Origin of the sequence: Stenotrophomonas sp. TWI700, assembly GCF_039673645.1 — a bacterium.
GTDB lineage: Bacteria > Pseudomonadota > Gammaproteobacteria > Xanthomonadales > Xanthomonadaceae > Stenotrophomonas > Stenotrophomonas maltophilia_AA.
Genome location: NZ_JBDJMB010000002.1, coordinates 224778 through 340120 on the forward strand (window position 1 = coordinate 224778; position 115343 = coordinate 340120).

The following is a 115343-nucleotide window of genomic DNA, read 5'->3' on the forward strand; positions in this document are numbered from 1 at the left end:
CAAGCTGTTCGGGCCGAAGGCGTTGAACAAGCTGCCGAACAACCACGCGCTGTACCGCAGCTTCTTCCGCTTTCCCGAGGGCCCGCCCGCCACGGGGTTCGAGCTCAATGGCTGGGGCGACGACCTCGTCCACGATTACCTCAAGGGCATCGAGATCGATGGCCGGCTCGGCGTGCTCTACAGCAACAAGGACTACGGCTGCGAGTGGGACTACGACTGGCGCAACAAGCGTTTCCTGGCCGAAGACAACACCCGCTTCGCGGTCAACATCATCATGTATGCGTTGAACAATTAGGTTTCTTCATGCTTTTTCAGCCACGCGTGGCGTGGCTCTACACCGATCTTCTGCGAGTGCCTTATGACGACCGACAGCCTTGATGTCCTCCTGCCCCGACTGGATCACCTGCGCAGCGCGCTGGGCCAGGCCGTGGTCGGCCAGCACGCCGTGGTCGAGCAGCTGCTGATCGGCCTGCTGGCTGGCGGCCACTGCCTGCTGGAAGGCGCACCGGGCCTGGGCAAGACCCTGCTGGTGCGCTCGCTCGGCCAGGCGCTGGAGCTGCAGTTCCGGCGCGTGCAGTTCACCCCGGACCTGATGCCCAGCGACATCCTTGGCACCGAGCTGCTGGAGGAAGACCACGGCACCGGCCACCGTCACTTCCGCTTCCAGAAGGGCCCGATCTTCACCCACCTGCTGCTGGCCGACGAGCTCAACCGCACGCCGCCCAAGACCCAGGCCGCGCTGCTGGAAGCGATGCAGGAGCGTACCGTCAGCTACGCCGGCACCACCTATGCGCTGCCCGCGCCGTTCTTCGTGCTGGCCACGCAGAACCCGATCGAACAGGCGGGCACCTACCCGCTGCCCGAAGCGCAGCTGGACCGTTTCCTGCTGCACGTGCGGGTGGACTACCCCACCGAGCAGGAAGAGCGCGACATCCTGCTGCAGACCACCGGCAGTGCCACGGGCAGCGTGCCCAAGGTGATGCACGCCGAAGACGTGCTGGCGCTGCAGGCGGCCGTGCGCCAGGTGCACATCAGCGAGGACGTGCTGACCTGGATCACCCGCCTGGTGCGTGCCAGCCGACCCGGCAGCGATGCACCGGCGGCGGTGAACCAATGGATCAAGTGGGGTGCCGGCCCGCGTGCCGGACAGTCGCTGGTGCTGGCCGCCAAGGCACGTGCACTGCTGCAGGGCCGTTTCGCCGCAACCCGCGAGGATGTGCAGGCGCTGGCGGCCCCGGTGATGCGCCATCGCCTGCTGTTGTCCTTCGCCGCCGAGGCCGAGCAGAAGAGCGCCGACGACGTGGTCGCCGCGCTGCTGCAGGCCGTGCCGTTCCCGGGGTGATCCACACGCCGTGAGCCGCAACGCACCGATCGCGATCCCCGCCGATGTCCGCAGCCGCCTGAAGGCACTGCGGCTGCTGCCGCGCCGTGCGCGCGGTGCACACGGGATCGGCCAGCACGCCAGCCGCAGTCGCGGCGCTGGGCTGGAGTTCGCGCAGTACCGCGCCTATGAGCCCGGCGATGAGCTGCGGCAGATCGACTGGAAGCTCTACGCGCGCTCGGACCGCTTCTTCGTCCGCGAATCCGAGCGCGAAAGCCCGATCACGCTCTGGGTACTGCTCGATGCCACCGCCTCGGCGAGCCAGAGCGATCGCGCCCGACCGGACTGGTCGCGGCTGGACCACGCCTGCGCCACCGCCGCCTGCCTGGTTGAACTGGCCCTGCAGCAGAGCGACCGCTTCGGCGTGATCGTCCTGACCGGCGAAGGCGTGCACCTGGTGCCGGCCGGCCATGGCCCGCGCCAACGCGACCGCGTGCATCTGCTGCTGCGCCAGGTGCAGGCCAGCGGCAGGTGGCCGCCGGTCACGGCACTGGCACCGATCTGGGAGCGCGTACAGGCCGGCGACCTGCTCGTTGCGCTGGGCGATGGTTTCGACGAGGCCGGCATCGTGCTGCTGGAGCGGCTCGCTGCCGCACGCCGCGAGGTGCTGCACCTGCAGCTGCTGACCGCCGAAGAGCGCGATTTCCCGTTCACCGAGGGCCACCGCTTCCGCGATCCGGAGACCGGCGAAGAACTGCTGGGCGACGGCCGCGCCATCCGCGCGGATTACCTGGCCCGCTTCGACACGGCGCAGCGCGCATTGCAGGCACGCCTGCAGAGCAGTGGCATCGGGCATGCCACCGGTTATCTCGACCAGCCGCTGGATCAACCGCTGCGTGTGCTGCTCGGTGCCGGGGGCGGCGCATGAGCCTGCTGTATCCGCTTGGCCTGCTGGCACTGGCTGCCTGGCTGGTGCCGCTGCTGATCCACCTTGCACGCCGCCATCAGTACGCACCGCTCGATTTCGCCGCCCTGCGCTGGCTGCGGGCCCGGATCCGGCCGCGCCAGAAGATCCGTTTCGATGAGTGGCCGCTGCTGCTGGTGCGACTGCTGCTGCTCGCCGCACTGGCCCTGCTGCTGGCACGCCCGCTGCTGCATGGCGGTGCGGCCAACACCCACCCGGTGACAGTGGTCGCCCCGGGGCTGGACGGCACTGCCCTGCGCGGGCAGGACGCAACGGGGGACTGGCGCTGGCTGGCCCCGGGTTTCCCGGCACTGGCCGATGCTGTCCCGTCATCTCCCTCACCGCTGGCCAGCCTGCTGCGCGAACTGGACCAGACCCTGCCCGCCGGTGCGCCGCTGACCGTCTACATTCCCGACCCGATGCCCGGGCTGGATGGCGAGCGTCCGCGCCTGTCGCGCGCCGTGACCTGGCGGCCGGTGCCGCTGGCGCCCGCCATCACACGCGCGGCGACGCTGCCTGAGGTGCAGGTCGGCGCCGGCATCGCCGACGCCGAGCAGCGGGTGCTGGCAGCGATCCAGCGCGCGTGGTCGAACCAACCGCTGTCGCCTGCACGCGCCGCGGACACCGCCCCGGACGATGGCCAGCTCGGCGTGTGGCTTGCCGCTGGGCCGTTGCCCACCGCCTGGCAGGCGTGGGTGCAGCAGGGCGGCAGTGTGCTGGTCACGCCCGGTGCCGCGGGATCCGGCTGGACGCCGGCGCTGCGCGATGCACAGGGCGCGGTGGTGCTGGAACAACGGCAGGAAGGCAGCGGTCGTCTGCTGCGCTTCAGCGCAGCGCTGTCGCCGACAGAGCTGCCGGCATTGCGCGATCCCGGCTTCCCCCGCCAATTGCTGGCCGTCATCGCGGCACCGGCCGCGCCCACCCTCGCACCTGCGGCCACACAGGCACCGTTGCGTGGCGCTGCCGCACCGCTCCCCGCACCGCGTGAGCTGACGCCGTGGCTGCTGGCGCTGATCGTGCTGCTGTTCGCGCTCGAACGGCTGATGGCCACCTCGCCGCGCCGTGGAGCAGGGGCATGAACGCCATCATCCAGCGTGGTTGGCAGCGCGCGCGCCGGCGGCAGTGGTGGATCACCGCCGTACTCGCGGTACCGATCGCACTGGCACTCAGTGCCGTTGCATGGCGGGCCGCGGGCTTCAATGCGTTCACCGTGATCCTGCTGCTGACGTTGCTGGTCAGCGTCGGTCTGGCCACCTGGCGCGCACGCCGTCTTGATCGCCAGTGGCTGGTTCGCCGCCTGGATGAAGACCCGATCGCACAGGACAGTGCCGACCTGCTGTTCGCGCCCCCCGACACGTTGAACCCGTTGCAGCGGCGCCAGCGCGCGCATGTCGAGGCGACACTGCAGTCGCGCCTGCCCGAGCTGCGGCCCCGCTGGCCGTGGCGCTGGGTACTGGCGTCGGCGGTGATGTCAGTGCTGGCCATGGCCTTGGCCTTCGGCTGGCCGCGCGGCCAGAGCGCAGCGCCACTGTTCCCCGGCGCGAGCGCACCGCCGGCCACACCGGCGCAACCGCCGCAGCTGCGTTCGACGCGGCTGGAGATCACCGCCCCGGCCTACACCGGGCAGCCGGTGCGCGTGCAGAACGCGCTGGATGGCAAGGTCGCGCAGGACAGCCGCCTGCTGTGGTCGCTGCGCTTCTCCGCGCAGCCGCACACCGCCGCCCTGCAGTTCCACGATGGCCAGCGCATCGCGCTGCAGCGCGAGGGCGACCTCTGGACCGCACGGTGGACCGCGACCCGCCCGGCGCTGTACCGCGTGGTGACCCAGCCCGCCCTGCGCGACACCCGTCTGTACCGGCTCGATGTGGTGCCGGATCGCCCCCCGGTGGTGCGCGTGATCGCCCCGGACCGCAGCCTCGTGCTGGGCACGCCCGGCCAGCGCCAGTGGCCGCTGCAGTTCGAGGCCACCGACGACCATGGCGTGGTCGCCACCGCGCAGTTGAAGGTCACGTTGGCCCAGGGCAGCGGTGAGAACATCACCTTCCGCGAGCAGACCTTCACCCTGTCCGGCACCGGGCCGGCGACGCAGCGGCGCTTCGCGCGCACGCTCGATCTCGGCGCGCTTGGCGCCACCGAAGGCAACGATGTGATCGCGCAGCTGACCGTGCGCGACACCCACGCGCCCACCGCGCAGAGCGCACAGAGCAGCAGCGTCATCCTGCGCCTGCCCAGCGCCGCCGAGATCCAGGGCACCGACATGGAGGGCATGGTCAAGAAGACCCTGCCGGCGTACTTCCGCAGCCAGCGCCAGATCATCATCGACGCCGAGGCGCTGATCAAACAGCGCCGCCAGCTGCCGGCCGAGGAGTTCGTCAAACGCGCCGATGCGATCGGCGTGGACCAGCGCATCCTGCGCCTGCGCTATGGCCAGTTCCTCGGTGAGGAAAGCGAGGGCGGGGCCAAGCCGCCACCGACCAGCGACACCCTGCCCACCAGCGACACGCCGGCGACCCCGCATGACGATGATCATGATCACCATGGCGAGCCTGCACAGGCCCAGGCGCAAGCCGGCCACGATGATCACGACCATGGCGCACAAACCGACGGCACCGCACCCGTGTTTGGCAGCGCCACCGATGTGCTCTCCGAATATGGCCATACCCATGACCACGCCGAGGCCGCCACCCTGCTCGATCCCAAGACGCGCGCCACGCTGAAGGCGGCGCTCGACCAGATGTGGTCGTCGGAAGGCGAACTGCGCCAGGGCCAGCCCGAGCGCGCCCTGCCCTACGCCTACAAGGCGCTGGGTTTCATCAAGGAAGTGCAGCAGGCCGAGCGCATCTATCTGGCGCGGGTCGGTCCGGAGCTGCCGCCGATCGATGAAGCCCGGCGCATGACCGGCGATCGCGCCGAGCTGGCCAGCAGGGCATTGCCGCTGCGTGCGCTGGAAGCCCCCGACCAGGCCATCGTGCAGGTCTGGCAGCATCTGGCCGATCCCGGCAGCGCGCCCGATCTGGACGCGCTGACCCAGTGGCTGCGGCGCAATGAAGCGCGACTGCCAGATCCATTGAGCCTGGCCGCCGCCATCGAAACACTGCGCATCACCCCGGACTGCGCCGACTGCCATCACGCCCTGCGCGCGCAGCTGTGGCGTGCCCTGCTGCGGCCGCTGCCGCAGGTGCCGCGTCGCAACGCACCCGATGCCATGGGCCAGCGCTACCTGGATGCACTCGAGGCCACCCCATGAGCGAACCGCGCTGGATCCTGATCGCGCTGCTGGCCGTGCTGCTGCTGGCCAGCGCACGCCTGTGCTGGCAGCAGTGGCGTGGGCCGGTGCGGGCGCGCGGCGTGTTCGCCGGCCTGCTGCTGTTGCAGATCGCGGTCACCGCGCTGCTCTATCTGACCCTGGTGCCCCCGATGCAGCGCGCGGCCGGCGGTCAGCTCACCGTGCTGACCGCGGCGGCCGAACAGGTGCGCTGGTCGGCCGCGCCGGGCGAGACCGTGGTCGCGCTGCCGGAGGCGCCAACGGCGGCCGAGGCCCTGCGTGCACCCGACCTGGCGACCGCGCTGCGCCAGCATCCGGGTACCACCTCGCTTCGGCTGATCGGCGATGGCCTGACGTCCCGCGATCGCGATGTGGCGCTGCCGCGCGGCGTGCGTCTCGCATCGCCCGGCGCACCGCAGGGCTGGATGTCACTGCAGCCGCCGCCGGTCACCGCCCCCGGTGCGGTGTTCACCGTCAGCGCGCGTGCGCAGGGCGTGCCGGACGCGCGCGCCGAGCTGGTGGATCCGGCCGGCCTGGTCGTCGACCGTGCCACGCCCGGCGCCGATGGCAGCGTGCACCTGGACGGTGTGGCACGGGTCCCCGGGCAGAGTGTGTTCCGCCTGCGCCTGCTGGATGCCGGCCAGCATGTGGTCGATACCCTGGCCGTACCCGTGGACACCGTCGCCACGGCCACGCCGCGCCTGCTGATCCTGGCCGGTGCGCCAGGCCCGGAGCTCAAGTACCTGCGCCGCTGGGCCACGGATGCCGGGCTGCGCGTGCAGGCGCAGGCCAACACGGGCGGTGGGGTGTCGCTTGGCGATGCGCCGATCACGCTCACCGCGGCCAGGTGGGCCGAAACCGATGTCGTGGTGCTGGATGAGCGCAGCCTGGTCGCACTGTCGGCCACGCAGCGCAGCACGCTGCAACAGGCCATCCGCAATGGGCTCGGCGTCCTGGTTCGTACCAGCGGCCCCGTTGGCGATGGCGCCCGCCAGGTGCTGCGCAGCTGGGGACTGTCCGTCACCGGCGGCAACCAGCCCGCGCCCCTGTCGCTGCCGGCGGATGCCGACGCCGCGTTGCTGCAGGCACGCCGTGGCCCACAGCGGCCCGCATCGGATGCCACTGCCTACATCGAGGAAGCCGACGCCGCCTCGCACCAGGCCGCGCTGCCGGTATTGGAGCGGTGGGCGGTGCAGACCACCGACGCGACGCCGCTGCTGCACGATGACAAGGGCGCTTCGGTCGGCGGCTATCGCGCCCTCGGGCGCGGACGCGTCGCGCTGCTGCCGGTCACCGACAGTTATCGGCTGGTGCTGGCCGGCCGTGACGATCGCCATGCCGAGCTGTGGAGCAGCGTGCTGGCCAGCATCGCGCGCGCGCTTCCCGCTGCGGAGGTCCCACGCATCGATGCCATCACCCCCTGGGCCGGCGAGCGCATGGCCCTGTGTCAGCTGCAGGCAACCGCGCAGGTGCGTGCACCGGATGGCGCGCTCATTCCACTCCGGATCGATCCGGCCAGCGGTACCGAGCGCTGCGCGGGCTATTGGCCAGCGCAGGCCGGCTGGCATCAGCTGCAGCAGAGTGAGAACCGCCACGCGTTCTACGTGTTCGATCCGGCCACTGCGCAACCGCTGCATCGGCAGCAGCTGCGCGAGGCGACCGCACAGCGTCTGGCTGGCGGCACCGCCGCCGCACCGGCGGGCCTGGTAGAAACGCCGGGCGCACGCTGGCCGTGGCTGTTGGCCTTCGTGCTGGCGGCAGGGTTGCTGTGGTGGCTGGAGCGACGGCGGACGGCGACAACGCGATGACGGCAGGTCCGCCTGCCCGCTACTCCGGCAACGGCGGCAGCGGCGTCGGGCACCCACCCTGCTGCGCACACACCTCCATCGCGCGGCGCTGTTCTTCCTCGGTGAGCTCCGGCGGCGGGCGGGCGGTCGCGGACTGGATCTGCGCGGGCCCGCCAGTGAGCTTGTTCACGCCCTGCGCGGCTTTGGCCAATCCCTGGTGGATGCCCATCATCAGGTAGCCGCCACTCATGCTGACCTGCTCAGGCGAAGGCGGCTCGCTCCAGGTACGGCTGAAGCGATTGGGCTGAACCTGCACGGGATTTTTGAAGCGGTACAGATCCAGCGGTTCGTCGTCGGGCTTGAGCGCACGCACCTCGCCCAGCGTGGTGACCTCACCCTGTGTCGCAGGCGGCGGCTCCACCGGCTCGGGTGCGGCGGCCTTCTGGGCCTGTGCGGCGGCGGTCAGCAGCAGGCCGGCCAACAACGCTGCACTTTGATGTCCACGTAATGCCACTGCGACGCCATCCTTAGTTTGTGCGGGCTGTCGCCAAGCATACGGATGCCGGCTTCAGATTTCGTTGCTGGCAGCTGTCCAGGCGTCGCCGCCACGCACTGAACCATTCACCCGCGCGCACCCCGATGTCTCAGACATTGAGACGCGGTCATGTTCCCATAGCGTCCTTTGCAGACCGTTGTGACCATGGCTTACGAACTCGCCAAGCGCACTGAAGACGCCGAGCGCCGCCTCGCCACCACCGATGGGCTGCCCTCGCGCGATGGCGCGCTGCTGACCGCGCGCCTGCAGCGCCGCTACAACGACCGCATCACCGGCAGCTTCACGATTCCGGCCCGCGAGGGCCAGTACGCGCCGATCCCGGCGGATGTGCCCGACGCCCTGGTCCAGGCGCTGAAGGCGCGTGGCATCGAGCAGCTCTACAGCCACCAGGCGCAGGCCTGGGAGGCCAGCCAGCGCGGCGAGCACGTGGCCATCGTGACCCCGACCGCCAGCGGCAAGTCGCTGTGCTACACCCTGCCGGTGGTCAGCGCGGCGATGCAGGGCAAGGCCAAGGCGCTGTACCTGTTCCCGACCAAGGCGCTGGCCCAGGACCAGGTGGCCGAGCTGCTGGAACTCAACCGCGCCGGCGATCTGGGTGTCAAAGCCTTCACCTTCGATGGGGATACGCCGGGCGATGCGCGCCAGGCGATCCGCCTGCACGGCGACATCGTGGTCTCCAACCCGGACATGCTGCACCAGGCGATCCTGCCGCATCACACCAAGTGGGCGCAGTTCTTCGAGAACCTGCGCTACGTGGTCATCGATGAAGTGCACACCTACCGCGGCGTGTTCGGCAGCCACGTCACCAACGTGCTGCGCCGGCTCAAGCGGATCTGCGCGTTCTATGGCGTGGAGCCGCAGTTCATCCTGTGCTCGGCGACCATCGGCAACCCGCAGGCACATGCCGAGGCGCTGATCGAAGCGCCGGTGACGGCGATCACCGAGTCCGGCGCGCCCAGCGGGCCGAAGCATGTACTGCTGTGGAACCCGCCGGTGGTCAACGCCGATCTCGGCCTGCGCGCTTCGGCGCGCTCGCAGAGCAACCGTATCGCCCGCATCGCGATCAAATCCGGGCTGAAGACCCTGATCTTCGCGCAGAGCCGGTTGATGGTCGAAGTGCTGACCAAGTACCTCAAGGACATCTTCGACCACGACCCGCGCAAGCCGGCGCGCATCCGCGCCTACCGCGGCGGCTACCTGCCCACCGAGCGCCGCGAGACCGAACGCGCCATGCGCGCCGGGCAGATCGACGGCATCGTCAGCACCTCGGCGCTGGAGCTGGGCGTGGATATCGGCAGCCTCGACGTGGTCATCCTCAACGGCTACCCGGGCAGCGTCGCCGCGACCTGGCAGCGCTTCGGCCGCGCCGGCCGCCGCCAGCAGCCCGCGCTGGGCGTGATGGTGGCCAGCTCGCAGCCGCTGGACCAGTACGTGGTGCGGCATCCGGATTTCTTCGCCGAGGCCTCGCCCGAGCATGCGCGCATCGCGCCGGACCAGCCGCTGATCCTGTTCGACCACATCCGCTGCGCCGCCTTCGAGCTGCCGTTCCTGGCCGGCGATCCGTTCGGCCCGATCGACCCGCTGGTGTTCCTGGAAGCCCTGGCCGAAACCGAGGTGGTCCATCGCGAAGGCGACCGTTGGGAGTGGATCGCCGACAGCTATCCGGCCAACGCGGTCAGCCTGCGCTCGGTCGCCGATGGCAACTTCGTGGTGGTGGACCGCAGCGACGGCAAGCAGCAGATCATCGCCGAAGTGGATTATTCCGCCGCCGCGCTGACACTGTACGAAGGCGCCATCCACATGGTGCAGTCCACGCCCTACCAGGTGGAGCGGCTGGACTGGGAAGGCCGCAAGGCCTATGTCACCCGCACCCACGTGGACTACTACACCGACAGCATCGACTTCACCAAGCTCAAGGTGCTGGACCGCTTCGATGGCTGCATCGCCGGGCGCGGCGATTCCCACCATGGCGAGGTGCACGTGGTGCGCCGCGTGGCCGGCTACAAGAAGATCCGCTACTACACCCACGAAAACATCGGCTACGGCCCGGTCAACCTGCCCGACCAGGAGCTGCACACCACGGCGGTGTGGTGGCAGTTGCCGCAGGCGCTGCTGCTGACCGCGTTCGACAGCAAGCAGGAAGCGCTGGACGGTTTCCTGGGCGCGGCCTACGCGCTGCACATCGTCGCCACGGTGGCGGTGATGGCCGATGCGCGCGACCTGCAGAAGGCGGTCGGCAATGGTGATGGTGCGTGGTTCGCGGTGGCCGACCAGAGCGGGCGCGGGCAGCTGCGTGGCGCCGAGTTCGATGCCAGCGCGATCGAGCTGCAGCAGCAGTTCGTGCCCACGGTATATCTGTACGACAACTTCCCCGGCGGCGTGGGCCTGAGCGAGCCGCTGTGGGTGCGCCAGGCCGAGCTGCTGCTGCGCGCGCGCGAACTGGTGCAGGGCTGCGACTGCAAGGCCGGCTGCCCGGCCTGCGTCGGTCCGGTGTTGGCCGGCCAGGAAGACGATGCCACCACGCCGAAGGCGCTGGCGTTGAAGGTGCTGGACCTGTTCGACAGTGCCGCGCTGCCGTCCGCGGCCGAACGTGAGCGCCAGCATGCCGAGGTGGTCGCCCCGTGAGCCTGAGCCTGGACAAGCTGCGCCTGCTGCGCCGGCAGGCGGGCGATGCGACGGCGGCGGCTGCCTCTGATCCGGCCATCGCCCCTGGGCGTGGAACCGCTGCCGCTGATGCGGGCGCGCCCGGCGACACGGGCAGCGCCCCTCTTCCGGCCGCCGCCAACGACGCACGTGCGCACACGCCTGCGCCCGCCTCCGTTTTCGGCTGGGTCGAGCAGGAAATCCGCCACAAACCGACCGGCGCCGCCGCACGCGAGACCGCACCGGCAACGCCTGCCCTCCCGACGCCCGCGCTGCGCAGACCCGAGATCGGTGGCCTGCGCCGCCTGCTTGGCCTGCGCGATCGCGGCATCATCACGGCCAAGCCGCGCGAGAACGCCGCGGATCGCCATGTACCGGGCGAGGAAATCGCGCCGGGGCTGTTCCTGATCGAATCGTTCGTCGCGCAGGCGATCCCCACCGAACCGCTGTCGCTGGCCTTCGCCAAGCGCGAGGGCGAGCAGGTGCAGCCGCGGGATCTGTTGTTCTTCGACACCGAGACCACCGGCCTGGCCGGCGGCACCGGCACCCGCGCTTTCATGATCGGCGCGGCGGACTGGCACACCCATCCCGAACGCGGCGACGGCCTGCGCATCCGCCAGCTGCTGATGACGACGATGGCCGCGGAAACCGCGATGCTGCGCGAGTTCGCCGGCTGGCTGCAGCCGGGCACGGTGTTCTCCAGCTACAACGGGCGCTGCTACGACGCCCCGCTGCTGAAGACGCGCTATCGGCTGGCGCGGCAGCGCTGCCCGATCACGCCGCTGGACCATGTCGACCTGCTGTTTCCGACGCGCCGCCGCTATCGCGGCACCTGGGAGAACTGCCGGCTGGCCACGATCGAGCGCCAGCTGCTGCAGATCGTGCGCGAAGACGATCTGCCCGGCTCGGAAGCCCCCGCGGCATGGCTGAATTACCTCCGGGGCGGCAGCGCGGTGAACCTGCGCCGCGTGGCCGAGCACAACCACCAGGACGTGGTCACCCTGGCGCTGCTGATGCGGCGGCTGGTGGCCGAGGAGCAGCGCGACCGGGAGACCTTGGCGCTGCAGGCCATTGACGCGGTGTAAAGGCCGGTCCACGGACACTGCGGGTACTTACCGTGGGAGGACCACCACATGCGTCTGAACCTTCTGTTCGCCCTGGGCTGCGCCCTGCCGCTGGCCGCCTGTAGTCATCCCGGCAAGACGGCGGGAACACCCGCCGACAGCCCGACCTCGACCGCGCCGCCCGCGGTGGCCGGCAGTGGCGGCCAGTGCGATCCGGAAAAGCTCACCGGCCTGACCGGGCAGACCGCCACCGAAGCGGTGATCCAGAAAGCAGTGAAGGACAGCGGTGCCCGCAACGCCCGCGTGCTCAAGCCGGGCATGGCGATGACCATGGATTACCGCGAAGACCGGCTCAGCATCGAAGTCGACGCGCAGAACAGGATCGTGCGCGCCAACTGCGGTTGAGAAAGCGGCCTGCAGGTCAGTCGATCAGGCGCCGGGCCTTGCCGCTGGCCAGCGCCTGATCGATGGCCGTGCGTACTTCCCGCACGGCGCGGGCCGAGGCCAGGCTCTGCTGCTGCGCCAGGCGCGCCTGCTCCCGGCCCAGCTCGGCCTGCTCGCGCGCGACCAGGGTGATCTGACGGGCGTCCACCGCCTTGGCCGCGGCGGTACGCGCTTCGCGCGCTGCCTGGCTGGCACCGGCGGCAGCCGCACGTGACTGGCGCGCGGCCTGATTTGCCTCGGCGGCCGCATCCAGTCCCGTTTGGCGCGTCGCGCGGTTGACCACCGCCGCGACATCCACTGCGGCCAGCGCGTCGGCGGTGACCTGCATCGAGACCTGGGCCAGCTGCTGGCCGATCGCCGCCTGGCGGTTGCCCAGCTCGGCCTGCGCGTTGCCCAAGGCCGCCACGTCGGACTGACTGCGGCTGAGCTGGCTGAGGACGGCGGGATCGCGGATGAGATAGCGCGCCTGGCCACGACGTACCCACAGCGCCGGTTCGTCGCCGCCCGCATCGCGTCGCGCCTGCTTGAGATCGGCCACCGAGGCATCGACGAAGTTGTCGTCCTGCCCCATCAGCACGAACGCCTGGGCGGGTTGCTGGCGGATGTTGAGCTTGCCATGGGTAACGAAGGACATCCCGTCATCCAGATCCTTCGGCGGCTCCGGCGCACGGGGTGCGGCGGGGGCGGCCGGCGGTTCCGGGGCCGGCATCGGCTCCGGTGCGGGCATCGGCTCCGGCGCGGCGACCGGGGCGGGTGTCGGGCGGGGCGCGGGGGCAGGCAACGGCGCTGGCGGCGTGGGCACGTTCGGTGCCGTCGGGGCCGGGGGCACCGGCGGCGGCGGCGCAGCCACCAGCCGCAGCGGCGCCACGCCCACCACCACGAACAGCGCGGTGATCGCCAGCGCGGCGGCGCGCGGGAAACTGCGGGTCTGCTGCAGGGTCAGCAGGCGGCGCTTGAGGCTGCGCAGGTTCGGCGAGGCGCTGGCCACGCCCACGGCAGGACGCGGTGCGACACCCAGCTGCACCAGCAGGCGACCATAGTCGTGCCGGCAATGGTCATGCCCGGCCACCACCGCACCATCGCAGGCTTCTTCGCGGGCCAGGGCGTATTCGCGCGCGGCCAGGTGGACCAGCGGATGGAAGAAGAACAGATGCTGCGACAGTGCCGGCAGCAGGCCCCACCACAGGTCGCGGCGCTGCAGATGGATCAGCTCATGGGTCAGCGCCATGTCCAGGTCATCGGCCGACATCGCCGGCAGTTCGCGCGCCGGCAGCAGCAGCACGGGCCGCCACGGGCCGATCAACTGCGGCGAGCGGATCTGTGCGGAGAGCTTCAGGCGCGGCGCGCGGCGCAGGCCATGCGCTTCGGCAGCGAGCTGCAGGGCCTGCTGCAGGCCGGCGTCGGTACACTCGGTGGCACCGCGCACCAGCGCGCGGCTCGCGCGGTAGCCGCGCAGGCTGTGCACCAGCATCAAGAACACGCCGGCGGCCCACAGGGCCAGCAGCAGCGACGGCCAGGACACCGCCATCGTCGCCGTCTCGGCCGCGCTTGCTGCATGGATGAGCGGCGCGGCCTGCACGGCGGCATCGAACGCAGGCAGTGCCGTTACCGGGGCGGTCGGCGCAGTCAGCGCGACGGGTGCAGGCAGCACCGCCAGTTCCAGCGGGCTGCTCCAGAACAGGCCCAGCACCGCCTGCGCGGCCACCAGCCACCACAGCCGGCAGCGGGTCGCGGAGGGCAGCCGCGGCAGCAGGCGGCATACGCCCCAGACCAGCGCCACCAGCACCGCACTCTGCACGCTGGTCCAGCCCAGCCGCATCAGCAGTTCGCTCATCATCATGTCCATGGCTCAGCCCTCCCGCTTGCGTGACTGCAACTGTGCGACCAGCGCTTCCAGCTCGGCCAGCTCCTGATCGCTGACGTCGACCTTGTGCGACATGAACGCTACGAACGGCGAGACCGAGCCCTGCAGCGTCTTCTCCACGAAGCTGGCCACCGCGCCCTGCACCACGCTGTCCTGGCCGCTGGTGGTGGCATAGCGGTACACGCCGTCCACCTGCTTGCGGCTCAGGTACGACTTGGCGCGCAGGCGCTCCATCATGGTCAGCACGGTGGACCGTGCCAGCCCGCGCTGCTCGCCGAACCCGGCGGCGACTTCGCCGACGCTTGGACGGTCCTGTTCCGCGATGTACTGCAGCAGGGCCAGTTCCTGGTCCCCGATGGTCTTGCCGCGCATGGCGCACTCCCTATGACTACACGTGTCGCCACCGTGCCAGTGACTACAGGTGTCGTCAAGTGCCGGACGGAGGGTGCCGACGAACGGTAGGCCGCAACTGGCTGTCGGCCCAGGCATGCACGCCGCACGCATCGCCGGGGGCAGGAGGGACGGCAAGGTCGAACGGCGAATAGGCCCTGGCGGCATACTCACGCCACCGGCCTTGGTGCTGCAGAGAAGAACCACCGAGGTGATCCTCGGTGGCTTGCTGAGGCGGTGCCGACGGTCAGCCGCGCGGCCCGCCCATCACCGGCAGGATCACGCCGCTGATGTAACTCGCGGTGATCGGCGAGGCGAGGAACACATAGGCCGGCGACAGTTCTTCCGGCTGCGCCGGTCGGCCCATGTCGCTGTCCTGGCCGAACTCGGCCACGTCGGGGGCTTTCTTGTCGGCCGGATTGAGCGGCGTCCAGACCGGTCCCGGGGCGACTGCATTGACCCGGATGCCGCGCGGCAGCAGCTGGCTGGCCAGCGCCTTGGTGAAGGCATGGATCGCGCCCTTGGTGGCCGAGTAGTCCACCAGCGCCTTGCTGCCGAACAGCCCGGTTTCCGAGCCGGTATTGATGATGCTGGCGCCTTCGCCCAGATGCGGCAGCACCGCACGCGCCATCTGGATGTAACCGCCGACGTTGGTCTGCAGGGTTTCCTGCAGATGGTCGTCCTCGAGGTCTTCCAGGCGGTCGCAGTGCAGCTGGAAGGCAGCGTTGTTGACCAGGATGTCGACCCCGCCGAACGCCTTGACCACCTGCTTCACCGCCTTGTTGCAGAAGGCCGGATCGCGAACGTCGCCGGCGATCACCACGCAGCGGCCGCCTTCCTTCTCGACGTGCTCGCGGGTGATCTTCGCGTCCTTCTTTTCATCCAGGTGCAGCACCGCCACATCGGCCCCTTCGCGGGCGAACAGCACGGCCACCGCGCGGCCGATGCCGGAGTCGGCGCCGGTGATGATCGCGCGCTTGCCCTTGAGTTTGCCGCTGCCCTGGTAGTCCGGCGCAAGGAAACGCGGGGCCAGCTGCATCTCGTGTTCGTTGCCCGGTTTGGCCAGCTGCTCGGCCGGCATTTTTTCCGGCTGGCGGCGCGTGCCGGCCTGGGTAGCCTTCTTGGTCTTGGTCGCGGCGGCCTTCTTCGCCGCACGCGCGTCCTTGGCCTTCTCCTGGTCCTGCAGACGGCGCTGGCGCGCCGCCACGCGCGCAGCGCGCGGATCGGTGGCGGCAGCCTTGCGGGTCGCGGTTTTCACGACCGGCGCACGGGTACGCGGTTCGGTGGCGTCGGCCGCCGGGGCCGCGGGGGCCGCCTTGCGGGACGTGGGGGTCTTGGTGGTCTTACGGGGTTTGGCCGTGGCCATGTTCGACTCCTGTTGCCGGAAATACGCAGCCCCACTATGGTCAACCCAACGGCCAGGGACGGTGAATGGAGCGTGCCCACACCGTGTAGAGGATTCATGCGCCGCATACGGGCACCGATGCACCCTGAGCGCAATTCCCATGGAGTGCGTCGCATGCTTCGTTACCTGTCCGCGGCTGTGGCCGTCCTTGCTTTGTCCGCCTGCAGCAGCACCCCTGTCGCGCAGGTCCAGCCGATCGACGGCGTGATTTCCGGCCAGTGCCACGTGGACAAGGTCCGCGGCGCCGTGGGCCTGGCGGCATCGCAAGCCACGGTCGAGCGTGCCCGCGTGGACAGTGACAGCTTGCAGGTCATCGTCGTGCACAGCGAGCGTGCCGCAAGTGGCGCGACTGCCAGTGGCGCGGCCAATCCCACCCCGGGTGCGGAGCAGGGCGGCGAACGGCTGACCATCGAAACCGGTCGTACCAACAACATCACCGCACTCTACTGCGGCTGACCGCTGCGCTCATCCCGCGCGGGCGCGCCGGACGGTGCGCCGCGCGGCTTTGAGTACTTTCAGCGTGGCCAGTTCCCACTGGCGCTCGCCGCGCAGCCCGGCAAGCGCCTTCAATGAGCCGGCCCGCCAGCCATCGAATACGCAGGGATCGATGTAGGCCTTGCGGCACACCGACGGTGTATTGCCCAGCAGGTTGGCCACCTCGCATACCACCTGCTTCTGCAATGCCGCCAGCGCACGCTCACTGGAGGGTTCGGGCAGTTCGGTCGCGGCAAGCTGACGGATCGCCTCCAGCGTGCCGCCCCAGGTACGGAAGTCCTTGGCGCTGAAATCCTCGCCCATCGCATCGTGCAGATAGTCATTGACCATGCCCGAGTCCACCGGTTGCACCGCGCCCTCGTCATCGCGGTACTGGAACAGCGCCTGCCCGGGCAGCTGCTGGCAGCTGCGGATGAGCTTGACCAGTTCGCGGTCATCCACGTCCACCTCATGCGCCTGCCCGGACTTGCCCCGGAAGCGCATCTGCGCCCGGCCGCCCTTGACCAGCGCGAGGTGGCGGTTACGTAGCGTGGTCAGCCCGTAAGAGCGGTTGTCACGTGCATAGACTTCATTGCCAACGCGCACCAGCGTCTGTGCCAGCAACGCCACCACGATCGCCAGCACTTTGTCCCGCGGGAAGCCGGGCAGCTTCAGATCGCGGCGCAGGCGCCGACGCAGCGTGGGCAGGGCGGTACCAAAGGCAATGATGCGATCGAATTTGCCATCGCCCCGCACCCGCGCCCAATCGGCGTGGTAACGGTACTGCTTGCGCCCGCGCGCGTCGCGGCCGGTCGCCTGCAGGTGGCCGTTGGGCAGCGCGCAGATCCACACATCGGTGTACGCCGGCGGGATCGCCAGCGCGCGGATCCGGGCCAACGTGGCGGCATCGCGCACCGCCGCACCATCGGCGTCGCGGTAGGCGAAGCCCTTGCCGGCCTTGCGGCGGGCGATGCCAGGCAGTTCATCGCTGACATACCGCAGGCCGGCCTGGCGGGCGGCGGCGGCTTCGGGGGTCGTGGTGCGGCTCGGGCTCATGGACGCGGGACGGATCAGGGGAACGCAGTGTTACCGCTGCCGGTGCGGCGCCGCGTCAATAACGCAACACAAACACCTCACGCCGCGCTTGGCGATATCCTCCAGAGTTTACTGGCTCGCTTTCTGGAGTACCGATGTCGTCCCTGTCGTTCCGCCGCGTGCGGCGTTCTTTCGGGCTGATCGCCCTGTTCCCCGCCCTGCTGGTCCTCGGTGCGTGCAGCGCCCCGCCGATGGACGAGCAGGAGGCCGTCGCCACCCATGCGCAGAAGGCCGCCGAAGCCGCCGCCGCGCCGACCGACGAAGCCGGCAAGGCGACCGAAGCGCCACCGGTCGGCAGCTGCGATGCCACCCAGGTGCAGAGCCTGGTCGGCCAGCCCTATACCGCCGAGCTCGGCAGCCAGGCCCAGCAGGATGCCGGCGCCACCAGCGTGCGCGTGCTCAAGCCGAACGACATGACCACGATGGAGTTCATCGGCGAGCGCCTGAACGTCGAAGTGGATGCCAAGAACGTGGTGGCCGGCGTCCGCTGCGGCTGAACAGGCGACGGAAAAAACCCCTGAAACTCAGGGGTTTGGTTGCGCCTGCAACCGTGTATTGCGGCGTTGCAGCAACTATGCTCTAGTCGAGTCATCCGGTGCCTCCAGATGCGCTCAACGGATTGAGCGGGGACGAGTGTCGCCGCTCACCCGACATTGAGGCAGAGATGGCCCCCCGCAACCGCCAAGGGCTTTACGACCCGCAAGATGAGCGAGATGCCTGTGGTTTCGGCATGGTCGCCCAGCTCGACGACCAGCCGTCCCGACTGCTGGTCGACACCGCTATCGCAGCACTCTCGCGCATGACCCACCGCGGCGGCGTCGCTGCCGACGGTGTCACCGGTGACGGCTGCGGCCTGTTGCTGCGCCGCCCCGACGTGTTCCTCAAGGCACTCGCCGCCGAAGCGGGTCTCACGCTGGGTGCGCGCTTCGCCGCCGGCGTGGTGTTCCTGCCGCACGACACCGCTGCCGCACAGGCCTGCCGCGACACGCTGGAACAGCAGCTGCGCGAGGCCGGCTGCCAGCCGGTCGGCTGGCGCGTGGTACCCACCGATCCCAGCGTCTGCGGCCAGCTCGCGCGCGACACCCTGCCGCACATCGAGCAGGTGTTCGTCGATGCCGGTGCCGCGCAGGACGAGGCCGCCTTCACCCTGGCCCTGTTCCTGGCCCGCCGCCGCAGCGAACAGCAGTTGGGCGAGCACGCCGATTACTACGTCACCACGCTCAGCCCGAACGCGATCAGCTACAAGGGCATGGTGCTGCCGGACAAGCTGAGCCGCTTCTACGTGGACCTGCAGCGCAACGACCTGGCCTCCAGCGCGATCGTGTTCCATCAGCGCTTCTCGACCAACACGCTGCCGCGCTGGCCGCTGGCGCACCCGTTCCGGATGCTCGCGCACAACGGCGAGATCAACACCATCGAGGGCAATCGTCGGTGGGCGCAGGCGCGCAGCAAGGTGTGGAAGACCCCGCGCTTCGACATCGGCGAATTCAATCCGGTCATCTCCATGCACGGCTCGGACTCGCAGAGCCTGGACAACATGCTCGAGCTGATGGTCAGCGCCGGCATGGAGCTGATCCAGGCGCTGCGCATCCTGGTGCCGCCGGCGACCCAGTCGCTGGAGTTCAAGGATCCCGACCTGGCCGCGTTCTACGAGTTCTACGGGCTCAATAGCGAACCCTGGGACGGCCCAGCCGGCATCGTCGCCTGCGACGGGCGCTATGCCGCCTGCACGCTGGACCGCAACGGCCTGCGCCCGGCGCGCTGGATGCTGACCTCCGACCGCCACTTCCTGGTCGCCTCCGAAGCCGGCGTGTGGGAAGTGCCGGCCGAGCGCGTGGTGCGCAAGGGCAAGCTCGGCCCGGGCGAGATGATGGCGATCGACCTCAAGCGCGGCGACCTGCTCGACTCGGACGCCATCGACCGCATCAACCGTGGCCGCGCGCCGTACAAGCAGTGGCTGCAGCAGGGCGTGACCTACCTGCAGACCGAGCTGATCGATCCGTCGCTGGTGGAAGAGCCGTTCGACGAGCGCACCCTGCGCAGCTATCACAAGCTGTTCCAGCTCAGCACCGAGGAAGTGGAGCAGATCCTGCGTCCGCTGGCCGAGACCGAGCAGGAAGCTACCGGCTCGATGGGCGATGACACGCCCATGGCCGTGCTGAGCCAGCACAGCCGTCCGCTCTACGATTACTTCCGCCAGGCGTTCGCGCAGGTCACCAACCCGCCGATCGATCCGCTGCGCGAAGACTGCGTCATGTCGCTGTCCACCCAGCTCGGCAAGGAGACCAACATCTTCCATGCCGGCGCGGAGACGGTGAACCACGTCATCCTCAATTCGCCGGTACTCAGCCAGCGCAAGCTGCGCCAGCTGATCAAGATGGAGCAGTACGCCGCCAAGAACCGGCTGATCGATCTGTCCTACAGCCTGGACGAAGGCCTGAAGGCCGGCATCGAGCGCATCTGCGCCGAAGCCGAAGCCGCCGCCCGCGAAGGCATCGTCATGCTGCTGCTGAGCGACCGTTACCCGGTTGCCGACCGCCCGATGGTGCATGCCCTGCTGGCCACCAGCGCGGTGCATCACCATCTCTCCAATGCGGGCCTGCGCTGCGACGTCAACCTGATCCTGGAAACCGGCACCGCGCGCGATCCACACCACATGGCCTGCCTGCTCGGCTTCGGTGCCACCGCGGTGTACCCGTACCTGGCCTACCAGACCCTGTTCGACCTGGGCCGGCGCGGCATCCTGCAGCTGAGCAAGGGCGGCGAGCAGTCGCAGATCGGCCGTCGCTACCGCAAGGGCATCTACAAGGGCCTGTCCAAGATCATCTCCAAGATGGGCATCTGTACCGTGGCCAGTTACCGCGGCGCGCAGCTGTTCGAGATCGTCGGGCTGGACGACGAGGTGGTCGACCTGTGCTTCCCGGACACCGCCTCGCGCGTGGCCGGAGTCGGCTTTGCGCGCCTGGACGACGAGGCCCGCGAGCTCACCGTGCGCGCCTGGAATGATCTGCTGCGCCCGGACGTCGGCGGCGTGCTCAAGTACGTGCACGGCGGCGAGTACCACATGTACAACCCGGACGTGGTCATGACCCTGCAGCGCGCCGCGCGCAGCGGCGATGCCGCGGACTGGCAGCGCTACTGCGAGGCGGTGCATGGCCGACCGGTGTCGGCGCTGCGCGACCTGCTGCAGCTCAAGGCCGCGCCCACGCCGACGCCGCTGGACGACGTGGCCCCGGCCGAAGACCTGTTCCGCCGCTTCGACACCGCCGCGATCAGCCTCGGTGCGTTGTCGCCGGAAGCGCACGAAGCGCTGGCGATCGCCATGAACCGGCTCGGCGGCCGCAGCAATTCCGGCGAAGGCGGCGAAGACCCGGTGCGCTACGGCACCGAGAAGCGCAGCAAGATCAAGCAGGTGGCCTCGGGCCGCTTCGGCGTCACCGCCGAGTACCTGGTCAACGCCGAAGTGCTGCAGATCAAGGTTGCCCAGGGCGCCAAGCCCGGCGAAGGCGGCCAGCTGCCCGGGCACAAGGTCAACGAGCTGATCGCGCGGCTGCGGTACGCCAAGCCGGGCATCGGCCTGATCTCGCCGCCGCCGCACCACGACATCTACTCGATCGAAGACCTCGCCCAGCTGATCTACGACCTCAAGCAGGTCAATCCGACCGCGCTGGTCTCGGTGAAGCTGGTCAGCCATGCCGGGGTCGGCACCATCGCCGCTGGCGTGGTCAAGGCCGGCGCCGATCTGATCACCGTATCCGGCCATGACGGCGGCACCGGTGCCAGCCCGGTCAGCTCGATCCGCTATGCGGGCGTGCCGTGGGAACTGGGCGTGGCCGAATCGCACCAGGCGCTGGTCGCCAACGACCTGCGCGGGCGCACCCTGCTGCAGACCGATGGCGGCCTGAAGACCGGCCTGGACGTGATCAAGGCCGCGCTGCTCGGTGCGGACAGCTTCGGTTTCGGCACCGCGCCGATGATCGTGCTGGGCTGCAAGTACCTGCGCATCTGCCACCTCAACAACTGCGCCACCGGCGTGGCCACCCAGGATGAGCGCCTGCGTGCGCAGTACTTCACCGGCCTGCCGGAGCGCGTGGAGAACTTCTTCCGCCTGCTGGCCGAGGAAGTGCGTGGCTGGCTGTCCTACCTGGGTGTGCGCTCGCTGGAGGAGATCGTCGGCCGTACCGACCTGCTGCAGCAGCTGGAAGTTTCACCGCGTCCGGGCGTCAAGGTGGATCTGTCGCGCCTGCTGCACCCGGCCGACTACGCGGGCAGCCACTGCGCCGCACAGCGTCTGTACGAATCGCCGGACAGCCTGGCGACGCAGATGGACGGTCTGCTCGCGCCTGCGATCGCCGGCAAGCTGGGTGGCGAGCACCGCTTCCTGATCCACAACACCGACCGCTCGATCGGCACCCGCCTGTCCGGCGAGATCGCGCGCACGCATGGCAACCAGGGCATGGCCGATGCACCACTGACCCTGCGCTTCCGTGGCACGGCCGGGCAGAGCTTCGGCGCGTTCAACGTGGGCGGCCTGCAGCTGGAGGTCGAAGGCGAAGCCAACGACTACGTCGGGAAGGGCATGGCCGGCGGCCGGCTGGTGGTGCGTCCGCCGCGTGGCGCACGCTTCGAGGCGCGCAACACCGCGATCATCGGCAACACCTGCCTGTACGGCGCCACCGGTGGCGAGCTGTTCGCCGCGGGCCGTGCCGGCGAGCGCTTCGGCGTGCGCAACTCCGGCGCGCTGGCGGTGATCGAAGGCGCCGGTGACCACTGCTGCGAGTACATGACCGACGGCATCGTGCTGGTGCTGGGCAAGGTCGGGCTGAACTTCGGCGCCGGCTTCACCGGTGGGCTGGCCTACGTGCTGGATATCGACCGCGATTTCGTGGACCGCTACAACCACGAACTGATCGACATCCACCGCATCTCGGCCGAGGGCTTCGAGAACCACCGCCAGCACCTGCATACGCTGATCAGCCGCCACCGCGAGCTGACCGGCAGCATCTGGGCGCAGCAGATCCTCGATGAGTTCCGCGATTACGTCGGCAAGTTCTGGCTGGTCAAACCCAAGGCCGCCAGCATCGAATCGCTGACCGACTCACTGCGCCGCGCCGCCTGACCGGGCGGGAGGCGCCGATTCCCCGACCGGCGCCGCACCTCCCACCGCTGTAGTGCCGGCCGCTGGCCGGCAACGCCAACCAATCCGAGCACGCCATGAGCCGCAAGCAAGCTTTCCAGTTCCTCGATCTGCCCCGGACGATGCCGCAGCGCATCCCGGTCGAACTGCGCACCTCCGGCGACTGGGGCGAGCTGTACGGCAAGTTCGGCAAGGAGGACGCGCAGTTCCAGGCCGGTCGCTGCCTAGATTGCGGCAACCCGTACTGCAGCTGGAAGTGCCCGGTGCACAACGCAATCCCGCAGTGGCTGCAGCTGGTGCAGGAAAACCGCATCCACGAAGCGGCCACGCTCTGCCATTCGACCAATCCGCTGCCGGAAGTGTGCGGCCGGGTGTGTCCGCAGGACCGCCTGTGCGAAGGCAGCTGCACGCTGGAGGAGTTCGGCGCGGTGACCATCGGCGCGGTCGAGAAGTACATCGTCGATACCGCGCTCGCCACCGGCTGGCGTCCGGACATGAGTGCGGTGGAAGCCACCGGCAAGCGCGTGGCGGTGATCGGCGCCGGTCCGGCCGGGCTCGCCTGCGCCGACAAGCTGGCGCATGCCGGCATCCAGGCCGTGGTGTATGACCGCTACGAACAGATCGGCGGGCTGCTGCAGTTCGGCATCCCCAGTTTCAAGCTGGACAAATCGGTGATCAGCCGCCGCCGCAACGTGCTCGAAGGCATGGGCGTGCAGTTCCGCCTCGGGGTGGAGATCGGCCGCGATGTGAGCATCGATGACCTGCTGGCCGAGTACGACGCGGTGTTCGTGGGTACCGGCGCCTACCGCTATACCGACGGCGGCCTGCTCGGCCAGGACCTCAAGGGCGTGCTGCCGGCGCTGCCGTTCTTGGTGCAGAACAGCCGCATCGTCAGTGGCAGCGATGCCCACGGCCGGCCGATCGCCGGCTGGGAAGACCAGATCGCCCTGCCCGACCTCGAAGGCAAGCGCGTGGTGGTACTGGGCGGTGGCGATACCGGCATGGACTGCGTGCGCAGTGCGATCCGGCTCGGCGCGGCCAAGGTGACCTGCGCCTACCGCCGCGACGAGGCCAACATGCCCGGATCGGCGCGCGAAGTGGCCAATGCGCGCGAGGAAGGCGTGCGCTTCCTGTTCAACCGCCAGCCGCTGTCGATCGAGGCCGGTGCGGATGACGAAGTGATCGGGGTGATGGTGGTCGAAACGCAGCTGGACGCACCGGATGCACAGGGCCGCCGCAATGCGGTGCCGATCGCCGGCAGCGAGTCTCTGCTGGAAGCAGACGTGGTGATCATCGCCTTCGGCTTCTCGCCGACTGCGCCGGCCTGGCTGACCGAACAGGGTGTGGAGGCCGGCAACAATGGCCGCATCGTGGCCGGTGGCAGTGGCCGCCTGCCGTTCCAGACCGCCCATCCGCGCCTGTTCGCCGGGGGCGATGCGGTACGCGGCGCGGACCTGGTGGTGACGGCCGTGGCCGAGGGCCGCGATGCGGCCGGCAGCATCGTGCAGCTGCTCTCGGCGTAACGGCGCGCCCTACCGAAGCGCGCCTCTTACGCGGCGCGCGGTACCGCGGGTACCGGCGTGTGACGCACGCCGGCCCGCTCGATCTCCAGCGCCATCAGCAGCTCGATGTTGTCGAGCTGGTCGCGGATGCGGCGGTTGCTCGCCGGATCGTCGTGCCCGCGGCCTATGTGCGCATCGAGCATGCGGGCGAGCCCGGCCAGCAGGACCTCGGCATCGGCCTGGGGTGCCTCACGCAGCACGGCGGCCAGCGCGCGGATGCGACTGCCCTGATCCGCGACAGCGGACTGAGACGAGGCGGCAACGGCAGAAAGGGAGAGGGTCATGGCAGGGGTTTCCTGATTGACGGACGACCACCACTGTCGGATATGGCCCCTCCAGAGACCATGCAACAATTACGAAAATGCGTGATGGCGCGTGACCGCCGTCACCGTTCGGCGCTAGCGCCGCTGCAACCTGAACGACTTACACTGACCGCGTCTCCCTCTGGACTGCACCCATGCGCATCGGCCTGGCCGCGAACCGCCTGCACCACCACGACAAGCACGCCGCATTGTTCCGCTGGCTGCGCGCCAGCGACACCGGACTGCGCGAACTGGGCGTGGAGCTGCACGCGGTCGGACGCACCTTCGATGCGATCCAGCGGCTGGGCTTCCTGCAGGACTTCGCCCCGCTGCGGCGCTACCCGAACGGCCGCGAGGGTGGGCTGATGAAGCTGGTCGCCGAGGTGGTCGGCATGGGCACGCCCGAGCGTACCCTGGATGGCGCCATCTACCTGATGGACCCGGTCGATCCCTCGTCGGTGTTCCCGGAGGCGACCGCGCTCAAGCGCCAGTGCGTGATCCACGGCAAACCCTTCATCTCCACCGTCGCCACCGCGCGCGACTGGGTCGAGGTGGAGCGCCTGCACGCCGGCCTGGCCCCGGACCCGGGCGCCGATGACCTGCACGCCTTCGCGCAGCACACGCTGGCGCTGATCGCGCATGACGCGATGAAGCCGGCGATGCTGGCCTTCGCCGACGAGCACTTCGAGGTGCTGTCGCGCTTCCGCAGCCGGGTCGGCACCGGCACCACCGGCCAGCGCCTCAACGAACTGGCCTGGAGCCGCGGCTGGCCGCAGGGCGAGGAATGGGTGATGCGCTACCAGAGCGGCCCGATGGGCGGCGATGCGCAGATCGCCGACCGCGTGCTGGAAGGCCATTGCCAGCGGGCGATCTTCTTCGAGGATCCACACGTGGCGCGCCAGCACGAGGCCGACATCCAGCTGCTCGAGCGCGCGGTCACCACCGTGACCGATCAGGCCGTGTGCATCACCGCACCGCGGGTGGCGGCCCGCTGGGCGCAGGCGGCGGCGTTGCGGATGGGGAACTGAGAAACACCGCATCGGTAGTGCCGGGCGCTGGGCGGGGGTAAGGGGGGGGGGGGGGGGATGGGGAGGCGGGGAAGGGGCGGGGGACCTTACACCCCCCCGCTGGGTCGCGCGGCCGGCGCGCCGCCAATCGCGCGGGGGGGGTTTTCTGGGCGCCCCGCCCCGCGGCCGCCACTACCGGTGGCGGGCGTGGCAGCAGCCGGCTCTACCCCGCCGGGGTCAGCATCTGCCGCAGCATCGCCTTCAGCCGCCGCCCTTCGAGCTGGAAGTAATCCCGCTCGGCGTGCCACGCCGGGAAACGCTGCTCCACCTCGGCCCAGAAGGCCGGCGAGTGGTTGGCCTGGATCAGGTGGCAGAGCTCGTGCACCAGCACGTACTCGAACGCCGACGGCCGCCCCAGCACCAGGGCCAGATCCAGCGCCATGCTCCCGTCCGGGGCCAGCGAGCCCCATTGCGAGGACATCACCTTGAGCCGCAGCCGCGCCGGTGCGCGCGGCAGGCCCGGCAGGTAGCGCGGCAGCCACTGGCCGACATCGGCACGGGTCTGTGCTTCGTAGAACTCGCGCAGGGTGCGGCGCAGGGTGGCGTCGGTGCCCCGGCTGGGCCAGTGCAGGCAGGCGCCGTCGGCGTCGATCTCCATATGCGCATAGCGGCCGGTTTCCCAGCGCAGCGGCAGCAGCTCACCGCGCAGCGGCAGCACCCCCGCCTCGCCGATCACCAGCGGTGGCGGCAGGTTGGTCGCCTGGTAGCTGCGCAGTTGCTCGGACAACCAGCCGCGATGCTGGTCGAGAAAACGCTCGCCCATCACCAGGCTGGCGCGCGGTGGCAGGGTCAGGCGCACGCCGCGCTCATCGACGCTGAGCTTGATCCGGCGCGCGCGCGGATCGCGTACGCGCAGTACATCAATCTCGGCATCCTCCAGGCGCAGCCGTACCGTATCGCGCTGCAGCGTGCTGACAGCCGGCGAAATCAAGCGGCGGAGGAATCCGGACATGGGTACAGCATAGCGCCGGCCGTGACCGGCGCATGACTGGGGACTGATCGGATCCGGTCAGTCCGCCTTGCTGAGCTTGAAGGCCTCTTCCAGCAGCAGGAACAGGCGGCGCACTTCGCCGCTCTGCAGGGCGAAACGGGCGTCCAGTTCGGCGCGGCGGCCGTCATCGTCGGCATGCTCGAGCTGGTCCAGCGCGCCATCCAGGAACTTCAGCTTGCGCACGATCAGGTCATCGCCGAGCACGAAGGACAGGTTGTCCTCGAACACCAGCGCCAGCTTGGTCACCTGCTTGCCGGCATCCAGGTGCTTGTCGATCTCGTCGCAGCGCAGTTCCTGGTGCTGGCACTTGACCACCGCACCGCCCTCGGCCGGGTCCTTCATCTCGCACTCTTCGCCCAGGCTCAGCCCGGTCGGCAGGGGTTCGCCGGCGATCCAGCCGGTGAGGATCGAGCGCGGCGCCACTTCGGCATTCAACGGCATCGCCGGGAAGCTGCCGAGCAGGCCACGGATGTCGGACATCATGTTCTCGCCCTTCTTGCTGCTCGAGCAGTCCACCGCGACGTAGCCGTGGGTCAGGTCGATCAGCGCGTCGGTACGCGAGCTCTTCACGAAGGCACGCGGCATCAGTTCGTGCAGCAGGTCGTCCTTCATGCGCTTGCGCTCGCGGCCGCCGGGCTTGCGGCCTTCCTTCTCTTCGATTTCCTCGAGCTTGCGCGCGAGCAGGTCGTTGACCACCGCGCCCGGCAGGATCTTGTCCTCACCGCCGACGGTCAGCCACAGCGCATCGCCGACGCGGTGCGAGAACACGGCCTTTTCTTCACGGCCGAACGGCGAGATGAAGCCACGGGAATTCATTTCAAGCGGACCGACCGGCTTGAGCAGCACCTGCGGCAGCAGGGTGTCTACGTCGGAGAAATCGGTGGCGGTCGGGAAGCGGAACAGCGTCAGGTTGCGAAAGAACATGGACGTCCAGAGTAAGAGCGTGAAAGGGAGGGCGGGCGCGCCGGCGTGGCTCAGGCCGGGCCGGGTGCGTCGCCGGGGTCGTGGGCAGTGCCGGCCCAGGCCGGCGGGTCGGGCAGCGGGGCCGCCGCGGCGCGCCCCAGTGCCATGAAATCGAACAGCGCCGGATCGGCCAGCTGCGAGGGATGGATGTTGCCCAGCGCGCGTGCGATCTGGTCGATGCGGCCGGGCTGGTCGCGCTCCCACTGCTGCAGCATCTGCTCGACCTGGCGGCGCTGCAGGGTGTCCTGGCTGCCGCACAGCGTGCAGGGAATGATCGGGAACGCGCGTGCCTGGGCGTAGGCGCTGATGTCCGCTTCGCTCACGTAGGCCAGCGGGCGGATCACGATGTGCTGGCCGTCGTCGCTGCGCAGCTTGGGCGGCATCGCCGAGAGCTTGGCGTGGTGAAACAGATTGAGGAAGAACGTGGCCACGCTGTCATCGCGGTGGTGGCCCAGCGCGATCTTGGTGAAGCCGTGTTCGGCCGCATGCCGGTACAGCGCGCCCCGGCGCAGGCGCGAGCACAGCGAACACATCGTGCGGCCTTCCGGGATGACCCGGCTGACCACCGAATAGGTGTCCTGCTCGATGATCTGGAACGGCACGCCGATCGAGTCCAGGTAGGTCGGCAGCACGTGCTCGGGAAAGCCGGGCTGCTTCTGGTCCAGGTTCACCGCCACCAGCTCGAACGGCACCGGCGCTTTTTTCTGCAGCTGCAGCAGGATGTCGAGCAGGGTGTAGCTGTCCTTGCCACCGGACAGGCACACCATGACTTTGTCGCCGGCCTCGATCATCCCGAAGTCGGCGATCGCCTGGCCGACCTGGCGGCGCAGCTGCCGCGCCAACCGGTCCTGCACGCCGCCGGGCGCGCGCGGATCGCGGGCGCGCGGGACGGGATCGGGCAGGCGGATGACAGCGCTCATGGGGTTCATTCTACCGGCTCGCACCCGCCGCCACGGAGCCCGTGAGGTGACTGCGTTCACTCCCGGCGGTCATCCGGGATGTGTATGCTCGGAGCCTGTGGAAACCATGACCCCCAGCGATATCAGTGCCCGACTTGCCACGCTCCGGCAGGAGCACCGTGCGCTCGATGACCAGATCCTGCGCATGGCCGCCAACGGCGACGACGAGCTCGAAGCCAAGCGGCTGAAGCGGCGCAAGCTGCAGTTGAAGGACTGCATCGCCAAGCTGGAAGACATGCTGATTCCGGACGAGCCGGCGTAGCCCGGATGCCCAAATCGCGGTGGTAACGACCGTTGGTTGTCACACGATGACCTGGGTGCCTTCCGTCCCACCGTCATGAAGCCCTGAAAGGCGGCTCCGGACGGTGGTCAGCGTCGGTCAGCCGGTGCACACCGTGTTGCTTGGTCTCCGGACGCTTGTGCCGCGCTTGCGCGCGGGTACCGACCAACGGTCGGTACCTACGAATTGCTGGCGAACGCAATAAGATCCGGATACGTCCGGATACGTCGGATCGACGACGTGCCGTCGTCAATCCTGGGCTACCGGTTCCTCTGGCTTCGCCGCTTCCGGGCTGACACGCTCGATGGTGTGGCGCAGTTCGCGGCCGAGGATGAACTTCGCATCCTTGGCCCACGCGTCCAGGCGCGCGTCGAACAGCAGCTTGCTGTTCTCATCCGGCCACACCAGGCGCAGCTCGCGCAGCTTCTGGATGAAGCCGCGGAACAGCGTGCGGTCGAAGAACTCCGGGGCGGCCGGCGCGTAGAGCAGGCTCAGGCGCTGCGCGGCCTGCTGGCAGAGGCTTTCCAGCTCGGCCGCACCCAGCGTACCCGGGCCGTTCTTCACCAGCACCGAGATCGCGATGTAATAGCGCTCGAACGCCTGCTGCAGCGAATGGCCGATCGCACGCAGGCGGAAGACTTCGTCGGTCTGCCCGGTGTTGCGCGCCAGGATGCCGCCGTCGTCATCGTTGATGTTCTGCAGCAGGCCTTCGCGCACGAACACGTTGATGGTCTGCTCGATGCGCTGGGCGAACTCGTCTTCGGTCCACGGCAGGAACAGCTCGGCCTGCAGGAACGGGTACACGGTGCGGCCCAGCTGGACCAGCCCGGTGCGGCTCATGCGGCGGTTGTTCTGGAAGCAGCAGGCCACCCACGACGAGGCCGTGAACAGGTGGATGACGTTGTTGCGGAAGTAGCTCAGCAGCACCGCGGTGTCGCCGCTGACGCTGAGCACATCGCCCAGCGGGTGCTTGATGCGGGTGAGGACGTTGATCTCCTCGGCGTGGGCGATGATCCGCTCCGGCGAGTGCGGGGTCACCGTCACCCGGTCCGAGTAGGGCATTTCGACCAGCAGGGTCTTGCACAGCTCGATCTGCGCGATCAGGTCCGCCTCGCCCATCGCATGCTTGGGCGTGGACAGCAGCGCCAGCGCGAGCAGGTTGATCGGATTGACGTCGGCCGCGCCGTTGATGTGCACCTGGATGCGTTCGGCCAGGTGATCCACCGTGCCGGACAACCACGACGGCTTCTCGTCTTCGCCCACCGGCTGGCCATTCCAGTCCGGCGCACGCTGGGCGAGCACGTCGTTGAGCGCGATCGGCTCGCCGAAGTTCACCACCACCTGGCCGTAGTTCTGCTTGAGCACTTTCGGGATCGACCACAGCAGCGACCAGATCGATTCCTTTTCCTTCGGCCGACCGGACAGTTCGTCCAGGTAGCTGCCGCCTTCCATCAGCTTTTCATAGCCGATGTAGACCGGCTGGAACAGGACCGGCTTGCGTGGCTGGCGCAGGAAGGCGCGCAGCGTCATCGAGATCATGCCGCCCTTGGGCTGCAGCAGGCGCCCGGTGCGCGAGCGGCCACCTTCGACGAAGTACTCGATCGAGTAACCGCCGGCGACCAGCTGCGCCACGTATTCGCTGAGCACCGCCGAGTACAGCGCGTTGCCGCGGATCGAGCGGCGGATGAAGAACGCACCGCCCTTGCGCAGCAGCGTGCCGACCACCGGCAGGTTGAGATTGATGCCGGCCACGATGTGCGGCGGCACGATGCCGCGGTCGTACAGCAGGTAGGACAGCAGCAGGTAATCCATGTGGCTGCGGTGGCTGGGCACGTAGACCACTTCGTGCCCGGGCGCGGCCGCCTTGAACTTGTCCAGGTGATGGACCAGCACGCCGGCATAGATGCGGTTCCAGACATGGCTGAGCATGAAGCTGGCCGAGCGCACCACCGGACTGGAGTAATCCGCGGCGATTTCCCACGCGTAGGCGTGGGCTTTCTTCCAGGCATCGGCCGGCTTGGAGTTGTCGCGCTTGGCCTGGGAGGCGATCGCTTCGCGCACGGTGTCCGCGTCCAGCACCTTGTCCACCAGCAGGCGGCGGGTCGACAGGTCAGGACCGATCACCGACTCGCGGATGCGGCGGAAGTGGGTGCGCAGCACGCGCTGCAGCTTGCGCACGGTGCGCTCGGGGTCCAGCCCCTCATCGACCGTGGTGCGCAGCGAGATCGGCGGGGCGAAGCGCACGATCGTGCTGCGGCCGTTGAGCAGCACCGCCAGCAGGCGACGGAAACGACCCACCAGGGCCCAGTTTTCCGAGAACAGCACCGCGAACCAGCCGCTCTGCTTGTCCGGCGCGCGGCCGACGAAGATCGATACCGGCACCAGATGCACGTCCAGCTCGCCACGGGCGCGGTGCGCCTGCAGGACCTTGGCCAGCGAGTCCGAGTGGGTCTTGGCGCCGCGCTGCTCGGGGATCAGCGAGTTGCTGCTGCTCCGGCGCGACAGGGCCAGGTAGGCGCGCTTGCGCCCGGTCGGGTCACCGGCGATCGGCACCAGCGGCGAGGGCAGGCCGGCTTCTCGGCAGGCCTTGTCCAGGATCAGCGCGTTGGACAGACCGTAGTCCTCCAGCACGTAGACCACCGGGCGGCCGTCGTTGTACTGGCCGGGGTGTTCGGGCTCGATCTTCAGCGACAGCCACGGCTCGACCAGGCGGCCGAGCAGGCGCGCCCACCACGGCGGGCGGCCACTGGGCGGACGCGTGCCGGGCACGATCGCGGACGGCACGACGGTGGACGGCTCCGCATCGACCGCAACGGCATCCACCGGCGCGCCAGCGACCGGCGGGACCGGGGCGGCGGCACCGTCGGACGGCACGGTAGCGGGCGACGAGGACGTGGCGTCCGGCGTCTTGGGCGGCTCTTCGCCGGGGAAAGGCAGGGGATTCTGGTTCGGCATCGGCTTCATTATGGCTTAGCCGGTGCAGAAGCACCGTCCTTGACCGTCGCGGCGGCCTCTGCTTCGGCCGCCTGCCGGGCGTCATGTTCAGCTTGCGCGGCGTCGGCGGCCTGCAGCAGCGCATCGGTGTCTTCCAGCGTACGGGTCACATACCAGTGGCCCTCGCGGCGGGTCATCCGCACCTGCGCTTCGATCTGCTCACCGGCCAGCGTGTACTGGATGCGCACCACCGCGTCGTCGCCCAGTTCGGAGGTCAGTTCGCCGCGCAGCTCGGTCAACGCGCCGTCCAGCGACAGCCCGTAGCTGGCCAGCGCGGTCTTGAAGGCTTTGATGAAGGGGCCCAGCCGACGCAGGCTCTCTTCCATGCCTGCCGCCTGCAGCTCGGCATCGGTGGACAGCCCGGCGGTACGCGCGGTGGCGGTGAGCAGGGTGATGGTGGTCTTCGCCCGCTGCTTGTCCGTCAGTGGCGCCGCAGCGGCCCAGCGGCTGAGCGCGTTCACCACCTGGGTGTAGTGGGCGCGCTCGCTGTCGCTGTACTCGCTCTGGTTGCGCAGGTACTGCTCGCCGAACAACCCCATCGAGTGGGCCGCCTGGCGGACCTGGGAGGCCTGGCCGGCGATCTGGGAATCGAACGAGCGCTGCAGCCGCTGTGGCGCATCCGGCCGCGACAGCGCGGCCAGCATCGGCAGCAGTTGCCCATCCAGCGGCAGCTCGGTCAACGGCCAGCGGCTGTGGCCCTGGTTCCAGGCGCCCTGCAGGCGCGCGTACTGGGCCGGTGGCACCGCCGCCTTGGCGTAGCCGACCAGATCATTGTCGGCGACCCGCTGCGCCAGCTGCTGCAGGGCAGCGACCGGCTCGGACGCCGGTGCGTCCGGATCGATCCGCTTGTCCTTGCAGGCACTGAGCAGCACCACCCCGCACAGGGCCAGCGCCAACGCCTGCCCTCGGTACTGCCACGGCTTCAACGACATGGACATGAATTCGGACTCCCCGGACCGGTCCGCATCTTGCGGCCTGTTCAGTGACAGCGGCAAGCCGGCAACCCCGCCGACCTCGCGCCATATGCGCAAGCCGTTGAATGTACAGAAAAACCGGTTGTGACGGGGCAGCTCCGCCCCGTCGTCGCCTCAGCGCGCGGCCAGGGCCTGGGCGATCTCGGCCTGGATGGCGCGCGCGGCGGCCTGCGGGTCGCTGGCCAGCCGGATCGGGCGCCCGACCACGATCGCATCGGCGCCGTCGGCAAACGCCTGGGCCACCCCGACGGTGCGCTTCTGGTCATCGCCGACCGGGCCGCCGGGGCGGATGCCCGGGCACACGATCGAGAAGCCGGCACCCGTGGCGGCGCGGATCGGCCCGGCCTCCTGGCCGGAGGCGATCACGCCATCGATGCCGGCCGCCTGGGCAGCCAGCGCGCGCTCGACCACCACCTCGACCGGTTCGCGGTCGATGCCCATCCGGGCCAGGTCGCTGCGCCCCATCGAGGTCAGCACGGTCACCGCCAGCAGGCGCATGTCGCTGCCGTTGGCGGCCGCGCAGGCTTCCATCATCGCCGGGTGCCAGCCATGGATGGTGGCGTAGCTCACCGGCCACTGCGACAGGCGCTTGATCACCGCCGCGGCGGTGGCCGGGATGTCGAAGAACTTCAGATCGACGAACACGCGCTTGTCGCGCGCGGCGAGTGCGTCGAGCACGTCGAAGTACTCGCCGGAGGCCAGCAGTTCCATGCCGATCTTGTAGAACGACACGGCATCGCCGAGGCGATCAACCCAGGCCAGCGCGTCGTCGCGGCCGGGCACGTCCAGCGCGAAGATCAGGCGCTCCTCGTCACGCAGCGGCAGCGGCGCGCGGCTCACGGTGCGTAGTCCAGCGCAGCGCGCTTGGCGTCGTGGCGGGCCTGGCGCGACTGGCTGTAATCGTTGTTGAACTGGGCCGGCTCGAAGCCGCCGTAGGTCGGGTTGGGCAGCATCCACCAGCGCTCGCCGAACCAGTCGTGGTACTCCTGCAGCAGCGCGTCACGGCCATCGTTGGTGTTGGCGGTGACTTCCACGAAGTCACCCAGCTGGTCACCGAACTGCATCAGCACGCGGTACTTCTGGCCGGCCAGGCGGCGGCGGCAGTTCTTCTCGCTGCCGGCCTGCTCGCAGCCGTCGACCACGGTGCCCAGGCCGAGGAACACGCTGTCGTCGGCCACCGGCAGGCCCTGCTCACGCAGGTTGGCCAGGGTGGCGTCCTTGAGGTGCACGGCGCGGTTGGAGATGTACAGCAGGGTGACGCCCTTGGCGTTGGCGGCCTTGGCGAAATCGACCACGCCCGGAATCGCCTTGGCCTTCTTCTCGGCGACCCACTGGTCCCAGCTCAGCTCGTCGTATTCCTTGCCATCGCGCACCAGGCGCGCCTGGTACGGCGAGTTGTCCAGCACGGTTTCATCCACGTCCAGCACCACGGCCGGCTTCAGGCCCTTGGCGGCATTGCCGCGTTCGTCCGGCACCAGCGCGTCCCAGTTGGGTTCCTTGAGGGCCTTGTCCAGGTGATCGGCGGCGGCGCGGTAGGTCTGCTCGGTGATCGCGCGGTACTCCTGCGCGCGCTGCATCCACAGCACGGCATTGAGGTTGTCATTGGCGGCCACGGCGCCATCGCCGGTGGCAGCCGGGGCGCTCGCCGCGGCAGCGGCTGCCGGCGGGGCGGCATCGGCCGGGGTTTCAGTGCGCTTGCAGGCACTCAGTGCCAGCACGGCACAGGCAAGCACGGACAGGGAAACAGCACTACGACGCATGGCATTCACCGGCAACAGATTCAAGCCAGTTTACCGGCTTGTCCCGCGGCATTCATGTGGCCGGCGGGGCTCGGCTATGCTGCACGCCCCTGAAACACCGCGGAGCGCCCCATGACCGACGACACCCAGACCCCTGCCCTGCCCGTGCTCAGCGCGGCCCAGGCCCGCGCGTTGGGCTGCCTGATCGAGAAGGAGGCGACCACCCCGGACGCCTACCCGCTGACGGTCAACGCCGCCCAGGTGGCCGCCAACCAGAAGACCGCCCGCGAGCCGGTGATGGCGCTGTCGGCCGGCGACGTGCACCACGCGCTGCGCCAGCTGGAGACCCTGGGCCTGGCGCGCCAGCAGTACTCCTCGCGCGCCGAGCGCTACGAGCATCGCGCCGGTGCCGCGCTGGACCTGACCCGCCAGCAGCTGGCCATCCTGGGCCTGTTGCTGCTGCGCGGCCCCCAGACCCTCAATGAGCTGCTGACCCGCAGCGAGCGCCTGGTCCGCTTCCAGGACGTGGACGAACTGCGCCATCACCTGGAGCGCATGATCCAGCGCGATATGGCGGTCCAGCTGCCGCGCGCCAGCGGCCAGCGCGAAGACCGCTACATGCACCTGCTGGCCGGCCCGGTGGACGTGCAGGCGTTGGCGGAGCAGTACAGGTCGGCGCCGTCCGGCGCTGGCGGTGGCGGTGCCGCCCATCCGGCGCTGGAGTCGCGTGTGCAGCAGCTGGAAGCCACGGTAGCCGAGCTGCAGGAGCAGTTGGCGGAGTTGCGCGCGCAGTTGGGGGGGTGAACTGCAGCCACGCATGGCGTGGTTCCACCGGGTTGGACGGCCGGGCTCTACCGGGTCAGACGGCTGGCGCGCCCGGGGTGGCGAACAGCAGCACCACATCGCCGCCATGCGGCGGCGGCAGCAGCACGTCGCCGCGATCCTCCATGCCCAGCTTGCGCAGCAGCGCGGCCGAACGCACGTTGTCCGGCGAAACGATGCCGTACAGGTCGGTGTAGCCCAGCACGTCGCGCGCGTAGTGCATCACCCCGCGCGCGGCTTCGAACGCGTAGCCGTGTCCCTCGTACTGCGACAGCAGCGCATAGCCGATATCCGGTGCCGGCAGTCCGTCGCGACGGACCAGGCCGGCGTTGCCCAGCCAGGCGCCGTCTTCGCGGCGGACGATCGCGTACATGCCGAAGCCGTTGAGCGTATAGCTGCCCAGCACGCGCTCGGCGGTGTAGTCACGCGCCTGCGCCAGGGTGCGCACACCGCGGTCGGCGATGTTGCGGATGAAGCCGGGCTCGTTGAGCAGGGCCAGCATGTCGGCCGCGTCATGGTCGGGGTCGATCAGGCGCAGGTGCAGGCGGTCGGTCTGGATCACGGCGGACATGCGGGTACCGGCTGAGGAAGATAGCCTGATTGTGCCGTAGAGCCACCCCATGGGTGGCTGCTACGTATGCCGGATCGCAGAGCAGCCACCCATGGGGTGGCGCTACCTGGCGATGCTCAGTCGAACAGGGCCTGGATCGCCGCCAACCCGGCGCTCGCGCGTTCCTTCTTGCGCACCGCATCGGCGACCGGATCGGCACCGTCGCGCTGCATTTCCTCGGCCGGAATCTCGTCGAAGAACCGGCTGGGCTTGAGCCGCACGTGCTCACCGAACTTGCGGGTGAGCTTGCTGTAGCTCATCCACAGCTGCACCTTGGCGCGGGTGATGCCCACGTACAGCAGGCGCCGCTCTTCCTGCAGGTTGCCTTCGTCCAGGCTGACCTGGTGCGGCAATACGCCGTCCTCGCAGCCGATGATGAACACGTACGGGAATTCCAGGCCCTTGGAGGCGTGCATGGTCATCATGCGCACCTGGTTGCCGCCGTCGTCCTTGTCGTTGCGCGACAGCAACGCCAGCTGCGCGGCCAGATCCGCCGTGGAGGCACCCCGCGGGCCGCCTTCGAACCACTGCGCCAGTTCTTCCAGGTTGCCGAGACGACGCTGGTACACGGACTCTTCCTTGCACGAACTGCGCAGGTCCGAGACCAGCCCGGAGTCCTTCACCAGCTTGCGCACCAGGTCGCCGGAGCTGAGCTTGGGCATCTCCGCGCGCAGGTCGCGCAGGATGTCGGTGAAGCGGCTCAGGCCGTTGGCCGCACGCGGTGGCAGCTGCGACAGTGCGCCGATCGCTTCGGCGGCATGCGCCATCGGCAGGTCTTTTTCAGACGCCAGCTCGGCCAGCTTGGCCAGCGTGCCGGCGCCCACTTCGCGCTTGGGCGACTGCACCGCGCGCATGAAGGCCGTATCGTCGTCCGGGTTCACCAGCAGGCGCAGCCAGGACAGCGTGTCCTTGACTTCCTGCCGCTCCAGGAACGCGGTACCGCCGGTGATGTGGTACGGCGCGCGCACCAGCTGCAGCGCCTTTTCCAGCGGCCGCGACTGGAAGTTGCCGCGGAACAGGATGCAGAAATCGCTCCACGGAATCTTCTTGGAGGTGGCCAGGAAGGAGATTTCCGCCGCTACTTTTTCGGCCTCGTGCTCGCTGTTGCGGCACTCCCACACGCGGATGCGCTCGCCGTCGGCCTGGTCGCTCCACAGCTTCTTCAGGTGTTCGTGCGGGTTGTTGGCGATCAACGCATTGGCCGCGCGCAGCACGCGGTTGGAGCAGCGGTAGTTCTGCTCCAGCTTGATGATTTCCAGCGCAGGATAATCGCGCGCCATCTGCTGCAGGTTTTCAGGATTCGCACCACGCCAGGCGTAGATCGACTGATCGTCGTCGCCCACGCAGGTGAAGTTGCCCTTGCTGCCGGCCAGCTGCTTGAGCAGCCGGTACTGCGCATCGTTGGTGTCCTGGCATTCGTCGACCAGCAGATACCCGATGCGTTCGCGCCAGGCGATGGCGATCTCGGGATTCTCTTCCAGCACCTGCACCGGCAGCCGGATCAGGTCATCGAAATCGACCGCGTTGAACGCGGTCAGGCGCAGCTGGTAGCGCTCGTAGACGCTGGCCGCTTCCTTCTCGCGCGTGCTGCGCGCGGCCGCCATCGCCTGCTCGGGCGAGAGGCCGGCATTCTTGGCGCGCGAGATCAGGTTCTTCACGTCCTCGATATCGTCCGGCTTGGCCCCGTACATCAGGTCCTTGACCTGCGCGGTCGAATCGTCGGCATCGAAGATCGAGAACCCGCGCTTGAGCCCCACCGCGGCGTGCTCGATCTGCAGGAACTTCAGGCCCAGCGCGTGGAAGGTGCAGATCGTCACTTCGTCGGCGTCGTCACCGCGCAGGCGCTTGGCCACGCGCTCGCGCATTTCCTTGGCCGACTTGTTGGTGAAGGTGATCGCTGCGATCCGCCGCGCCGGGTAGCGCTTGCTGGCGATCAGCTGGCCGATCTTCTCCACGATCACGCGCGTCTTGCCGCTGCCCGCGCCCGCGAGCACCAGCAGAGGACCTTCGCAGTGCATCACTGCCGCGTGTTGGGGAGGATTGAGACCGTGCATGCCATCTCCAGGGGAGGGGCATTGTAGCGGGCCGCCCGGCCGGCGCGTGGTGATCGCCGGCAGCGGACGAAAGCGTCCGCTCCCATGGGCCCGGCAGCCACGAGAGGCGGCCGGGCGTCTAGAATTGGCCGATGGCCAAGCTCTATTTCTATTATTCGGCGATGAACGCCGGCAAGACCACGACCCTGCTGCAGTCGGCGCACAACTACCGCGAGCGGGGCATGCGCGTGGCCATCCTCACCCCCCGGCTGGATGATCGCGCGGGGCGCGGCGTGGTCGCCTCGCGGATCGGCCTGAAGGCCGACGGCATCGCGTTCCAGCAGGACACCGACCTGCAGCAGCTGATCGCCGACGACATCGGCACGCACGGCCCCTTGGGCTGCGTACTGGTCGATGAAGCGCAGTTCCTGACCCGCAGCCAGGTCTGGCAGCTCAGCGAGGTGGTCGACCAGATGCGCATCCCGGTGCTCTGCTACGGCCTGCGCACCGATTTCCGCGGCGAGCTGTTCGAAGGCAGCCAGTACCTGCTGGCCTGGGCCGACGAGATGCAGGAGATCAAGACCATCTGCCACAGCGGCAAGAAGGCCACGATGACGGTCCGCGTGGACGAGCACGGCCACGCGGTGCAGGACGGCCCGCAGGTGGAGATCGGCGGCAACGAGCGCTACGTGTCGGTGAGCCGCGCGGAGTTCAAGAAGATCACGCGCGGCGAGGGAAGAATCGACCCGGCACAGGTCCCATTGCCGCTTTGATCAATACAAGGTGCGTTCCGGCGCACCCTTCGGCGGCGGGCTGTACTGGTACAGCCAGGTTTCGGTGAGGGTCTTGCCGCCGCTGCGCAGGTACAGGCGGATGTCGATCTGCTCGGTGGAATCCTCCGGCGGCACGACATCGAACATGGCGCGGTAGCCCTTGATCTCGCGCAGCGGACGCGCCGAGACGATCTCGGTGCGGCCACGGCTGACCTGGACCACGGCTTCGACCTCGCCCTTGTCGATCAATGCCGCCAGCTCGCCGCCTTCGAAATCGACCGCGAAGCGCCATGAGAAATACGCGCGCTTCTTGCCGATCACCCCGCCCAGGCCGGTACGGCTGGCCACGCAGTGCGCCAGCGGCGTGCGGGCCGGCGGCTCGGCGCCCCAGTACAGGCGGTAGCCCAGCAGCAGCTCCTGGCCGGGCTGTGGCTTGGCCTCCGGATTCCAGAACGCCACGATGTTGTCGAAGGTCTCATCCACGGTCGGGATCTCGACCAGCTGCACCGAGCCCTTGCCCCACTGCCCCTTCGGTTCCACCCACAGGCACGGCCGCTTCTCGTAGAAGACGCCGTCGTCCTGGTAGTGATCGAAGTTGCGGTCGCGCTGGAGCAGGCCGAAGCCGCGCGGATTGTTGTCCACGAACATGTTGAAGCGCAGGTTGTGCGGGTTGCACAGCGGGCGCCAGATCCATTCCCCGGCCCCGGTCCACATCGACAGGCCGTCGGTATCGTGGATCTCCGGGCGCCAGTCCCAGGCCATGCGGCGGTCGTTCTCGCCCACCTGGTACATGCTGGTGCACGGCGCGATGCCGAGCCGCTCGATCGCCTTGCGCGGGTACAGCGCGCAGTCGATGTCCATCAGCAGCACGTCACCGTTGGTGATCGCGAAGCGGTAGGCGCCGGTGGTGCTCGGCGAATCCAGCAGCGCGTACACCACCAGGGTGTCGGAGTCGGCCTCCGGCTGCTCCAGGTAGTAGGCGATGAAGTCCGGGAATTCCTCGGGCTTGCCCATGCCGGTATCGATCGCCAGGCCGCGCGCGGACTGGCCGTACTGGCCTTCCTTGCCGACCGCGCGGAAATAGCTGGCACCGAGGAACGCGGCGAAGTCGCGGTTGGTGTCCTTGCGCGTGTTGAGACGGAAACCGGCGAAGCCGAGGTCGACCGGCAGGTGGCTGCCCTTCAGGCCGCTCTTGCCGTAATCGAACGCCGCGCCGTCATAGGCCAGCTCCTGCGCCTTGCCGTCGGTGACGTCGAACATCCGCACCGGCGAGTGGAAGTACAGGCCGAGGTGGAAGAACTTGGCCTGGTAGCGGCCGGGCTGGTCGGCCCACAACGCATGGTCCTGGCGGTACTGGATCGACTGGTACTGGTCCCAGTCCAGCGCTTCGACCGGGCCGGGCAGCGTGCGCTTGTGGCTCTGATAAGCGGCCTGGGACAGCGCGCGGGCCTGCCCCTTCAGCGAGGCGAAGTCGAACGGCTGCGGCTGGCCGAGCCGGCGCAGGCCGACCTGGTTGCCCTGCGCGGCGCAGGCCGGCAGTGCGGGCAGGCCGAAGGCGGCCAGGGCCACGGAGGCATTGCGGAGGAAGTCGCGTCGTTGCATGCAGGCAGCGATGGCAGGGAAGGGCCGGCCATCATAGGCACGCAGACGTTAATTCGCCGAAGTGAATACGGCGCAGCGTTCAGCCAGCGCGCTCAAAGGCCGGCTGCCACCTGCGGCGGTGCGCAGGCCTGGCGTGCCCGGTCCACCTCCGCCAGCAGCTGCCCCCCTTGCGGGAACTGCGCCTGCAGCGTCTGGTGGAGCTGCCCCAGCGCCTCGCGGGCACGCGCCGGTGCGCTGCGGCAGTCGAGTTCGGCCATCGCCGCCCGGGCGCGCCAGCGCAGCGCGCGGCTCTCGGGGTCGGCCGTGTCGCCCACCAGCAGGGGCGCCAGCGCGCGCCGGGCTTCCACGGTCTGGCCCATGCGGCCCAGGTTGCGCCCCCAGGCCAGCTGCAGCGCACGCTGCAGGGCCGGACCGGCGGACCCGGCCCGGTCCACCCGGGGCATGAGCGCGGCCAGCTGCTCCCCGGCCTGGCGCGGGTCGCCGTGCGCACTGACCAGCTCGGCCATGCGGCGGTCGGCCTGCTGCACCGAGGCATCGTCATCACCGCGTTGCGCGGCCTGCCACTGCCGCCCCTCATGCAGCGCGGCCAGGGCGGCCTGCCAATGCCCGGCCAGGGCCAAGGCCTCGCCCTGGTCGTACAGGCCCTGCGGCAGCAGTCCCACGCAATCGGGCTGCCGCCAGATCGCCACGGCCCGGGCGAAGTCATCCATGGCGGTGGCGCTGTCGCCGCGCTCCATGGCCAGCCGGCCCAGCGCGTGCCAGGTCAGCCCGGTATCGCGGTGCTGCTCACCCAGCGCCTGCCGGGTGAGGCGATGAATCTGCTGCAGATCGGCCTGTGCCTGCTCGAGGTCGCCCCGCTGCATCGCCAGCAGGGCACGCAGGCGGCGGATCGAGAGGGTCTCGGGGTGGTCCGGTCCATACAGCGTCACCGCATCGGCAGCTGCCAGTCGCAGTGCCTGCTCGGCGGCGTCCAGGTCCCCCTGCGCGGCCAGGCTCTCGCCCATGTGCCGGCGCAGCGCGATCAGCTGCGGGTACCGCATCGTGGCATCGGCCTGCAGCAGCTGCAGCGCCTGCCGGTAACCGGCCAGCGCCGCCGGGGCGCGGCCATCGTCGCTGTCCAGCGCGGCAAGGTCGGCCAGGCTCTCAGCGGTGCCAGGCGTATCGCGGAGGATGTCGCGGCGCAGGACCAGCGCCTGGCCGAAAGCGGCGCGCGCGTTGTCGCGGTAGCCGAGGAGTTGCTGGCAGCGGCCGAGCTGGGTGTGGTACGCGGCCACGGCCGCCGGCAGCCGCAGGCGGTACTCCGTGGCCAGCGACTGCATCGGGGTGAGGTGGGTCACGCAGTCGCGCGAGCGGCCCAGCATGCGCAGCGCACGACCGCGTTGGGTCACTGCCTCCAGCTGCAGCGTCGGCGGGACCTCGCCGACCTCCTCCAGCAGCGCGCGCTGGCGGTCCAGCGTCTGCAGCGCCAGCTGGTAGTCGCCCATGCCGATCCGGAGCCGGCCGATCACCCCTTCCAGCTCGGCCAGCGACAGCGGCTGATCCCGCAGTTCGGCCTCGCCGCGTTGCTGTCCGGTCGCCAGCAGCTGGCGAAGATCGAAGCTGCCGTGGCGCACGCCGGCGGCGCGGTCGAACAACCCCACGGTGAAATCCTGCATGGCCTGGGCCCGCGCGATCTCGCGGCGCGCCTGCTGCATCTGCCACAGCGCGGTCAGCGCCAGGGCAAGCAGGGCCAGCACCGCGACGCTGCCCAGCGCCACGCCCCACCGATGCCGGCCCAGGTATTTGCGCAGCCGGTAGCCCACGTGCTGCGGACGCGCATGGATAGGCCGGCCTTCGAGGAAACGGCGCAGGTCCTGGGCCAGTGCTTCGACCGAGGGGTAGCGCTGCGCCGGCTCCTTCTGCAGGGCTTTGAGCAGGATGGTGTCGAGGTCGCCACGCAGGCGCCGTGACAGGCGCCTGGCGGCCACCGCGTGTTCGCCACCGGCGGCGGCCAGGCGCGCCATCACCGACGAGGCACGCGGTGCCTGCACCTCCAGGATCGAGCGTTCCCACTCGGCATCGCTGTGCCGGCGCAACCGGTAGGGCTTCTGGCCGGTGATCACTTCGAACAGCACCACGCCCAGCGAGTAGACATCGGTAAGCGTGGAGACCGGCTCGCCACGCACCTGTTCCGGCGCGGCGTAGTGCAGGGTGAAGGCGCGCGCTTCGGTGGGCGGATGCGCGGGCGGCTTGCCGTCGTCGTCGTCCAGCAGCTTGGCGATGCCGAAGTCCAGCAATTTCACCTCGCCGTCGGCGGTGACCAGGATGTTGGAGGGCTTCAGGTCGCGGTGCACGATCAGGTTGGCGTGCGCGTGGCTGACCACCGCGCACACCTGCAGCATCAGCTGCAGGCGGGGCTCCAGCGGCAGCGCCAGCCGCTGGCAGTAATCGGTGATCGGCTCGCCTTCGACATAGGCCAGCGCCAGGTACGGCTGCCCCTGCAGGTCCACGCCCGCATCGAACAACTGGGCCAGGTTGGGATGCTGCAGCCGGGCCAGGATCTCGCGCTCGCGGCTGAAGCGCTGGCGCAGGCCGGGATCGGCGTAGCCGCTGCGCAGCAGCTTCAGGGCGACCTGGCGCTCGTACAGACCGTCGGCGCGCTCGGCCAGCCAGACCTCGCCCATGCCGCCCTCACCGAGCGGACGCAGCAACCGGTAAGGGCCGACCCGGGTGCCGACCCGGCTGTCTTCGGGCGCGGCGGTCCACAGCGGCTGCGCCAGGAACTCGTGGCTGTCGCGCTCGTGGGCGAGCAGGCGCTCCACGTCGTCGGCCAGGCCGGGATCCTCCGCGCGCAGGCGCAGCAGCCGCTGCTCACGCGCCGGTTCGGGCAGTTCCAGCAATTGATCCAGCAGGCAGGACAGCTGCCGCCAGCGTGACGCCTCCATCGCTCCTCTCCCCGGACGATGCGTGGCTGTTCAGGACTCCCCGACCGAGGCCAGCAGGAACATGCGCGCCTTCTGCCAGTCGCGGCGGATGCTGCGCTCCGAGCGCTGGCACAGATCGGCGATCTCCTGTTCGGAGAGGCCGGCGAAGTAACGCAGTTCCACTACCTTGGCCAGGTGCGCATCCACGGCATGCAGCTGTGCCAGCGCGACATCCAGGGCGAGCAGGTCTTCATCCAGGCGCACGCCGCTGCTGCTGTTCTCGGGCAGTTCCACCCGTTTGAGATCGCCGCCGCGCTTGCGGGCCAGCCGGTTGCGTGCGTAATCGACGACCACGCTGCGCATCGCCGAGGCCGCATAGGCAAAGAAGTGCGCACGATCCTCGAAGCGCGCCGCTCCCCGGGAGCCGAGCAGCTTCAGGTAGGACTCGTGCACCAGCGAGGTGGCATCCAGGGTGCGTCCCTGCTGCCCCGCCAGCTGCCGGCGGGCCATGCTGTGCAGTTCGTGGTAGAGCAGGGTCAGCACCCGGTCGAGCGCGGCGCGGTCGCCCGCCCGGGCCGAATCCAGCCACACGGTGATATCCGGTCCCTCGTCCATCGCACACCCCCGCCGGTGATGTTGGGCGGACTATACCGCCGGGGGAGCGACAGCCGCGCGACGATTCAGCGCTGGCAGTGCCCGCACCAGACGCTGGCACGCTGGCCGATGGTGGCGTGGCGGAGCAGCCGGCCGCACTGGCGGCAGGGCTCGCCTTCACGCCCGTAGACCAGCAGTTCCTGCTCGAAGTAGCCCGGCGCCCCGTCCGGATTGATGAAATCGCGCAGGGTGGTGCCGCCGCGGGTGATGGCGTGGGTCAGGATCTGCTTCACCGCGTCGGCCAGGCGCTGGTAGCGCTCGCGCGAGATCCGCCCGGCCTCGCGCAGCGGGTTGATCCCGGCCATGAACAGGCTCTCGGCGGCATAGATGTTGCCGACGCCGACCACGATGGCCTGGTCCATCAGGAAGGTCTTCACCGAGGCGCTGCGGCCACGGCTGCGGGCGAACAGATAGTCGCCGTCGAACGCCTCATCCAGCGGCTCCGGGCCGAGTCCGGCCAGCAGCGGATGGGTCTCCCCGGCGGGCTGCCAGAGCAGGCTGCCGAACCGCCGCGGGTCGTTGAAGCGCAGCAGCCGGCCGTTGTCCAGGCTGATGTCCACGTGGTCGTGCGCCCGCACCGGGGTATCGCCGGGCAGCACCCGCAGGCTGCCGGACATGCCCAGGTGCAGCACGGCGCTGCCCACGGCGGTATCCAGCAGCAGGTATTTGGCGCGGCGGCGCACGCCCTCGATGGCCTGGCCGGGAAGCTGCTCGCTGACCTCCGGCGGGATCGGCCAGCGCAGATCCGGGCGACGCAGGATCACGCCGTGGACGCGACGGCCTTCCAGATGCGGCGCAAGGCCGCGGCGGGTGGTTTCTACTTCGGGGAGCTCGGGCATGGCGCAATTCTAAGGCGTCCCCCGATGAACCGCGGTAGAGCGGCGCGCTGCCCCGCTACGGTCCGAGCGAGGCTCAGCGCGGCGGTGCCGCCAGTTCGCGCGCACTCAGATAGCCATCGCCATTGGCATCCTGTTTGTGGAACCGCTGGACCAGCGTCTGCCGCTGCTGCTCGCGCGTGATCGGCGGGCCCTTGCCACCGGGCAGCTCATCGGCGCCGAGCACGCCATCGCCGTTGCGGTCCATGCGATCGAAGGCGTACAGCAGCCACTGCACGTACTCCTCCACACTGACCCGGCCATCGCCGTCGGTGTCCATGCGCTGCAGGTAACTGCCGGTATCGGTGACCTGCGCATGGGCCGTCGCGCCGAGCAGGCCAACGGCCAGGCCCAGACACGCAGAACGCCGCACAAGGCGGCGTTTCGCGGATACGTTCCCGGGCGGGAGGCGCATCGATCAGTGTGCCGTCAGTGCGTAGCCCTTCAGGCGCGCGGCGTAGTTCTGCAGCGCGGCGATGCCACTGGCTTCGGCTTCATGACACCACGCCTGGAGCAGCTTGAGGCGCTCGGCGGCGTCGTTGCCGCGCGCTTCAAGCAGGGCGGCCAGGCGGGCGCGGTGTTCAACCAGCACGCGGATGCGCGGGCGCTGCTCGACCCAGGTGCTGAGCTGGGCGCGGCAATCCGGCTTGAGCCAGCGGCCGTCGTTGACCAGGCCACGGCGCATGCGACGCGGCAGCAGCTTGCGCAGCTTGGCACCGGCCATCGCGGCCTCTTCGCGCAGGGCCGGCACGAACACGTTGCGCTGGTAGTCGGTCATCGCCTGGAAGCGATGCGACAGCAGGGCCTTGAGGGTTTCAGCATCCGGCACGGCAATGTTCGGACGCACGTCCATGCTCGGCGCCACGCGCAGCACCTTGGCCAGGCGCAGGGCCTGCAGGCCACGGATCACCGCCCAGCCGATATCGAACTCCCAGCGACGCATCGAGAAGCGCGCCGAGCTCGGGAAGGCGTGGTGGTTGTTGTGCAGTTCTTCACCGCCCACCCAGAACGCCCACGGCGTCAGGTTGGTGGAGGTGTCGGCCGATTCGAAGTTGCGGTAGCCCCACCAGTGGCCCAGGCCATTGATGACGCCGGCGGCCCAGAACGGGATCCACGCCATCTGGATCGCCCAGAGGGCCACGCCGGGCAGGCCGAACAGCACGCTGTTGATGACCAGCAGCGCGACCGGGCCGAGATTGGCGTGCGGGGTGTACAGGTGGCGCTCGATCCAGTCGTCCGGGGCACCACGGCCGTACTGCTCGATGTCCGCGCGCATCGCGCGGGCCTCGCGGTACAGCTCCACGCCGCGCCAGAAGACCATGCCGATGCCCTTGGTCACCGGGCTGTGCGGGTCTTCATCGGTCTCCACCTTGGCGTGGTGCTTGCGATGGATCGCCACCCACTCCTTGGTGATCATCGAGGTGGTCAGCCAGGTCCAGAAGCGGAAGAAGTGCGCGATGACCGGGTGGAAATCCACGCCCCGGTGCGCCTGGCTGCGGTGCAGATACAGGGTCACGGCGAAGATGGTCAGCTGGGTGAACACCAGCAGCACCAGGCCCATGCCCCACCAGCCGAGGCCGACGACACCGCCGGTCAGGAAGTTGAGGAGCGTATCGAACATCGCAGGACTCCGGGCCGCAGTCGGCCGTCAAGGAAACAGGGCTACCTTCGGACATGATGGGGCCTGACGTTGCAAACTTCATCCCTCTGATGCCATTTTTGCGCAGTCATTCAGTTCTTCCCTTACCTTCGTGAGCATGCCCCCGCATTCATGACAGTCGCAGCCTCGCCGGTGGTGCCGGCCTCCCCCGTCCCCCTGATCGAGCTCGACCGCGCCTGTGTCATCCGCGGCCAGGTCCGGGTCCTGCACGATCTCAGCCTGCGCATCGAACAGGGCCAGCACACCGCCCTGCTCGGCCCCAACGGCTGCGGCAAGTCGTCCTTCATCAAGCTGATCACCCGCGAGCTCTACCCGCTGGCGCATGGCGATGGCACGGTGGCGGTGCGCGTGCTCGGCCAGAACCGCTGGCAGGTCGACCGGCTGCGCTCGCAGCTCGGCATCGTCACCGGCGATCTGAGCAGCAACCTCTCCGACATGCCCGGGCTGACCGTGGAAGAAGCGGTGCTGACCGGCTTCTTCGCCAGCTTCGTGGTGCCGGCCTTCCGTGAAGTGAGCGCGGAGATGCGCGACCGCGCGCGCGAAACCCTGGCCATGACCGGTGCCCTGCCCCTGCTGCAGCGCGGCTATGCCGAGCTGTCTGCCGGGGAAACCCGGCGCGTGCTGATCGCCCGCGCGCTGGTCAACCGGCCGCAGGCCCTGCTGCTGGATGAGCCCTCCACCGGGCTGGACCTGATCGCCCGCGAGCAGCTGATCGCCACCATGCGTGACCTCGCCCGCCAGGGCATCACCCTGGTGCTGGTGACCCACCACATCGAGGAGATCATTCCCGAGATCGAACGGGTGGTGATGCTGCGCGGCGGCAAAATCCTCGCCGATGGTGCGCGTGCCGAGCTGCTGCGCGATGCGCCGTTGTCCGCGCTGTTCGGCGGCCCGATCCGGGTGGTGGAACAGGCCGGCCGGTTGAGTGCGTTCGCGGGCTAAGCGCTGCCCGAGGGCGCGCCATGCCGGATCTGGCCGGATGACGAACGGCCGCTGTCGTTGAAGGATGAAGCTGCGATCATGCCGCTCCCCTCTTCTTCGAGACCTGCCGATGTCCTCGTCCCTGCGCTCCGCTGCCGTTCGCCCGATGCTGGCGACCGCCCTGCTCGCCGCCCTCGCCGGCTGCTCGTCGACGGCGGCGCCGCGCACTACGGCGGTGGAAGCCTCGGTCACCACCAAGGCCGTCGGCTACCTGCAGGGCGCTGCCGTGCCGGCGAGCCTGGCGCTGGTACCGGCGCCGCCGGCCGCCGGCTCGGCCGGCTTCGCGCTGGACGAACAGGTCAGCCGTGAAGCCCGTGCCCTGCGCGGCAGCCCGCGCTTCGAGCAGGCACACCGCGACGCCGAACTCGCCTTCCCGGCCGGTGCCAACCAGTTCTCGTGCGCGATCGATGTCGATGTGGACGCGGTGAAGACGCCGGCCCTGTACCGCCTGCTGGAACGCAGCCGGATCGATGCCAGCGCGGCCACCCGCACCGCGAAGAAGCACTACCAGCGCGCGCGGCCGTTCATGGTCAATGGTGAGCCCACCTGCTCGCCGGAAGACGAGCAGGACCTGCGCGGCAACGGTTCGTATCCCTCCGGCCACACCTCGATCGGCTGGGCGTGGGCGCTGATCCTCTCGGAGATCGCGCCGGACCGCGCCGATGCGATCCAGGCACGCGGCCGCAACTACGGTGAGAGCCGCCTGGTCTGCAACGTGCATTGGCAGAGCGACATTCTGGAAGGCCGTTTCATGGGCGCGGCTGCCGTGGCACGCCTGCATGACAACCCCGCGTTCAACAGCGACCTGCTGGCGGCGCGCAAGGAGATCGCCGCGGCGCGCAGGGCGGGGCTGCATTCGGCACGGGATTGTGCGGCCGAGGAAGCGGTGTTGAAGGTGCGGCCGGCGAGCGCGTTGTAAGGCCGCAGGGAGAGGTAGTGCCGGGGGCGGGGCCGGGCGGCGGCAAGGTTGGGGGGGCCCCGCGGGGGCCGCCTCTGGGGCGGCGCCCCGGGGGTCCGCGGCCCGGCGCCCGCCACTACCGATACAACGGTCGACGGTCGGCGGTCGGCGATCGGCGCGACGATGGCGGCACACACAAAAACGGCGCGGATTTCTCCGCGCCGTTTCTGTTTCAACAGCGTGCCCACCCACGGTGGGCACCTACCGCATGACATGCATCAGAACTTCGCGGTGAACTCCAGGCCGAACGTGCGCGGTTCGTTGAGGAAGCCGGTCAGGTTGTTGAAGTCGATCGCGCCGACCACGCGCACCTGGTCGGTCAGGTTGCGGCCGTACACGGCGACGTCGTACTGGCCGTAATCCCAGTTGTAGCCCAGGCGCAGTCCACCTTCCAGCGAGGAGCGGCTGCGGAACTCCGGCGACTCGTATAGGAAGAAGTTCACTTCGCTGCGGTAGGCCCAGTCGGTGTAGACGTAGAACTCGCTGGCATCGTTGACCGGGAAGCCGGCGCGCAACGTCAGGTTGTGGATCCACTTCGGCGCCTGCGGCAGCGGATTGCCGTTGACCAGCGCGTAGGTGCCGCCATCGATGACCGTGGTCGGGTCGGTGATGGTGCAGCCGCCGCCACAGATCGCCACCGCCAGATCCTTGTCCTTGATCTCGGTGTCGTTGTAGCTGCTGCCCAGGGTCAGCAGGACGTGGTCGGTCAGGTAGGCTTCGAAGTCGAGCTCGGCGCCCTGGCCGATGGTCTTGTCGGCGTTGAGCAGGGTCGCGGTGTTGTTGGTGCCACCCACGGCGATCAGCTGCTGGCCGTCGACGTTGTAGCGGAACACGTTGAAGCCCAGGCGGGCGCGGCGGTCGAACAGGTCGGCCTTGATGCCGGCCTCGTACGAGATCACCTTCTCCGAATCGGCCTGCGAGACGCCACCGAAGGCCAGGCGGCCCTGGATCGACGGTGCGCGGAAGCCCTTGGCCACGCGGGCGTACGCGTTGAGGTTGTCGGTGATCTGGTAGACGCCGCTCAGGTCCCAGCTGACGTCGTTGACGTCGGTCTTGGCGATGTACGGGCCGCTGACCGGGGTGCCGAACGGCACGGCCTGCAGCACGCTGGCGCTGAAGTCCTTCTTGTCCTGCGTGTAGCGCACGCCACCGCGCAGCTTGAAGCGCTCGGTCACGTCGACATCGCCGGAGGCGAACGCGGCCCACGCCTTGTTGCGCTGCTGCTGCACGGCGTGACCGGTCTGCGGATTGCCCGGGGTCAGCGAGTCGTAGTTGAAGCTGTCGATGGTGACGTCTTCATCGAAGTAGAAGACGCCGGCCTGCCAGTCGAAGCGGCCCCACTCATTGGATTCCACGCGGAATTCCTGGGTCCACTGGCGGTGGTGCGGCAGGCCATCGGCCGATTCGGAGGCGAACGGGATGTTGCCCGGGCCGTAGTTGCCGGCGCCGAGGAAGCTGGCACCGTAACCGCCGTCGATGTCGCCATGGTTCAGCGATTCGGCGGTCTCGTAGCCGGTGATCGAGTGCAGCGTCACGCGGCCCAGGTCCCACTTCAGGCGCGCGCTGCCGCCCCAGGTTTCCAGGTCGGAGAAGTTCTGGCCATCGGTGGAGACTTCATCGCGGTCGAAGTTCTCGACCAGCTGGTTGGTACCCGGCTTGAGGATGTTGGCGCGGAACAGGCGCGCGGTGCCGTTGAGCTTGCGCTTGTGCAGGTTGAACAGCGCTTCGACGTCGTCGCCTTCGTACAGGAACTGCACGCGGGCGGCGGCTTCGTCATAGCCTTCGAAGCCCTGCGCCGGTGCGCCCTGGCGGGTGTTGGTGACCCAGTCGTCGCGGCGCTGGTACAGCGCAGAGACGCGGGCCGACCAGCGGTCGGTCAGCGGGCCGCCGTAGGCGCCCTGCGTATTCCAGGTGTTGTAGCTGCCGTAGGCGACCTTGATGTACCCGTCGGCATCCTGCGAGGGACGCGCCGAATCGAACTTCACCACGCCGGCCGGGGTGTTGCGGCCGAACAGCGTGCCCTGCGGGCCACGCAGCACTTCCACGCCGGCCAGGTCGAACAGCGGGAAGCCCTTCAGCAGCGGGCTTTCCTGCACCACGTCGTCATACACCAGCGACACCGGCTGCGAGGCATTGAGGTCGAAATCGGTGTTGCCCAGGCCGCGGATGTAGAAACGCGGGAAGGCACGGCCGTAGGACGATTCGATGTTCAGGCTGGGCACACGCGCCGACAGGAAGCGGATGTCATCGCCGGCCGAACCGAGCACGTCGAGCTTTTCACCCTGGATCGCCGAGATCGAGACCGGCACATCCTTGGCGTTTTCGACGCGGCGTTGCGCCGTGACCTGCAGCGTATCGAGGGCGACCGGATCCTTGGTGGCGGGGGCGTCCTGGGCTGCGGCCGTCAATGGCAGCAGGGCGGCAAGCGCGACAACGAGCGGGTGCACGGACGGGAAACGGCCGTGGGCAGTGCGGTTCGGGAACATGGCGTTTAGGCTGTGTTGGGAGGGGTGGTGGACCGGCGCTACCAGACAATTGTTGCAGTACAACAACAGCGCCGCAAACAACCGCTATTCATTACCCCTGCCGGCCTGCCACCGCTTCGGTATGCTGGCGGCCCTCGATGCCCATTCACGTTGCCACGCCGATGACTTCACTGCGCCGTACCCGCCTGACGCTGTCCGTTGCCCTGCTCGGCCTGCTGGCCGGTTGCGGCGGTGATCCCGTGCGCCCGACCCCGCCGCCGGCGGCCGTTCCGGTGACGCCGGCCAAGCCGGTCAAGATCGGCATCGCGCTGGGCGGCGGCGCGGCCAAGGGCTTCGCCCACATCGGCGTGATCAAGATGCTGGAGGCCAACGGCTTCGAGCCGGTGGTGGTGTCCGGCACCAGCGCCGGCAGCGTGGTCGGCGCGCTGTATGCCAGCGGCATGGACGCGTTCCAGATGCAGTCCAGGGCGGTGGCCCTGGATGAAGCCAGCATCCGCGACGTGCGCCTGTTCTCCGGCGGCCTGGTGCAGGGCCAGAAGCTGCAGGACTACGTCAATGCGCAGGTCGACAACCGCCCCGCCGAAAAGCTGAGCAAGCCCTTCGCCGCGGTCGCCACCCAGCTGGAAACCGGCGAACGCACGGTGTTCGTGCGCGGCAACGTCGGCCAGGCGGTGCGTGCCTCCAGCAGCATCCCGGGCGTGTTCGAACCGGTGAAGATCGGCAAATACAACTACATCGACGGCGGCGTGGTCAGCCCGGTGCCGGTGGATGCGGCGCGCCAGCTCGGCGCGGACTTCGTGATCGCCGTGGACATCTCCAGCAAGGCCAGCGGCAAGGCGCCGACCGGCATGCTCGGGATCGTCAACCAGTCGATCTCGATCATGGGCCAGCGCCTGGGCGAGCAGGAGCTGGCACGCGCGGACGTGATCATCCGGCCCAAGGTGCTCGACATCGGCGCCGCCGATTTCGGCCAGCGCAACAACGCGATCCTGGAAGGTGAGAAGGCCGCGATGGCGGCGATGCCGCAGATCCGCGCCAAGGTCCAGCAGCTGCAGAAGGCGCGTGCTGCCGCGCTGGCCCCGCCGCCGCCCAAGCCGAAGTGCGATGAGCCTTCGCGCGTGGGCCGGCTGATGGGGCGCAAGGAAAAGTGCGAGGGCTGAAGCCCCGCCACCGGTAGAGCCGACCGTTGGTCGGCTGCTCCTGGCTCTGGTCTCCACGAAGCCGACCAACGGTCGGCTCTACCGTGCGATCGGGAGGGCGATCCGCGTCATTCCAGCTGCGACAACGGCAGCGCGCGGAAGTCCTTCACGGTGCGCAGCACGAAGCTGGAATTGACGTCGGCCACGCCGGCGGCATTGAGCAGCTTGTCGAGCAGGAAGCTGGAGAAGTGCTCCAGGTCGCGCACATAGATGTGCAGCAGGTAGTCCATGTCGCCGGTGAGCGCATGGCAGGCCACCACCTCATCCCAGATCAGCACGCTGTCGGCGAACACGCCGATGGCGTGCTGGTCGTGCTTCTCGAGCTGCACCCGGACGAAGGCCTGCAGGCCGAGGCCGATCTGGCGCGGCTCCAGGCGCGCGCCATACCCGGCGATGACGCCCTCGCTCTCCAGCCGCTGGACGCGCCGCAGGCAGGCGGACGGGGACAGGTTCACCCGAGCGGCGAGCTCGGCGTTGGTCGCGCGGCCGTGTTGCTGGATTTCCGCCAGCAAGCGCAGATCCGTGCGGTCGAACTGGGCAATTCCGGTCATTGCTGCCCCGCAACATGAGGTGGACGCAATGATCTTGCGCCAGAAGGCCATATCCGCGCAACTTTGCAAACCTCTTGCGCGCGCCCTGCCCTAGCATCGACAGATGACTTCCCAGGAGACCACCACGATGGAAACCGCCACCGCCCCCCGCCGCGTCGAACACCAGCAGACCGACAAGGGATACGTGCCGGTCTATACCACCGCCATCGTGGAACAGCCCTGGGACAGCTACACCGCCGACGACCACGCCACCTGGAGCACGCTGTACCAGCGCCAGCGCGCGCTGCTGGAAGGGCGTGCCAGCAAGGAATTCCTGCACGCGCAGGACGAGATGGGGATGAGCGCGCACATGATCCCGCGCTTCGACCAGCTCAACGAAGTGCTGGGCGCCGCCACCGGCTGGACCCTGGTCGGAGTGGAAGGCCTGCTGCCGGAGCTGGATTTCTTCGACCACCTGGCCAACCGCCGCTTCCCGGTGACGTGGTGGATCCGCCGCCCGGACCAGATCGACTACATCGCCGAGCCGGACATGTTCCATGACCTGTTCGGTCACGTGCCGCTGCTCATGAACCCGGTGTTCGCCGACTACATGGCCGCCTACGGCCGCGGCGGCGTCAAGGCGCATGCGATCGGTCCGGAAGCGCTGCAGCACCTGACCCGCCTGTACTGGTACACGGTGGAGTTCGGCCTGATCAACACCGACGAGGGCCTGCGCATCTACGGCGCCGGCATCGTGTCATCGAAGGGCGAATCGCTGTACTCGCTGGAGTCGGCGGCGCCGAACCGGATCGGCTTCGATCTGGAGCGGATCATGCGCACCCGCTACCGGATCGACACCTTCCAGAAGACCTACTTCGTCATCGACAGCTTCGAGCAGTTGATGGAGGCGACCGCGCCGGACTTCACCCCGATCTATGCGGCGCTGGAGGCCAGGGAGCATCTGCCGGCCGGTGAGGTGCAGGACGGTGACCGTGTGTTCCAGAAGGGCACGGGGGAAGGCTGGGAAGACGGCGGCGATGTCTGATCGGTAGAGCCGACCGTTGGTCGGCTGCTTTTCAGCGCGGACGTTGCTGGGGCGGCAGCGGGAGCTGATTGAGTCGGTTGAGGACGGCCCGTGCGTAGTAGGTCCGTCCCCATTTCCGCTCGTTGCCTGTCGCCAGAATGCCCTCTTTCTCCAGCGCATAGATGCCGGTGAGCGCCGAGCGGTTGGATACCCCCAGCAGCGAGGCAACCTGCGAGGCGGTTACCACCGGGTGGCCGACGAGCAGCGCGGGGAGTCGGCGCGCGACGGCGTCTGCACGATAGCCGCTCACCTGTCCGGACCAGTCGGCCACGAGCTGCTGCATGTCCTCGGCGATGGCGATGGCATCGTTCGCCGACTCCACCACCGCCTTTGACACCATGTCCATCCACGGCGCCCAGTTGCCCTTGGCCTGCACCTGGTTGAGTGCATCGTAGTAGGCATCCTTGCTGCGCAACAACGCACCGGAGAGGTACAACGGTGGGTATCCCTCGGCCGCAAGAATGAGCGGCATCAGCAGCCGCCCAGTGCGCCCGTTACCGTCTTTGTAGGGATGGATCGTTTCGAACTGGGCGTGCGCGATGGCGATCTGCGCAAGGATGTTCAGCTCGAACTGTTCATCCTCCGCCGGCTGGTACTGCAGCATCTGCCCTTCCAGTTCCTGCATCGCATCGCCGATCCGGGCCGGCGGCGAAGGCACGAAGCGGGCATCTTCAGCACGTCCGCCCAACGGACCGATCACCGCCTGCTCCTGGCGATACCTGCCCTTCGGGAAATCGTCCTGCATGTCCTGCATCAGCACGGCGTGCAGATGGTTCACCAGCCCAAGATTGATGGCGGACCTGCCTCCTTCCCGGACCGCCTCCAGGCCGTCCTGCAGCGCCTGCACATAGCGCTCGGTGACAACAACGTCGGGCGGCAGGCCGTCCAGGCCAAGCGTCGCCTCATACACCAGCAGTTCGTCCAGATCGGTGCGGGTGCCTTCAATCTGCGAGCTCTGCACGGCTTCGCGCCGCGCCAGCGTGCGCGTCACCAGATCGGGGGACGACCACTGCCGCATCGCCTGATCCAGCCGTGCCAGCGCCGCGTTGGCGCTGATCAACAGCTCTCGGCTCCCCGAGTGGCCTGGCGGCAGCCTGCGCGGTGTAGGCGGGGCGGTCATGGCCAGCAGATGCGGCCGGCCTTCGACCGGCACCAGGTACTGCCGCAAGTGAACCGCGATGTCTTCCCGACGCATGGGGAGCCTCCTGGACGCCTAAGCTTCAAAAGCACTGTACGCTTTTGAAGTTTAGATATCTATCCTTCAAACCTTGAAAGCGCTTCTGAAGGTTAAGGGCCTCCAGGGCTGGGCTCAGTCCGGCCGCCTCCTAACGCGGATACGCCAACAGCACCACCAGATCCTGCTCCCCCACCTGCTGCAGCGCATGTGAGCTGCCCACCCGCGTCAGCAGCGCATCCCCCGCCGCCACGTCGTACTGCTTCCCATCCAGCACGTAGCTGCCCTGCCCGCTGACGATGTAGTAGATCTCGTGCTTGTGCTGGGGATGCAGGCCGATCCCCGCGCCCTTGTGCAACACACGCTTGCGAAGAACGAACGGGATATCCATGTCCTCGGCGAAGAACGGATACGCCGTGGTCGGCCCCGCCCCACCATGCGGACCCGGCTGGGTCACCGCGATGTCGCGTTCGTGCACGACACGCGAGGGCATCGCGGCATCGCCGCCCTGCCCTGCACTGCGTACCTCGCAGTCGATGTCGCGCTTCAGCGCAGGCTTCATCGCCGGCTGCAACGCCACCCAGTCGCGCATCACCAGGCACGCCACCGCCGTCGCACCGGCCACGCTGAAGTGCGTGCCGTCGGCCTTGTTCTGCTCGGGCACGAACAGGAAGTACGGCTTGGCGCCCTGCTCGCCCAGCGCGCGGATCCAGCGCGTGGAACTGTCGTTGAGATCGATCAGCGCGACCTGCTCGCGGGTCGCCAGCTGCTTCACCGCCTGGGTGTACACGCCATGCGTATCCAGCAGCGACCCGAAGTCGTACAGCAACCGCGCCACCGGGGTGATCAGCACCGGCGTGGCGCCCTTGTCGCGGGCCAGCTGCACGTAGCGCATCAGGAACTGCGGGTAGGCAACGGCAGGATCGGTGTAGCGCGTGGGGTCTTCGAACTTGGCGTCGTTGTGGCCGAACTGGATCAGCAGCACGTCACCGCGCTGGAGCTCGGCGGCGATCGCGTCCAGGCGTTTCTCATCGATGAAGCTGCGGGTGCTGCGGCCGCCCTTGGCGTGGTTGCGGACCTCCCACACAGCGGGATCGAGATAGCTCTGCAGGGCCTGGCCCCAGCCGGCCTGTGGCGCGCGCTCCGGGCCGTACCCGGCGGCGGTGGAATCCCCGGCAATGAAGATGCGGTGCGGGGCGCATAGCGCGTTAGGGGCCGCAAGCAGCAGCGACAGGGACAGCAGCAAACGCAGCATGGTCATGCTCCTGGGTGGAGAGCTGCCGGCCAGCGGCCGGCACTACCGGAGGCCACGATCTGCAGCGCAGATCGTGGGAGCGCCAGCGCGTAGCGATGGTGTTACCGAGCGAGCCAACCACCATCAACCGGCAGCACCGCGCCGTTGACGTAGTCCGAGGCGCTGGAGGCCAGGAACACGGCGGTGCCACCGAGGTCTTCCGGGGTGCCCCAGCGTGCGGCCGGGATGCGGTCGAGGATGGACTTGTTGCGGTCCTCATCGGCGCGCAGCGCGGCGGTGTTGTCGGTGGCCATGTAGCCCGGGGCGATCGCGTTGACGTTGATGCCCTTGCTGGCCCATTCGTTGGCGAGCAGCCGGGTGATGCCGGCGATGCCGCTCTTGCTGGCCGTGTACGACGGCACGCGGATACCGCCCTGGAAGGACAGCATCGAGGCGATGTTGATGATCTTGCCGCGGCCCTGGGCGATGAAATGCCTGCCGGCGGCCTGCGAGATGAAGAACGCGGACTTGATGTTGACGTTCATCACGTCGTCCCAGTCCTGCTCGCTGAAGTCCACGGCATCGGCACGGCGGATCAGGCCGGCGTTGTTGACCAGGATGTCCAGGCCGCCCAGGCCTTCGATGGTTTCGCGGATGACGCGCTCGACCGGCTCGATGCTGATCAGGTTCGCTTCGATCGCCAGGCAGCGGCGGCCCAGCGCGGTGATGGCCGCGATGGTTTCGGTGGGCGGCTGGATGCCGGCCACGGCGACATCGGCACCGGCCTGCGCCAATGCGACCGCGATGCCCTGGCCCAGGCCGGTGTTGCCACCGGTGACGAGGGCGACCTTCCCTTCCAGACTGAACGGATTAGCCATTGCGTATGTAGTCCTTGTCCAATGCGTAACAGACGCCGCCGGCGCGATGCCGGCGGCGCGTCGGGGTCACTTGAGCTGGCAGATGTCCAGCACGTGCATGTCGGTGTAATCCAGGTTCTCGCCGCCCATCGCCCAGATGAAGGCGTAGTTGCTGGTGCCGGCGCCCATGTGGATGGACCACGGCGGCGACACGACGGCTTCGTTGTTCTGGATGACGATGTGGCGCTGCGCGTCCGGCTCGCCCATGAAGTGGTACACGCGGTCGTTCTGGCCCAGGTCGAAGTAGAAATAGACTTCGCTGCGGCGGTCGTGCAGATGCGGCGGCATGGTGTTCCAGACGCTGCCCGGCTTGAGCACGGTCAGGCCCAGCAGCAGCTGCGAGGACTGGCAGGTGGCCGGCACGATGTACTGGTAGATGGTGCGCTCGTTGCTGGTTTCCAGCGCGCCACGGTCCAGGGCCACGGCGTCCTTGATCGACAGCGCCTTGGTCTCGAAGCGCGCGTGCGCCGGGGTCGAGGCCAGGTAGAACTGCGCCGGGGTGGCGGCGTCATCGGATGCGAACACAACGTCTTCGCTGCCCATGGCCACGTACAGACCATCCTTCGGCCCGAGCTTGAACACGGTGCCATCGACCGTGACGGTGCCGCTGCCGGCGCCGACGTTGATCACGCCCAGCTCGCGGCGCTCGAGGAAGGCATGCCCTGCGGCCGAGGCCGGTTCGGTCTGCCTGGGCAGCGAGACCGGGCCGTTGACCGGGGCCGCACCGCCGAGCACGAAGCGCTCGTAGTGGGTGTACTTCAGGGTCACCGCATCGGCGTTGAACAGACCATCGAGCAGATACAGATCGCGCAGGTCGTCATTGCTGGCGCCCTTGATGGCGTCGGGATGGGTGGCGTAATGGGTCTTGCAGTACATGGCGTCTCCAGAGCAGGGGTGGGGCGATGCGTCGGCCCCGGCACGATTTCAGGTGATTGTAGCCAGTTGGTAAACCGGTGTCATTTTGCAGCGCACGATAGGTCGGGGCGGGCCCGGCGTGGTGTCCATGTCAGAAAAGCCGTGCGATCGGCAACCGATTGCACGGGCGCGTGGCGACGCGTTCATCATGAACGCGCGTCGTTGCCATCGCGGCGCGCGTCAATCCTCGGGCGGCTGGCAGGAATCGCGCACGATCAGGTGCGGGCGCACGCTGGCGTGCTGCATCACGGCCTGGCCATCGGGCTGGATCAGCATCGCGGCGGCGGTCCGGCCAGTGTCGCGGGTATGCCGGCGCACCGAGGTCAGCGACGGCCACAGGCGCGAGGCCAGCGGGCTGTCGTCGTAGCCGATGATCGAGAGCTGGCGCGGGATGTTGATGCCGGCGCGCAGCGCGACCTTGTAGATACCGGCGGCCATTTCATCGTTGCCGGTGAAGATGGCGGTCGGGCGCTGCTTGCCCAGCAGCAGCTTCTCGGCCGCGGCGACACCGGATTCGAAGGTGTAACCGGCCTCGACGATGCGTGCCGGCGGCAGCTCGATGCCGCGCTTGGCGAGCGCATCGATGAAGCCGGCCGTCCGCTCGTGCGCCGAGCGGTACGCGCTCGGGCCGGTCACCAGGGCGATGTCGCGGTGGCCCAGCGAGAGCAGGTAATCGGCTGCTTCGGCGGCGCCATCACGATCGTGGGTGACCACCATCTGCGAGGTATCGTCCAGCGGCAGCGAGGCGATGCGGGTGAAGCGGCAGCCGATTTCATCGAGCATGTCGACCAGTGCCTGGTCTTCGGACGCACGCGGCACCAGGATCACACCGTGCAGCTTCTGCTGCTGCACGAAGCGGCGCACGCCGTCGATATAGCCGGGGCTGCGTGAATCGCAGGGATGCACGACCAGCTCGAAACTGGAGCCGCGCAACGCATCCAGCGCACCGTACTGCATGTCCACGATGTACTGCGCGGTCGGGTTGTCGTACACCATCCCGATCAGGAACGAGCGACGGAACGCCAGGCCGCGGGCCAGCGGGTCCGGCGTGTAGCCGACCTCGCGCATCAGTGCTTCGACCTTCTCGCGCGTGTCCTTACGCACCAGCGGCGAGTTGTTGATGATGCGCGAGACGGTCTTCTTGGATACCCCGGACAGACGCGCGATGTCGTTGATCGTGGCGGCCTTGCCTTTGGTCAATCCGTGTGGCGACGGATCGGTTTTGCTGCGCAATGACATGTCGTTCAAACCGGGGATGAGTCAAGGGATTCTAGCGGGGAGCTCAATCGAGGGCGCGGTAGCGGAAATTCCGGAACTGGACCTTGCCGTCACCGGCAGCATAGAGCGCCGGCTTCAGGGCCAGGAACTTGCCCGCCACATTGTGATGGTAGCCGGAGACTTCCATCTGAACCGGGTACTTCTGCCAGGTTCTGCCATCGGTGCTGGAGTGGATGGTGACGATATGGCGGTTGTTGGTGACCCGCAGCCACAGCTTGCCACCGGTGGCGCTGGGGGCCAGCCGGGTGGGGCGCTCCTCCCCGTAGCGGTGCATGATGAACTTCTCGCCGTTGCTGCCCACGCCCACGTACAGGCGGTCGCTGTAGTAGAGCAGGGCACCGCCCACCGCGCCCGGGGCGATCTCCATCTCGACCTCGAACTGGTAGGCCTTGTCGCCGGCGATGGCGGTCAGCGGCGAGCTGTCGCGCGGGGTGCTGCCCTTGCCCTGCAGCTCCATGCCCTTGCCGGTGAAGGCCAGGCGCTTGTACTCGTCCTGGGCCGGGTTGAAGAACGACCACTGTGCGCCGAGGGTCTTGCCGCGGAAGTCATCAGACAACGCCATGCCGTGCTGGCCCACCGAGGTACCCGACGGCTTGGCGAGCGGCTGGCCGAGGTCGCCGCCCTTGGCCACGAACCAGCCATCGGCGGTCCATTCGATCGGCTCCAGCAGCGCCTGGCGGCCCAGCGTCCAGTACCCGTTCTCGTAGCCGTGGTACATCATCCACCAGCGCCCGTCGGTGCCTTCGATCACCGTGGCATGGCCGCGCGACCACCACGGCTCGGCGGCCGACCGGGTGCGCATGATCGGGTTGTTCGGCGCATTCACCCACGGGCCGTGGATCGAGCGCGAGCGCGCGGTGATCACCATGTGCCCGGTCGGCGGGCCGGCGGTGCCACCCACGGCGGTGGTCATGTAGTACCAGCCATCGCGGAAGTTGATCTTCGGGCCTTCCTGCGCATAGGCCTCCACATCCCAGCTTTCCGGGTATTTCCAGCCGTCGTAGACGTGCCTGGGCGTGCCGACCACGCTCAGGCCGTCATCGGCCAGCTGCACGTAGTCGCCGCCACTGAGGAACAGATAACGCTTGCCGTCTTCACCCACCGCGTGGCCCGGGTCGATATAGCCGCCCAGGCCGATGTCGATCGGCTCGCTCCACGGGCCCTTGATGCTGTCGGCCCAGACCACGAAGTTGCTGCGGGTCTCGCCGGTACGGGCGGGGAAATAGATGTAGTAGCGGCTGCCGTGCTTGACGATATCCGGGGCCCAGATCGCACCGACATTCCTGGTGATGGCATGGCCCAGCGGCTGCCAGTTGACCAGGTCGCGCGAGTGCCAGATCGGCAGGCCGGGGTAGGCATCGAACGAGGACAGGGTGAGGTAGTAGTCCTCGCCATCCTTGAGCACCGAAGGGTCCGGGCGATCACCGGCGAACACCGGATTGAGGAAAGTGCCGTTGCCCAGATCGGCCTGGCGCTGGTTCTCGATCCCGCGCTTCCAGGCGGTGGCCGGCTCGGCGGCGTGGCCGGCGCCGGCCAGCAGCAGGCAGGCGGTGGCGAAGCTCGCCAGGGTCTTTCTCAACTGCATCGTGTTTCTCCCGTTACGTATCGTGGACCTGCTGGAAGCACCCCAGCGGGATATCCTGGCCCTGCGCCATGACAGTGCAGGGCAGGGCGATCCAGCGCGGGGCTGCGAGCCGTCGCACGCTTACGCGCGCAGCAGGGCAGGCAGCCACAGCGACATGTCCGGGAAGAAGGTGACGATCAACAGCACGCCCAGCGCAGCGAACCAGAACGGCCAGATCGAGCGCATGCTCTCACCGACGCTGATCTTGCCGATCGCAGTACCGATGAACAGCACCGAGCCCACCGGCGGCGTCACCAGGCCCAGGCCACCGGTCAGCACCAGCACCAGGCCGAAGTGGATCGGATCGATGCCGTAGGCCTTGGCCACCGGCAGGAAGATCGGCGTGCAGATCAGGATCATCGGCGCCAGGTCCATGAAGGTGCCCAGCAGCAACAACATCACCACGATCATCAACAGCACCATGAACTGGCTGTGCGCGAACGACTGCAGGAAGTTGACCGCGGCCGACGGCACTTCCAGATACGCCAGCAGCCAGCCGAACACGGCCGCCGTGGCGATCACGAACAGGATCACGCCCGTGCTGCGCGCGGCATGGGTGACCGTGCCGAGGAACTCGCGCCAGTCGAGCTGGCGATACAGCACGGTGGTCACCAGCAGCGCGTAGACGACGGCAATCGCCGCACTCTCCACCGCGGTGAAGATGCCGGCGCGGATACCGATGAAGATCAGCGCGACCAGGCCCAGGCCGGGCAGGGCCGAGACCAGCCGCAGCAGCACCGCGCGCCAGCCCGGGAAGATTTCCACGCCGTAGCCGCGGCGACGGGCCACGACATACCCGGTGACCATCAGGGTAACGGTCATCAGCAGCGCCGGCACGATACCGGCCGCGAACAGATCGGCGATGGACAGGCCACCACCGGCCGCGGCCGAGAACAGGATCAGGTTGTGCGACGGCGGCACCAGCAGCGCGACCAGCGCGGCGGTGATGCTGACGTTGACCGCGAAGTCACGGTCGTAACCGCGCTTGACCATCTGCGGGATCATCGTGCCGCCGACCGCCGAGACGTCGGCGATGGCCGAACCGGACACACCACCGAAGAACAGCGAGGACAGGATCGAGACCTGGCCCAGGCCACCGCGCATGCGCCCAACCAGCGAGGACGCCAGTGAGATCAGGCGTTCGGAGATGCCGCCACGCATCATGATTTCGCCGGCGAAGATGAACAATGGAATGGCGATCAGCGAGGCCGAACCGGTGCCGGCGGAAATCTGCTGGACCAGCACCAGCGTCGGCAGATCCAGGTACCACAGGGTGGCCAGGGCGGCGGCGGCGAGCGCGAACGCGACCGGCACGCCGAGCAGCAACAGCACCGCGAACACGGTGAAAAGAATCGTAATACCCATGACTCAGCGATCTCCCTCGGCAACGGCATCGGCCGGCCGTACGGCCAGCGCCATCTGGTTCACGGCGAAGATCGCCATCAGCGCGCCACCGATCGACAGGGGCAGGTAGTTGATGCTCTGCGGCAGGTGGGCACCGGCGGCCTTGATGTCCAGGCCGTCCATGAGCAGCACGGCTGCCCACCAGGCGATGACCACGCCCAGCACGGCCACCACCAGCGCGGCGAACACATCGACCGCGCGGCGCAGACCCGGGCCCATGTGCGCGGCCAGCAGGAAGAAGCCGAAATGGCGGCGGGTATGCACGCCGGTGGCCGCGCCCAGGCTCATCGCGGTGGCGAGCAGCAGCAGCGTGACCGGCTCGGTCCAGCTGGGCGAATCATTGATCACGTAGCGGGCGAACACCTGCCAGCCCTGCACCACCACCAGGCCCAGCAGGGCGATCACGGCGATGTAGATCGCCACATCGGCGATGAGGTTGAGCAGGCGCTGCGGCGCGCTGGGGGTGATGATGGTGTCGGAAGTCGAGTCGGACATCGCGTCGGGGCCTCAGGCGAAGTCGCGGATGCGACGGGTGAGGGCGGCCAGCTCCGGCTGCTGCAGGTAACGCTGCAGGAGCGGGTCGGCGGCCTTGCGGAAGGCCGGCATGTCGACCTCGTTGAACGTGATGCCGAAGTCGGCGACGGCCTGGCGCGCGGTGCTTTCCGAGGCATCCCACTGCTCGCGCATCACCTGCACCGATTCACGCGCGGTCTCGATCACCAGGGTGCGGTCGGCCGGGCTCAGCGCATCGAAGCTCTGCCGCGACATCAGCAGCACGTCCGGCGCGTAGGAGTGATCACTCTGCGACCAGTAGTGCGCGGCCTCGAAATGACGGCTGGAATGGAAACTGCGCATGTTGTTTTCCGCACCGTCGATCATGTGCGTTTCCATGCCCGAGAAGGTATCGCCCAGCGACATCGGGGTCGGGTTGGCACCGAGCAGCCGCATCAGCTGGATGAAGATGTCCGAAGACGCCACGCGCAGCTTGAGGCCGTGCAGGTCCTTGGGCTCCACGATCGGGTGCTTGGTGTTGTAGAAGCAGCGCGCGCCGGAATCGTAGATCGCCAGACCGACCAGATCGCGGGTTTCAAAGCCCTGCAGGACCGTATCGGCGACGCCGCCATCGAGTGCGCGCCGCATGTGCGCCACCGACTCGAACACGTACGGCAGGCACAGGCCCTGGGTCAGCGGAAACGCGTTGTTGAGCGCGCCGGAGTAGACGCGGGTGATGTCGATGACGCCGAAGCGGGCCATGTCGATCGCCTCGGACTCACGGCCCAGCTGGCCGGAGTGGTACTGGCGCAGCCGCAGCCGGCCGCCGGTTTTTTCTTCCAGCGTCTGCCCGATCCATTTCACCGCGGTGACGGTGGGGTAGTCGGCAACGTGGACGTCGGTGGCGGTCAACAGCTGCGCACCGGCCGGTGCGGCGTTGGACGACCGTGAACAGGCCGTCAGCGCGGGCGCGGCAAGCGCGCCCAGACTGGTAGCCAGGATACTTCTGCGAGTGAACATCTGCGCCCTCCCAAGCGTGCTCGCCATGTCCGCGCGGTCAACCGGCGGCGATGGCCTTGCAGGTAATGTCGCCGTAACCGACGAAACGGATCAATGCTTCCTGGCCCACGGCGATGTCATGGATGCCGGTGGCGTTGCCACTGGCGATCAGATCACCCGCCTTCAGCGGTCGGCCGCGCTGCGCCGAACGGGCCAACGCGAACGCGTAGGCAGTGCGCAGGCCGCCGGGCAGCAGGGTGGCGCCACCGGTACCGACCACCTGGCCTTCGATGCGGGTCTCCGCACGCAGGTCGGCATCGTCCAGGCGGGTCCAGTCCGCGATTTCGGTGCCCAGCACCAGGCCGTTGTTGTTGCCGAAATCCGACACCACCACGCGCGGGCCGAGCTTGTTGATCGTCGCCAACGGGCTGCTCGCCACCTCGACGCCGATGAAGAGCCTGGCGGGCAGTGCCTCGGCGTCTTCCGGCGTCCAGTGCAGCTTGTCCGCCGGAGCGTCTTCCTGCAGCTGGATCACATACTCGGCTTCGACCGCGCCGAAGCCACCGACGAACACCGGAATCTCGACTGTTCCACCGGTAGCATTCCAGAGCTGGCGCGCGAAGATCGGGCCCAGCAGGCGGTCATCGCCAGACCCGTCGCGGCGTTCGGCGGCGATGTAGCCGACCTTCCAGCCGACCACCTGGTCGTCCCACAGCGCGATGGCCTGGTCCTGTACCTGATAGGCGGTGACGAGGTCTTCCGGGATGGTGCCCGGGAAATCCGGCAGGGATTGGCCGTGTTGGCGGGCGCTGACGAAGTGCCGGGCGATCTCGCCCAACCCCTGGTCGGGCAGGTCCTGTTTGCCGTGGTCGTTGCTCAAGCGGGTCTCCCGGAAAATTGTTGCACTGCCAATCGACAGCGGTTGGATGAGCTGTATATGGTAAACCGGTGTCATTGGCAATGTGCAGCGCATCAGAAGCGCTGCCGGTCAGGCACGATGCCTGTTTCCTCTACCGGAAGGACGTCCCCGGATGCGCCGTTGCCTTGTGTTGCCTTCGTTGATCCTCCCGCTGCTGGTCAGCGGCGTAGCGCCTGCGGCCGAGCGCGCCGTCCCGGAGACCGAACCCGCCGCCGGCGCACCGGACCGCATTGCACTGTGGCCGGAGGGCCAGGTGCCAAGCGAATCCGGCCCGGCCACGGTCCCCCACGTGATCGAGCGCAGCGCCGATCCCGCACTGCCGGACCGCTACATCGACAACGTCAGTGCGCCTTACCTCGTCGTGTACCGGCCGGCACGCCCGAATGGCAGCGCCCTGCTGGTGGTGCCCGGTGGCGGCTACCAGCGCATCGTGCTGGACAAGGAAGGCACCGCCCTGGTGCCGGCCTTCGTGGAGCAGGGTGGCGTGACCCTGTTCGTACTGCGTTACCGGCTGCCTGCCGGCCGCAGCGATCGGCAAGCGGCGCTGGCCGACGCGCAACGCGCGATGCGGGTGATCCGCGCGGATGCCGCCCGCTGGCAGATCGATCCGGCACGTATCGGGGTCATGGGCTTCTCGGCCGGCGGACACGTCGCCGCGCGGCTGAGCAACGGCTTCGATGCCCCGGTCTATCCCCACCGCGATGCCATCGATGCACTCAGCGCACGCCCGGATGTCGCCCTGCTGATCTACCCGGTGATCGACATGGGCACGCATGCGCATACCGGCTCGCGTACCCGCCTGCTCGGGCCGCATGCGGATGTGGCGCTGCAGCAGCAGTTTTCGATGCAGGGTCAGGTCCGCACCGATACGCCACCGACCTTCCTGGTGCATGCGCAGGACGACAACGTGGTCCCGGTGCACAACAGCCTGGTCTATTACCAGGCGCTGCTGCATGCCGGCGTCTCCACCGAAATGCATCTGTTCCCGTCCGGCGGCCATGGCTTCGGCGTGCGCATCCCGGCCGGTCTGACCGTCGCGCAGTGGCCCGGACTGGCCCTGCGCTGGATTCCTTCGCGCCATACGGAGCCTGCGCGCCATGACTGATTTCCCCGCCGATCTGCAACGGCGTCGTTTCCTGCGTGACAGCGCGCGCTATGCCGTGATGCTGGGTGCGACCAGCCTGCCACTGCTGCCCGCCTTCGCCGGCGTGCCCGGCCCGCGCCACGATGCCGCGCCGCTGGCGCGCGTGCGCAGTGGTCGCGTGCGCGGACAGCTGGAGCAGGGCATCCACGTGTTCCGCGGCATTCCCTACGGCGCCGATACCGCCCCCCGGCGCTTCCAGCCGGCCGTGCAGGAATCGGCGTGGCCGGGCGTGCGTGATGCGCTGGCGTACGGCCATGCCGCGCCGCAGGGCGGCAGCGAAGGGCCGGGCAGCGAAGACTGCCTCTACCTCAATGTGTGGACCCCGGCGCTGCGCGATGGCGGCAAGCGACCGATCGTGTTCTACATCCATGGCGGTGCCTACAACAATGGCTCGGGCAGCGACCCGCTGTACGACGGCAGCGCGTTGTGCCGGCGCGGCGACGTGGTCGTGGTCACGGTCAACCATCGCCTCAACGTGTTCGGCTATCTGTACCTGGCGCAGCTGGGCGATGCGCGGTTCGCCGATTCCGGCAACGTCGGCCAGCTCGATCTGGTGCAGGCGCTGCAGTGGGTGCGCCAGCATGCACACGAGTTCGGCGGCGATGCGGGCAACGTCACCGTGGTCGGCCAATCCGGCGGCGGCGCGAAGATCGCCACGCTGATGGCGATGCCCGCCGCGCGCGGCCTGTTCCAGCGCGCGTGGACCATGAGCGGGCAGCAGGTCACCGCCGCCGGCCCGCGTGCGGCCACCCAGCGCGCGCAGATCGCGATGCAGGCGGTCGGCGCGGCCGATGCGGAGGCGCTGCGCACGATGCCGATGGACGCACTGCTGGCCGCCACCCGTGCGCGCGACCCGTCGCGCGTGGAGAACAGCAGCCTCTACGTCGGGCCGGTGCTCGACGGGCGATCGCTGCCGGTGCATCCGTTCTGGCCGGAGGCACCCGCGCAGTCCGCCGGGATTCCGATGGTGATCGGCAACACCCACGATGAAACCCGCGCCTTCCTCGGCAACGACCCGGCCAACTTCGCCCTCACCTGGGAGACGCTGCCGGCCAAACTGGAGAAGGAACAGTACGTGGACCTGCTGCCGTCGGTGGTGATCGCCGAGTACCGCCGCCTGTATCCGCACTACACGCCGTCGGAGGTGTTCTTCGCGGCCACCACCGCGGGCCGCTCCTGGCGGGGGGCGGTGGAGGAGCTGGAGGCGCGTGCGCGCCAGGGCGCACCGACCTGGTCCTATCAACTCGATTGGGGCTCGCCGCTGGACGGCGGCAGATTCGGTGCCTTCCACACGCTGGATATCCCGCTGGTGTTCGACAACACCGACCGCCCCGGTTCGCGCACCGGTGACGGTGAAGAGGCCACCCGCGTGGCGGCCACGATGAGCGAGGCGTTGATCGCCTTTGCCCGCCATGGCGATCCGAATCATGGCGCACTGCCACGCTGGCAGACCTATTCGCTCGCCCGCCGCGAAACGATGCTGTTCGACGCCACCTCGCAGCAGGCCGAGGACCCGCGCGGTGGCGAGCGCCGTCTCTATCAGCAGGCCCCCTTCATTCAACGAGGCACGTTCTGATGCGCCGTTCGTCCTGGCTGCTGGGCAGCGCGCTGTTCGCCCCGCTGATTACCGCGGAACTGCCCCGACCGGTCCCGTCGCTGCGACCGTTGCTCATCCCCTGATCGATAGGCAAATGCGACGATTTCTTTCGAATGGATCGTTACGTCGGGGATCGTGGGTCGATTGGATGTGATTCAGGTCAAACACGCTGTTCACCGGGATCGCCTAGACTCGGGGCATGCAAGACAAAAGCAACCCGTTTCCGCCGTTCCATGGTCGTGATCGATTGATCGCTGCGGTTGACCATGCCGTCCAGCACGAGCACGCGCACCAGATCGCCGCCACGCTGCGGGCGGCATTGCGCGAAGCAATCGCCGACAGCCGCATCCAGCTGCCGGCCTGCGTGCACCACCCGATCGAGGATCACTACGCCCGCCGCGAGCTGTACCGCAGCCCGGTGCACGGCTACAGCATCGTCGCGATGAGCTGGGGGCCGGGCCAGGGCACGCCGCTGCACGACCACAGCGGGTTGTGGTGCGTGGAGGGGGTCTGGCTGGGCCAGCTGGAGATCACCCAGTACCAGCTGCTGGAGCGCGACGGCGAGCGCTTCCGTTTCCGCCCGGAGCCGCCCGTGCTGGGCGACTGCGGCAGTGCCGGCAGCCTGATCCCGCCGCACGAGTACCACACCCTCCGCAATACCAGCGATGACGACCTGGCGATCTCGGTGCACGTCTACCAGGGCGAGATGACCCGCAGCGCGATCTTCGAGCCGGAGGCCGATGGCTGGTACCAGCGCCGCGTGCAGGTGATGGAAACCGACGCGGCCTGACGCCGCGCTCGACCGGACGGCGGCGTGGCGCGCATCATGCGCGTTCCACCCGTTTCCCGATGTTCCGCCATGCCCACGCTGCCGTTCCAACAGGTCAATGTCTTCAGCCGGGATCCACTGCGCGGCAATCCGCTGGCCGTGGTGCTGGAGGCCGAAGGCATCGACGACACGCGGATGGCCGCGTTCGCCCGCTGGACCAACCTGAGCGAAACCACCTTCCTGCTGCCGCCGACCGATCCACGGGCGGACTATCGCGTGCGCATCTTCACTACGCTGGAAGAGCTGCCGTTCGCCGGGCATCCGACCCTGGGCAGCTGCCATGCCTGGCTGGCGCAGGGCGGCGTGCCGAAGGGCGAGGACATCGTGCAGGAGTGCGGTATCGGCCTGGTACGCATCCGGCGCAGCGACGCGGGTCTGGCGTTCCTGGCGCCGCCGCTGCTGCGGGGCGGGGCGTTGACGCCGGACCTGCGCGAGCGCGTCCGGCGCGGCCTGGGCGTGGCGGCGGAGGACGTCGTGGATGCGCGCTGGGCGGACAACGGCACCGGCTGGCTCGCGCTGCGGCTGCGCGATCGTGCGGCGGTACTAGCCGTCCAGCCGGACTATGCGCAGCTGGAAGGCCTGAAGGTCGGTGTGTTCGGGCCGTGGCAGCCCCGCGATGGCAACGAGGCCCAGTACGAGAGCCGCGCCTTCATCGCGGGCGACGCCGCGCCGGAGGATCCAGCCACGGGCAGCCTCAATGCGGGGATCGCACGCTGGCTGCTGGCCACCGGCGAAGCGCCGGACCGCTATGTGATCAGCCAGGGCACGGCGATCGGCCGTGCCGGCCGCCTACGGGTGGAGCGCGTAGGCGATGCGCTGTGGATCGGCGGGGACTGCGTGACCTGCATCGAGGGGCAGGTCACGCTGTGAGCCAAGGCAGCCATGCCTGGCATGGCGCTACCGGTCCAGCGTCACCACGTTGTTGCGCTGGGTCACCTCGGCGGCGCCGTCGGCCTGCATGACACGCACGCGCAGGCCACTGCGGTTACCGGCCGGCAACGGCAGGCGCACGGTGGCGGTCTTCGGCACCAGATCGCTCGGCGCGGCCAGGCCCGGAATCTCGACCCGGGCCAGCTCACGGCCCTTGGCATCTTCCAGCACCGCCACGCCCACACCGGTGGCGACATGGCCCAGGCTGTGCACGGTCACCTGCACCTGGCCGCCCTCCACGCGCACATCGCCGCGCCCGATGCCGAGGTCGGCTCGCTGTTCGACCAGTGTCCCGGCCTGCACCAGCGCGAACTCGAACACCTGGCTCTGGCCCGGCACGAAGCGCAGCGTGGTCGAGGCACTGCGCTCCAGGGTGAGATCACGCGTGGTGGCCTTGCCGTCGATGGCGTCATCGCCGTCGCGGTCCACGCCGCTGGTCATCCGCCATTGGCCAGCGGTGACATTCCAGGTGCTCATCTCCGCGTCCACCGCGTGCTTGCCCAGGTTGTAGGCGATCACCTTGAAGCGGTCCGGCGAGGGCGCATGCACCAGTAGCGCGACCTGCTCGGCTGCGTCCGGCTGGGCGAAGCGCCAGCTCACGGTGTGGCCCGGCCAGCTCTGGTTGCGCTTCAGCGCGATGCCGCCCAGCCGCGCACGCTGCAGGAATTCGCTGGGCGCTTCGACACGGTCGGACCACCAGTGGCCTTCGGTGTTCATGTACTCGCGCTGCGCCTTGGCCTGAATGCCGTCGGCGTGCAGCGCTTCGAGGTATTTCTTGTCCCCGGTCGCCTGCCATGCCATCAGGCTGGCGAAACCGGTGCTGCCAGCGTCGGCATCACGGATGAAACGCGGGTTCCACTCGGCACCGCGGCCGAGCGCCTCGACATAGTTCTCGCCCAGGTTGGACAGCGCCCCCGGGCCACCGCGCTCGACGCGGTAATCCAATGCCTTGAGGTACTTGTCATCGCCGGTCCAGCGCCATGCCGCCCAGAAGGTATGCATGATGTCGCCGCTGCCCGAGCCGTTGTTGAGCTCACCGCCGCGGGTCTTGCCGGTCGCCCAGTGGATCTCGTTGGGCAGCGCCCAGCGGCCCTTGTCGTCGGTGTAGGCGTGGGCGAGGTAGCCATCGGCCAGCCCGGTCACCAGCTTGCGGCCGGTCGGATCGGCGTTGTACTGGCCGATCAGGAACGCCGGGTGCAGCACCGGGAACGAGTACGGCTTCTGCCACTGCCAGTTCGGTTCGCGGTAGACCTTGTTGCCGCCGAACCAGTTGCTGGAGAACAGCAGATGCCCCTGCGGGTTGGGCAGGATGATGCGTTCGTCGAAGGCCTTCACCGTTTCCATCAGGCGCTCGACGGTGAGCGGATCGCCCCAGTTGAGGTAGAGCATCGCGCTGTTGGTGTTGATGCCCTCCTCGTAGGCATGCAGCTCATCGGTTTCGATGGTGCTCAGGCCGTTGCTGAACATGCCATTGCGGTAGACCGCATCGGACAGCGCGGTCAGCGAGGCATTGAGCTTGTCCGGCTGCACGCCCATCAGGGCCAGGCCCGGCCACTGCTGGGTCAGGTCGGAGTCGTCGGAGATGCCGCCACCGAAGTCGCCATAGGCGATCTGGCGGTTGTCGATCCACCAGTCGATGAAGCGGCGCACGTACTTGAGGTCTTCGGTCTGCGCGAACGCCCACTGCGGCACGCCCTTGGGGGCCTGCGGCGGGGTGAACGACGGTTTGCCCTGGCTGTTGTAGCTGATGTAGTTCCAGTACAGCCGGCCGAGTTCGTGGTCCGGATCGACCCGCAGCAGGTCGCTGAGATCGGCATACACGCGCGCGTAGAGGCGCTGTCGCTTGGACGTGGTGTGCTCTTCGACCAGGAAGCCCCAGTTGTCGCGGACCTGGTTGAAGCGATCGGCCAGATGTTCTTTCTTCGCCTCCTCGCGATCCTTGTAGACCATGCGGATCTCGGCACCGTCCAGCGAAGTGGCGTTGAAGCCGGGGGCGGCCGAGGCGATGGAGATCCACAGGCTGTCGGCGGTGAGGATGCGGTCGCGCAGGTCCAGCCACAGGGTGCGCTTCTGGCCCGGCTTGACCGAGACCGACACGTCGATCATGTCGCGCGCCGGCCAGATCGGATCCTTGATGCGGATGTTGAGCGGGATCAGGCCGTCCTGCGTGGCGGGCAGATCGAGCGCGGGCAGATCGATCGCCACGCCATCCAGGCCGTCATGCATGTTCTCCCAGCTGTGCGCCCAGCTGCGGATCAGCGGCTGCGCGGCCGGTGCGTCGCTCACGCCGGAGGGAATCATCACGTGCACGATCGGCAGCGGCTGCGCGGGCAGCGTATCGGCCGTGCGCTTGCGTGAGCCGGCGCCCTTGGGCAGCGCCATCACCGTGCTGCGTTCGGGCGCCGGGTAGCGACCGTCGATGTACGCGCGCAGTGCAGCGATGTTGGTGTAGTCCGGCAGGGCCTGGCTGTCGATCAGGTAGCGCTGCTTGACCGTGCCCTCCGGCTCGGCGGCATCGCTGACCTGGTAGGCCCAGATTTCCTGGATCGGGGTTTCCTGCGCGGTGTTGCGGAAGTGCAGCACGCCGCCTTCCTGCGCGGGAATCGGGTTGACGCTGCGGACGAGGCCCTGCGGACGCTCGAAAAGCGTCTGCGCCGGCTGGCCATCCACGCTGTGGCTGAGCCCGCCGAAGGCGGCGCCGCGCACTTCGATGCGGTTGACGGTCTCACCGGCCGGCAGGGTCAGGTCGAGCTGCTGGCCACCGTCGACATAGGTATTCCAGTCCGGCAGCTGGAAGTAATCATTGCGCCCCGGCAGGCGCGAGCGGTTGTAGACGCCCGGCCAGGTCGTTTCGGCGATGCCGTCGGTGGCCTTCCACATCCACTGCTTGTGGTCCTTGGTATCGGCGAACTCGACCTTGCGGATCGTGGTGGTCGGTGCGGTCAACGCCGGCGGCGGGGCGGCGTCCCAGCCGTGGCGATGGCGCCAGGCGCGCATCGGGTCCGGCCCGGCGACGGCGGTAGTGGGGGCGCCATTGCGGGCCAGTGCGGCCATGCCGGCCGGATCGAGCAGGCGGTCGTAGACGCGGATCTCGTCGAAATCGCTGCCACGCAGGAAGTTGTAGCGGCTCTGCACCTGGTAGGGCGCCATCACGCGCGCGGCCAGGCCGAGCTGGTCGAGCGCGGCGTCGTAGTCGGCCGTGGTCTCCTGGCGGGCGACCTCCCTGCCGTCCACGTAGAGGCGCACGCCGTGGTCTTCGTCCCAGCCGAAGGCGATGTGCTGCCACTGCTGCGGCGAGGGGTTCTTATCGAGTTTGAACGACACGCGCGTGCGCGCCAGGTTGGCATCGGTGACGAAGGCATCGAAACCGTGGCCGTTCCAGTCGATGCGCAGCCAGGCCATGTCCCAGCTGCTGTGGTCGGCGTAGCCGACCCGGAAGATCACGAAGGGTGCTTCACCCACCGCGTAGCGCGCGCGCCAGAAGAAGCCGAGCGTGCCGCGCTGGGCCTGGATGTTGCCCGGTGCGTTCCAGGACAGCACGCCGTCGTCTTCCCACTGGATCGCCGATCCGCGTGCGCCATCGGCGACGCGTTTCACCTTGTCCTGGAAGTTCGGGACGGCATCGCCGTGGGCGGTGTCGGCGCTGAAGCCGGTATCGGCCGAAACATGGAACAGCAGCTGCGGCGCCTCTTGTGCCCAGGCTCCGGCGCTGCCTGCCAGCAGCAGCATCAGCAGGCTGGTCGAAAGGCGGGTGCTACGGGGCAAACGGACAGCGTGAAACAGCATGGCAGGTTCCTTTCGACAACTCATCGGTACGGCAGTGACCTGCACGCAACGCACGCTAGCAAAGCGGCGGCTCCCCAACATCTTGCGACGCAGCAGCCGGCGGCGTGATCGCTCACGCCGCCGGTGGGTAGTGCCGTTGAATCAGAACTTGTAGCGCACGCCGAGCAGGAACTGGCGGCCGGTTTCGGTGTACTGCAGCGGCAGCTGACCGGTCGCCGGCGAGTAGACCCACTCGTCGGAGGCTTCGTTGGTCAGGTTGATGCCTTCCAGGCTCAGCTCGAGCTGGTCACTGATCGTGTAGCGGATCGAGGCATCCAGGACCGTGGTGCCGGTCATGCCGTGGTAACCATCGAGGTTGAAGCCCGCTTCCGTACCCGGAGCCTGGGTCAGGTAGTCATCGCGGTTGGTCGCCGAAACGCGGCCGGAGAAGACCTTCCCTTCGTAGAACAGGGTGGCGTTCCAGGACGACTTGGACAGACCGGTCAGGTCGGTCTTCATCACCGGCTGGCCGGCGGCGTTGATGTACTGGATCTGCGATTCCACCCAGGTGTAGTTCAACTGCACGCCCAGGTTGGACCACTTGCCGGGCAGGAAGGTGAAGGGCTGGGTGTAGTTGGCTTCCACGCCGTGCAGTTCGCCACCGGGGGTGTTGACCGGACGGCTGTAGGTGAAGTCATCGGCCGGCGAGGCACCGGTACCGATCAGCAGCGAGGCGGGCAGGCCACTGTCGGAGTAAGGGCGCACTTCGCGGGTGGTCTGCACGAAGCTCTCGATGTCCTTGTAGAACAGGCCGATACCGGCCATCGCGCCTTCGGCGAAGTACCACTCGAAGCCGAGGTCGACGTTGGTCGCACGGATCGGTTCCAGGTCCGGGTTGCCGCTGGAGATGGTGCGTGCACCACCGGCCACCGCCACCGTGGCGCCAGGCGTCAGGCTGCCCAGGCCCGGGCGGCTCATCACCTTGGCGGCGCCGAGGCGGATCAGGAAGTCAGGGCTGACTTCGGCCACCAGGTTGAACGAGGGCAGGGTGTCGTTGTAGGTGCGGTTCTCCGTGGTGGAGACCGTACCGGTGGCCAGGGTGGACAGGCCGGTGGAGCTCTGCTTGGTGCGCACGTAACGCACGCCCACATTGCCCGACAGCGGCAGCGCGCCGATCTCGGTGGAGAACTCGCCCATCAGGTATGCGCCGCGGTCCTTTTCTTCGACGCTGCGCACGTTGTTGGCGCGCGGGGCAACGGCGAAGATGCCGCTGTTGCTGTAGATGTCGAACTGATCAGCGATTGCGTTCAGATCCGGCACCACCCAGTTGGACGGGCTGCCGTTGATGCCCTTCAGGCCGGCCTGCGCGGTCATGTCCACCGGCACGCTCTTGGTGCCGTCGGCGAAGTTGGGCACGGCCAGTTCGCTGGCGCGGCGCAGTTCGGTGGTCTTGAAGGTGTAGTCCTTGGCGAGCACGCCGCCCTTCAGGCGGAATCCGGGGCTGATGTTCCAGTTGAAGTCGATCTGGCCGGTATCGAAGTCATTGTCCACGTACTGCGGACGCAGGCGGATTTCCGCCAGTTCCCAGCCCGCGGGGTTGGTCGGGTCGATGCCGTAGTTCAGCGTCGGGAACCGGCTGTTGCCCCGGTAGTCGTAGCTGTAATTGTCGACGTCGTACTTGTCCATGATGATCGTGGTCTGGACCGGGTTCTCGTGCTTGGAGCGCGAGATGCCGACCTTGCCGGACAGGGTGAAGTCATCACCGAAGCGGTGCTGGCCGTTCAGGCTGAGCTGCTTGAACTCGGTGCTCCACTCGTCATGGCGGTTTTCGGTGCGGATATCGACGTTGTCGAACTCGCCGTAGACCAGCGCGTTGTTCTCGATCACGCCGTTCTTGACGATCGTCGCCGGCTTGCCGACCAGACGCGGCGTGGTGCTGGTGCCACGGCTGAAGGAAATCGCCTCGATGTAGTGCTCGTCGCGGGTGGCGTCGATCTTCGAGTACAGCGCGTCCAGCGAGATCTCGGTGGCGTCGCTGGGCTTCCACTGCAGGGTGCCGGTCACGCCCAGGCGCTTCTGCTCATGCTCCATCTGCACATAGCGCGGGAAGCGCGGGTGGTAGACGTTGGCCGAGCGCGCGGCGGCGAACGGCGAGGCGGCGTTGAAGTTGCCGTTGCTCGGACCGTTGGCCCAGCGGCCGGTGTTGGAGCCTTCTTCCAGCGCCTGGCGCTCGGAATAGGCGACCGACAGCAACGCACCGAAGGTGCCGTCGGCAAAGGTGTTGGAGATCAGTGCGGCCATGCGCGGGTCGGCTTTCTCGGCCATCGCGTTGTAGCCGGCCTGGCCGCTGGCGGCAAAGGTGAAGCCGTCATAGTCGAACGGGCGCGCGGTGCGCAGGTCGACCGTGGCACCCAGCGAGCCTTCCTCGACGTCCGCCGAGGCGGTCTTGCGCACCATCAGCTGCGAGAACAGGTCCGAGGCGAACACGTTGAAGTCGAAGCCACGGCCACGGTTGGTGCCGCCGCTCTGGTCGCCGGCGCCGACGGTGGTCAGCGCTTCCATGCCGTTGATGCGCACGCGGGTGAAATCCGGGCCCAGGCCGCGCACCGAGATGTTGCGGCCTTCGCCGGCTTCGCGGGTGATGACCACGCCGGGGATGCGCTGCAGCGACTCGGCCAGGTTCAGATCCGGGAATTTGCCGATATCCTCGGCGACGATGGCGTCGACCACGCCGGCTTCGCCACGCTTGATGTCCAGCGCCTTCTCGACACTGGCGCGGTAGCCGGTGACCGTGACGGTGTCCAGCTCGGTGGGGTTGGTGGTGCCCGCATCCTGGGCCAGCGCGGTACCACTCAGCGCCAGGCCGATCGACAATGCGAGCAAGGTAACCGGTGTCTTTTTCTGCGTGTTCTGGACTTGCATGTTTTCCCTCTCCCAAGGTGCTACATGAAACAGCTATCCAACGACATGTCAGTGCAATGACACCGCTGGTCAGGGCGGACGTTAACAGCCCGTTACTGATCCGGCATCTTGCACCGCAGCAGACTTTCATTGTCCCGCAGACGCTTGCAGGACAGTGGTTCCGACATTCGGGACAGGTGGACGGGGCGACGTCCATCGCTAGAATGACACCGCTAGCCATTGCTGCTGGACGTCCTCGCGGCGTCCGCGGCCCTCACAAGGATCCAGGACCATGAGTCGTGTTGTCTGTTTCGGAGAGTTGTTGCTGCGCATGAGTGCCCCCGGGCGTGAGCTGCTGCTGCAGCACCCGCAGTTGATGGTCCACGCCGGTGGCGCGGAAGCCAACGTCGGTGTCTCGCTGGCCCACCTCGGGCATGCGGTATCGGCAGTCAGCACGGTGCCGGCCAACCCGCTGGGCGAGTACGCACTGGGCGAACTGCGCCGGCATGGCGTGGACACCACCGCGGTGCGCCGCGCCGACGGCCGCATGGGGCTGTATTTCCTGACCACCGGTGCGGTCCAGCGCGCGAGCGAAGTGGTCTACGACCGCGCCGACTCGGCCTTCGCCAACAGCAGCGCCGCCGACTATGACTGGGACACGCTGCTGGCCGGCGCCGACTGGCTGCACCTGTCCGGGGTCAGCCCGGCGCTCAACCCGGCCATGGCCCAGGCCACGCTGGCGGCGGCGCGTGCCGCCTGCGCGCGGGGCGTGAAGGTGTCATTCGACGGCAACTTCCGGCCGTCGCTGTGGGCGCGCTGGCAGGGCGATGCGCCCGGCATCCTGCGCGAGCTGTTCGCCTGCGCCGATCTGCTGTTCGCCGATTACCGCGACATCGGCGTGGTGCTCGGCGGCAGCTTCGAGCAGGCCGATGTGCGTGAGCGTGTCGATGCAGCCGCCGCACAGGCCTTCGCCGCGTTCCCGCGTCTGCAGTGGATGGCCTGCACCCAGCGCACCCCGCACAGCGTGGACAACCATGCACTCGGGGCGATGCTGGTCGGCCGCGATGGCACCCGCGCCGTGGCGCCGACCCGCGAGATGATCGGCATCGTGGACCGCATCGGCGGGGGCGATGCCTTCGCCGCCGGCATCCTGCATGGCATGATGCGCGGCTTCGCGCCGGACATGATCGTGCGCTTCGGCCTGGCCGCAGGCTGCCTGAAGCACTCGATCCCCGGCGACTTCAACCCTGTCAGCGAGGCTGACATCATGGCCCTCACGGGCGAGGAGCGATTCGATGTCCGGCGCTGATCCGCGCGTACGCGCAGTCCTGAAACTGGCCCCGGTGATTCCGGTGTTCACCCCGGAAAGTGTCGAGGACGCCGTCGAGGTCGCGCGTGCACTGTTCAACGGCGGCCTGCCGGTGATCGAAGTGACGCTGCGCACGCCGATGGCGATGGACGCGATCCAGGCGATGGTCGAGGCCGTGCCCGATGCCGTGGTCGGCGCCGGCACCGTGCTGACCGCCGCGCAGATGGAGAAGGTCAAGCAGGTGGGCGGCCGCTTCGCGGTGTCGCCCGGCGCGACGCCGCGGTTGTACGCGGCCGCACGCGATACCGACCTGCCGTTCCTGCCGGGCGTGGCGACCTCCTCGGAGCTGATGCTCGGCCTGGAGCACGGCCTGGATACGTTCAAGTTCTTCCCGGCGGTGCAGGCCGGCGGCGCGGCCATGCTGTCGGCCTGGAACGGCCCGTTCGGCGATGTGCGGTTCTGCCCGACCGGCGGCATCAGCGCGCAGACCGCACGCGATTTCCTGCACCTGCCCAACGTGCTGTGCGTGGGCGGCTCCTGGCTGACCACGCGGGCGCTGCTGCAGGCCAGGGACTGGGCCGGCATCGAGCAGCTCGCGCGCGATTCGGCCGCGCTGGTCGGCTGAGTCCGCATCGCCTGCCGCCTCAGTGGCGGCGGGCGGTCGCGCCGACGCGGCGATACAGGGTGCTGCGGCTGATGCCCAGCGCGCGGGCCGCCTGGGCGACATTCCCATTGCTCGCCCGCAGCGCGTCGCGCATCGCGGTTTCCGTCATCGCCTCCAGGCCCTCGGCCGTGGACGGCAGCACCGGCGCGCGCACGGTCTGCAGATAGGCGGGCAGCATGCCGTGCCGGATCTGCTCACCTGGATCACTCAGCGCCACTAGGGTGCGCAGGCAGGAACACAGCTGCCGCACATTGCCCGGCCACGTGTAACCCGCCAGCGCGTCGAGCGCGGCGGCCTCAAGTTGCCGGCCCTGGCCGAGCCTGTCCCACAGACCACGCACCAGTGCCGCACGGTCGGCGTGCTCGCGCACGGCAGGCAGGCGCACACTGTGGTCGGCGATGCGGTAGTACAGGTCGCTGCGGAATTCGCCGGCGGCCATGGCCTGGTCGAGATCGCGGTGGGTGGCGCAGATCAGCGCGAAATCCAGCTGTACCGGTTTGCCGCCGCCCAGCGGTGACAGCGTGCGCTCCTGCAACACCCGCAGCAGGCGCGGCTGCAGCGGCAGCGGCATGTCGCCGATTTCATCCAGGAACAGCACGCCGCCCTGGGCCTGGCGCAGCAGGCCGGTGTTGCCGCTCTTGCGTGCCCCGGTGAAGGCGCCTTCCTCGTAACCGAACAGTTCGGCTTCGATCAGGCCTTCGGGCAGCGCCGCGCAGTTCACCGCGACGAACGGCTTGTCGGCGCGTGCACTGCGCCGGTGCAGCTCACGCGCGAAGACCTCCTTGCCGGTGCCGGTCTCACCCTGCAGCAGCACGGGCAGCTGTGCGTCCAGCACGCGGCAGGCACGTTCGAGCACCTGCTGCTGGGCCGCGTCGAACAGGGGCGTGGCATCGGCACGCGCGGCGGCGGCGGCACGTGCAGGGGCAGCCGGTGTCGGGCGGGCGGGCAGGGCCGAACGCACGCGGGTGCCGCCCGCTGGTCCCAGGTGCCCATACAGCGCGCGCCCCTGGCGATCGACCAGCGCGCCGTCATCGTGCAGCCGCGACAGCGGACCATCGAACAGCGCCTCGTAAGGCGCCCTGCCGATGTCGCCGTGGTCCAGACCGAACAGGGCCAGCCCGGCGCGGTTGGCGGCCACCAGGCGGCCATTGCGGAAGCCCAGCACGCCTTCGCGCGCGGTGCCGAGCAGGCCGGCGTCATGATGCAGGCGCACGACCTCGCAATCGCCCAGCCCCGCGTCGAAGTAGCGGTGCTCGATATGCGCCACCGCCTGCCGCGCCAGCACGCGTGCATGCAGGTGCTGCTGGCGCGCGTCGCCGGAGATGTCGAGCACGCCGACGCGCTGCCCGTAGGGATCGAAGATCGGCGTCGCCGAACAGGTCAGGATCGCGTGCGGGGCGAAGTAGTGCTCGCCGCCCCGGACCTCCACCGAGCGGCCTTCGACGATGGCGGTGCCGATCGCATTGGTACCCACCGTGGTTTCATCCCAGCGCACCCCCGGCATCAGCGCCACGCGCCCGGCCTTGTCGAGAAATCCCGGGTTGCCCTCGGCATCCAGGATCCAGCCGGCCTCGTCGGTCAGCAGCGCGATGCTGCCGGTCGCCGCGATGTCGGCCGCCAGCCCGTCCAGCTCCGGCCGCGCCAGCCGCCACAGCGTTTCCTGGCGCTGCCGCAGCTCGCGCAGGCGTGCGTCCGGCAGCGGCTCGACCTCCGGCTGCGCATCCACCGACAGCCCGCCGCGCTGGCAGCGCTGCCAGGACTGCAGGATGGTGTCGGGCACGATGCCGACCGGCGCCGCGCCACGCTCGAAGAACGAGCGTCGTGCAGTGCCGACACGGTGCTGGAGCGGACGCTGGGACACCTGGATTCTCCGTGTCGCAATCTGCGACAGTTGTAGCGGGGCCTGTTCCGATAAACACCACACCCGGCGTTACCGCGCAATGACCTGCCGTGGTGCACCGCATCAGTTTCCGGACCCGTGTCCAATCCGTGCGCCGGGCCAGGCCATGCCGCACTGCACCACTCCGAACCTGGCATCGTCCTTGCGGCATGGACCAGACCCATACCGGGCCTGTCCACCGCCATCCGGAGATGCACCCATGAATGCCGTCACGTCCGCCAAGCCGCACGCCACCGACCCGCAGTCCATCTTCAAGCCGCGCTACGGCAACTACATCGGCGGGGAATGGGTAGCGCCGCGCAGCGGCCAGTACTTCGAGAACACCACCCCGTTGACCGGCAAGGTGTTCACCGAGGTCGCCCGCTCCAACGCCGAGGACATCGAAGCGGCGCTGGACGCTGCCCACGCGGCCAAGACCGCCTGGGGCCAGACCTCGACCACCGAGCGCGCCAACATCCTCAACAAGATCGCCGACCGCATCGAGGAGAACCTCGAGCTGCTCGCCCATGCCGAAACCTGGGACAACGGCAAGCCGATCCGCGAAACGCTCAACGCCGACGTGCCGCTGATGGCCGATCACTTCCGCTACTTCGCCGGCGCGGTACGCGCGCAGGAAGGCAGCCTGTCGGAGATCGACAAGGACACCATCGCCTACCACTTCCACGAGCCGCTCGGGGTGGTCGGGCAGATCATCCCGTGGAACTTCCCGATGCTGATGGCGGCCTGGAAACTGGCGCCCGCGCTGGCCGCCGGCAACTGCGTGGTGCTCAAGCCGGCCGAGCAGACACCGGCCTCGATCCTGGTGCTGATGGAAGTGATCGGCGACCTGCTGCCCAAGGGCGTGCTCAACGTGGTCAACGGCTTCGGCGTGGAGGCCGGCAAGCCGCTGGCGTCCAACCCGCGCATCGCCAAGATCGCCTTCACCGGCGAGACCACCACCGGCCGCCTGATCATGCAGTACGCCAGCCAGAACCTGATTCCGGTGACGCTGGAACTCGGCGGCAAATCGCCGAACATCTTCTTCGCCGACGTGATGGCCGAGGACGATGATTTTCTCGACAAGGCCGTGGAAGGTTTCGTGCTGTTTGCCTTCAACCAGGGCGAGGTGTGTACCTGCCCCTCGCGCGCGCTGATCCAGGAATCGATCTACGAAGAATTCATGGAACGTGCGCTCAAGCGCGTGGCCGCGATCAAGCAGGGCAATCCGCTCGATCCCACCACCATGGTCGGTGCGCAGGCCTCCTCCGAGCAGCTGGAAAAGATCCTCTCCTACTTCGACATCGGCCGGCAGGAAGGCGCCGAGGTGCTGATCGGCGGTGAGCAGGCCATGCTTGAGGGCGACCTGGCCGGCGGTTTCTACGTGAAGCCGACCGTGTTCAAGGGCCACAACAGGATGCGCGTGTTCCAGGAAGAGATCTTCGGGCCGGTGGTCTCGGTGACCACGTTCAAGACCGAGGAAGAAGCCCTGGAGCTCGCCAACGACACGCTGTACGGCCTCGGTGCCGGTGTGTGGAGCCGGGACGCCTCGCGCCTGTACCGCATGGGCCGTGGCATCCAGGCCGGGCGCGTGTGGACCAACTGCTACCACGCCTATCCGGCCCATGCCGCATTCGGTGGCTACAAGCAGTCGGGCATCGGCCGAGAAAACCACAAGATGATGCTCGACCACTACCAGCAGACCAAGAACCTGCTGGTGAGCTACTCGCCGAAGAAGCTGGGCTTTTTCTGAACGCCGGGCTTGATCCAGATCATGGTGCCGTCATGAGGCTGGCGCCACTGTGTCGTCATTGGTATTCCACGGAGATGCACGCATGAACAAGACCATGAAGGCCGCTGTCGTCCGCGAATTCGGAAAGCCGTTGCGCATCGAGGAAGTCGAGGTGCCGCGTCCGGGGCCCGGCGACATCCTGGTGAAGATCGAAGCCTGTGGCGTGTGCCACACCGACCTGCATGCGGTTGACGGGGACTGGCCGGTCAAGCCCAACCCGCCGTTCATTCCCGGCCACGAGGGCGTCGGCCACGTGGTTGCGGTGGGTGCGGGTGTCAGCCACATCCGCGAAGGCGACCGCGTCGGCATCCCGTGGCTGTACTCGGCCTGTGGCTATTGCGAGCACTGCCTGGGCGGCTGGGAGACCCTTTGCGAGGCGCAGCAGAACACCGGCTACTCGGTGAACGGTGGTTTCGCCGAGTACGCCCTGGCCAACGCGGCGTATGTCGGGCTGCTGCCCAAGAGCGTGGGCTTCATCGAGGTCGCGCCGATCCTGTGCGCCGGCGTCACTGTCTACAAGGGCTTGAAGGTCACCGATACGAAGCCGGGCCAGTGGGTGGTGATTTCCGGCATCGGCGGGCTGGGCCACATGGCCGTGCAGTACGCCAAGGCGATGGGCCTGAACGTGGCCGCGGTGGATATCGACGACGGCAAGCTCGCCCTGGCCGAGCGGCTGGGTGCGACGATCACCGTCAACGCGCGCAACACCGATCCGGCCGCGTTCCTGAAGAAGGAGATCGGCGGGGCGCATGGCGCACTGGTCACCGCCGTCTCGCCGAAGGCCTTCGAGCAGGCACTGGGCATGGTCCGCCGCGGCGGCACGGTCTCGTTGAACGGCCTGCCGCCGGGCAACTTCCCGCTGGACATCTTCGGCATGGTGCTCAACGGCATCACCGTGCGCGGCTCGATCGTCGGCACCCGCCTGGACCTGCAGGAATCGCTGGAGTTCGCCGAGCAGGGCAAGGTCGCCGCGACGGTCACCAGCGATTCGCTGGAGAACATCAACGACATCTTCGCGCGCATGAAGGCCGGCAAGATCGAAGGCCGCGTGGTGCTGGACATGAGCGCGTAAACGGCGCCGCGTTGCCGTCCTGCGCCGCTTCCCCTCTCCCGGTGGCAGCAGGACGGCAGCGCTGGTTCTTCCGTCCTGCCGGCCACTCGCCGGCACCCAGGGTGCCCCGATCATGACCGACCTTCCGCGCCAGGTAATGGCCACGCTTGCGGCCCTGCAGCTGATCGAGACACTGCAGGCCCGCCACGGCGACCTGCTGTTCCACCAGTCCGGTGGCTGCTGCGACGGCTCCTCGCCGATGTGTTTCGCCCAGGGCGATTTCATCGTCGGCGACCGGGACGTGCGCATGGGCGAGATCGGCGGGGCACCGTTCTACATCAGCCCCTCGCAGTTCGAGTACTGGAAGCACACCCAGCTGATCATCGACGTGGTGCCCGGCCGCGGCGGCATGTTCTCGCTGGAGAACGGCGAGGGCGTGCGCTTCCTGGTCCGCTCGCGGCTGTTCAGTGATGACGAGTTCGCCCAGCTCAAGGCGGCCGGCCGGGTCTGAATCACGCCGCGGCAACCCGTCCATAATGGTGGCTCTCCCGCCGTGATGTCGCCGCCATGCCTGTGTGGTCCGCCCTGAAGAACCCGCTGCTGTCCGTGCTCGCCGTCGTGTTCGCGTTCGCGGTGATGGTGCTGGTCAACAGCGTCGGTTCCTGGCTGGTGCCGTTGCTGCGCATTCCGCCGGGCGGCGAGCCGCAGCTGGCCTGGGACCTGGCCTGGACGATCCTCAGCGGCATCGCCGCGATCGCCTTCGCCAGCCGCTACGCACCGACCTGGCCGCGTAGCCACGGCGGCGTGGTGTGGGCGGTGATCGCGGCCGCATCGATCTACACCGCGTGGGATTTCGGCAGCGATTTCCCGTTCTGGTTCGTGGTGATCCTGCTGGTGTCGCTGCCGGTGCAGGCATTCGTGGGCCTGTGGCTGGGCACACGGTTCCGGCCAGGGCGCGCCTGATCAACTGCCCGGCAGGACCTGCTTCACCTGCTCGATGCCTTCCCACGGATCCTGCTTCAACCGCTCCGCGCGCTGCAGCGCCTTCGCCATCGGGAAGGCGTCCGGCGCCGCGATGCGGCCCAGCTCTTCCCAGCGCAGGGGGACCGCCACGCCGGCACCCGGCCGCGCCCGCAGCGACCACGAGCTCACACTGGTGGCGCCGCGCGCATTGCGCAGCCAATCGATGAAGATCACTCCGTCGCGCTTGGCCTTGCTCATCGTCGCCACGTAGCGGTCCGGTGCCTGGGTGGCCATGGCCTGCGCGAACGCCTCGCAGAAGTCCTTGGCCTGCGCCCAGTCGGCCTTGGGCTGCAAGGGCACCACCACGTGCACGCCCTTGCCGCCGGAGAGCCGGACGAAGCTCTCCAATCCGGCTTCCTGCAGGCGCGCGCGCACGTCGCGTGCGGCGGCCTTGATCCGGGTCCAGTTCACGCCTTCACCCGGATCCAGGTCGAACACCAGCCGGTCCGGGTGTTCGGGGTCATCGACGGTGGCGCCCCAGGGATGCAGCTCCAGGGTGTTCATCTGCACCAGCTGCAGCAGCCCCTCCACATCCTCGATGTAGAGGTAGTCCTCGCGCCCGCTTTTCTGTTCCAGCGGGATCGCCTTGACCGCGCCGCCCAGCCCGGTGCCATGGTGCTTCTGGAAGAAGCAGGGCTTGTCCACGCCGTCCGGGCAACGCAGCACCGACAGCGGACGGTGCGCGACCTCGGGCAGGATCCAGCGCGCCATGCGGCGGTAGTAGTCGGCCACCTCGCCCTTGCTGATCTTCGCCTTGGCGAACACCACGCGTTCGGGGTGGCTGATCGTCACGCTGCTCTCTTCCTGCGCAGCCGCGGCCTTCTTCCGGCCGCTGGTTTTCGCCGCCGGGGCGGAGGCGGACGCAGTGGCGGTAGTGACGTTGGCTGCCGTGCCCAGATCCTTCGGCTGTTTGTCTTCGCGCAGGCGCTTGAAGCTGGCCTGGCGCAGCAGGCCTTCCTTCGCCCAGCCGCGGAAGGCGACTTCCGCGACCAGCACCGGCTTCACCCAGTGCACGCTGCGCGCGGTGAACGGCACGTGCGAGGGCAGTTCGACCACCGCGTCCTTCACGGCCAGCGGCGTCAGTTGCTTCGTCAGCGCGCGCAGCGCCGCATCATCGAAACCCGTGCCGACGCGGCCGACATAGCGCAGCCCGCCCTTGTCCGGCGTGGCCATCAGCAGCGAGCCGAAGCCACTGCGCGATCCCTTGGGCTCGGTGTAGCCGACAATGAGGAACTCATCGGTGTTCTCGTGCTTGATCTTGATCCAGTCGCGCGAGCGCGCGTTGACGTAGGGCGCGTCGATCCGCTTGCTGATGATGCCTTCGAAGCCGGCCTCGCCACTGGCGGCGAACACCGCCGGGCCGTGGTCGCGCACATGGTCGCTGTAGGCCAGGGTGTCCGGCTTGCTGCCCAGCAGGTCCTTGAGCAGCGCCTTGCGCTCCAGCAGGGGCACGCGGCTGACATCCACCCCGGCGATGCCGGGCATGTCGAACACCACGTAGCGCAGCGGCTGTTTCGCGGTGCCGTCGATGACCTTCTGCAACGCGGTGAAATCACTGCGGCCCTGCGCATCCAGCACCACCAGCTCACCGTCCAGGCGCAGATCGCGCACCGGCAGCCGCTCGATCGCCTGCACCACTTCCGGGAACTCCTCCGTCCAGTTGAGGCCACCGCGCGAGCGCAGCGACACCTCGCCCTCGCGCACATCGGCCAGCAGGCGGTAGCCGTCCCATTTGATCTCGTGCAGCCACTGCTCGCCGTCCGGCGCGCTGGCACGGTGATCGGTCAGCTGCGGCTTGAAGTCGTGCGGGTAGGGCCTCTCGCGTGCGCCTTCAAGCGCGAGCGCGCGTTTGGACCAGCGCGCGTCTGCCTTGCGTGCGGCGCCGTTCCTCACGGGCTTGGCGGGTGCGGTCTTCTTTGCCGGGGCCGCCTTCTTCGTGTTGGCCGCGGCGACCTTCTTGGTGCCCGCGCGCTTGGCCGCTGTCGGCGGCGCCTCCAGCAGATCATCGGCCTCCATATCCCTCGCCTCATCGTCATCGCGTTTGATCAGCAGCCACTGGTGCTGCTTGCCCTTCATCGCGGTGCGCACCAGCTTCCAGCCGCCTTTCAGCCGCTCGCCGTGCAGCACGAAGTCCACCTTGCCAGCCGCGATCGCCTCCAGCGGATCGCCATCGCAGGCCCAGGTACCGTGGTCGTAGACATCCACGTGCCCCGCACCGTAATGACCGCTGGGGATATCACCGGCAAACGTGGCATAGGACAGGGGATGGTCCTCCACCTCCACCGCGAGCCGCTTCTCGCCGACACGCAGCGAGGGGCCCTTCGGCACCGCCCAGCTCTTGAGCACGCCGTCGGCTTCCAGCCGGAAGTCGTAGTGGCGCGAGCTGGCATGGTGCAGCTGCACGACGAAGATCGGTCGCCGCGCCGGTGCACCGCGACGCTCGGCGTCCGGCTCGGGAGTGCCGTCGAAGCGGCGTTTGCGGCGGTACTCCTGCAGGGACATGCGCGCTTACCCGGCTTTGCGCGCGGGCGCGCGCTTGGTGGTCTTTTTGGCTGCCTTGCCCGCTGTCTTGGTCGCCTTCTTCGCGGCAGTGGGTTTGGCGACCTTGGCCGTGGCCTTCTTCGCCTGTGTCTTCCTGGCGGCCGGCGTGCGCTTCTTGGCATCCAGGCTCTTCTGCAGCAGCGACATGAAGTCGACCACGTTGGTCGCATCATCCTCGCGCGGAACCGGCTCTTCCTCCACCTTGGTGGTGCCGCCCTTGGCCTTGATCCGCTTCTTCAGCAATGTGTGCAGGCGCTCGCGGAACTCATCGTGGTACTCGTCCGGCTTCCATTCGCCGGACATCGACTCGATCAGCTGCTCGGCCATGGCGGTTTCCTTGCTGTTGATGCGGTACTCGGACAGGCTGCCACTGGGCAGCTTGTAGTCTTCCGGGTCCACCAGTTCCTGCGGATAGCGCAGGATCATCAGCACCAGCGCATCGCCATGCGGCATCACCGCGCACAGATACTCGCGCGTACGCACCACCACCCGCGCGATGCCGACCTTGCCGGTACTGCGCAGCGTCTCACGCAGCAGCACGTAGCCTTTCTCGGCTTTCTTGGCGGGCACCAGCAGGTAGGGCTTCTCGTAGTAGCGCGGATCGATCGTGCCGGCATCGACGAAGGTCTCCACCTCGACCGCCTCATGGCTTTCCGGCGCGGCCGAGCGGATATCGTCTTCTTCCAGCACGACGTAGCTGCCCTTGTCGTACTCGTAGGCTTTGACGATGTCCTTCCACGGCACTTCCTCGCCGGTGTCGGCGTTGACGCGCTCGAAGCGGATCGGTTTGCGGTCGCGCGAATCGAGCATCCGGAAGTGCAGATCGACGTTGCGTTCACCGGACATCAGCGACACCGGGACATTGAGCAGCCCGAATGACAGCGTGCCGGTCCAGATCGGTCGGGCCATGGTGGCGCCACTCCAACACTACAGGGAGGGCAGCTGTACCGCGCGGCACGTGAAACGCCCGTGTCCGGCCTGTGCAGGCCGGCTGCACGGCACTGCTACTGCAGCAGGCCGTGCACCGCCGCCGCCGGCATGTGGTCCAGCGCCAGCCAGGCATCCTCGACCACCGCCCGCGCCTGCGGCCAGCCCAGCCGGGATTGGCCGCGCATCTGCTCCCAGTGCTCGGCCAGCTCGCCATCGGTGTCGTCGGCGCCGCGCGGCCAGTCGGCGTAATGCGTGGTCAGCGCGAAGGCATAGGCCGGGTAGAGGTCGCGCCAGCTGCGGCGGCCGTGGCTGCGGCGCTGCTCGTAGTCGCTGCGCATGTACTGCAGGTAGTCCTGTGCGATCGCCTGCGCGTCCTCGGCGCGGTCGCGGCGCGCACGGCGCCCGCTCCGTTCCGGCTGCAGGTAGGCGTTGAACAACGCGGGTGCGGCACGGCGGTCCAGGCGGGGCATGACACGACTCCGACAGCGGTGGGGCAGGCAGGAATAGACCCGCCCCCGTTATCCAGCCGTGACAGATTCGTTGCTGCGACGGGATTCGCGGCGACTTCACCCGCCGCGCGCTGTAGTGGAGCGCACCGTTACTGGAGAACTCCCATGCCACGCGATCCCCTGCGCGACGCCACCGCCCCGGTCCCCGGCGAGCAGCGCGCCAAACATGACAACCAGGACGCCGAAGACCGCGGCGCCGGCATGTCCGTGCCCGACGACACACCCGATCACCTGCCGGTGGCGGTCACCCCGGACCCCGTCCCGCGCGACCGCAAGGATTCGGCCGCCGGTGAGAAGGGCCCGGCTGGTCATCACCGCCGCGAAGATGAATACCAGCGCCGCCAGCGCAAGGAACACGCCAGCGACAACCAGGACGAGGCGCTGGAAGAGACCTTCCCGGCCAGCGACCCGACCTCGCCGTTCGTGCCGGCCAAGCCGCCCCGTTAGGTCACGGCGCCCACTGCCACTGCAGCCCCACGTTGTAGCGGCGGTCCGGGCCGGGTTCGAAGAAGCGCTGGTTGCCGTCGTTGACGATCACCGAGCCGATGTAACGCTGGTCCAGCGCATTGTCGATCCGCGCGAAGGCCCGCAGCGTGCCCTGCGCGGTGGTCCAGCGCCGCGACAGTTCCAGATTCAGCAGCGCGTAGCCCGGTGCGCTGTCGGTGGCCAGATCGTTGACCACGGTGTCGCTGGAGGCCACGACCTCGGCCGCCCACTGCCACGGGCCCGGCCGGTACTGCACCCGCGCGTTCCACTGCTGCCTGGGCACGCCGGGCAGGCGTGAGCCGGCCGTCACCGTGTTGCAGCCCGTGGCCGCGCACAGCGCATACGGGTCGCGCACGGTGGCCTCGATCCAGGTATAGGCCAGCGACAGATCCGCCTGCGCGCCCAGCGGCTGCACGACGCTGGCCTCCGCGCCCTGGCGGCGGGTGCGGCCGATGTTGCGGTAGGTGCTGCGGCCGCCGCTGTTGCTGGCCACGGCCAGCTCGTCATCGGTATCGGCGCGGAACAGCGCAGCCTCGACCTGCGCGCCACCCTGCCCCTGCCATTTGCTGCCGACTTCCAGGTTGCGGCTGCGGGCCGCCGAGAGATCCAGCGCCAGCCCGGCCTGGCCATCGGCGCGATAACCCAGCTCGTTGAAGGTGGGGGTCTCGAAGCCACGCCCGGCCGAGGCGTACAGCCGCCACGCATCGCTGGCGCGGAACACTAGCCCGGCCACCGGCGTGGTCGCCTCGTAACGCCGTGAGCCGCTGTCGTCCGGATTACCGGCCGTGATGTAGTGGTCGTTGGAGCGGAAACGGACCGTGCTGTGGCGCACCCCGAGCAGCAACGACCAGCGCGGCGCCCACTGCCACCACGCCTGCGCGAACTGGTCCACGTTCTCGACCCGGTCGCTCTGGTCACGGCGCAGGCGGCCCTTGATGCCCACCTGGTCGCCCACGAAGTTCTCGTAACCGTTGCGATCCTGCTGCTGACGGTCGGCATTGGCGCCGATCACCACGTCCAGCGGGCGCCCGGCCCAGTCGCCGCGCCAGGCCCAGCGCGCGTCGACACCGCCGTAGTCCCCGTCCAGGTCGATCACCCCGCCGGCATGCAGCGGCGAATTGATCTGCGGCCCCGGTGGGATCGCCAGGTACTGCTCCACGCTGCGCTGACCGGCATAGCCCATCGCACGCCAGGTCTGCGCGCCTTCCGTTCGGGTGAACACCAGCCCGGCCTGGGCCTGGCGCACGGATTTGCGGGTGTTGTACTGGGTCGCCACGGCGGTCGCCTGGCGCGGGTTCTCGCGCACCTGGGCGCGGGTCAGGCCGAGCGGATCCTGCGCATCGGGTGCATCGAAGTAGTTCAGGACCAGATCCAGCTGGCCGCCACCGACATCCGTGCCGAGCCGGGCGTTGACCGACTCGCGCCGGGCCTGGCTGTGATCGCGCCAGCCATCGGTGCGGAAGTGGTTGGCGGCCACGTTGTAGCGGATCGGCCCCTGCACGCCGCGTAGCTGGGCGCCGGCGCTCACGGTGTTGTCGCTGCCGGTATCCACCCGCAGGCGCCATGGGTCGCCTTCGGCGCCGTCCGCGCTCCAGACCTGGACCACGCCGCCGGAGGAGTTGCCGTACAGCGCCGAGAACGGCCCGCGCAGCACTTCCACGCGCTGCGCCGAGAGCAGGCTGGCGTGGGAGAGCTGGCCCTGGCCGTCGGGCATGGTGGCCGGTACACCGTCCACCAGCACGCGCACGCCGCGCACGCCGAAGGTCGAGCGCGCGCCGAAGCCGCGGATCGAGAGCTGGGTGTCCTGCGCGTAGTTCTGACGATCGCGTGCAACCACCCCGGGAATGCCGTTGAGCGCCTCGGAGAGCTGGGCCAGCGGCCCGGTACGGTCCTCGTCCACCCAGACCGTGGTCAGCGAGGCCGGCAGGTCGATATCGGCCACCTCTGCCACGCGCGCGGCCTGGACCTGCACGGTGGGCAGCCGCTCGACCGGCGCGGGCGTGGCGGGGGTGTTCTGGGCCTGCGCCAGCGATGGCAGCAACACGGCCGAGGCCAGCGCACAGTGGCGGGCCAGCGGGGTAAGACGGAGCATGCGGGGCGGGATCCTCGGTGAATGGGCGTGCCGCACGCCATGGTACGGAAGCGGACGTGACGACAGCCTCGGCGCCCTCGGCGGGGCTTTGTTACGATGGGTCGGTTTTGGCTGATTCTGCCGCCAGATCCGCGTCGCGCCACCCTCCCCCTTCCGTCATCCGAATGAGTACCGCCGTGTCCTTCTTTGCAAATGTGGAACTGGTCCCAGGCGACCCGATCCTGGGCCTGACCGAGGCTTACAACGCCGACAGCCGCCCGATCAAGGTCAACCTGGGCGTGGGCATCTATTACGACGAGAGCGGCCGCATTCCGCTGCTCCGCGCCGTGAACAGGATCGAACAGCAGCTGGCCACTGACGCCAAACCGCGCGGCTACCTGCCGATCGACGGCCTGCCGGCCTACAACCAGGCCACCCGCGAGCTGGTCTTCGGCAAGGATTCGCCGCTGCTGGCCGCCGGCCGCGTGGCCACCTCGCAGACCATCGGCGGCAGCGGTGCGCTGCGTGTCGGCGCGGACCTGCTGCACAAGCTGCTGCCGCACGCCACCATCGCCATCAGCAACCCGAGCTGGGAAAACCATCGCGCGGTGTTCGGCGCGGCCGGCTTCGACGTGGTCGATTACACCTACTTCGATGCCGCCACCCATGGCGTGGACTTCGACGGCATGCTGGCCGACCTCGGCAAGCTGCAGCCGGGCACCGTGGTGCTGCTGCACGCGTGCTGCCACAACCCGACCGGTGCCGACCTCACCGTCGCGCAGTGGAAGCAGGTGGCCGAGCTGCTGAAGGACCGCCAGCTGTTCCCGTTCATCGACATGGCCTACCAGGGCTTCGACAAGGGCATCAGCGAAGACGGCGCCGCCGTGCGCATCATCGCCGAGGCCGGCATCGACAGCTTCGTGGTCGCCAACTCGTACTCCAAGTCGTTCTCGCTGTATGGCGAGCGCATTGGCGCACTGTCGGTGGTCGCCCCGGACGCGAACGCGGCCAAGGCCGTGCAGTCGCAGGTCAAGCGCATCATCCGCACGATCTACTCCAGCCCGTCCAACCACGGTGCGGCACTGGTGGCCGGCGTGCTCAACAGCGTCGAGCTGCGCCAGGTGTGGGAAGCGGAACTGACCGAGATGCGTGAGCGCATCCACGCCCTGCGCCATGGCCTGGTGGAGAACCTGGTCGCCGCCGGCGCACCCGAGTACGCCTTCATCAACGACCAGGCCGGCATGTTCTCGTACTCGGGCCTGAGCCGCGCCCAGGTGGACCGGCTGCGCGACGAGTTCGCGATCTACGCCGTCGGCACCGGCCGCATCTGCGTGGCCGCACTTAACCAGGGCAACCTGGAGTACGTGGCCAAGGCCGTGGCGACCGTCAGCAAGGGCTGAGCGATATCGCCCCTGTGAAGCAGAACGGCCGCCCTGCGCGGCCGTTCTGCCATGTGGCGCCGCCCGCGCCTCGTAATGGCTCCGGCGAAGGGCGACAATAGGCGCTTCTCCTCTGAAGGCCGCCTGATTCCATGTCCCAGACGTCGCTGACCCGCTATCTGATCGAAGAGCAACATGCCGGCCGCATCAACGCCGATCTGCGCCAGCTGATCGCTGTCGTCGCCCGCGCCTGCACCAGCATCTCCATCGCGGTCAGCAAGGGCGCGCTGGGTGGTGTGCTCGGCGAAGCCGGTACCGGCAACGTGCAGGGCGAGGCGCAGAAGAAGCTGGACGTGATCAGCAACGAGATCCTGCTGGAAGCCAACGCCTGGGGCGGCCACCTGGCCGCCTGCGCCTCGGAAGAGATGGATCACTGCCAGCCAGTGCCCGACACCTACCCGCGCGGTGACTTCCTGCTGCTGTTCGACCCCCTCGATGGCAGCTCCAACATCGACGTCAACGTCTCGGTCGGCACCATCTTCTCGGTGCTGCGCTGCCCGCCGGGCACCGAGCAGCCGAACGATGCCAGCTTCCTGCAGCCGGGCACCGCGCAGGTCGCGGCCGGCTACTGCATCTATGGGCCGAGCACGCAGATGGTGCTCACCGTCGGCCACGGCACGCATGCGTTCACCCTGGACCGCGAGAAAGGCGAGTTCGTGCTGACCACGCCGGACATGCAGATCCCGGCGGACACCCAGGAATTCGCGATCAACATGTCCAACCAGCGGCATTGGGAAACCCCGATGCAGGGCTATGTGCAGGATCTGCTGGCCGGCAAGGAAGGCGCGCGCGGCAAGAACTTCAACATGCGCTGGATCGCCAGCATGGTGGCCGACGTGCACCGCATCCTGACCCGCGGCGGCATCTTCATCTATCCGTGGGACACGAAGGATCCGTCCAAGGCCGGCAAGCTGCGCCTGATGTACGAAGCCAACCCGATGGGCCTGCTGGTCGAGCAGGCCGGCGGCGCCGCCACCACCGGCCGCGAGCGCATCCTCGACATCCAGCCCGACCAGTTGCACCAGCGCGTGCCGGTGTTCCTCGGCTCGCGCAACGAGGTGGAAGAAGCCACCCGTTACCACCGCGAACACGACAGCGCGGCGGGTTGATTTCCTACACAGGGCTGGCCGATCGGTCAGCCCTGTTGTTACGTGGGAACGGCGTGACATCGGCCACGGCAGCGGTCACCATCGGCCACTCGTGCCCACGGACGATCCCATGACTGCCGACGCGCCGCTCGATTTCATCGAAGTAATCCACAACGCCGTCCCCAACGAGGTCTGCGCGGCCCTGCGGGCCCAGATGCGATCCAGTGCGCAGTTGCAGCCGGGCGAAGTGGGCAGCGGCGTGTTCCCGGAACTCAAGCACAGCAAGGATCTGCGGATCAGCGGGCGCCCCGAGTGGCGGCAGGCGGAAGCGGTGCTGCAGCAGGCGGTTTTCAAGGGTTTGCTGACTTATCTACGCCGTTATCCACAGGCCCTGATCTCGCCGTTGATGTTGCAGATCCAGGACAGCCAGGGCCAGCCGCGCCGGTTGGCGGCCGAGGATTTCCCCGACATGGACGACGCCGCGTTGTCCGATCTGGCCCGCACCTGCCTGCGCCCGGGTGCCATCAATCTGCAATGGTATGCAGCGGGCGAGGGCGGCTATCCGTACTGGCACTGCGAGCTGTATCCGCGCGATCCGGCCGGCGAAACGCTGCACCGCCATCTGCTGTGGACGCTCTACCTCAACGACGACTTCGACGCCGGCGAAACCGAGTTCCTGTTCCAGGGCCGCAAGGTCGCGCCGCGCACGGGCAGTCTGTTGATCGCGCCGACGGCGTTCACCCACACACATCGGGGCAACCGGCCGCAGGGTGGGGACAAGTTCATTGCGACGAGCTGGATTCTCTTCCAGAGTGCGCAGAAATTGTTTGGTGGAAATTGATCAGCGCGCCAGCACCAGCAACACAGCGCCGACAACCACCACTACCGCCAACACCATCACCGTGATCAGCACAGTGCGCCCGGTGCGCTTCGCCTTGGCCTTCAGCCCGGCCAACACATCCAGGTCCAGATAGAGGCGATCAGCGCCGGCGTCGCGGATGACGCCGTTGTCGCGGTAGTACTTCAGTGGCGCATGGAGTGCAGGGTCGATGCTGTCCGCCGCGATCGCGCTCTGTGGAGACAGTGCCTGATGGCCGGTGAAGTGTGCGATCAACGCGTCGCGCTGCTGCTGCACCGCTGCAGTGATGGCGGCATTGATCGCGATGCTGGCCGCGTTGGACGCGGCCGAGGTGGCTGCCGATGACATGGGGTTCCCCCTGGATATCCGATGTGGACGTCAGACCACCGCGGCGCGGTGCCTGGGCCCGATTGTTGGGCGGGCGCGTCCCAAAGTCCATCGGGGGTGCTGGTCAGAACAGCGAGCCTTGGGGTGAGTCCACCCGCGGCGGCAGCGGCCGCAGGAAGCGGGTGCAGTCCAGTTTCGGCCAGTGGCTGTTCTGCGCGTCGAAGCCCAGGCGCTTGCGGGCCAGCTTGAAGCGGTTGGACAGCAGATCCGCGTACACGCCTTCACCGCGCATGCGCGTGCCGAACTGGCTGTTGTAGTCCTTGCCGCCGCGCAGCTGGTTAATGGTGCTCATCACGTGCGTGGCGCGGTCCGGATGGTGGGTGTCGAGCCAATCGCGGAACAACGGTGCCACTTCCAGCGGCAGGCGCAGCAGCACGTAGCCGGCGGTGGAGGCACCGGCATCGTGGGCGGCCTCGAGCACGGCTTCCAGTTCGGCATCGTTGATCCACGGGATCACCGGCGCGACCATCACCCCGACCGGGATCCCGGCATCGCTCAGGCGACGCATCGCGCGCAGCCGTGCATGCGGGGCCGAGGCGCGCGGTTCCAGCCTGGCGGACAGGTGCGGGTCCAGCGAGGTCACCGAGAAGTGCACGCTGACCAGCTGCTTTTCGGCCAGCGGCGCAAGCAGGTCGATGTCGCGCTCGACCAGCGCGTTCTTGGTGATCAGCGAGAACGGGTGCTGGGTCTCCAGCATCACCTCGATCAGCTGGCGGGTCAGTTTGAGCTTGCGCTCGATCGGCTGGTAGGCATCGGTATTGATACCCAGCGCGATCGGCTGCGGCACGTAGCCGGGCCGCGAGAACTCCTTGCGCAGCAGCTGCGGGGCGTTGGTCTTGGCGAACAGCTTGGTCTCGAAGTCCAGCCCGGGCGAGAGATTGAGATAGGCGTGCGAGGGTCGGGCGAAACAGTACGAACAGCCATGTTCGCAACCGCGGTACGGATTGACCGACTGGCTGAAGCCGACATCCGGCGACTTGTTGCGGCTGATGATGCTGCGCGCGGTTTCGGCGCGCACTTCGGTGCGCAGGCGCGGCGCGGCGAACTCCTCGCTCTCGTCCGGCGCCCAGCCGTCGTCCATCGCTTCGCTGACGGTGACCTCGAAGCGGCCCGCCAAGTGCGTGCGGGAGCCTCGGCCTTTGATCGCAATACCCATGGTCAAAGGCTATCGCCCTGAGGTCTCAGGGAATGAGACGTCGTGGCGTCGGAACGGCGGAGACAGGAGATTTCCATGGTTAGTAGTATTACTAACCACAGGGGCAATTGGAAGTGAAACCCGCGCCGGGCAAGGGTCGCCGGGGGTGGGGACCGATTTGATCCCCAAAATTATCCACAGGGTCTGGGCGGGTGCCTGGCGTGTCATGTCACCAGGCGGCAGAGCCGACCAACGGGTCGGCTCCTACCCGAGCCCGGGCGCCTTACACCCTGGGGATACGCGCCGCATCAGAGCAGCCGCAGGTACCCCTTCACCGTCGCATCCAGCCCGGCGTACAGCGCCTCACTGATCAGGGCGTGGCCAATGGAGACCTCCAGCACGTCGGGCACCGCCTGCAGGAACGCCGCCAGGTTGTCCTGCGACAGGTCGTGCCCGGCGTTGACGCCCAGGCCGGCCGCCTGGGCGCGGCGGGCTGCATCCGCGAACAGCGCCAGCATGGCCGTGGCGTTGCCGGCGGCATGCGCCTCGGCGTAGGGGCCGGTGTAGAGCTCCACGCGATCCGCTCCGATGGCCGCGGCCTGGGCGATGTCGGGGTTGCCAGCGTCCACGAACAGGCTGACCCGACAGCCGTACGACTTCAACTCGGCAATCAGCGGGCGCAGGCGCTGCGCATCACGGCCGAAATCGACGCCGTGGTCGGAAGTGAGCTGGCCGTCGCCATCGGGCACCAGGGTGGCCTGGGCTGGGCGGGTCTGCGCGCACAGCGGCAGCAGCCCCGGGTAGCCCTCGCGCGGGGGCGCGAACGGGTTGCCCTCGATGTTGAACTCCACGCCGCGCTCGGCCGTCAACGCGGACAGCGCAAGCACGTCCTCGGCGTGGATGTGGCGACGGTCCGGGCGCGGGTGCACGGTGATGCCGTGCGCGCCGGCGTCCAGGCAGGCACGGGCGGCCTGCAGCACGTCCGGGTCCGCACCGCCGCGCGAGTTGCGCAGGACGGCGATCTTGTTCACGTTGACGCTGAGTTGGGTCATGGCACTACAAAGGGTCGGATTCACCCTGAGCGGTCGGGGTGCGCGCCTGGAGGGCGAGCTCCCGCAGCCGACGGAGTTCGTTGGGATCGGTGATGGCCGCGCGGGTGGGCTGCACATCGCCGAAGCGGGCCACGTAGAGGCCGCGGACCCACGCCAGCAGGAACACCAGGGTGCCCAGCAGCGACAGCGCCATCAGCCCCATGTGGGGGGTCTTGAGCGCCATGCCGAAACAGGCCAGCGCGAACAGCAGGAACAGCCAGTACATGTCGTTCTCCCCGATTGACCGGGCCAGTGTAGCGCTGGCGCCCGGTGCGGTTCCACGGGGAGCGGCGGCTACAGCAGCGGCGAGGCCAGCCGCGCGAACGCCTCGGGAACGCGATGCCGCCACAGCGAACGCTGGCGGTCGTTGCGCACCGGCGAAGCGCTGCTGTACTCGGCAAGCAGGATCTCGGCCAGCGCCGCTACCCGGCCGGTGTCGCTGATCATCATCGAGAGCTCGAAGTTGAGCCGGAAACTGCGGTGGTCGAAGTTGGCACTGCCGACGATGCACACGTCGTCATCGGCGATGAACGCCTTCGTGTGCAGCATGCGCGGGCCGTACTCGTAGATCTTGACCCCGGCCTGCAGCAGCTCGTCGAAGTAGGAGCGCGCGGCCTGGGTGACGAACCAGGAGTCACTCATCTTGGGCACCAGCAGGCGCACGTCCAGGCCGCCGAGCGCGGCCGAGGTGAGCGCCATGCGCGCGGCCTCGCCGGGAACGAAGTAGGGCGTGACCAGCCAGACCCGCTCCTTCGCTTCGTGGATCGCCGCGACATGCAGGCGATGGATGGTCTCCCACGATGAATCCGGACCGGACACCAGCACCTGCGCATTGATGCTGCCCTCGCTGCGGCTGGGCATCGTCTCCGGCCACAGCTGGGCGATGTTGAAGCGCGCCGGCTCCTGGCCGGTGGCGTAGATCCAGTCCTCGATGAAGACCAGCTGCAGGCTGCGCACCACGTGTCCCCGCAGCCGCATGTGCAGGTCGCGATACGCATCCGCGCGGACGCTCTCGTCTTCCTCATCGGTGATGTTGATGCCGCCGGTGAACGCCTGCAGGCCGTCGATGATCACCAGCTTGCGGTGCGTGCGCAGATTCAACCACGGCCGTTTGAACGGCTTCAGCAGCTGGCGCGGATGGAACCACACCACTTCGGCACCGGCATCCAGCAGCGGCTGCAGGAAGCGCTTGCGGAGGGACGATGAGCCGACCGCATCCAGCAGCAGGCGCACGCGCACGCCGGCCGCCGCACGCTCGGTCAGCGCATCGCGCAGTGCGGTGCCGGCGTGGTCCGGGTTGAAGATGTAGTACTCCAGATGCAGATGGTCCTTGGCCGTGGCCACCGCGGCGAGCAGCGCGCTGTAGGTGGCCGCACCATCGACCAGCCACTCCACTTCGGTGGCCGAGCTCGGCGACAGGCCGGTCGTGGCCTGGGCGATCTTGGCCAACTCGGTGCAGTCGGCATCGGGGGGGCAGACGCTGCTGTAGTGCTCCATGCCCGAACGCGAACGGCCACGGCGCAGGCGCTGCCGTTTCACCTTCTGCGGGCCGAACAGGTAGTAGATGAAAAGGCCCAGATAGGGCAGGGCGGCCAGCGAGAGGATCCAGCTCAGCGTGGCGACCGGTTCGCGCTTCTGCAGCATGATCCAGCCGATCAGCGACAGCAGATAGAGAATGTAGGCCGCCACCATCAGGGGGCGCAGGTGGGGGATGGCATCGAGCCAGTCCCCGAAGACGTCGAAGGTTGCGAGCATGGCCGGATGATAGCGGGCGGCGTGCCGCTGGCGCGTATCCACGGCCGGCGGCACAAAAAAAACGCCCCTGTTTCCAGGGGCGTTTTCCAGTCGCGTCATGACTGCGTCTTGCGTATTACTGCTGCACGAAGCCGATCTTCTTCATCTGAGCATTCTTCGCGGCAGCCAACACCTTGGCCATCACGTCGTACTCGGAGTCGGGGCTGGCATCGATGCGCAGTTCCGGCTGGTTGGTCGGATCACGCTGGACTTCCTGCTCCATGCGCTGCTGCAGTTCGCCCACAGCCACGGGGCTGTTGTTCCACGACACCTGGTTGCTGGCGTCCACCTTCAGCTCGATCGGCGGCGGCGGTTCGACAGTCACCGGCGGTGGGTTGAGCACGCGCTGCGGCAGGTCAACGGCGATCGGGTACGTCATGATCGGCGCGGTGACGATGAAGATGATCAGGAGCACCAGCATCACGTCCACGAGGGGCGTGACGTTGATGTCGGCCATGGGGCCGCGGCTACCACCAGTACTGAATGCCATGGCTTACTGCCCCTTCTCTTTGGTGGCGACGAAGCCCACGTCGAGCATGCCCTGTTCCTGCGCGATCTTCGTCATCTCGTTGATGACGCGCATCTTGGTGGTGCGGTCACCACGCAGGTTGAGGGGCGGCTGCGGGGTCTGCTGGGCGGCGGTCGCCAAGCGAGACTCGAGCGTCTGCTTGTCGATTTCCTCGTCGTTCCAGTAGATCGAGCCGTCTTCCTTGACTGCCAAGGTGATCGGGCTCGCCCGCTTTTCAGCGTCTTCCGGATTCTGCACCAGGTTGGCCTCAGGCAGATCCACCTTGACCTTGTGGGACATCAGGGGCGCCGTGATGATGAAGATGATCAGCAGCACCAGCATCACGTCCACGAGGGGCGTAACGTTGATGTCGGCCATGGGGCCGCCGCTGTTACCACTACTGAAAGCCATAACGGGCTCCGTCTAGATCGTGTTGACTACGTTCTCGCTGGGTGACGCGCGTCGCTATTAGCGAACGCGCGAACCGGTGGCGAAGAAGTCGTGCAGGTCGTGAGCGAACGTATCGAACTTGCTGATCGTGGCGCTGTTGATCTTGCTGAAGAAGTTGAAGGCGAACACGGCCGGGATAGCCACGAACAGACCGATGGCGGTCATGATCAGTGCTTCACCCACCGGGCCGGCAACGGCGTCGATCGAGGCGGAACCGGTGGCACCGATCTTGATCAGCGCGCCGTAGATGCCCCACACGGTACCCAGCAGACCCACGAACGGAGCGGTTGCGCCGACGGTGGCCAGCAGGGTCATGCCCGACTGCAGGTTGTTGCTTTCGCGGGTCACGGCCTGACGCAGGGCGCGATCGACGAACTCCGAACGGCTCAGGTTCTCACCCAGGCCACCCGTGGCACCGCCTTCCGAACGCTGATGGTGGGCAGCTGCCTGGGCAGCATCCAGAGCGATCTTCGAGAACGGCTCGGAAGCCGGCTGCTCTTCCATGGCGCGAATGGCGTCCTGCGCGTTCGGGGTATCCCAGAACAGGCTGGTGACCTTGTCAGCGGCAGCCTTCAGACGGGCAGCGCGGAAGATGTTGATGACGGTCCAGTACCAGGACATGGCCGACATGATGATGAGGGTCAGCAGCACGACCCAGGAGACCGCGAAGTCACCCGGCTGGGTGGTCATCTCGTGGATCAGGTGCTCGAAGCCCATCTGCGACAGGGCGTTGGAGTTGCCCCCGGCAGCAGCGGCGATGAAAAGTTCCTGCAGCATGACGCTTACCTTTGTTGTGTGTGGTGATAAAGGGTATTGCTAGAAATAACCGCTAGAGGCGGTGGCCGGCGGGCCACCGGCCACTATCAGTTCAGCGCAAAGTTGACCGGGACGCGAACGCGACCTGCGACCTTCTTCCCGCCCGATTCCGCGGAACGGAAGCTCCACTTGCGAGCTGCTTCCATGGCGGCGCGGTCGAGGTCACGGTTACGGCTGGACTTCTCGACCGACACATTGGTGACGTTGCCATTGGCATCGACGTCAATGATCAGGATGACTTCACCCTGGATACCAGCACGGAACGCGGCCGGCGGGTAACGCGGGGGGTTCATGTTCTTCGACGAGATGTCGACGCTTGCCTCGATGGTGCTCGGGGGCTGCGGCGGCGACGGCGGCGACGGCGGCGTGACGATGTCGGTCGGACGCGGGTCCGGGATATCGACCACTGGAGCCTGCGGCGGCGGCGGAACCGGGGACGGCTTCGGCGGCGACAGGTTCTTGACCGGCGGCGGCGGGGTGTCATCCGGCGGCGGCGGCGGCGGCGGCGGTGGGGGCGGCGGCGGAGCGTCGACCAGGGTCACCATGATGTTGCGTTCTTTCTCCGCCACGGCCTTGGGGGCCACAGCCGGGATCAGAAGCATCATGAAGGCGGCGAGATGCAGTGCGATTACAAAAGCGATACCCACGATACGCGGCCAGGAGAGGCCGGTGTCATCGCGTTGTTCGTACCTGTGAACGACTAGTTGTTCCGTCATGCGCCAAGAGCTCATTAGTGGGGCCGGGATACCCGGGGACAGGTAGCCCATGATCAGCGGTGCATGACACCGCAGGAACCTCCAAGCTTATACCAATCCTGAGCGCCTGCGCATCACTTCTGCAGGCATTCAGGCGTTATTCCTACTTACTTCAGGTTGATGATTTTCTTGGCATCCGCCTGGTTCTTCACACCCTTCGCCAGCGCTTGCTGGGCGGCCTGCCTGGCCTCCGGAATGCGACCTTCCGAATGCAGCACGCGTGCCAGATTCAGGTAGGTCTCGCCGTCCTTGGAAAGCGGGGCAGCCTTCTGCCACGCCTCGATCGCCTTGTCCGTCTGCTGCGGGTCGGAGTAGTAGTACGCCTGGGCCAGTGCCAGGTATACCTGATAATCCGGCTTCAGGATGTTTTTCTGCAGGCCATCATTGATAACGGCAATGAGGTCCTTTTCTTTGTTCTCGCTGTTGGCGTAGATCGAGTACAGCTGCTTGTACTCGCGCTCGTCGGTCAGCTGGCCGGCGCTGTAGAGCTTGCCCATCACGGCGCCGGCCTTGTCCATCTGGTCGGCCTGCATGTACATGCTGGCCAGGTTCAGCTGGGCTTTCTTGTCGTTCGGGTTCTTGGCGGCGAGGGCCTCTGCCTGCTTGACCGCTTCACCGGTCTGGCCGCCTTCGGCCATGGCAGCCATCAGCAGCTGGTTCCAGCTGTCCTTCGGCTCCGGCGAGCCGGCGATGGCCTGCTGCAGCACCGGGATGGCCTCGGCGTAACGCTCGGCCTGGTACAGCGCCTGGCCCTTGGCGATCAGCTCTTCGGGCTTGTTCGACTTGGTCTCGGCGAAATACTTGTCCAGCGTCGCCAGGCCTTCGTTGGTCTGGTCGTCCTGCAGCTGCAGCTGGCCGAGCATCAGCATCGACTGGTAGTGGCCGTTGTTGTCCAGCCCACCGAGCTGCAGCACCTGCTCGAGGTACTTCTTGGCGGCGGCGTTGTCGTCGAGCTGGTAGGCGGCCTGCGAGGCCAACTGCGCGGCGAGCGACTTGTCGTAGTTGTTCGCGGCCGGGTTGGCCAGGATTTCTTCGGCCTGCGCGCGGGTTTCCGGGAACTTCTGATCGTTGTAGCTGTCAATCAGCTTCTGCAGCTTCGGGCCGACCTTGGCCGAGGACTTCTGCTCCGGCTCCTGGCGGGTTGCGTTCGGGTAGAGCACTTCGGCCTTGGCCTGCTTCTTCCCACCGCGGGCACCGCGCTCGGACGAGCGGGCCTGGGCAAAGGCATCGGTGATCATGGCGCCACTTACAGCGGTCGCGATGAGGACGGAAAGGACGGCTTGCTTGTGATTGCTGAAAATCATCTTTCACCTCGATCGAACCGCCGCAGCGGCATCAAAACGGACTGTCAGAAAAATCTGAGCCGCCAAACGTATCAGAAACTGATGGCGTGAGAAATCGTTTCCGATGCTGCAATACAGCATCTTTTGGTCGTATACGGGGGCGTCAACCGCACTTCGGCCGCCGCCCGGCCGCCTGGGCCTGTTGGTATACACCACTCAGGGACGGCGCGTCTCGCTGCAATTCGCGGATGCGGTTGGCCGGATCGGGGTGGGTGGACAGCCACTGCGGTGACCGGCCGCCACTGGCCGCCATCATGTTCTGCCACAGATCGACAGCCTGCGCCGGGTTGAAACCGGCCTCGGCCATCAGCCGCTGACCGACGATATCGGCCTCGCTTTCCTGGGTGCGCGACCCCGGCAGCAGGAACGCTGCCTGGGCACCAGCGCCGCCGAGCTGGTTGACCGTACTGGCCGCCCCCTCACCGTACGCCGCGCCCGCGAGCGCACCGAGCACCGACAGGCCGGTCTGCGCGCCCATCTGCCGGGTGATGCGTTCTTCGTGGTGGCGGGAGATGACGTGCCCTATCTCGTGCCCGATCACCGCGGCCAGCTGATCCTGGTTCTTGGCGACGGTGAAGATGCCGGTGTTGACCCCCACCTTGCCGCCGGGCAGGGCGAATGCGTTGGGTTCCTTGTCGACCATCAGCGCTGTTTCCCACCGTACGCCACGGTACTGTTGGGGCAGTTGGGCGACCAGCGCGTTCACTACGCACTGCACGTAGGCCGTCTGCTTCGGATCCTTGCTGAGCGTGCCTTTGGACTTGGTTTCGGTGAACGCCTGCGCGCCGAGCTGATCCAGTTCGGCCTGCGACACCCCGCCGACCATCTGGCGGCGGCCGGTCGGCGACGTCGTGGTGGCGCACGCGCTCACCAGCATGGCGATGGCAATTCCCAACAGTACTGGTTTCATGTGCGATCCCCCGTGTTCATGTGCGCAGTGTGGAACGCGGCGACGTAAATTTTCGTCAAGCCGCGCAGTGATCATTGGATGCCCAGGAACATCAGCGCCATTAGCGCGATGCCGTTGTTCAACCCATGTGCGGCGATCGGGGCCCACAGGGTGCCGGTGCGCTGGTACAACCAGGCGAAGGCCGCGCCCATGCTGCCGTAGACGAGCCACAGCTGGGCGATTTCCCACGGGCCGTTGGCACTGGTGCCGGGGATTTCATGCACGAGCGCGAAGGCCAGGCTGCTCAGGACGATGCCCAGCACCGGGCGGCCGGCCTGCCACAGGCGACCGAACAGGACACGGCGGAACAGCAGCTCTTCGTAGGCCGGCGCGAGCACGACGGCGAACAGAGCGAGGAACCACGGGAAACGCGTGACCGCCTGTTCCATCAGCGCCAGATTGGTGGGCACCGGCTCGATGCCGGCCTGTTTGGCCAGCCAGGCGATCAGGTTGCTGCCGATGATCACAGCGGTGGCGACCAGCAACGTCCACCCCCATGTCGAGGGGCGACGCGCGGCCTGGAAGGACAGTGCACGTTCGGCGGGCGTGGCCCGGCGACGGAAGAAGTACAGCACCAGCGCCGCGCCACCGGTGGCGCCCAGTGCCATCAGGATCTGGGCAAGTGCACCCGGTTGGCCCAGCTGTTGGGCCAGATCCGCCACGGCGGACGCATCCGCGCCGTCGCGGGCGGCCTGGTAACCCACGGTCGCGCCGCGATACAACCCCCAGACCAGCCCGCCGATCAGGCTCAGCGACAGCAGGACCGCTGTGCCGATGCCCAGATCGATGAAGAACCCCGCGAGCGGAGAACCCGGCGCGCGCGGTGAAGAGGGAACGACGGGGGGCAGCGGAGGCGTCATGGACGCCGGGGTGGTTGCGGACATCGGATTCCTGGCATCGGGGAGCGATGGCCGGCCAGGGTGCAGGTCGCACCCGGCCGGCCCGTCCCCGATTGTGTCAGATATCCAGGTTGGCGACCTTCAGCGCATTGTCTTCGATGAAGTCGCGGCGCGGTTCGACCACGTCGCCCATCAGCGTGCTGAAGATCTGGTCGGCAGCGACGGCGTCCTCGATGCGCACCTGGAGCAGCCGGCGCGTCTCCGGGTTGACCGTGGTATCCCAGAGCTGCTCGGGATTCATTTCACCCAGACCCTTGAATCGCTGGATCTGGCGGCCCTTCTTGGCCTCATCCAGCAGCCAGTTGCGCGCCTCGGCGAAGCTGGCCACCTCGGCCGACTTGGCGCCGCGGCTGATCTTGGCACCGGTGCGGACCAGGCCATGCAGCAGCAGCGAGGACTGGTGCAGGGCACGCAGTTCGCCGGTTTCGAACGCGGCCAGCGGCAACACCTGGATCATCTGTTCGCCCATGTGGCGACGCGTGACCAGCACAGCGGCCGGACGCTCGTCGGTGGGTTCCTGCAGTTCCAGCGTGTAGCGCGGCGAGCCTAGGCTGCCCTGGTTGAGACGGGTCGCCAGCGCGGCCAGGCCTTCCTCGGCACCGGCCTTGCGCAGGTGTTCCAGATCCATCGGGGTGAAATCGATGAGCGCTTCGAGTACCTGGCGGTCATAGCGATGGCCGTTGCGCGCGATCGTTTCCTGGGCCGAGGCATAGGAGAGCAGCAGCTTCTCCAGGGCCACGCCTTCGATGCCCGGTTCGCTTTCGGCCGGAATCAGCGAGGCGTTTTCCACTGCGCTGCTGGCCAGGTACGCGTCCAGTGCCGGGTCGTCCTTCAGGTAAAGCTCCTGCTTGCCCTGCTTGATCTTGTACAGCGGCGGCAGGCCGATGTAGATGTGGCCGCGCTCGATCAGCTCCGGCATCTGACGGTAGAAGAACGTCAACAGCAGCGTACGGATGTGCGCGCCGTCGACGTCGGCGTCGGTCATGATGATGATGCGGTGGTAGCGCAGCTTGTCCGGGTTGTATTCGTCCCGGCCGATGCCGGTGCCCAGCGCGGTGATCAGCGTACCGACCTGATCCGAAGCCAGCATCCGGTCGAAGCGCGCGCGTTCCACGTTGAGGATCTTGCCGCGCAGCGGCAGCACCGCCTGGTTCTTGCGGTTGCGGCCCTGCTTGGCCGAGCCACCTGCCGAGTCACCCTCGACGATGAACAGTTCGGACAGCGCCGGATCCTTTTCCTGGCAGTCGGCCAGCTTGCCCGGCAGGCCGGCGATATCCAGCGCGCCCTTGCGGCGGGTCAGATCGCGCGCCTTGCGCGCCGCTTCACGGGCACGCGCGGCGTCCACGATCTTGCCGGCGATCGCCTTGGCTTCGTTCGGGTTTTCCTGCAGGAACTCTTCCAGGCGCTGGCCGAAAGCACTTTCCACGGCCGGGCGCACGTCCGAGCTGACCAGCTTTTCCTTGGTCTGGCTGGAGAAGCTCGGGTCCGGCACCTTCACCGACAGCACCGCGATCATGCCTTCGCGCATGTCATCGCCGGTCAGGTTGATCTTGGCCTGCTTGGCGATGCCGTTCTGCTCGATGTAGTTGTTGAGCACACGGGTCAGCGCACCACGGAAGCCGGCCAGGTGGGTACCGCCGTCCTTCTGCGGAATGTTGTTGGTGAAGCAGTACATCGTTTCCTGGTAGGAATCGGTCCACTGCAGCGCCACGTCCACGACGATGCCGTTGGACTCGCCCGTCACAGAGATCACGTTCGGGTGCAGCGGCGTCTTCAACTGCGCCAGATGCTCCACGAAGCTGCGGATGCCGCCTTCGTAATGGAAGTCGTCACGGCGGCCATCGCCGCGCTCGTCGACCAGCACGATCTTGACGCCGGAATTGAGGAAGGACAGCTCGCGCAGGCGGCGGGCCAGGATGTCGTAGTGGAACTCCACGTTGTCGTGGAACGCCTTCACCGACGGCCAGAAGCGCAGGGTGGTGCCGCGCTTGCTGCTGGCTTCGACCTGCTTCAGCGAGTTGACCGCCGCACCGTCCGCGAATTCCTGCTGGTAGTGGAAGCCGCCCTGGTAGATATCGAGCAGCAGCCTCTGGGACAGCGCGTTGACCACGCTGACGCCGACGCCGTGCAGGCCGCCTGAAACCTTGTAGCTGTTGTCGTCGAACTTGCCGCCGGCATGCAGGACCGTCATCACGACTTCGGCCGCGGAGACTTCGCGGTCGAGCTTCTTGCTCATCTGCTCGTGCTTGCCGGTCGGGATGCCACGGCCGTTGTCCGACACCGAGACCGAGCCATCGGCATGGATGATGACCGAGACGTTGTCCGCGTGACCGGCCAAGGCTTCGTCGATGGAGTTGTCGACAACCTCGAACACCATGTGGTGCAGACCGGTGCCGTCATGGACGTCGCCGATGTACATACCAGGACGCTTGCGGACAGCCTCGAGGCCTTCCAGGGCGGTGATGCTGTTGGCGTCGTAGTTGCCGCTGTTTGCGGGGATGTTCTGTTCTTCAGTCATTGCGCTTGCCGTAGGCTCCGCAGGTCGGGCCATCGCGGTGAGGCGGGGCGCCGGGTAATAAGGGGTTGCAACAGCAATTATACCAGCCGGGCACCGTGGCCCCTGGGGGGACCACTATGGCACAGGCTGGACCTGTCCATGTTCCACGTGGAACCGGGTGATATCCGGTGCGTCCACCAGGGCCGCCGGGACTTCGGTGGCGGTGATGAAGATCTGCGCCGGGCCCGCCTTCAGCCGCTCCAGCACCCGCGCCTGGTGGTGGCGATCCAGTTCGGAAGAAAGATCGTCCAGCGCGATGACCGGCCATTCCCCGCGCTGTTCCGCGTAGTCCTCGGCCTGGGCCAGCAGGCAGGTGAGGGCGGTCAATTTGGCCTGTCCGCGCGAAAGCGCATCCCGCCCGGGGATGGTCTCGAACCCGACACTCCAGTCTGCCCGGTGCGGACCCACCGAGGTGTAGCCGGCCATCCGGTCGCGCTCGCGGGCCAGGAGCAGGGCGTCGGAGAGGGACAGCTCCTGTTTGCGCCAGCCGGGGCTGAGGTTCAACGACTGGATGCCCAGATTGGGCGCCAGCACGCCGGCCAGTTCCACGGTCCGCTCCTGCAGCCGCTCCAGGTAGTGCTGGCGGCGGGTTGTCAGGGGTTCGCCCGCTTCGGCCAGCTCCCGATCCCATGCATCCAGGGCATGCGGGTGCCCGCCCTGCTTGAGCAGGGCATTGCGCTGCTTCAGGGCCCGTGAGTACCGCCGCCACAGCCCCATGAAGTCTGGTTCCACGTGGAACAAGCCCCAATCGAGGAATCGCCGGCGAGGCTCACCGCCGCCACTGACCAGGGCGTGGCTGCCAGGTTCAAAGGTCACCACGGCCAGGGCTGCACACAGCGTGCCCAGCTGGGCGACGTCTTCCCCGTCCAGCCGGCCTTTCCACTCCTGGCCGCTGTGGCGAAGCCCCGCCTTTCGACGGGTCGGTGTATCTGCGCCTTCGCGCTGCTCGTCCCATTCGACGAACACATCCAGCGCCTCCCGCCCCTGACGTACCAGGCCATCCCGCACCCGGCCGCGGAAACTGCGGCCATACGCCATCACATGCAGCGCCTCCAGGACACTGGTCTTGCCGGCGCCATTGTCACCGGTAATCAGATTGATGCCCGGTTTCGGCGCCAGTTCGACGGTGTCGAAGCGGCGGACCTGGTGCAGGGACAGACGGCGGATGTGCATGCGGACGATCAACGCCGCACGGGGCGGCAGACGGGTAGGGGGAATCGATCAGCTTACTGCATTGCCCTGGTTCCACGTGGGACACCGCCTCGCGCAGAGTGGACCGCGGTGGAGATGTCGACTCTTCCTGCAGGATGTCTGGGCCCAAAAGGCATCCGGCCCCCAAAGGCATCCATCCGAGGGCGCGAGCCACCACGAGAGACCGGTCGCTGCGGTCCCGCCGCCCAGGCCGAGTTGGGCATATGCGGCGCGCCACGTGGAACATGTCACTGGATGAGCGGGATCGCGAGGCAGATACGCGTCGAATTTCTTCAAATCTGAGGTGCGCGCAGCAGGGAGGCCCTGCAGATTTCAAGAAATTCGCGCTGATTTCCACGCGTCAGGACGGGTCGATCTCAGCCAACAGCCAATTTCTTTGAATTCTGCGAGACGGAGGTGGACACGGTTGTCGAGAATCGAACGGGTTCCACGCAGACCCAAACGAGACTGTCCACACCCCCCATGTATGGCTTATGCACAACCCATGGGCAATCTGTGGATAAAAAGCACCCCTAGTAAGGGCTTGAAAGATATCCACAGGATCACCCCCAGGCTTAGACCCTGTTTTACCGGGGGTTTCGAGGCTATATTTCCCTTTCAAACCAAGCACTTAACCTACTTTTCAACCAAATCTGGCCCTACCACCACCACCTAGCTTTAGATTTATATACAGTTTTTAAAAGCATAGAGCTGTGATTCAGCGGTTCAAAAGCAGGCTGCCGCTGCGCTCCAGGGCAAGAGGAAAATGCCGCTCGTTCACGACGTTCGATCTTCGAGCATCGCGCATCGACAACGGCGTCAGCTGGCAATCGACTGGATCTGATGATCGCCCTCCAAGTCGATGCCCAGCGCTGGATCGAGGCTGGCGCGTGAGCGTCGCGCCGGGTGACGCACTACTGCCGATGACCGCTCGACCGATGGACCTGTCGACAAGGCGTTGGCCTGGAGGTGCGAAGGTTCAACCGCGCGGGACATCGGTATCAATATCCCCATCCGTGAATGCTCCACGTGGAACATCGTTTCTTCCGCCCAAAAAGAAACCCGGCATTGCCGGGCTTCTCTGAACCACTCGGTTCCACGTGGAACCTGTGCGTCTCAGGTCACAGACGCAGCGGCATCACCACATGACGCGACTTCTCGCTGCTGGCCTCACGGACCAGGGCGGAGGAGTTCGAATCGCGCAGCTGGATCACGACGTGCTCGTCGCGCAGTGCCGACAGCGCGTCCAGCAGGTAGTTCACGTTGAAGCCGATGGCCAGATCGCTGACCGTGGTATCGGCCTCGATTTCTTCCTGGGCTTCTTCCTGCTCGGGGTTGTGCGCGCTGATCTTCAGGTTGCCCGGCGAGACTTCCACGCGGATGCCGCGGTACTTCTCGTTGGACAGAATCGCAGCGCGCTGCAGCGAGGCACGCAGCGCTTCGCGATCGACCTTCACTTCGCGGTCGGCACCGATCGGGATCACAGCCTCGTAATCCGGGAAGCGGCCGTCGATCAGCTTCGAGGTGAAGGTCACATCGTCGCGCTTGACGCGGACATGGCTGCGGCCGACTTCCAGCTCGATCTCGCGATCGCCGCTTTCCAGCAGACGCTGCAGTTCGGTCACGCCCTTGCGCGGCACGATGATCTGACGCTTGGCGCCGCTGGCTTTTTCCAGTTCGGTTTCGCACAGCGCCAGGCGGTGACCGTCGGTCGCCACGGTACGCAGGGCATCGCCCCGCAGGTCGAACAGCAGGCCGTTGAGGTAGTAGCGCACGTCCTGCTGGGCCATCGCGAACGCCGTGCGCTCGATCAGTTCCTTCAGGGTCGCTTCGCCGATGGCCACGCGTTCGGTCGCTTCGACTTCGTCTACCGACGGGAAGTCGTTGGCCGGCAACGTTGCCAGGGTGAAGCGGCTGCGCCCGGCCTGCACGGTGATCTTGTCACCGGTCTGCGAGACGGTGATCCGGCTGCCATCGGGCAGGGCGCGGATGATCTCGAACAGCTTGCGGGCGGGGATGGTGGTCTCGCCGTCCTGGGCATCTTCCACCGCGATCCGCGACACCATTTCCACTTCCAGGTCCGTGCCGGTCAGCGACAGCTGTCCGTTCTGGACCTGAACCAGGAAATTAGCCAGAACCGGCAGGGTCTGGCGGCGTTCGACCACGTTGACGACTTGTGCCAACGGCTTGAGAAAGGCTTCGCGCTGCAGTGTGAAACGCATGTGGTTCCGTGCCCCTATGCTTTAAAAAAATGTGGAATAAATCAAAAGCTTGGTGGTGCTGGTAGGGCCAGAATCGCGGGAAAACACGACTAAGCCGTTGTAAACAAAAGGATTTCTGACCTCGAAACCCTCTGCATTACTAGCCCCCAAGGGGTGGGGAAAACTGTGGATAACTTTAGCGTCGAATCGACCGGCTTTCTTATCCACAACCTATCCCGCGCTTACTACCGGATTCTGCACCGTTTTATGCGATGACGCCTTAGCGGCGTACATGCATCATTCGCTCAACTTCCGGATCAGCTTGTCCCAGTCTTCCCGCAACTTGCCGTCCGCTTCCATCAACGTCCGGATCTGCCGGCAGGCATGCAGCACCGTGGTGTGGTCCCGGCCGGCAAAGGCGTCGCCGATTTCCGGCAGGCTGTGCTCGGTCAGTTCCTTGGTCAGGGCCATGGCGACCTGACGGGGACGGGCCAGCGACCGGGTCCGACGCTTGGACAGCAGATCCTTGATCTGCAGCCCGTAGTAGTCGGCCACGGTTTTCTGGATGTTGGGAATGCTGATCGCCTGCTGCTGGGCGCGAAGCAGGTCGCGCAGGGTTTCCTGGGCGAAATCAGTGGTGATCGCACGGCCGGTGAAATTGGCGCGGGCGGCCAGGGTATTCAACGCACCTTCGAGGTCGCGGACATTGGAGCGCATCTTCTTGGCAATCAGAAACGCCACATCGTCGGGGATATCGGTGCCACGCTCGCGGGCCTTGGCCAGCACGATCGCTGCACGCGTTTCGAAGTCCGGCGGCTCGATCGCCACCGACAGGCCCCAGGCCAGCCGCGACTTCAGCCGTGCTTCCAGGCCCTCGACTTCGCGCGGGTACCGGTCGCAGGTCAGGATGATCTGCTGCTTGCCGTCGAACAGGGCGTTGAACGTATGGAAGAACTCTTCCTGGGTACGGTCCTTGCCGGCGAAGAACTGGATGTCATCGATCAGCAGCGCGTCCACCTGCTGGAACTGGCGCTTGAACTGGTCCATGGTTTTTTCCTGCAGCGCACGGATCATCGCGCTGAAGAACTGCTCCGAACGCAGGTACAGCACCTTGGCCGCCGGATTGGCCTGACGCATCGCATTGCCGGCCGCGAACATCAGGTGGGTCTTGCCCAGGCCGGTCCCGCCGTACAGCAGCAACGGGTTGTGGGCCCGGTCGCCCGGCTTCTGCGCCGCCTGGAACGCCGCGGCCAGACCCAGCTGGTTGCTGCGGCCTTCCACGAAGTTGGCGAAGGTGTAGTGCGAATCCATGTTGCCGGCGAACGGCACCAGCGGTTCCGCCGGGGCCGCGGGCGCCGACAGGCCCGGAATCGACGCGATCTGCGCCTCTACCGGACGCGGACGCGAGCCGATTTCAAGAAAAACGTCGCCGAAACCGGCGAAGTGTGCCACCAGCTCCTTGATGCGCGGCAGGTACAGCTCGCGCACCTGGTCGACGATGAAGGCGTTTGGCGCATAAAGCACCAGGCTGTCCGCGCGCAGATCTGCCTGCAGCGGCTTCAACCAGGTGTGAACATCTTCGGGCGGGAACTCCGCTTCGAGGCGTTCGAGGGAACGAGACCAGGCATCCATCGGCAATAATCGTCTGAGGCCAGCGGATAGGCGAACAAAAGCGCCGCACCGCAGGCCGGAAGGGGGGAAGAATGGATGGCGCAGACTACCACCGACGAGGGGGGCCGGGAATGGTTGTCCCAAAGTTATTCACAAAATGATCCACAGCTATTGCACAGCCCGGTGAATTCCCGTAGTGACAGACACTTGACGGGACCTCGATGAGGTCTATAGAATTTCCGGTTCTTTCCGTCCCCTTCATATAGAGGCCCGCATGGCCACCAAGCGCACTTTCCAACCCAGCAACCTCAAGCGTAAGCGCGACCATGGCTTCCGTGCCCGTATGAAGACCGCTGACGGCCGCAAGATCCTGTCGCGTCGCCGCGCCAAGGGCCGTAAAGTCCTGAGCGCTTGATTGCAATGCCGCTTTCCGCGGCAGACGCAATCCTGACTGTGAGCAGTTCCGACCCGCGCAAGCGATTTCCTCGCTCTGCGCGGGTTCGTACGCGTGCCGAATATACAACGGTCTTCAACGGCGCCCGCCGTGTGTCCGATCCGCTGATGACCCTGCACTGGCTGAAGAGCGATACGCCAGCCAGGTTGGGTCTTGCGGTGTCGCGCAAAGTCGATCCCCGAGCCGTGGGTCGCAACCGAGTGAAGCGTGTGTTGCGCGATGCCACACGCCATCTACGGCCGTGGATGAGTGCCGGCGATTACGTCGTCGTTGCCCGCAGCGCCGCCCGTACCGCCAGCAATCCCGAAATCCGCCAGGCCTTTGAACGCCTGCTGCGCCGCCTTGGCGCATTGCCCATGCCGGGCGCGGACGGCACAATGCCGCCGCCCCTGGGCGTTGCACCCCTTTCCCAGTCCGAGCCGGCATTGCGTGCCGGCCCCGCCGAGCCTGCACGCTGATGAACCAGACCCGCGTTTTCCTGATTTTTGCCTGGCTGATGGTGGCCGTGTTGCTGTGGATGGAGTGGGGCCGCGACAAAGCCGCGCCGCCGACCCCGGCCGTGGCCGCCCAGACCACCCAGGCCAGCGTGCCGGGTGCCGCTGCCGGCAGCATCCCCGGTGCCGCCGTGCCCCAGGCCGACGGCACGCTGCCGGCGACCCAGCCGACCGCGCAGGCCGCGACGGGCCCGGCCCGCGTGACCATCACCACCGACGTGCTGCGCCTGGTGCTGGACGGTGGCACGGTGCTGGACGCCGAGCTGCTGCAGTTCCCGCAGACCAAGGAAGAAGGCAGCCCGCCGGTCCGACTGCTGACCGAAGAGGCGACCCACCCGTACCGCGCGGTGAGTGGCTGGATCAGCGAAGACAAGACCATGCCGGTGCCCGCCGCCAACGGCTTCAAGCTGGTCGGCGACAACCACGACTTCGTGCTGGCCAAGGGCCAGGACGAGGTCACGGTGCCGTTCGAATGGACCGGCCCGAACGGCGTAACCATCCGCCGCACCTACTCGCTGGGTCGCAACGAGTACGCGATCACGGTGAAGGATGAAGTGGTCAACGGCGGCAGCGCTCCGTGGAGCGGCTACGTGTTCCGCACCCTGGACCGCACCCCGACCATCCTTTCGCGCAGCATGACCAACCCGGACTCGTTCAGCTTCAACGGCGCGACCTGGTTCAGCCCGCAGGACGGTTACGAGCGTCGCGCGTTCAAGGATTACCTGGACGACGGCCACCTCAACCGCACCATCACCGGCGGCTGGCTGGCGATGCTGCAGCACCACTTCTTCACCGCGTGGATTCCGCAGGCCGACCAGGCCGCGCAGTACTCGCTGGCGCAGAACAACGGCCGCGACCAGATCGAAGCGCGTGGCCCGGCCTTCACCGTGGCCCCGGGCCAGCAGGTCAGCACCGAGGCCCGCCTGTGGGTCGGCCCGAAGCTGGTCAACCTGATCGCCAAGGAAGACGTGAAGGGCCTGGACCGCGTGGTCGACTACAGCCGCTTCTCGCTGATGGCGATCATCGGCCAGGGCCTGTTCTGGGTGCTCAACCAGGTCCACAAGGTCGTCAACAACTGGGGCTGGGCGATCGTCGGCCTGGTGGTGCTGCTGAAGCTGGTGCTGTATCCGCTCTCGGCCGTGCAGTACAAGTCCGGTGCCAAGATGCGTCGCTTCCAGCCGCGCATCGCGCAGCTCAAGGAACGCTATGGCGATGACCGCCAGAAGTTCCAGACCGCGATGATGGAGCTGTACAAGAAAGAGAAGATCAACCCGATGGGCGGCTGTCTGCCGATCCTCATCCAGATGCCGATCTTCTTCGCGCTGTACTGGGTGCTGGTGGAATCGGTGGAACTGCGCCAGGCCCCGTGGCTGGGCTGGATCCAGGATCTGACCGCGCGCGACCCGTACTTCATCCTGCCGGTGATCAACGTGGCGGTGATGTGGGCCACCCAGAAGCTGACCCCGGCGCCGGGCATGGACCCGATGCAGGCCAAGATGATGCAGCTGATGCCGCTCGTGTTCGGCGTCATGATGGCCTTCATGCCGTCCGGTCTGGTGCTGTACTGGGTCGTCAACGGTGGCCTGGGCCTGCTCCAGCAGTGGTGGATGACCAAGCGTCATGGCAGCGATCCGCTGCCGGTCGTCACCGCCAAGAAGTAAGCCACACAGGAAACCCGCCGCAAGGCGGGTTTCCTGCATCTGCGGCCCGCACAGCCGCGTGGTCCGTAGAATGCCCCCTGATTCCCCGCACGCTGCAGTGAGCCCGACATGACCCATGCCCCCGACACCATCGTGGCCATCGCCACCGCGCCCGGCGCTGGCGGCGTCGGCATGCTGCGGCTGTCCGGCCCGCAGGCGCGCCCCATTGCCGAAGCAGTCGGCGTGCGCGCGATGCAGCCGCGGCACGCGCACTACGCGCGCTTCCGCGATGCGGGCGGCGAGGTGATCGACGACGGCATCGCGTTGTGGTTCCCGGCGCCGAACAGCTTCACCGGCGAGGAGGTGGTGGAACTGCAGGGGCATGGCAGCCCGGTGGTGCTCCAGCAGCTGGTCGCGCGCTGCATTGCCTTGGGCGCACGCCAGGCCCGGCCCGGTGAGTTCAGCGAGCGCGCTTTCCTCAACGGCAAGCTCGACCTGGCCCAGGCCGAGGCCATCGCCGACCTGATCGCCGCCAGCGACACCCGCGCAGCGCGCGCGGCCCGCCGCTCGCTGGACGGCGTGTTCTCGCGTCGCGTCGATGAGGTCGCAGAACAGCTTGTTCTGCTGCGGATCCACGTGGAGGCGGCAATCGATTTCGCCGACGAACCGCTCGACACCCTCGGCGGGGCGCAGGTGCGCAGTGGCCTGGTCACCGCGCTGCAGGCGATGCTCCGGCTGCGCGACGATGCCGAGCGCGGCCGCAAACTGCGCGACGGCCTGCATGCGGTACTGGTGGGCCCGCCGAACGCCGGCAAGAGTTCGCTGCTCAATGCGCTGGCCGGCAGTGAGCGGGCGATCGTCACCGACATCGCCGGTACCACCCGCGACACCCTGCGCGAAACCATCCGCATCGACGGCCTGGAACTGACCCTGGTCGACACCGCCGGCCTGCGCGAGGGTGGCGATGCCATCGAGCGCGAAGGCATGCGCCGGGCGCGCGCGGAGATGCAGCGCACCGACCTGGCCATCGTGGTGGTCGATGCGCGCGAGCCGCAGGCCGGCCGCGATGCGGTGGGCGACAGCATCGCCGAGGTGCCGCAGCAGCTGTGGATCCACAACAAGAGCGACCTGCTGGACGCGATCCCGTCCGATGTCCCGGCGGACGTGGTGCATGTCTCCGCCGCGACCGGCCTCGGCCTGGATCAGCTGCACGCGCGCCTGCGCGCGCTGGCCAGTGGCAGCGCCGGCGACAGCGTGGACGGCGAGTTCTCCGCGCGTGCCCGCCATGTGGAGGCGATCAGCCAGGCCATCGGCCATGCCGAGCGCGCCGAATCGGAGCTCGTCCACGAGCACCTGGAACTGGCCGCCGAGGAACTGCGCCTGGCCCATGAGGCGCTGGGCGAGATCACCGGGCGGATGAGCGCCGATGATCTGCTGGGGCGGATTTTTTCGAGCTTCTGTATCGGGAAGTAGGGGACGCCTTTCTTCGCGCTGTCACAGCCTTGCAGCACACTGACCTGGTTCTTTATCGACAGGGGTTTGCAGTGTCCAAGCAGTTGTGGGGATGTATGTTGCTGGTGTCGCTGGCCGTGGCACCATCGGTGGCCATGAGCGCTGAATCGTCTTCCTCCACGCCGGCCAAGGCCGCCGTCTACGGCCACCGTGGCGCCAGTGCGCTGCTGCCCGAGCACACGCTCGCCGCCTATGCCCAGGCCATCGCCGACGGTGCCGACTACATCGAGCCGGACCTGGTGATGACCAAGGACGGCGTGCTGGTGTCGCGCCACGAGAACGAGATCGGCGGCACCACCGATGTGGCCGCGCATCCGGAGTTCGCCAGCCGCAAGGCGGTCAAGACCATCGATGGCGAACGCATCGAAGGCTGGTTCACCGAAGAC

96 protein-coding genes (2 of these 96 cut by a window edge) are annotated in these 115343 nt (G+C 67.8%); 40 read left to right on the forward strand and 56 right to left on the reverse strand.

Going from position 1 to position 115343, the window contains the following annotated elements; genetic code table 11:
• The 6 genes from ABE473_RS02840 to ABE473_RS02865 form a co-directional block, all read left to right on the forward strand.
• Positions 1–295: the end of a DUF4159 domain-containing protein gene (locus ABE473_RS02840; protein ID WP_346488422.1), read on the forward strand. 407 nt of this gene lie to the left of the window's left edge; the window shows 295 of its 702 coding nt (coding positions 408–702); the start codon falls outside the window, past its left edge; the stop codon is at positions 293–295.
• Between the two features lie 63 nt (positions 296–358).
• Positions 359–1342 carry a MoxR family ATPase gene (locus tag ABE473_RS02845; RefSeq protein WP_179460582.1) on the forward strand — a complete coding sequence of 328 codons (984 nt, stop codon included), beginning with the start codon at positions 359–361 and terminating at the stop codon, positions 1340–1342.
• Positions 1343–1352: 10 nt separating this feature from the next.
• Complete coding sequence (locus ABE473_RS02850) at positions 1353–2249, forward strand: DUF58 domain-containing protein (RefSeq protein WP_346488423.1); 897 nt, start codon at positions 1353–1355, stop codon at positions 2247–2249.
• Entirely contained in the window at positions 2246–3364 is a 1119-nt protein-coding gene (locus ABE473_RS02855) for a BatA domain-containing protein (RefSeq protein ID WP_346488424.1), read from the forward strand. The genes ABE473_RS02850 and ABE473_RS02855 overlap by 4 nt, the downstream gene beginning before the upstream one ends.
• Complete coding sequence (locus ABE473_RS02860; RefSeq protein ID WP_346488425.1) at positions 3361–5532, forward strand: hypothetical protein; 2172 nt, start codon at positions 3361–3363, stop codon at positions 5530–5532. The genes ABE473_RS02855 and ABE473_RS02860 overlap by 4 nt, the downstream gene beginning before the upstream one ends.
• Positions 5529–7358 carry a hypothetical protein gene (locus tag ABE473_RS02865; protein WP_346488427.1) on the forward strand — a complete coding sequence of 610 codons (1830 nt, stop codon included), beginning with the start codon at positions 5529–5531 and terminating at the stop codon, positions 7356–7358. Before ABE473_RS02860 ends, ABE473_RS02865 begins: the two co-directional genes overlap by 4 nt.
• Positions 7359–7377: 19 nt before the next feature.
• Here the strand turns inward: ABE473_RS02865 and ABE473_RS02870 are convergent, their stop codons facing one another.
• Positions 7378–7809 carry a hypothetical protein gene (locus ABE473_RS02870; RefSeq protein ID WP_346488520.1) on the reverse strand — a complete coding sequence of 144 codons (432 nt, stop codon included), beginning with the start codon at positions 7807–7809 and terminating at the stop codon, positions 7378–7380.
• A gap of 228 nt (positions 7810–8037) precedes the next feature.
• Between ABE473_RS02870 and ABE473_RS02875 the strand changes: the two genes are divergently transcribed.
• The 3 genes from ABE473_RS02875 to ABE473_RS02885 are packed head-to-tail and all read left to right on the forward strand — an operon-like array spanning position 8038 to position 12005.
• Entirely contained in the window at positions 8038–10518 is a 2481-nt protein-coding gene (locus ABE473_RS02875; protein WP_319210249.1) for a DEAD/DEAH box helicase, read from the forward strand.
• Entirely contained in the window at positions 10515–11621 is a 1107-nt protein-coding gene (locus tag ABE473_RS02880) for a ribonuclease H-like domain-containing protein (protein WP_346488428.1), read from the forward strand. The genes ABE473_RS02875 and ABE473_RS02880 overlap by 4 nt, the downstream gene beginning before the upstream one ends.
• 48 nt (positions 11622–11669) lie before the next feature.
• Entirely contained in the window at positions 11670–12005 is a 336-nt protein-coding gene (locus ABE473_RS02885) for an I78 family peptidase inhibitor (RefSeq protein ID WP_176990276.1), read from the forward strand.
• 16 nt (positions 12006–12021) lie between these two features.
• Here the strand turns inward: ABE473_RS02885 and ABE473_RS02890 are convergent, their stop codons facing one another.
• The 3 genes from ABE473_RS02890 to ABE473_RS02900 form a co-directional block, all read right to left on the reverse strand.
• The gene (locus ABE473_RS02890) at positions 12022–13878 is read right to left on the reverse strand and encodes a M56 family metallopeptidase (protein WP_346488429.1); all 1857 of its coding nucleotides are present in this window, start codon (positions 13876–13878) and stop codon (positions 12022–12024) included.
• 15 nt (positions 13879–13893) lie between these two features.
• Positions 13894–14280 carry a BlaI/MecI/CopY family transcriptional regulator gene (locus ABE473_RS02895; protein ID WP_070472651.1) on the reverse strand — a complete coding sequence of 129 codons (387 nt, stop codon included), beginning with the start codon at positions 14278–14280 and terminating at the stop codon, positions 13894–13896.
• A 265-nt stretch (positions 14281–14545) separates the two neighbouring features.
• A complete protein-coding gene (locus ABE473_RS02900) occupies positions 14546–15664 on the reverse strand; it encodes an SDR family oxidoreductase (RefSeq protein WP_346488430.1) in 1119 nt (372 codons plus the stop codon).
• A gap of 153 nt (positions 15665–15817) precedes the next feature.
• Between ABE473_RS02900 and ABE473_RS02905 the strand changes: the two genes are divergently transcribed.
• Positions 15818–16159: a hypothetical protein gene (locus ABE473_RS02905; RefSeq protein ID WP_346488431.1), complete on the forward strand. Its 342-nt coding sequence runs from the start codon at positions 15818–15820 to the stop codon at positions 16157–16159.
• 9 nt (positions 16160–16168) lie between these two features.
• Here ABE473_RS02905 and ABE473_RS02910 read toward each other — a convergent pair whose 3' ends face one another.
• Complete coding sequence (locus ABE473_RS02910) at positions 16169–17233, reverse strand: DNA topoisomerase IB (protein ID WP_319210235.1); 1065 nt, start codon at positions 17231–17233, stop codon at positions 16169–16171.
• Between the two features lie 134 nt (positions 17234–17367).
• On the opposite strand from ABE473_RS02910, the gene ABE473_RS02915 reads away from it, so the two are divergent.
• From ABE473_RS02915 to ABE473_RS02925, 3 genes are all read left to right on the forward strand, one after another.
• Positions 17368–17769, forward strand: a complete 402-nt coding sequence (locus tag ABE473_RS02915) for an I78 family peptidase inhibitor (protein ID WP_313211184.1) — start codon at positions 17368–17370, stop codon at positions 17767–17769.
• Positions 17770–17936: 167 nt separating this feature from the next.
• Positions 17937–22391: a glutamate synthase large subunit gene (gene gltB / locus ABE473_RS02920; RefSeq protein WP_346488432.1), complete on the forward strand. Its 4455-nt coding sequence runs from the start codon at positions 17937–17939 to the stop codon at positions 22389–22391.
• Between the two features lie 95 nt (positions 22392–22486).
• The gene (locus tag ABE473_RS02925; RefSeq protein WP_346488433.1) at positions 22487–23932 is read left to right on the forward strand and encodes an FAD-dependent oxidoreductase; all 1446 of its coding nucleotides are present in this window, start codon (positions 22487–22489) and stop codon (positions 23930–23932) included.
• A gap of 26 nt (positions 23933–23958) precedes the next feature.
• Here the strand turns inward: ABE473_RS02925 and ABE473_RS02930 are convergent, their stop codons facing one another.
• Entirely contained in the window at positions 23959–24255 is a 297-nt protein-coding gene (locus ABE473_RS02930; RefSeq protein WP_346488434.1) for a hypothetical protein, read from the reverse strand.
• Between the two features lie 173 nt (positions 24256–24428).
• On the opposite strand from ABE473_RS02930, the gene ABE473_RS02935 reads away from it, so the two are divergent.
• Complete coding sequence (locus ABE473_RS02935) at positions 24429–25301, forward strand: methylglyoxal synthase (protein ID WP_176990285.1); 873 nt, start codon at positions 24429–24431, stop codon at positions 25299–25301.
• A gap of 202 nt (positions 25302–25503) precedes the next feature.
• On the opposite strand, the gene ABE473_RS02940 is transcribed toward ABE473_RS02935, so the two are convergent.
• Genes ABE473_RS02940 through ttcA form a run of 3 tightly spaced genes read right to left on the reverse strand, consistent with a single transcriptional unit; the run spans position 25504 to position 28214 of the window.
• Positions 25504–26292 (reverse strand): SprT family zinc-dependent metalloprotease, encoded by a 789-nt coding sequence (locus ABE473_RS02940; RefSeq protein ID WP_346488435.1) that lies wholly within the window; start codon positions 26290–26292, stop codon positions 25504–25506.
• 57 nt (positions 26293–26349) lie between these two features.
• Positions 26350–27255 (reverse strand): recombination-associated protein RdgC, encoded by a 906-nt coding sequence (locus tag ABE473_RS02945; protein WP_019184123.1) that lies wholly within the window; start codon positions 27253–27255, stop codon positions 26350–26352.
• Positions 27256–27305: 50 nt separating this feature from the next.
• Positions 27306–28214 carry a tRNA 2-thiocytidine(32) synthetase TtcA gene (gene ttcA, locus ABE473_RS02950; protein ID WP_346488437.1) on the reverse strand — a complete coding sequence of 303 codons (909 nt, stop codon included), beginning with the start codon at positions 28212–28214 and terminating at the stop codon, positions 27306–27308.
• A 97-nt stretch (positions 28215–28311) separates the two neighbouring features.
• On the opposite strand from ttcA, the gene ABE473_RS02955 reads away from it, so the two are divergent.
• Positions 28312–28515: a DUF465 domain-containing protein gene (locus tag ABE473_RS02955; protein WP_176990288.1), complete on the forward strand. Its 204-nt coding sequence runs from the start codon at positions 28312–28314 to the stop codon at positions 28513–28515.
• 267 nt (positions 28516–28782) lie between these two features.
• On the opposite strand, the gene plsB is transcribed toward ABE473_RS02955, so the two are convergent.
• The 4 genes from plsB to ABE473_RS02975 all read right to left on the reverse strand — a co-directional run bounded on the left by plsB (position 28783) and on the right by ABE473_RS02975 (position 34261).
• Positions 28783–31497, reverse strand: coding sequence for a glycerol-3-phosphate 1-O-acyltransferase PlsB (gene plsB, locus ABE473_RS02960; RefSeq protein WP_346479008.1), 2715 nt, complete (start codon positions 31495–31497; stop codon positions 28783–28785).
• Positions 31497–32465 carry a hypothetical protein gene (locus ABE473_RS02965; protein ID WP_346488438.1) on the reverse strand — a complete coding sequence of 323 codons (969 nt, stop codon included), beginning with the start codon at positions 32463–32465 and terminating at the stop codon, positions 31497–31499. The genes plsB and ABE473_RS02965 overlap by 1 nt, the downstream gene beginning before the upstream one ends.
• 150 nt (positions 32466–32615) lie before the next feature.
• Positions 32616–33341, reverse strand: coding sequence for an orotidine-5'-phosphate decarboxylase (gene pyrF / locus ABE473_RS02970; protein WP_179460603.1), 726 nt, complete (start codon positions 33339–33341; stop codon positions 32616–32618).
• Complete coding sequence (locus ABE473_RS02975) at positions 33338–34261, reverse strand: 5'-nucleotidase, lipoprotein e(P4) family (RefSeq protein ID WP_346488439.1); 924 nt, start codon at positions 34259–34261, stop codon at positions 33338–33340. Before ABE473_RS02975 ends, pyrF begins: the two co-directional genes overlap by 4 nt.
• Before the next feature lie 111 nt (positions 34262–34372).
• Between ABE473_RS02975 and ABE473_RS02980 the strand changes: the two genes are divergently transcribed.
• Entirely contained in the window at positions 34373–35044 is a 672-nt protein-coding gene (locus tag ABE473_RS02980; protein ID WP_346488440.1) for a DUF480 domain-containing protein, read from the forward strand.
• Positions 35045–35099: 55 nt separating this feature from the next.
• Here the strand turns inward: ABE473_RS02980 and ABE473_RS02985 are convergent, their stop codons facing one another.
• Together ABE473_RS02985 and ABE473_RS02990 are read right to left on the reverse strand one after the other, a co-directional pair.
• The gene (locus ABE473_RS02985; protein WP_346488441.1) at positions 35100–35633 is read right to left on the reverse strand and encodes a GNAT family N-acetyltransferase; all 534 of its coding nucleotides are present in this window, start codon (positions 35631–35633) and stop codon (positions 35100–35102) included.
• Positions 35634–35749: 116 nt separating this feature from the next.
• The gene (locus tag ABE473_RS02990; RefSeq protein WP_346488442.1) at positions 35750–37726 is read right to left on the reverse strand and encodes a UvrD-helicase domain-containing protein; all 1977 of its coding nucleotides are present in this window, start codon (positions 37724–37726) and stop codon (positions 35750–35752) included.
• Positions 37727–37857: 131 nt separating this feature from the next.
• On the opposite strand from ABE473_RS02990, the gene ABE473_RS02995 reads away from it, so the two are divergent.
• Positions 37858–38478, forward strand: a complete 621-nt coding sequence (locus tag ABE473_RS02995; RefSeq protein ID WP_176990296.1) for a thymidine kinase — start codon at positions 37858–37860, stop codon at positions 38476–38478.
• Here ABE473_RS02995 and ABE473_RS03000 read toward each other — a convergent pair whose 3' ends face one another.
• The 6 genes from ABE473_RS03000 to ABE473_RS03025 all read right to left on the reverse strand — a co-directional run bounded on the left by ABE473_RS03000 (position 38479) and on the right by ABE473_RS03025 (position 46133).
• Positions 38479–40080 (reverse strand): glucan biosynthesis protein D, encoded by a 1602-nt coding sequence (locus tag ABE473_RS03000; protein ID WP_346488443.1) that lies wholly within the window; start codon positions 40078–40080, stop codon positions 38479–38481.
• Between the two features lie 92 nt (positions 40081–40172).
• Positions 40173–43004, reverse strand: a complete 2832-nt coding sequence (locus ABE473_RS03005) for a protein kinase (protein ID WP_346488444.1) — start codon at positions 43002–43004, stop codon at positions 40173–40175.
• 30 nt (positions 43005–43034) lie between these two features.
• Positions 43035–43598 carry an ECF-type sigma factor gene (locus tag ABE473_RS03010; RefSeq protein ID WP_176990299.1) on the reverse strand — a complete coding sequence of 188 codons (564 nt, stop codon included), beginning with the start codon at positions 43596–43598 and terminating at the stop codon, positions 43035–43037.
• Between the two features lie 65 nt (positions 43599–43663).
• Positions 43664–44476, reverse strand: coding sequence for a bifunctional DNA-formamidopyrimidine glycosylase/DNA-(apurinic or apyrimidinic site) lyase (gene mutM, locus ABE473_RS03015; RefSeq protein WP_346488445.1), 813 nt, complete (start codon positions 44474–44476; stop codon positions 43664–43666).
• A 73-nt stretch (positions 44477–44549) separates the two neighbouring features.
• Positions 44550–44927: a hypothetical protein gene (locus tag ABE473_RS03020; RefSeq protein ID WP_346488446.1), complete on the reverse strand. Its 378-nt coding sequence runs from the start codon at positions 44925–44927 to the stop codon at positions 44550–44552.
• A 3-nt stretch (positions 44928–44930) separates the two neighbouring features.
• On the reverse strand, positions 44931–46133 hold the full coding sequence (locus ABE473_RS03025) for a fatty acid desaturase (protein WP_176990302.1): 1203 nt from the start codon (positions 46131–46133) through the stop codon (positions 44931–44933).
• A gap of 150 nt (positions 46134–46283) precedes the next feature.
• Between ABE473_RS03025 and ABE473_RS03030 the strand changes: the two genes are divergently transcribed.
• Both ABE473_RS03030 and ABE473_RS03035 read left to right on the forward strand, forming a co-directional pair.
• Positions 46284–47114, forward strand: coding sequence for an ATP-binding cassette domain-containing protein (locus ABE473_RS03030; protein ID WP_346488447.1), 831 nt, complete (start codon positions 46284–46286; stop codon positions 47112–47114).
• Positions 47115–47223: 109 nt separating this feature from the next.
• Complete coding sequence (locus ABE473_RS03035; RefSeq protein ID WP_346488449.1) at positions 47224–48072, forward strand: phosphatase PAP2 family protein; 849 nt, start codon at positions 47224–47226, stop codon at positions 48070–48072.
• Positions 48073–48329: 257 nt separating this feature from the next.
• Here the strand turns inward: ABE473_RS03035 and ABE473_RS03040 are convergent, their stop codons facing one another.
• Positions 48330–50597: a TonB-dependent receptor gene (locus ABE473_RS03040; protein WP_346488450.1), complete on the reverse strand. Its 2268-nt coding sequence runs from the start codon at positions 50595–50597 to the stop codon at positions 48330–48332.
• Between the two features lie 161 nt (positions 50598–50758).
• On the opposite strand from ABE473_RS03040, the gene ABE473_RS03045 reads away from it, so the two are divergent.
• Entirely contained in the window at positions 50759–51757 is a 999-nt protein-coding gene (locus ABE473_RS03045) for a patatin-like phospholipase family protein (RefSeq protein ID WP_346488521.1), read from the forward strand.
• Between the two features lie 107 nt (positions 51758–51864).
• Here ABE473_RS03045 and ABE473_RS03050 read toward each other — a convergent pair whose 3' ends face one another.
• Positions 51865–52347 (reverse strand): Lrp/AsnC family transcriptional regulator, encoded by a 483-nt coding sequence (locus ABE473_RS03050; protein ID WP_123730980.1) that lies wholly within the window; start codon positions 52345–52347, stop codon positions 51865–51867.
• Positions 52348–52474: 127 nt separating this feature from the next.
• On the opposite strand from ABE473_RS03050, the gene phhA reads away from it, so the two are divergent.
• Positions 52475–53371: a phenylalanine 4-monooxygenase gene (gene phhA / locus ABE473_RS03055; protein WP_346488522.1), complete on the forward strand. Its 897-nt coding sequence runs from the start codon at positions 52475–52477 to the stop codon at positions 53369–53371.
• Positions 53372–53402: 31 nt separating this feature from the next.
• Here phhA and ABE473_RS03060 read toward each other — a convergent pair whose 3' ends face one another.
• The 10 genes from ABE473_RS03060 to ABE473_RS03105 all read right to left on the reverse strand — a co-directional run bounded on the left by ABE473_RS03060 (position 53403) and on the right by ABE473_RS03105 (position 64327).
• Positions 53403–54605, reverse strand: a complete 1203-nt coding sequence (locus tag ABE473_RS03060) for a Fic/DOC family N-terminal domain-containing protein (protein ID WP_346488451.1) — start codon at positions 54603–54605, stop codon at positions 53403–53405.
• 130 nt (positions 54606–54735) lie between these two features.
• A complete protein-coding gene (locus ABE473_RS03065) occupies positions 54736–55839 on the reverse strand; it encodes a GDSL-type esterase/lipase family protein (RefSeq protein ID WP_346488452.1) in 1104 nt (367 codons plus the stop codon).
• A 101-nt stretch (positions 55840–55940) separates the two neighbouring features.
• Positions 55941–56696, reverse strand: a complete 756-nt coding sequence (gene kduD / locus ABE473_RS03070) for a 2-dehydro-3-deoxy-D-gluconate 5-dehydrogenase KduD (protein WP_128095343.1) — start codon at positions 56694–56696, stop codon at positions 55941–55943.
• Between the two features lie 66 nt (positions 56697–56762).
• The gene (kduI, locus tag ABE473_RS03075) at positions 56763–57611 is read right to left on the reverse strand and encodes a 5-dehydro-4-deoxy-D-glucuronate isomerase (protein ID WP_179460622.1); all 849 of its coding nucleotides are present in this window, start codon (positions 57609–57611) and stop codon (positions 56763–56765) included.
• A 219-nt stretch (positions 57612–57830) separates the two neighbouring features.
• On the reverse strand, positions 57831–58889 hold the full coding sequence (locus ABE473_RS03080; RefSeq protein WP_121044030.1) for a LacI family DNA-binding transcriptional regulator: 1059 nt from the start codon (positions 58887–58889) through the stop codon (positions 57831–57833).
• Positions 58890–58932: 43 nt separating this feature from the next.
• Positions 58933–60513, reverse strand: coding sequence for a family 43 glycosylhydrolase (locus tag ABE473_RS03085; protein WP_346488453.1), 1581 nt, complete (start codon positions 60511–60513; stop codon positions 58933–58935).
• Positions 60514–60633: 120 nt separating this feature from the next.
• Positions 60634–61917, reverse strand: a complete 1284-nt coding sequence (locus ABE473_RS03090) for a TRAP transporter large permease (RefSeq protein WP_346488454.1) — start codon at positions 61915–61917, stop codon at positions 60634–60636.
• A 3-nt stretch (positions 61918–61920) separates the two neighbouring features.
• Positions 61921–62451 carry a TRAP transporter small permease gene (locus ABE473_RS03095; protein ID WP_346488455.1) on the reverse strand — a complete coding sequence of 177 codons (531 nt, stop codon included), beginning with the start codon at positions 62449–62451 and terminating at the stop codon, positions 61921–61923.
• 12 nt (positions 62452–62463) lie between these two features.
• Positions 62464–63468, reverse strand: coding sequence for a TRAP transporter substrate-binding protein (locus ABE473_RS03100; RefSeq protein ID WP_346488456.1), 1005 nt, complete (start codon positions 63466–63468; stop codon positions 62464–62466).
• Between the two features lie 37 nt (positions 63469–63505).
• The gene (locus ABE473_RS03105) at positions 63506–64327 is read right to left on the reverse strand and encodes a 2-keto-4-pentenoate hydratase (protein ID WP_346488457.1); all 822 of its coding nucleotides are present in this window, start codon (positions 64325–64327) and stop codon (positions 63506–63508) included.
• A 151-nt stretch (positions 64328–64478) separates the two neighbouring features.
• Here ABE473_RS03105 and ABE473_RS03110 point away from each other — a divergent pair, with 151 nt between their 5' ends.
• The 4 genes from ABE473_RS03110 (at position 64479) to ABE473_RS03125 (ending at position 68806) form a co-directional block, all read left to right on the forward strand.
• Entirely contained in the window at positions 64479–65471 is a 993-nt protein-coding gene (locus ABE473_RS03110) for an alpha/beta hydrolase (protein ID WP_346488458.1), read from the forward strand.
• On the forward strand, positions 65464–67086 hold the full coding sequence (locus ABE473_RS03115) for a carboxylesterase/lipase family protein (protein ID WP_346488459.1): 1623 nt from the start codon (positions 65464–65466) through the stop codon (positions 67084–67086). The genes ABE473_RS03110 and ABE473_RS03115 overlap by 8 nt, the downstream gene beginning before the upstream one ends.
• 220 nt (positions 67087–67306) lie before the next feature.
• Entirely contained in the window at positions 67307–67897 is a 591-nt protein-coding gene (locus tag ABE473_RS03120; protein ID WP_346488460.1) for a cysteine dioxygenase family protein, read from the forward strand.
• Between the two features lie 69 nt (positions 67898–67966).
• Complete coding sequence (locus ABE473_RS03125) at positions 67967–68806, forward strand: PhzF family phenazine biosynthesis protein (RefSeq protein ID WP_346488461.1); 840 nt, start codon at positions 67967–67969, stop codon at positions 68804–68806.
• Between the two features lie 27 nt (positions 68807–68833).
• Here the strand turns inward: ABE473_RS03125 and ABE473_RS03130 are convergent, their stop codons facing one another.
• Positions 68834–72595 (reverse strand): LamG-like jellyroll fold domain-containing protein, encoded by a 3762-nt coding sequence (locus ABE473_RS03130; RefSeq protein ID WP_346488523.1) that lies wholly within the window; start codon positions 72593–72595, stop codon positions 68834–68836.
• 198 nt (positions 72596–72793) lie between these two features.
• Positions 72794–75553, reverse strand: a complete 2760-nt coding sequence (locus ABE473_RS03135) for a TonB-dependent receptor (protein ID WP_346488462.1) — start codon at positions 75551–75553, stop codon at positions 72794–72796.
• A 271-nt stretch (positions 75554–75824) separates the two neighbouring features.
• On the opposite strand from ABE473_RS03135, the gene ABE473_RS03140 reads away from it, so the two are divergent.
• Together ABE473_RS03140 and eda are read left to right on the forward strand one after the other, a co-directional pair.
• Positions 75825–76841, forward strand: a complete 1017-nt coding sequence (locus tag ABE473_RS03140) for a sugar kinase (protein ID WP_346488463.1) — start codon at positions 75825–75827, stop codon at positions 76839–76841.
• Positions 76828–77466: a bifunctional 4-hydroxy-2-oxoglutarate aldolase/2-dehydro-3-deoxy-phosphogluconate aldolase gene (gene eda / locus ABE473_RS03145; protein WP_176990772.1), complete on the forward strand. Its 639-nt coding sequence runs from the start codon at positions 76828–76830 to the stop codon at positions 77464–77466. The genes ABE473_RS03140 and eda overlap by 14 nt, the downstream gene beginning before the upstream one ends.
• Before the next feature lie 19 nt (positions 77467–77485).
• Here the strand turns inward: eda and ABE473_RS03150 are convergent, their stop codons facing one another.
• Positions 77486–79366 carry a sigma-54-dependent Fis family transcriptional regulator gene (locus ABE473_RS03150; protein WP_346488464.1) on the reverse strand — a complete coding sequence of 627 codons (1881 nt, stop codon included), beginning with the start codon at positions 79364–79366 and terminating at the stop codon, positions 77486–77488.
• A gap of 238 nt (positions 79367–79604) precedes the next feature.
• On the opposite strand from ABE473_RS03150, the gene adh reads away from it, so the two are divergent.
• From adh to ABE473_RS03170, 4 genes are all read left to right on the forward strand, one after another.
• On the forward strand, positions 79605–81134 hold the full coding sequence (gene adh / locus ABE473_RS03155; protein WP_346488465.1) for an aldehyde dehydrogenase: 1530 nt from the start codon (positions 79605–79607) through the stop codon (positions 81132–81134).
• A gap of 82 nt (positions 81135–81216) precedes the next feature.
• On the forward strand, positions 81217–82245 hold the full coding sequence (gene adhP, locus ABE473_RS03160) for an alcohol dehydrogenase AdhP (RefSeq protein ID WP_346488466.1): 1029 nt from the start codon (positions 81217–81219) through the stop codon (positions 82243–82245).
• A gap of 112 nt (positions 82246–82357) precedes the next feature.
• Positions 82358–82735, forward strand: a complete 378-nt coding sequence (locus tag ABE473_RS03165; RefSeq protein WP_346488467.1) for a DUF779 domain-containing protein — start codon at positions 82358–82360, stop codon at positions 82733–82735.
• Between the two features lie 56 nt (positions 82736–82791).
• Positions 82792–83187 (forward strand): hypothetical protein, encoded by a 396-nt coding sequence (locus tag ABE473_RS03170; protein ID WP_346488468.1) that lies wholly within the window; start codon positions 82792–82794, stop codon positions 83185–83187.
• Here ABE473_RS03170 and ligD read toward each other — a convergent pair whose 3' ends face one another.
• The 3 genes from ligD to ABE473_RS03185 form a co-directional block, all read right to left on the reverse strand.
• Positions 83188–85749, reverse strand: coding sequence for a DNA ligase D (ligD, locus tag ABE473_RS03175; RefSeq protein WP_346488469.1), 2562 nt, complete (start codon positions 85747–85749; stop codon positions 83188–83190). It lies immediately after the preceding gene.
• A gap of 6 nt (positions 85750–85755) precedes the next feature.
• Positions 85756–86697, reverse strand: coding sequence for a Ku protein (locus tag ABE473_RS03180; RefSeq protein WP_346488470.1), 942 nt, complete (start codon positions 86695–86697; stop codon positions 85756–85758).
• Between the two features lie 95 nt (positions 86698–86792).
• Entirely contained in the window at positions 86793–87188 is a 396-nt protein-coding gene (locus ABE473_RS03185; RefSeq protein WP_176990764.1) for a hypothetical protein, read from the reverse strand.
• 144 nt (positions 87189–87332) lie between these two features.
• Here ABE473_RS03185 and ABE473_RS03190 point away from each other — a divergent pair, with 144 nt between their 5' ends.
• Entirely contained in the window at positions 87333–87674 is a 342-nt protein-coding gene (locus tag ABE473_RS03190; RefSeq protein ID WP_179460643.1) for a hypothetical protein, read from the forward strand.
• 1 nt (position 87675) lies between these two features.
• Here ABE473_RS03190 and ABE473_RS03195 read toward each other — a convergent pair whose 3' ends face one another.
• Positions 87676–89805 (reverse strand): TonB-dependent receptor, encoded by a 2130-nt coding sequence (locus ABE473_RS03195; protein WP_346488471.1) that lies wholly within the window; start codon positions 89803–89805, stop codon positions 87676–87678.
• 176 nt (positions 89806–89981) lie between these two features.
• Between ABE473_RS03195 and ABE473_RS03200 the strand changes: the two genes are divergently transcribed.
• The 3 genes from ABE473_RS03200 (at position 89982) to ABE473_RS03210 (ending at position 93152) form a co-directional block, all read left to right on the forward strand.
• Positions 89982–91184 (forward strand): amino acid aminotransferase, encoded by a 1203-nt coding sequence (locus ABE473_RS03200; protein WP_346488472.1) that lies wholly within the window; start codon positions 89982–89984, stop codon positions 91182–91184.
• A gap of 131 nt (positions 91185–91315) precedes the next feature.
• Entirely contained in the window at positions 91316–92332 is a 1017-nt protein-coding gene (locus tag ABE473_RS03205) for a class 1 fructose-bisphosphatase (RefSeq protein ID WP_046272251.1), read from the forward strand.
• Positions 92333–92441: 109 nt separating this feature from the next.
• Positions 92442–93152: a 2OG-Fe(II) oxygenase gene (locus ABE473_RS03210; RefSeq protein WP_346478975.1), complete on the forward strand. Its 711-nt coding sequence runs from the start codon at positions 92442–92444 to the stop codon at positions 93150–93152.
• On the opposite strand, the gene ABE473_RS03215 is transcribed toward ABE473_RS03210, so the two are convergent.
• The 16 genes from ABE473_RS03215 to dnaA all read right to left on the reverse strand — a co-directional run bounded on the left by ABE473_RS03215 (position 93153) and on the right by dnaA (position 110878).
• A complete protein-coding gene (locus ABE473_RS03215; RefSeq protein ID WP_346488473.1) occupies positions 93153–93518 on the reverse strand; it encodes a hypothetical protein in 366 nt (121 codons plus the stop codon).
• Positions 93519–93621: 103 nt separating this feature from the next.
• Positions 93622–94713 carry a PA0069 family radical SAM protein gene (locus tag ABE473_RS03220; protein WP_346488474.1) on the reverse strand — a complete coding sequence of 364 codons (1092 nt, stop codon included), beginning with the start codon at positions 94711–94713 and terminating at the stop codon, positions 93622–93624.
• A 287-nt stretch (positions 94714–95000) separates the two neighbouring features.
• Entirely contained in the window at positions 95001–95744 is a 744-nt protein-coding gene (locus tag ABE473_RS03225) for a pyridoxine 5'-phosphate synthase (RefSeq protein ID WP_346488475.1), read from the reverse strand.
• A gap of 4 nt (positions 95745–95748) precedes the next feature.
• Complete coding sequence (locus tag ABE473_RS03230; RefSeq protein ID WP_346488476.1) at positions 95749–96009, reverse strand: hypothetical protein; 261 nt, start codon at positions 96007–96009, stop codon at positions 95749–95751.
• Between the two features lie 68 nt (positions 96010–96077).
• Entirely contained in the window at positions 96078–97538 is a 1461-nt protein-coding gene (gene cls / locus ABE473_RS03235; protein ID WP_346488477.1) for a cardiolipin synthase, read from the reverse strand.
• A gap of 115 nt (positions 97539–97653) precedes the next feature.
• Positions 97654–98067, reverse strand: a complete 414-nt coding sequence (locus ABE473_RS03240; protein ID WP_176990754.1) for a biopolymer transporter ExbD — start codon at positions 98065–98067, stop codon at positions 97654–97656.
• Between the two features lie 3 nt (positions 98068–98070).
• Positions 98071–98496, reverse strand: coding sequence for a biopolymer transporter ExbD (locus ABE473_RS03245; RefSeq protein ID WP_176990753.1), 426 nt, complete (start codon positions 98494–98496; stop codon positions 98071–98073).
• 57 nt (positions 98497–98553) lie between these two features.
• Positions 98554–99312 carry a TonB-system energizer ExbB gene (exbB, locus tag ABE473_RS03250; protein WP_346488478.1) on the reverse strand — a complete coding sequence of 253 codons (759 nt, stop codon included), beginning with the start codon at positions 99310–99312 and terminating at the stop codon, positions 98554–98556.
• An 86-nt stretch (positions 99313–99398) separates the two neighbouring features.
• A complete protein-coding gene (locus ABE473_RS03255; protein WP_026069914.1) occupies positions 99399–99956 on the reverse strand; it encodes an energy transducer TonB in 558 nt (185 codons plus the stop codon).
• Positions 99957–100213: 257 nt separating this feature from the next.
• On the reverse strand, positions 100214–101410 hold the full coding sequence (locus tag ABE473_RS03260) for a tetratricopeptide repeat protein (protein WP_346488479.1): 1197 nt from the start codon (positions 101408–101410) through the stop codon (positions 100214–100216).
• A gap of 142 nt (positions 101411–101552) precedes the next feature.
• Complete coding sequence (locus ABE473_RS03265) at positions 101553–102359, reverse strand: M48 family metallopeptidase (RefSeq protein ID WP_176990750.1); 807 nt, start codon at positions 102357–102359, stop codon at positions 101553–101555.
• Positions 102360–102430: 71 nt separating this feature from the next.
• Entirely contained in the window at positions 102431–103282 is an 852-nt protein-coding gene (locus tag ABE473_RS03270) for a CPBP family intramembrane glutamic endopeptidase (protein ID WP_346488480.1), read from the reverse strand.
• A 73-nt stretch (positions 103283–103355) separates the two neighbouring features.
• Positions 103356–105815 (reverse strand): DNA topoisomerase (ATP-hydrolyzing) subunit B, encoded by a 2460-nt coding sequence (gene gyrB, locus ABE473_RS03275; RefSeq protein WP_179460658.1) that lies wholly within the window; start codon positions 105813–105815, stop codon positions 103356–103358.
• 114 nt (positions 105816–105929) lie between these two features.
• The gene (recF, locus tag ABE473_RS03280; RefSeq protein WP_346488481.1) at positions 105930–107027 is read right to left on the reverse strand and encodes a DNA replication/repair protein RecF; all 1098 of its coding nucleotides are present in this window, start codon (positions 107025–107027) and stop codon (positions 105930–105932) included.
• Positions 107028–108166: 1139 nt separating this feature from the next.
• Positions 108167–109267: a DNA polymerase III subunit beta gene (gene dnaN / locus ABE473_RS03285; protein ID WP_019184048.1), complete on the reverse strand. Its 1101-nt coding sequence runs from the start codon at positions 109265–109267 to the stop codon at positions 108167–108169.
• Positions 109268–109543: 276 nt separating this feature from the next.
• Positions 109544–110878: a chromosomal replication initiator protein DnaA gene (gene dnaA, locus ABE473_RS03290; protein WP_176990746.1), complete on the reverse strand. Its 1335-nt coding sequence runs from the start codon at positions 110876–110878 to the stop codon at positions 109544–109546.
• A gap of 253 nt (positions 110879–111131) precedes the next feature.
• On the opposite strand from dnaA, the gene rpmH reads away from it, so the two are divergent.
• The 5 genes from rpmH to ABE473_RS03315 all read left to right on the forward strand — a co-directional run.
• Positions 111132–111272: a 50S ribosomal protein L34 gene (gene rpmH, locus ABE473_RS03295; protein WP_006404565.1), complete on the forward strand. Its 141-nt coding sequence runs from the start codon at positions 111132–111134 to the stop codon at positions 111270–111272.
• Positions 111273–111277: 5 nt separating this feature from the next.
• On the forward strand, positions 111278–111769 hold the full coding sequence (gene rnpA / locus ABE473_RS03300; RefSeq protein WP_176990745.1) for a ribonuclease P protein component: 492 nt from the start codon (positions 111278–111280) through the stop codon (positions 111767–111769).
• Complete coding sequence (gene yidC, locus ABE473_RS03305) at positions 111769–113466, forward strand: membrane protein insertase YidC (RefSeq protein ID WP_176990744.1); 1698 nt, start codon at positions 111769–111771, stop codon at positions 113464–113466. Before rnpA ends, yidC begins: the two co-directional genes overlap by 1 nt.
• Positions 113467–113574: 108 nt before the next feature.
• Entirely contained in the window at positions 113575–114918 is a 1344-nt protein-coding gene (mnmE, locus tag ABE473_RS03310; RefSeq protein ID WP_346488482.1) for a tRNA uridine-5-carboxymethylaminomethyl(34) synthesis GTPase MnmE, read from the forward strand.
• 95 nt (positions 114919–115013) lie between these two features.
• Positions 115014–115343: the 5' portion of a glycerophosphodiester phosphodiesterase gene (locus ABE473_RS03315; RefSeq protein WP_346488524.1), read on the forward strand. It continues 762 nt past the right edge of the window; only the first 330 of its 1092 coding nucleotides appear in the window; the start codon lies at positions 115014–115016; the stop codon falls past the right edge of the window.

Bases quoted from the DNA above. Each gene is read 5' to 3' on its own strand.
- ABE473_RS03025 (WP_176990302.1), bottom strand. From the start codon at position 46,133: ATGTTCGATACGCTCCTCAACTTCCTGACCGGCGGTGTCGTCGGCCTC.
- ABE473_RS03195 (WP_346488471.1), bottom strand. From the start codon at position 89,805: ATGCTCCGTCTTACCCCGCTGGCCCGCCACTGTGCGCTGGCCTCGGCC.
- ABE473_RS02855 (WP_346488424.1), top strand. From the start codon at position 2,246: ATGAGCCTGCTGTATCCGCTTGGCCTGCTGGCACTGGCTGCCTGGCTG.
- ligD (WP_346488469.1), bottom strand. From the start codon at position 85,749: ATGTCCCTGCAGGAGTACCGCCGCAAACGCCGCTTCGACGGCACTCCC.
- gyrB (WP_179460658.1), bottom strand. From the start codon at position 105,815: ATGACTGAAGAACAGAACATCCCCGCAAACAGCGGCAACTACGACGCC.
- ABE473_RS03050 (WP_123730980.1), bottom strand. From the start codon at position 52,347: ATGACCGGAATTGCCCAGTTCGACCGCACGGATCTGCGCTTGCTGGCG.
- ABE473_RS03245 (WP_176990753.1), bottom strand. From the start codon at position 98,496: ATGGCTTTCAGTAGTGGTAACAGCGGCGGCCCCATGGCCGACATCAAC.
- recF (WP_346488481.1), bottom strand. From the start codon at position 107,027: ATGCACATCCGCCGTCTGTCCCTGCACCAGGTCCGCCGCTTCGACACC.
- ABE473_RS03090 (WP_346488454.1), bottom strand. From the start codon at position 61,917: ATGGGTATTACGATTCTTTTCACCGTGTTCGCGGTGCTGTTGCTGCTC.
- ABE473_RS02865 (WP_346488427.1), top strand. From the start codon at position 5,529: ATGAGCGAACCGCGCTGGATCCTGATCGCGCTGCTGGCCGTGCTGCTG.
- ABE473_RS02965 (WP_346488438.1), bottom strand. From the start codon at position 32,465: ATGTCCATGTCGTTGAAGCCGTGGCAGTACCGAGGGCAGGCGTTGGCG.
- ABE473_RS02875 (WP_319210249.1), top strand. From the start codon at position 8,038: ATGGCTTACGAACTCGCCAAGCGCACTGAAGACGCCGAGCGCCGCCTC.
- ABE473_RS03170 (WP_346488468.1), top strand. From the start codon at position 82,792: ATGCCTGTGTGGTCCGCCCTGAAGAACCCGCTGCTGTCCGTGCTCGCC.
- ABE473_RS03010 (WP_176990299.1), bottom strand. From the start codon at position 43,598: ATGGACGAGGGACCGGATATCACCGTGTGGCTGGATTCGGCCCGGGCG.
- ABE473_RS03185 (WP_176990764.1), bottom strand. From the start codon at position 87,188: ATGCCCCGCCTGGACCGCCGTGCCGCACCCGCGTTGTTCAACGCCTAC.
- ABE473_RS03270 (WP_346488480.1), bottom strand. From the start codon at position 103,282: ATGTCCGCAACCACCCCGGCGTCCATGACGCCTCCGCTGCCCCCCGTC.
- ABE473_RS03260 (WP_346488479.1), bottom strand. From the start codon at position 101,410: ATGATTTTCAGCAATCACAAGCAAGCCGTCCTTTCCGTCCTCATCGCG.
- ABE473_RS03165 (WP_346488467.1), top strand. From the start codon at position 82,358: ATGACCGACCTTCCGCGCCAGGTAATGGCCACGCTTGCGGCCCTGCAG.
- ABE473_RS02980 (WP_346488440.1), top strand. From the start codon at position 34,373: ATGACCGACGACACCCAGACCCCTGCCCTGCCCGTGCTCAGCGCGGCC.
- ABE473_RS02975 (WP_346488439.1), bottom strand. From the start codon at position 34,261: ATGCGTCGTAGTGCTGTTTCCCTGTCCGTGCTTGCCTGTGCCGTGCTG.
- ABE473_RS02930 (WP_346488434.1), bottom strand. From the start codon at position 24,255: ATGACCCTCTCCCTTTCTGCCGTTGCCGCCTCGTCTCAGTCCGCTGTC.
- ABE473_RS03120 (WP_346488460.1), top strand. From the start codon at position 67,307: ATGCAAGACAAAAGCAACCCGTTTCCGCCGTTCCATGGTCGTGATCGA.
- ABE473_RS03240 (WP_176990754.1), bottom strand. From the start codon at position 98,067: ATGGCATTCAGTACTGGTGGTAGCCGCGGCCCCATGGCCGACATCAAC.
- ABE473_RS03135 (WP_346488462.1), bottom strand. From the start codon at position 75,553: ATGCAAGTCCAGAACACGCAGAAAAAGACACCGGTTACCTTGCTCGCA.
- ABE473_RS02900 (WP_346488430.1), bottom strand. From the start codon at position 15,664: ATGGCCACGGCCAAACCCCGTAAGACCACCAAGACCCCCACGTCCCGC.
- ABE473_RS02925 (WP_346488433.1), top strand. From the start codon at position 22,487: ATGAGCCGCAAGCAAGCTTTCCAGTTCCTCGATCTGCCCCGGACGATG.
- ABE473_RS02905 (WP_346488431.1), top strand. From the start codon at position 15,818: ATGCTTCGTTACCTGTCCGCGGCTGTGGCCGTCCTTGCTTTGTCCGCC.
- ABE473_RS02985 (WP_346488441.1), bottom strand. From the start codon at position 35,633: ATGTCCGCCGTGATCCAGACCGACCGCCTGCACCTGCGCCTGATCGAC.
- ABE473_RS02915 (WP_313211184.1), top strand. From the start codon at position 17,368: ATGTCGTCCCTGTCGTTCCGCCGCGTGCGGCGTTCTTTCGGGCTGATC.
- ABE473_RS02885 (WP_176990276.1), top strand. From the start codon at position 11,670: ATGCGTCTGAACCTTCTGTTCGCCCTGGGCTGCGCCCTGCCGCTGGCC.
- mutM (WP_346488445.1), bottom strand. From the start codon at position 44,476: ATGCCCGAGCTCCCCGAAGTAGAAACCACCCGCCGCGGCCTTGCGCCG.
- ABE473_RS03080 (WP_121044030.1), bottom strand. From the start codon at position 58,889: ATGTCATTGCGCAGCAAAACCGATCCGTCGCCACACGGATTGACCAAA.
- ABE473_RS03130 (WP_346488523.1), bottom strand. From the start codon at position 72,595: ATGCTGCTGCTGGCAGGCAGCGCCGGAGCCTGGGCACAAGAGGCGCCG.
- ABE473_RS03255 (WP_026069914.1), bottom strand. From the start codon at position 99,956: ATGATGCTTCTGATCCCGGCTGTGGCCCCCAAGGCCGTGGCGGAGAAA.
- rpmH (WP_006404565.1), top strand. From the start codon at position 111,132: ATGGCCACCAAGCGCACTTTCCAACCCAGCAACCTCAAGCGTAAGCGC.
- exbB (WP_346488478.1), bottom strand. From the start codon at position 99,312: ATGCTGCAGGAACTTTTCATCGCCGCTGCTGCCGGGGGCAACTCCAAC.
- ABE473_RS03100 (WP_346488456.1), bottom strand. From the start codon at position 63,468: ATGTTCACTCGCAGAAGTATCCTGGCTACCAGTCTGGGCGCGCTTGCC.
- ABE473_RS03030 (WP_346488447.1), top strand. From the start codon at position 46,284: ATGACAGTCGCAGCCTCGCCGGTGGTGCCGGCCTCCCCCGTCCCCCTG.
- ABE473_RS03190 (WP_179460643.1), top strand. From the start codon at position 87,333: ATGCCACGCGATCCCCTGCGCGACGCCACCGCCCCGGTCCCCGGCGAG.
- ABE473_RS03205 (WP_046272251.1), top strand. From the start codon at position 91,316: ATGTCCCAGACGTCGCTGACCCGCTATCTGATCGAAGAGCAACATGCC.
- dnaA (WP_176990746.1), bottom strand. From the start codon at position 110,878: ATGGATGCCTGGTCTCGTTCCCTCGAACGCCTCGAAGCGGAGTTCCCG.
- ABE473_RS03005 (WP_346488444.1), bottom strand. From the start codon at position 43,004: ATGGAGGCGTCACGCTGGCGGCAGCTGTCCTGCCTGCTGGATCAATTG.
- ABE473_RS02945 (WP_019184123.1), bottom strand. From the start codon at position 27,255: ATGTTCTTTCGCAACCTGACGCTGTTCCGCTTCCCGACCGCCACCGAT.
- cls (WP_346488477.1), bottom strand. From the start codon at position 97,538: ATGCTCGCAACCTTCGACGTCTTCGGGGACTGGCTCGATGCCATCCCC.
- ABE473_RS03085 (WP_346488453.1), bottom strand. From the start codon at position 60,513: ATGCAGTTGAGAAAGACCCTGGCGAGCTTCGCCACCGCCTGCCTGCTG.
- ABE473_RS03040 (WP_346488450.1), bottom strand. From the start codon at position 50,597: ATGTTCCCGAACCGCACTGCCCACGGCCGTTTCCCGTCCGTGCACCCG.
- ABE473_RS03215 (WP_346488473.1), bottom strand. From the start codon at position 93,518: ATGTCATCGGCAGCCACCTCGGCCGCGTCCAACGCGGCCAGCATCGCG.
- ABE473_RS03125 (WP_346488461.1), top strand. From the start codon at position 67,967: ATGCCCACGCTGCCGTTCCAACAGGTCAATGTCTTCAGCCGGGATCCA.
- yidC (WP_176990744.1), top strand. From the start codon at position 111,769: ATGAACCAGACCCGCGTTTTCCTGATTTTTGCCTGGCTGATGGTGGCC.
- mnmE (WP_346488482.1), top strand. From the start codon at position 113,575: ATGACCCATGCCCCCGACACCATCGTGGCCATCGCCACCGCGCCCGGC.
- ABE473_RS03045 (WP_346488521.1), top strand. From the start codon at position 50,759: ATGACTTCACTGCGCCGTACCCGCCTGACGCTGTCCGTTGCCCTGCTC.
- adhP (WP_346488466.1), top strand. From the start codon at position 81,217: ATGAACAAGACCATGAAGGCCGCTGTCGTCCGCGAATTCGGAAAGCCG.
- ttcA (WP_346488437.1), bottom strand. From the start codon at position 28,214: ATGAGCGCTGTCATCCGCCTGCCCGATCCCGTCCCGCGCGCCCGCGAT.
- ABE473_RS03035 (WP_346488449.1), top strand. From the start codon at position 47,224: ATGTCCTCGTCCCTGCGCTCCGCTGCCGTTCGCCCGATGCTGGCGACC.
- ABE473_RS03060 (WP_346488451.1), bottom strand. From the start codon at position 54,605: ATGCGTCGGGAAGACATCGCGGTTCACTTGCGGCAGTACCTGGTGCCG.
- ABE473_RS02940 (WP_346488435.1), bottom strand. From the start codon at position 26,292: ATGTCCGGATTCCTCCGCCGCTTGATTTCGCCGGCTGTCAGCACGCTG.
- ABE473_RS03000 (WP_346488443.1), bottom strand. From the start codon at position 40,080: ATGCAACGACGCGACTTCCTCCGCAATGCCTCCGTGGCCCTGGCCGCC.
- plsB (WP_346479008.1), bottom strand. From the start codon at position 31,497: ATGAAGCCGATGCCGAACCAGAATCCCCTGCCTTTCCCCGGCGAAGAG.
- kduD (WP_128095343.1), bottom strand. From the start codon at position 56,696: ATGGCTAATCCGTTCAGTCTGGAAGGGAAGGTCGCCCTCGTCACCGGT.
- ABE473_RS03065 (WP_346488452.1), bottom strand. From the start codon at position 55,839: ATGCTGCGTTTGCTGCTGTCCCTGTCGCTGCTGCTTGCGGCCCCTAAC.
- ABE473_RS03180 (WP_346488470.1), bottom strand. From the start codon at position 86,697: ATGGCCCGACCGATCTGGACCGGCACGCTGTCATTCGGGCTGCTCAAT.
- adh (WP_346488465.1), top strand. From the start codon at position 79,605: ATGAATGCCGTCACGTCCGCCAAGCCGCACGCCACCGACCCGCAGTCC.
- ABE473_RS03225 (WP_346488475.1), bottom strand. From the start codon at position 95,744: ATGACCCAACTCAGCGTCAACGTGAACAAGATCGCCGTCCTGCGCAAC.
- ABE473_RS02860 (WP_346488425.1), top strand. From the start codon at position 3,361: ATGAACGCCATCATCCAGCGTGGTTGGCAGCGCGCGCGCCGGCGGCAG.
- ABE473_RS02910 (WP_319210235.1), bottom strand. From the start codon at position 17,233: ATGAGCCCGAGCCGCACCACGACCCCCGAAGCCGCCGCCGCCCGCCAG.
- ABE473_RS03140 (WP_346488463.1), top strand. From the start codon at position 75,825: ATGAGTCGTGTTGTCTGTTTCGGAGAGTTGTTGCTGCGCATGAGTGCC.
- ABE473_RS03220 (WP_346488474.1), bottom strand. From the start codon at position 94,713: ATGGGTATTGCGATCAAAGGCCGAGGCTCCCGCACGCACTTGGCGGGC.
- ABE473_RS03210 (WP_346478975.1), top strand. From the start codon at position 92,442: ATGACTGCCGACGCGCCGCTCGATTTCATCGAAGTAATCCACAACGCC.
- ABE473_RS03265 (WP_176990750.1), bottom strand. From the start codon at position 102,359: ATGAAACCAGTACTGTTGGGAATTGCCATCGCCATGCTGGTGAGCGCG.
- ABE473_RS02845 (WP_179460582.1), top strand. From the start codon at position 359: ATGACGACCGACAGCCTTGATGTCCTCCTGCCCCGACTGGATCACCTG.
- ABE473_RS03020 (WP_346488446.1), bottom strand. From the start codon at position 44,927: ATGCGCCTCCCGCCCGGGAACGTATCCGCGAAACGCCGCCTTGTGCGG.
- kduI (WP_179460622.1), bottom strand. From the start codon at position 57,611: ATGTACTGCAAGACCCATTACGCCACCCATCCCGACGCCATCAAGGGC.
- ABE473_RS02990 (WP_346488442.1), bottom strand. From the start codon at position 37,726: ATGCACGGTCTCAATCCTCCCCAACACGCGGCAGTGATGCACTGCGAA.
- ABE473_RS03115 (WP_346488459.1), top strand. From the start codon at position 65,464: ATGACTGATTTCCCCGCCGATCTGCAACGGCGTCGTTTCCTGCGTGAC.
- phhA (WP_346488522.1), top strand. From the start codon at position 52,475: ATGGAAACCGCCACCGCCCCCCGCCGCGTCGAACACCAGCAGACCGAC.
- eda (WP_176990772.1), top strand. From the start codon at position 76,828: ATGTCCGGCGCTGATCCGCGCGTACGCGCAGTCCTGAAACTGGCCCCG.
- ABE473_RS03230 (WP_346488476.1), bottom strand. From the start codon at position 96,009: ATGTACTGGCTGTTCCTGCTGTTCGCGCTGGCCTGTTTCGGCATGGCG.
- rnpA (WP_176990745.1), top strand. From the start codon at position 111,278: ATGCCGCTTTCCGCGGCAGACGCAATCCTGACTGTGAGCAGTTCCGAC.
- ABE473_RS02895 (WP_070472651.1), bottom strand. From the start codon at position 14,280: ATGCGCGGCAAGACCATCGGGGACCAGGAACTGGCCCTGCTGCAGTAC.
- ABE473_RS02935 (WP_176990285.1), top strand. From the start codon at position 24,429: ATGCGCATCGGCCTGGCCGCGAACCGCCTGCACCACCACGACAAGCAC.
- ABE473_RS02995 (WP_176990296.1), top strand. From the start codon at position 37,858: ATGGCCAAGCTCTATTTCTATTATTCGGCGATGAACGCCGGCAAGACC.
- gltB (WP_346488432.1), top strand. From the start codon at position 17,937: ATGGCCCCCCGCAACCGCCAAGGGCTTTACGACCCGCAAGATGAGCGA.
- ABE473_RS03095 (WP_346488455.1), bottom strand. From the start codon at position 62,451: ATGTCCGACTCGACTTCCGACACCATCATCACCCCCAGCGCGCCGCAG.
- dnaN (WP_019184048.1), bottom strand. From the start codon at position 109,267: ATGCGTTTCACACTGCAGCGCGAAGCCTTTCTCAAGCCGTTGGCACAA.
- ABE473_RS02890 (WP_346488429.1), bottom strand. From the start codon at position 13,878: ATGAGCGAACTGCTGATGCGGCTGGGCTGGACCAGCGTGCAGAGTGCG.
- ABE473_RS03110 (WP_346488458.1), top strand. From the start codon at position 64,479: ATGCGCCGTTGCCTTGTGTTGCCTTCGTTGATCCTCCCGCTGCTGGTC.